This is a genomic window from Halomonas sp. LBP4, assembly GCF_003202205.1.
Taxonomy (GTDB): domain Bacteria; phylum Pseudomonadota; class Gammaproteobacteria; order Pseudomonadales; family Halomonadaceae; genus Halomonas; species Halomonas flagellata.
This window is the reverse complement of sequence record NZ_PDOG01000002.1, coordinates 134819-250161: the sequence shown is the minus strand read 5'-3', so window position 1 is coordinate 250161 and position 115343 is coordinate 134819. Positions and strand designations below refer to the sequence as shown.

The window sequence follows — 115343 nt, the reverse complement described above, 5'->3', positions numbered from 1 at the left end:
GGGCCTGGCGATCCTGCTCGCCGGCCTGTCGCTGGTGCTGGTGGCCAAGCCCGGCGACAACGGCCACTGGCCGCATGGGGCCCTGGGCCTGAAACTCCTGGCGGTGCTCGGGGTGCTGCTGGTCTACGCCACCCTGTTCACCCGCCTCGGCTATATCGTCACCTCACTGCTGGCCATCACGCTCCTGGCGCGGCTCTTCGCCGCCGCCTGGGGCAAGGCGCTGCTGACCGGCGCGCTGATGGCCGTGGGCAGCTATTTCCTGTTCACCCGCGGGCTGGGGATTTCGCTCCCCCACGGCCTGTGGTTGAGCGCCCTGGCGTAGAGGAGCCCATCCATGTTCGATTTCCTGATCCAGGGCTTCGGCGTCGCCCTGAGCCCCCTCAATCTCGGGCTGGCCTTCCTCGGCGCCCTGCTCGGCACGCTGTTCGGCGCCCTGCCGGGCATCGGCCCGATCAACGGCATCGCCATCCTGATGCCGCTAGCCTATACCCTGGGCCTGCCGGCCGAGTCGGCGCTGATCCTGCTCGCCGGCATCTACACCGGCGCCGAGTACGGCGGGCGCATGTCGAGCATCCTGCTCAACGTGCCCGGCGATGCCGGCGCGGTGATGACCACCCTCGACGGCCATCCGCTGGCCAAGCAGGGCCTGGCCGGGCCGGCGCTGGGGCTGTCGGCGGTCAGTTCGTTCGTCGGCGCCACCATCGCCATCCTCGGCCTGACGCTGTTCGCGCCACTGCTCGCCGAGGTCGCGGTGATGTTCGGGCCCGCCGAGTTCTTCGCCCTGATGGTGTTCGCCTTCGCCTCGATGTCGGTGATGATGGGCAAGGACCCGGTCAAGACCGCCATCGGCGCGGTGCTCGGCGTGCTGATCGCCACCGTCGGCGTGGACTCCGGCACCGGCGTGCTGCGCTACACCTTCGGCATGGCCGAGCTCTACGACGGCATCGACTTCGTGGTGATGATCATCGGGCTGTTCGCCATCAGCGAGATCCTGCTGATGCTCGAGCACGCCAACCGCCAGGATGGCGAGGGCGACATCCCGCCGCTGGGCCGCGTGTTCGTCAGCCTCAAGGAGATCCTGTTCTGCAAGGGCGCTATGCTGCGCTCGGGCCTGATCGGCTTCATCATCGGCGTGCTGCCCGGCACCGGGGCCTCGGTGGCCGGCGCGGTGTCCTACACCACCGAGAAGCGCCTCTCCGACAAGGAGGGCACCTTCGGCAACGGCGACATGCGTGGGCTGGCGGCGCCCGAGGCGGCCAACAACGCCTCGGCGGCGGGCTCCTTCGTGCCCATGCTGACCCTCGGCATTCCCGGTTCCGGTACCACCGCCGTGCTGCTCGGCGCGCTGATGCTCTACAACATCACCCCCGGGCCGATGATGTTCAGCGAGCGCCCCGAGGTCGCCGGCGGCCTGATCGCCTCGCTGTATATCGGCAACCTGGTGCTGCTGGCGCTGAACCTGCCGCTGGCCGGCGTCTTCGCCAAGGTGCTGACCATCCCGCGCTGGGTGCTGGTGCCGGGTATCGCCCTCCTGGCCTTCGTCGGGGTCTATCAGCTCCACTCCGATCTCACCGCCATCTACCTGATGCTGGCCATCGGCGTGTTCGGCTACCTGCTGCGCAAGCTGGGCTTCTCGCTGGCCCCGGTGATCCTCGGCTACGTGCTGGGCGGGCTGATGGAGGAGAACCTGCGCCGCGCCCTGGCGATCAGCGGCGGCGACGTGGAGATCCTGTGGCGTTCGGGCATCTCGCTGGGATTGTGGATCGCCGCCGCGGCACTGCTGGTACTGCCCTGGCTGCTGCCGAAGCTGTTGGCGAAGCTGCAGCCCGGCAACAGGCCACTGGAGCAGGTCGAGGACGACTGATACCGTTCACTCCCGTCACCGCGAGCCCGCTGGCGGGTTCGACGTCTCCCCCTAACGGGCTAGAGGAGAATACAGCGCTTTGAACAGCACCATCAGGCAGCGGATGATCACCACGGGCAGGTTCCTGCCGACACTGGCACTGGGCATCGGCGGTGGCGGCCTCGCCTATTGGCTGCACATGCCCCTGCCCTGGTTGCTGGGCGCGATGATCGTGACGACGGTCGTCAGCCTGGCGGGCATCCGGCTGCGCCCACCAAGCTCGTCACGCAAGGCGGTGCTGGTGGTCATTGGCGTGATGCTGGGTTCGGCCTTCACCCCCGATCTGTCCGGCGACCTGCCCCTATGGGGCACGAGCCTGGTCATCATGCTGCTGGCCACGGCCGTGATGATGGCCTTCTCGGTATGGTTCTCCCGCCGCGTGGCCGGGAATTCGCCGGATACCGCCCTGTACTCGGGGGTGCCCGGTGGCGTGTCGGCGGTCACGCTCATGGCGATGGACTCGAACGCCGACCTGCGCACCGTCGGCATGACCCATGCCGTACGCATCCTGATCCTGCTGATTGCCATTCCACCGCTCCTGCAGGCCATCGGCCATGTCAGCCTGCAGCCTGGGGCGATGAGCCTGGCGCAGTGGCTGTGGCTGCCGACGCTGGAGGATGCGGCCTGGCTCGCCGCCGCCGGAGTGGCCGGCGTGTGGATGGGGAACTGGCTGAGGTTGCCCAACGCGCTGTTGTTCGGGCCGGCCCTGATCTCGGCCGCGCTGCACCTGACGGGCGTGACCCAGGCCGCGATTCCGCCGACGATCATCGCCCTGGCCCAGGTCATCATCGGCGTCTCGGTGGGGGTGCGCTTCGCGGGCACCTCGCTGCTCGATGTGGGCTACGACCTGACGATGGCCGTGCTGCAGACGGTCGCCCTGCTGCTGATCGCCGTTCTGGCCGCCTGGGGAGCGCATGCCTTGACGGGCTATTCATTGGCCGCGGCACTGCTGGCCTATATGCCGGGCGGCGCACCCGAGCTGAGCCTCGTCGCTCTCTCGCTGGGCATCGACCCCGCCTTCGTGACCTCGCACCACCTGCTGCGCATCACGGTGCTGATCCTGCTGATGCCCGTGCTGCTGAACCACTGCCGACGCTGGAGCGCCTGATACGACCAGGGAACCCATGCGGCCCTCTTCCATCGCGGCTGCAGTCACTCCAACACTAGCTGTCGCGACATCCATGGATACCCACGAAATGGGCCATGGCGATGGCCAGGCGGGCTTCGGTCACGGTATCCATGGTGGCCGAGACGAGCGGGATGTTCAGGTAGAGGTTGCGGGTCAGGCGGGTCCGAAGGCTGACGTCCTTGGGCAGGACCTCGGAGTAGCCGGGTACGAGTAATACGTCATCGAACGTAGTACTTGGGCCATACGTAACATAATCCGCAACACCCAGTGCGCTGGCGGGGGGAGTGAAGTTAATCAACCTTCATAACGGCCATGGGTGGGTCACGTCACGGGGGGAAAGGCAACGGAAGCGTAGCCTGCCTACGAGCCGGCCCATTAGAAAAGCTGGTATTACCATCAGGTTCGCCGCAGTGAACTAAAATGGATAGGCTCGACCAAGGCTTCCCTCAAGCAACGTGCCGCTCAGGAAAGGGGTGTCGACATGAACTGGGACCAGATCGAAGGCAAGTGGAAGGAGCTGAAGGGCAAGGCTCGCTCGAGCTGGGGAGAGCTCACCGATGACGAGCTGGATCAGCTCCAAGGCAAGCGCGACCAGCTGGTCGGCAAGTTGCAGCAGAAGTACGGCCTGGCCCGCGAAGAGGCCGAGAAGCAGGCCGATGAATGGGCCAGGAAACTCTAATCCGAGTTGTGGCTCGATCGACGAGCCACTGGAGGACTGCCATGCACAAGCACGTCCTGACCGTTGCGATTGCGGCCCTGGCTGGAAGCCTCGCCCTCGTTGCCCAGGCTGTCGAGGAGCCCGGTGCCCCCCAGGGCCTCTACGCAGCCGATGACATTCTGGGCTCCGATGTCTTTCTGGCCGACGACCCCGAGGAAGACGTCGGTCGCGTGGAGAACCTGTTGCTCGATGACGACATGCGCGTCACCGCCATCGTGGTCAAAAGTGGTACGGTCCTGGGCCTGGGCGGACGCGAGGTGGTCGTCGAAGCCGAACAGTTCCGGCTCGAAAGCGAGCTGGACGAGGCTGGCGCTACCACGCACCGCATCCTGGTGGAAGCCGCCGCCGAGGAGATGGAAGCGTTTCCGGAGTACGACCGTGACTGGTGGGAACGGGCCAGGGAACAAGCTCGCGAGACCTGGGAGAAGACCCGCGAGGGTGCCGCAAGCGCCTGGCATAGCACGCGCGAGGCCCTGACCCCCGACGAAGAGTCCACGCCCGAGCCTCCCGACGAGGCTGAAGTCCCCGAAGACGCTGAAGTCCCCGAGGAGGCTGAAGCGCCCGAAGAGGCTGAAGCCCCCGAAGACCAAGGCTGATCTCCGCTGACGGGCCATCGCCCCACCGCCATGACATGACGCCGAGCCGGCCAGGCTCGGCGTCATGGGTGGGTAGCCGCCATGATAGAGTGGCGGCTCGCCCCCGTCAGGATGAGAGAGTGCCATGTCCCGCCCCGATGCCCCCGCCCTTTCCGTCAGCGAGGTGAACCGTCGCGCCCGGCAGACGCTGGAGCGCGACTTCGGCGAGCTGTGGGTCGAAGGCGAGCTCTCGGGGGTGTCGCGGCCGAACTCGGGGCATCTCTACTTCACCCTCAAGGACGACCGGGCCCAGCTGCGCTGCGCGCTGTTCCGCAACCGCGCGCGCTTCATCGCCGCCCCGATGCGCGACGGCGACCGGGTCAAGGTGCGCGGGCGGCTGTCGATCTTCGAGCCGCGGGGCGACTACCAGTTGATCGTCGAGGCGGTGCAGGCGGCCGGCGTCGGCGAGCTGCTGGCGGCCTTCGAACGGTTGAAGACCCGGCTCGCCGCCGAGGGGGTGTTCGCCAATGCGCGCCCCCTGCCCTACCCGCCACGCCACCTGCTGGTGCTCACCTCGCCCACCGGCGCGGCGATCCGCGACGTGCTGGCGGTGCTGGCGGCGCGCTGGCCGCAGGTCGCGGTGACGCTGATCCCGGTGCCGGTGCAGGGCCGCGAGGCGGCCCCGGCGCTGATCTCGGCGCTGGGCCTGCTCAACCGCCAGTCGGCGCTGGACCCGGCCCGCGACGCCATCCTGATCACCCGCGGCGGCGGCAGCCTGGAGGACCTCTGGGCCTTCAACGACGAGCACCTGGCCCGGGCGATCTTCCACTCGCGGCTGCCGGTGATGTCGGCGGTGGGCCACGAGGTGGACGTGACGCTCGCCGACTTCGCCGCCGACGTGCGCGCCCCCACGCCGTCCGCCGCGGCCGAGCAGCTGGTGCCCGACCGGCGCGAACTGGCCGCCCGCCTGGTCACCCTGGGCAACCGGTTACGGCGCGCCCAGCTCGGCCGGCTGGAGCGCGAGGCCCAGCGCCTCGACCACCTGCGCGCCCGGCTGCGCCACCCCCGCGAGGCGCTGGCGCGCCAGCGCACGACCCTGGCCCAGCTCGAGGCCCGGATGGTGCGCGCCATCCAGGGGCGGCTGGCGACCGAGCGCCGCCGCGAGGCGCACCTGGCCCAGCGGTTGGCCGCCCACCCGCCGAGTCGCCAGCTGGAAGAGGCGAGACAGCGGCTGGCCCGCGCCCGTGGCCGGCTGATCCCGGCCGTGCAGCGCGAGCTCGCCCGCCGGCGCGAGCGGCTCGGCGGCCTGGCCCGCGAGCTGCAGGCGGTGAGCCCGCTGGCGGTGCTGGGGCGTGGCTATGCGATCCTGGAAGACGACCGGGGACAGGTGATCCGCCGGGCGACGGACACCGAACCCGGCCAGGCCCTCACCGCCCGCCTGGGCGAGGGGCGCCTGACGCTGGAGGTCAAGCGGCGGCTGAAGGGGTAAGCGACGACAAGGAGGGCATCCCTGGGGCTGAGCCAGGGGCATCCCCACGAATATCTCGAAGATGGCAGCACGTTCGCCGAAAAAGGCCCCGAGGCCGCCCCTAGGGGGTCAGGCCCCGACGAATCCCCACATTTTTCTCGACGTTGATAGCTTGTTCGCCGAATAAGGCGCCGAGGCTGCCCCTATGGGGTCAGACCCCAGCCAAGTCGCGAAGCCCGTCATGGTGCGTCTTGCGAGCGGATGCGACGCCGCCGGGGTCTGACCCCATAGGGACCGGCAGCGCTGGCAGCCTGCCACCCACCCATGCCCAACACATTGATAATGCTGAAATGTTTCTGGGGAGGCCTCAGGGTCTGACCCCAGAGGGCCTCCCGGCGCTGGCGACCCATCACAAGAGCGACCTCAACCAGCGGATTTTTCAGAAACATTGCGACCATCACCGGAAATCCCGGGACCTTCCCGGCCCCCGGAGGCATCGCCAACGTCGGCGTCTTCTCACTCCTCGCTGTGGCGAGCGGCCGGCTTGAAGGTGCCGGGCTCGAGGTCGTGGCGGGCCAGCAGCTTGTAGAAGTCGGTGCGGTTGCGCCCGGCGATGCGTGCCGCCTGGGTGACGTTGCCCTCGGTGATCTTCAGTACCTTGATCAGGTAGCTGCGCTCGAAGCCGGCGCGGGCGTCGTTGAAGGTCGGCAGGGCGTTGTCCTCGGCGGCCAGGGCCTGGGCCACCAGCGCCTCGGGGATCATCGCCGAGCTGGTCAGGGCCACGCACTGCTCCACCACGTTGACCAGTTGGCGCACGTTGCCGGGCCAGCCGCTGGAGGCGAGCAGGTTGAGCGCCTCCGGCGAGAAGCCCTTGACGAAGGGCTTGTGGCGCTCGGCGGCCTGGGTCACCAGGTGCTTGGCCAGCAGCGGCACGTCCTCGGCCCGCTCCTTGAGCGCCGGCAGCTTGAGGTTGACCACGTTGAGGCGGTAGTAGAGGTCCTCGCGGAACTCGCCCTCGTGCATGGCGCGGTCGAGGTCGCGGTGGGTGGCCGAGATGATGCGCACGTCGATGGGGGTCGAGGCGGTCGAGCCCAGCGGGCGAATCTGGCGCTCCTGCAGGGCGCGCAGCAGCTTGACCTGCAGCGTCAGCGGCATGTCGCCGATCTCGTCGAGGAACAGGGTGCCGCCATCGGCGGCCTGGAACAGGCCCTGGTGCTGGCTGACCGCGCCGGTGAAGGCGCCCTTGGCGTGGCCGAAGAGCTCGCTCTCGAGCAACTGCTCCGGCAGCGCCCCGCAGTTGATCGCCACGAACGGCTTGCCGGCCCGCGAGCTGGCCTTGTGGATGGCATTGGCCAGCAGTTCCTTGCCCGAGCCGGAGGCGCCGGTGATCAGCACGCTGACGTCGGAGGCCGCCACCATGCGCGCCTGCTCGAGGATGCGCTCCATGTCGGGGCTGCGGGTGATGATCGCCGCGCGCCACGACTCGTCGCCCTCGGCGGTGGGGCCGCTGGTCTGGGCCAGTGCTTCCTCGATGGCGGCGAACAGCTCGTCGCGGTCGACCGGCTTGGTGAGGAAACTGAACACCCCCTGGCGGGTGGCGCTGACGGCGTCGGGAATCGAGCCATGGGCGGTGAGCAGGATCACCGGCAGCCCCGGGGCCTGGCGCTGGACCTCCTGGAACAACGCCAGGCCGTCCATCTCGTCCATGCGCAGGTCGGTGAGCACCAGTTCGGGACGGTCGGTCTCCAGTACCTTGAGCGCCTGCCGGCCGCTCTCGGCGGTGGTCACCCGGTAGCCGCGGCTCTCCAGGCGCATGCCCAGCAGCTTGAGCAGACTGACGTCGTCGTCGACCAGCAGGATATGGGCACTGGGCTCGCGAGCGCCGGACATCCGCGCGCCAGGCCCTCGGCTAGCTTGCATTCGTGTAGCGTGCTTCACGTTTCATCTCCCTGTCAGTCGTTCTGCTGTCGCAGGTTGATGTTCTGTTCGATGGCGGTGAGCGCCTCCAGCTTCTCGGCCAGGGCGGCGTTCTCCGCTTCCATTGCGGCAAGCTCCTCCTGGGAACTCGCCAGGCGACCGGCCATGGCACGGCGCCCCTCCACCTCGTTGAGCCAGTAGCGCAGCAGCGGCTGCAGCGCCGCGGGCGCGGTATGCAAGTCGGCCTTGAAGAGCTCGGATGCGCGATCCCACTGGTTCTCGTTGCCCCAGGCCAGGAGCACGGCCCGAGCCAGCCTCCGCTCCTTGGCCTCGCCCGCCAGGCGAGAGAGCATGACGTCGCGCCAATTGCGCTCGCCGCGCTGGGAGGCCAGCCCGAAGGCGACCCAGTCGGGCAGCAGGCAGGCCTCGTCGTCGAAATCGGGAATCACGGCATGACAGCCCTTGGCCGCCGGCTGGGCCACCTTCGGTGCCATCGAGCGCGGCTGCTCGGGCAGCAATTCGCAACCGGCCAACCAGGTCACCGCAAGGCAGGCCAGCAGAGGGCGAAATTTCATCGTCATCGGTTCCTTGCGTGGGCGCTTGCTTCTCCGACGAGCGCCGGATGATCAGGGGCGATCTGCTCCGTCGCATGGGCACGCGGCAAGGTCAGACGGAAACAGACCGCATAGTACGGGTCGTTCACCAGTTCCAGGCTGCCCTGCTGCAGCCGGGCGCAATCGGCGGCTACCGAGAGGCCGATGCCGGAGCCCTTGAGCGGCCCCTTGCGGCGGGCGCGGCCCTGATAGAAGGCCTCGAACAGCCGCGGGCGGTCCTCGTCGGCGATCGGCTCGCCGCTGTTGGCCACCTCGATCACCAGGCGGTCGTGGCCGCGGCGAGCGCGGATCTCCAGTTCGCCGGCATCCTCGCCATAGGCGATGGCGTTGGAGATCAGGTTGTCGAGGATGCGGGTGGTGGCGGTGCGGTCGGCGAGCCATTCCAGCGGACCGTCGAAGCAGTCGACCCGCATGCCCTTGTTGTCCAGTGCCAGGCGGTGCTTGGCCAGCACCTCCTTGACCACGGTGGCGACATCGAGCCGCTCGGCCTGCACCTGGCGGTTGTGCTGCAGCAGGTTGTAGTCGAGCAGCTGCTCGATCAGCCGCTGCAGCTCGCCGCCGCTGGCGTCGATCAGCTCGAGAATCTCGCGCTGGTGCGGCGACAGCTCGCCGACCACCCCGTCGGCGAGCAGCGCCGAGCCTTCGCGCACACTGGCCAGGGGGGTCTTGAGTTCGTGGGACATGTGGCGCAGGAACTGCTGTTTCTCGGCCTCGAGCTCCTCGAGGCGCGACGAGAGCCAGTCGAGCCGCTCGTCGAGCTGCACCAGCTCGGCCGGCCCCTGGATGGGCCGCACCACATGCGCCTGGCGGCCGCTGCCGATGCCCAGCACGCGCCGCTCGAGCTGGCGCACCGGACGGATGATCAGCCAGGTGAACAGCAACATCAGCACCAGGCTGGCCGAGACCAGCGCAGCGGTCTGCAGCCACAGCCGGGTCTGCACGGCCTCGGCACGTTCGCGAATCACCTCGATGCGGGAGTCGATCTGGCGGTTGGTGGCACGCCGCATCGCGTCGGTATGCTGGGCGAAGGGCAGGAAGTCGGTGAGCCGCTCCTCGAACTCCTCCATGGGCAGCTCGGGCAGCCGGGCGAGCTCCTCCAGTTGCTCCTGCAGCGCCGCCACGTCCGGGTCATCGGGCAGCAGCTGGCGCTGCTGGGCGAGCAGTTCGCGGTACTCCTCGATGCGCTCGGCGTAGATCTCCATCAGGCTCTCCTCTTCGACCACCGCGTACTGGCGAGCGCCGCGCTCCATCTCCAGGGCCAGGGCGCTGAGCGAGCGCGCCCGCCGGGTCTCTTCCACCGCCTGACGGGCGCTGACATCGGCCAGCCGCGACAGCTCCGACAGGGCCTGACCGGCCTGGAGCATCAGCACGGCCAGGGGGAGCATGACGACGAGAAAAGCCAGCAGAACGAGCTGCAGCAATGAGCGAGGGCGCCAGCGACGCGAGACTCGGGTGGTCATGACCAGAGCTCTTTGCAGAATAGTGAGAGGCATTGCCATCGTTTACGCTCAAAGAATACCAGAGTTCTGCTGGGCAGCCTTCCGCTGCCTGCCATGCACCCAAAAAAGGGGGGGTAAAAAAAGGGCCGGCAGAGCCGGCCCAAGTACGCAGGGAACTGAAAGGGTCTGGGAAACACACCGCTCGACTGCCTGGTCAGATCGATCGGCCCGCTTTCCATGGGCCATGGGCCCCGAAGCCATGTGAAGATCGTTAGTTACCAGGGCCCATCTTCACATGCGGGTGGCGAACCACCCCTGCTTCGTTCCTGGCACCACCGCCGCGGCCTGTGCCGAAGGCGATGCTGCGCGATTCGATCCCCCCGGAAGGGGGATGAGGCATCCTTGCCTGGGCGTCCTTGCCCTTCTGGTACCCTTCCTTGCCTGGCGGCGGTACCCGTCTCATCGCAACCTAAAGTCACACATCGCTTGGAGCAGACGCTGATCGCTTCCGGGGCCGGACGCACAGGGCAGTGTTTGACCGGACTCCCTTGGCGATCGGAAAGCGGCTCGAGCCGTAATGAACCGCTTCCGTTGCTCACCCAACCTATTGCCAGTATCGTGCCAGGAAATTGGCATTCCTTTTATTTTCAATGAGTTGTTATGAACAACAAGGTTGGCACGCCACCTCGCGTGACCGATCTCTCGCCAAAGGGCGAATTTTCGCTGGCTTTTCGTCGCCGCATGGCGACACCCAATTCGCCAAACAGAAAAAAGCCACTAGAATCAGTGCATTGAAACGTATGCCAATGGAGACACCCCTTCGGACCACGACGCCACCCGACGACAGCACTCAGCGCCCATGAATCGCGAGGGGAAGGGCGGGGGGCCGCTCAGGCGAGCGGCTTGACCAGGATCTTGGACTTGCGGGCGTGGTTGTAGGTGTCGCGCTTGAGCGGCGGTAGGGCCTCGATGTCGGCCATGCGGAAGCCGTGCTCGAAGAACCAGTGGGTGGTATGGGTGGTCAGCGCGAACAGCGCCGTGAGCCCCAGGCGCCGCGCACGACGTTCGATCTCCGCCAGCAACAGCTCGCCCCGGGCCCCGCCGCGGTAGTCGTCATGCACCGCCACGCAGGCCAGCTCGGCCATCTCGGCGTCGCGGAAGGTGTGCAGCGCCGCACAGCCGATGACCATGCCGTCGCGCTCGATCACCAGGTAGTCGTCGATCTCGTGTTCCAGCCGCTCGCGGGAGCGCGGCACCAGCATGCCGCGGCGCTCGAGCGGCTCGAGCAGCTCGAGCAGGCCGCCGATGTCGCCGAGTTCCGCCGGGCGCAGCTGCTCGTAGCGGTGCTGGGTGATCATGGTGCCCACCCCGTCGCGGGTGAACAGCTCGCCGAGCAGGGCGTTGTGGTCGTGCCAGGAGATCAGGTGGGTGCGGGCCACGCCGTGCCGGGCGGCGGCACAGGCCGCGCCCAGGTGGCGGGCCAGCTCGCTGCCGGGGTCGGCCTGGCGCAGCAGCGGTTCGGCATCGGCCGGGGTCAGTTGGCGCTGCAGCCGGCCGCTCTGGTCGTACAGGCCGCTGGCCTCGCCGAGCAGGATCAGCTTGTCGGCGGAAAGCGCCATGGCGGCATGCTGCGCCACCTCGGAGGCGTCGAGGTCGAATACCTCGCCGGTGCTGGAGAAGCCCAGCGGCGGCAGCACCACCAGCGTCCCCTTCTCCAGCAACCCCTCGATGGCCGCGGCCCTCACCCGGCGCACCTCGCCGGTGTGATGGAAGTCGATGCCCTCGCGCACGCCCAGCGGCTTGGCCATCACCAGGTTGCCCGAGACCGCCGTCAGCTCGACTCCGTGCAGCGGGGTATTGGGCAGCCCCAGCGACAGCCGTGCCTCCAGCCACAGGCGCTGCTCGGCGGCGATACGCTCGACGCACTCCATGATCCCCTGGTCGGCGACCCAGTGACCCTGGTGGCACTTCGGCACGATACCGGCCGCCTCCAGGGCCTGATCGACCTGGGGGCGAATGCCGAACACCACCACCAGCCGCACGCCCAGGGTATGCAGCAGCGCCAGGTCCTGGATCAGCTGTTCGCTTCGCCCGCGTGCCATGGCCTCGCCCTCGATCAGGATCACGAAGGTTCGGCCCCGGTGGGCATTGATATAGGGCGAGGAATTGCGGAACCAGTCGACGAAGGGGAAACGAGTATCCAAGGCCGCACTCCGGCAGCAGATGAGAGAAAGGTGAAACCGCCTTCGACTATATCAGAGCCAATAAAAGGGCGGCACCACTGCCGTGGTACCGCCGCTGGCATTCGCTCAAAGCGAAGCGCTGGCTAGCCGAAGACACCCTTGAAGGTGAAGAAGAAGAAGATCGCCAGGCCCGCGCCGGCCGGCAGGGTGATCAGCCACGACATGATGATGGTGCCGATCACGCGCAGGTTCAGGGCCGACATGCCGCGGGCCAGGCCCACGCCGAGCACCGCCCCCACCAGGGTGTGGGTGGTGGAGATCGGCAGGCCGGTGCCCGAGGCGAGCACCACGGTGGTGGCGGCGGCCAGGGTGGCGGCGAAGCCGCGGCTCGGTGTCAGCTCGGTGATGCCGGTACCCACGGTGGCGATCACCTTGTGGCCATAGGTGACCAGGCCGACGACGATGCCGATGCCGCCCAGCAGCAGCACCCACCAGGGCACCACGGCGGAACCACCCACGGCGCCGCCGCGATACACCACATCGACCACCGCCGCCAGCGGGCCGACGGCGTTGGCCACGTCGTTGGAGCCGTGGGCGAAGGCCATGGCGCAGGCGGTGAAGATCATCAGCACGCCGAACACCCGCTCGACATTGCCGTAACCGAAGTGGTCGCCGGCACGACGTTCATAGACCACCCGCCGCTCCATCAGGACACCGACGCCCATGATCACCAGGCCGATCGGAATCGACAGCAAGAAGCTCTGGCCGAAGCCCAGGTCGAGCCCCACATGCTTGAGGCCCTTGTTCAGGGTGACCATGGTGACCACGAAACCGACCAGGAAGACGTAGAGCGGCAGATAGCGCTTGGCCGAGACGAAGGGGTCGCGGGCCTCGAAGATCAGGTGCTGAACCGACTTGAACAGCAGATAGGCGATGGTGCCGGCCAGCAGTGGCGAGACCACCCAACTCGAGGCGATCTGGCCGACCTTGTCCCAGGCCACCGCTTCCATGCCCAGGCCCACGGCGCCGAAGCCGACGATGGCACCGACGATGGAGTGGGTGGTGGAGACCGGCCAGCCCCGGGCCGAGGCGATCAGCAGCCAGATGGCCGCCGCCAGCAGCGAGGCCAGCATGCCGTAGACCAGCAGTTGGGGATCGTTCACGAGCAGGGTCGGATCGATGATGCCCTTGCGGACGGTATCGGTGACCTCGCCGCCGGCCAGGTAGGCGCCGAGGAACTCGAAGATCACGGCGATGATGATCGCCTGCTTGATGGTGATGGCCCGGGACCCCACCGAGGTGCCCATGGCGTTGGCGACGTCGTTGGCGCCCACGCCCCAGGCCATGAAGAAGCCGAAGGCACAGGCCAGGATGATGAAGATTTCGCCGTGCTGCACGATGATCGACATAGGGGAAGTCGTCCTATGTGGCTGTCAGGGAGTAGCGGATTGGCGTGATGGCGGACGCGCCGCGCACCCGGGGATGCGGTGCCGCGACGGATCGCATCCTAGCGAGCCGTGAGGATCTGCAGGCGACTGCCGACGCGTTCGGCACGGTCGGAGAGTTCGCCGACCCAGTCGATGATCTTGTAGAGGAAGACCACGTCCACCGGCGGCAGCTGGCTCTCGAGCTCGAACAGCTGACGGCGGATGGCCACCTGCTGGCTGTCGGCCTGCTGCTCGAGCACGTGCAGCTCGCGGATCAGCTTCTGCATCACGTCGGAGACGTTGCGGCCGAAACCGGACTCGAGCAGGTCCTTGAGCTCCTCCAGGGCGTGACGCGCCTGGGCCACGCAGGCCACGGAGGTCTGCATGTAGTCGCGCATCGGCTGGGCCAGGGGCTCCGGCACCTGCATGCGGCGGCCGAGCATGATGCCGGTGATGTCGCGCACCTTGTTGGCGATCTTGTCCTGGACGCTGATCAGGTCGAGGATGTCGGTGCGCGAGACCGGCAGGAACATGGTGTTGGGGAGGTTGAGACGCAGCTCGGTCTTGAGCTCGTCGGCCTCGTGTTCGAGCCGGGTGACGGTCTCGCGGTGTGCCTCGGCGGCCTCCCAGTCACCGACGAGGGCGGCTTCGAAGAACGGCAGCAGTTGGTCGGCGCATTCGTTGGCCTTGACGATGTGGGCCAGCAGCGGCTGGAATGGCGAGCGGCCGAACATCGCGGAGAACGGATTGGGTGTGACCATGGGTATCCATGTGCGCTGAAGAATTTGCGGCGACAGTATAGAGGCAGGCTCCGCTCCCGTCATGAAAATATCAACTTACCTTCACGAAACCGAGGTGGCGATGCCATGAGTCACGAGATCGAACTCAAGCTGGCCCTGGGGCCCCAGGGTCCCGAGGCGCTGCGTCGCCACCCGCGGCTCGCCGGCCTCGCGCCGCGGCTCGCCACCCTCGGCAACACCTACTTCGACACCCCCGAGGGGGCCCTGGCAACCGCCCGCATGGCGCTGCGCCTGCGCCGGGCCGATGGCCGGCTGCTGCAGACCCTCAAGACCCGTGGCCAGGGCGGCGGCGGGCTCTCGCGCCGCGGCGAGTGGGAGTGGGAGGTGCCGGGGCCGGGGCTCGACCTCGCCGGGCTCGCCGCCCTGCCCCCCATGGCCGGCCACGGCGACGCGCTGCTGGCCCGGCTGGTCCCGCGCTTTGCCACCGACTTCCGCCGCGAGACCTGGCGGCTCGAACTCGGCGAGGCTCGCATCGAGCTGGCGCTCGACCTGGGCGAGATCCGTGCCGCCGACCGCACGGTGGCGATCCGCGAGCTGGAGCTCGAACTCGAGGCCGGCGAACCGGAGGCCCTGTGGGACCTGGCCGAGGCGCTGGCCGAATCGGTTCCCCTGCGCCCGGCGGATACCAGCAAGGCCGCCCGGGGCGGCGCCCTGCTGGCCGGCACCTGGACCCTGCCCGAGGGCGGCGGCGCCGACGCCTGGCTGCACCGCGCCGTGGTGGCGCTGGATGCCCTGGCCGATACCGGCGAGCCCCGGTGGCGTGAGCAGGCCCGCGATGCCTTCCTGCACCTGGCCGACCCGGCGGGCAGCCTGCATGCCGCGGCCCGCGAACTGGCCCAGGGGCTCGACGATCCCGCCTGGCCGACGCCGGCCTTCGGCCTCGCCGCCCTGCGCCTCGCCCGCCGGCTGCCCGGGGACGGGCAGCTCAGCTGACGGGCAGGCAGGCTCCAGGGTGGTTGCACGAAGCGGGCGGTTCGTGTGATGAGGGAGGTTCGTCAATGAGCAGGTCGGCAGCCGGGAGAGCACCATGACCCTAGACTTCAAACCCGGTGGCGCAGGGCTACGTACCCGCGTCTTCCAGGTCATCTTCGAGTCCGACACGCCGCTGGCCAAGGGCTTCGACATCGCGCTGATCGCGGCGATCCTGACCAGCGTGCTGGTGGTGATGCTCGACAGCATCCAGAGTCTGCGCGCCGACTACGGCACCCTCTTCTACTGGGTGGAGTGGGGCTTCACCCTTGCTTTCACCATCGAGCTGGCGGTGCGCCTCTACTGCCTCGACAAGCCCCTGCGCTACCTGCGCAGCTTCTACGGCATCGTCGATGTCATCGCCATCCTGCCCACCTGGCTGGTGCTGATCGTTCCCGGCGCCCAGTCGCTGGTGGTGGTGCGCCTGCTGCGGGTGCTGCGTATCTTCCGCGTGCTGCGGCTGATGCAGTTCGTCGGCGAGGCGCGCCTGTTGCTGGAGGCCCTGAGACGCAGCATCCGCCAGATCTTCCTGTTCTTCTTCGGCATTTTCATGCTGGTGACCATCTTCGCCTCGCTGATGTATCTGATCGAATCCGCCGAGGCCGGCTTCACCAGCATTCCCCAGTCGATCTACTGGGCCATCGTCAGCCTGACCACGGTGGGCTATGGCGACATCGTGCCGGTCACCCCCATCGGCCAGGCGATCACGGTGCTGCTGATGCTGACCGGCTACTCGATCATCGCCGTGCCGACCGGGGTCTTCTCCGCCCAGGTGATCCGTGCCATCCGCGAGGACCGCTACTCCGACGAGGCCTGCCCCGGCTGCGGCCACGACCGCCACGAGAAACGTGCCAAGTACTGCCTGAAGTGCGGCACCTGGCTCGACGAGGAGACGCCGGACCCGCGCCTGACGGAGGCCGAGACGTAAAGGAGACAAGGAGGACGAGCCGCCGGAGCACTCAGCCGACGGCTCGCCCGGATCACTCGCGGAAGGGTTCGACGTCGCCGCGCCCCTCGCGGACGATCTTCGGCGGCAGGTCGCGCAGGTCGATGACGCTGGTGGGCTCCAGGTGGCAGGCGCCGCCGTCGATGATCAGGTCGAGGTGGGCACCGAAGCGGTCGCGGATCGCTTCCGGGTCGGTCATCGGCAGCGCCTCGCCCTCCGGAATCAGGGTCACGCTCATCAGCGGCTCCCCCAGGGCACCGAGCAGCGCTCGCGTGATGCTGTGGTCCGGCACCCGCATGCCGATGGAGCGACGCTTGGGGTGCAGCAGCAGCCGCGGCACCTCGGTGGTGGCGTTGAGGATGAAGGTATAGGGCCCCGGGGTATGGGCCTTGAGCAGCCGGAAGACGGCGTTGTCCACCTTGGCGTAGGTGCCGATCTCGGAGAGGTCCGAGCAGATCAGGGTGAAGTTGTGCTTGTCGTCCAGCGAGCGCAGCCACTTGATCTTCTCGATGGCCTTCTTGTCGCCCAGGTGACAGCCCAGGGCGTAACCCGAATCGGTGGGATAGGCCACGACGCCACCATGACGAATGATCTGGATCGCCTGGTCGATCAGCCGCTTCTGTGGATTCTCTGGATGGATCTGGAAGAACTGGCTCATGCGAGCTCCCTGTTCGATGGCCGATGAAAGTCTGTCACTACTATAACCCGGCCAGCCACTCACACCGCCACCACCTCGACGAGGCCGGCCAGGTGCGGGTGCACCCAGACCGGCGGGGTGGCGGTACGCGGCACCGGACTCATGCTGCCCGGGGCCAGGTGGCCGCCGGGAAAGTGGAAGTCACTGCCCACCGAGGCGTAGAGGTCGCGCTCCTGCAGCTGGCGCGCCAGGTCCCGGGTCGCATCCGGGTTCTGGAAACCGCTGACCAGCTCGGCGGCCTGGCCGCCGGCGGCGCGGAAGGCATCCAGCAGCAGGCCCCGCTTGCGCCGGGTCAGGCCGTGGCGCAGCGGATGCGCCAGCACCGCCACGCCGCCGGCATCGAGGATCCAGCCCACGGCCTCGGCGAGCTCCGGCCAGTGCGCCTTGACGTCGCCGGCCTTGCCGTTGCCGAGATGCTTCCGGAAGGCGGTGGCCACGTCGGGCACCAGCCCCGCCGCCACCAGGGCCCGGGCGAAGTCGGGCCGACCCAGCGGGCGCGGCGAGCCGGCCTGTTCCCGGGCCCGCGACAAGGCATTCTCCAGCCCCAGCGTCTCCATGCGCTGGGCGATCAGCTCGGCCCGCGCCTCGCGCGCCACGGCCTGGGCCTCGAGCCCTTCGACCAGGGAACCCTTGGCGCCCTCGGGCAGCAGGCCCACCACATGGATATTGATGCCGGCCCAGCGGGTGGAAAGCTCGGTCCCGGGCAGCAGACGGATCCCCTCGCGCTCGGCGGCGACGCGGGCCTCCTCGATGCCGGCCATGGTGTCGTGGTCGGTCAGCGCCATATGGGTCAGGCCCCGGGCCTTGCACAGCGCCACCACGTCGGCCGGCGGCAGGGCGCCGTCGGAAGCGGTGGAATGCATGTGCAGGTCGATGGAAAGCGGAGAGCTCTCGCCCTCGAAACGGGCGGGAAGTGCGTTCATTGGCATGACGCCGGCAGGTGACTTTGTCAGAATATCCGTTCATGGTGCTCGCCCGGCCGACCTCGGTCAATGCCGGGCCCCGCCGGACTCTCGCGGCCCGTGCCGCTCAACCCGAGGATGCGACTGCGATGCTCTATGCAATCATCAGTGAAGATGTGAAGAACAGCCTGGAGCGGCGCCTCGCCGCTCGCCCCGATCACCTGGCCCGGCTCGAGGAGCTGCGCGACGAGGGCCGCCTGGTGCTGGCCGGCCCGCATCCGGCCATCGACAGCGAGGACCCGGGCGAGGCCGGCTTCTCCGGCAGCCTGGTGGTGGCCGAGTTCGACAGCCTCCAGGAGGCCCAGGCCTGGGCCGATGCCGACCCCTACATGATCGCCGGGGCCTATGCCAAGGTGGCGGTGAAACCCTTCCGCAAGGTCCTGCCCTGAACGTTTTCCACCGGCGCACTTGTCCACATGGGGTTTCCCACAGCATCTGTGGATAACACTGTTGAAACGCCGCGGACGCCTTGCGACAGCCCTGTCACGCCGGCGCTGCGGCGGCAACGATCAAATTCTGACCAGCACCTGCCCATCGGAGCCCCGCCTTGACCGCCGCCCCTGATGGCCTGCCCCCGCTGGCGGGCCTGGAGATCGCTCGCCTCGACTGGCGCCAGGACGAGACGGGCGAGTCCGCGCCGCACTCGACCGCCTTCGACGACGTCTACTTCTCCCGCCATGACGGCCGGGCCGAGACCGAGCACGTCTTCATCGCCGGCAACGACCTGCCGCGACGGTTCGCCGAGTGGCGCCCGGGGCGTCCCTTCGTGATCGGCGAGACCGGCTTCGGCACCGGGCTCAACATGCTCTGTGCCTGGGCCTGCTTCGATGCCCATGCCCCCCGAGGCGCGCGGCTGCACCTGGTCTCCACCGAGAAGTTTCCGCTCGCCAGGGAGGATCTCGCCCGGGCCCTGGCCGCCTGGCCGGACCTGGCCGAGCGCGCCGCGCGGCTGCTCGCACAATGGCCCGAGCCGGTGGCCGGGGTGCACCGGCTGTGGCTCGACGCGCGGGTGACCCTCGACCTGCACTTCGGCGACACCACCGAGCGGCTGGCGCTGCTCGACGGCCGGGTCGACGCCTGGTTCCTCGACGGCTTCGCCCCGGCGAAGAACCCCGGGATGTGGCGGCCCGAGCTGTTCGTCGCCATGGCGGCGCGCTCGCGGCCCGGGGCGACCCTGGCCACCTTCACCTGTGCCGGCGTGGTCAAGCGCGGCCTGGCGGCCGCCGGCTTCGCCTGGCGCAAGGTGCCGGGCTTCGGGCGCAAGCGCGAGATGCTCGCCGGCGAGATTCCCGCCCCTCCGGTGGACGAACGCCGGCGGCGCACCCCCTGGTTCGCGCCGCCGGCCCCCGAACCGGCGCGGCATGTCGCCGTCGTCGGCGCCGGTATCGCCGGCGCCAGCGTGGCGCATGCCCTGGCGCGACGCGGGGTCGCGGTGACCCTGCTCGACCGGGAAGGCCCCGGGGCCGGCGGCTCCGGCAACCGCCAGGGGGCGCTCTACGTCAAGCTGGCGGTGGAGACCAACCCGCAGAGCCGGGTCTATCTCGCCGGGCTGCTGCACAGCCGGCGCTGGCTGGCGGCCCTGGACCCGGACCATGCGCTCGGGCAGCCCAGTGGCGTGCTGCAGCTGGCGACCAGCGACAGGGAGCGGGACCGCCAGCAGCGCTTCCTGGCCCGCCACGCCCTGCCGGCGAGTGTGGTGGAAGGCCTCGATGCCGAGGCCGCCGCCGAGCGCGCCGGCGTCCGGGTAGGCGCCCCCGCCCTCGACTACCCGCTGGCGGGCTGGGTGCGGCCGGCGGCGCTCTGCGCGCACCTGGCCGACACGCCGGGGGTGAGCTTCCGCCGGGGCGAGGTCAGCGACCTGGCGCGGACGGAGCGCGGCTGGCGGCTGGGCCTGGCGACCGGCGACACCCTGGCCGCCGACCAGGTGGTGATCGCCACCGCCGAGCTCGCCAACCGCTTTGCCCAGACCTCGCCGCTGCCGCTGCAGCCGGTACGCGGCCAGGTATCGCAGCTCGTGCTGCCGGCGGGGGTGCCCGCGCTCGGGCGGGTGGTCTGTGCCGGCGGCTATGTGTCGCCGGCGCTCGACGGCGTGCTCACCTTCGGCGCCACCTTCGCGCCCAACGACTCGGCGACCGAGCTGCGCGAGGCCGACCATGCCGCCAACCTGGCGGAGCTCGAACGCACCCTGCCCGCCTTCGTGGCCGCCCTGCGCGATGCCGGCGCCGACCTCTCCCCGGCCCGGCTGACGGGCCGGGCGGCGATCCGCGCCGCAAGCCCCGACAAGTCGCCCTACGCCGGCCCGGTTCCCGACGCCGCGGCCTGGCGGGCCGACTACGCCGCGCTGGCCAAGGACGCCACCCGCGTGCCCGACACGCCGGGCCGTCACCATGACGGGCTGTGGATCAGCGCCGCCCACGGCTCGCGGGGGCTCGCCAGCGCCCCGCTCTGCGCCGAGCTGATCGCCTCACGGATCTGCGACGAGCCGCTGCCCCTGGAGCAGCCGCTGGTGGATCACCTGCACCCGGGGCGGCGCATCATCCGGGACCTGGTGAGGGGGAAACAGGCCTGACCAGGGGGTCGGATAGGAGTTGGGAAAGCATCGCAAGAATCGGCCGGATGATTTTCGTCAGTTTGCCCAGGTCTCCATGACAAGCTAGCCAGTATCCCGGATTTGACGCCCGACCGAGCGCCCTGGATCGCTGCGGCGCTTGCTGCGAAAGCTTCCCGATGCCTTGGCGATCGTGCCGCCCACTTCGTCAAGCAGTTCCGCTTCGGCGAAGAAGATGGCCTTGCCACCGCCGACCTGCCGGCCCCGGGCCACCACGCGCCCGCCATCGACCCGGGCCAGGTAATGGATGGTCAGCGAAATGGTGGCGGTGCGTGCAGGGGGCTCATCGGCCGCGTGAAAGAAGACGCTATAGCCGCAGGCGACATCCAGCAGCGTGGCGATGACGCCACCCTGCAGCGAGCCCTGCGAGTTCAGGTGGTGTGGGGCGATATCCAGCTGCCACTCGCACTGCCCGTGGTCCCAGTGCACCAGACGAGCCCCGAGGAGTTCGAGAAAGGGGTTATCCGGCATGCTCATCGCGTCCTTTGCCCAGTCGCTGGAGGGATCTCACGGCGTGGAACCGATGCAGGGCCAGCCCCGCCCCGATGCACAGTGCCCCGGCCATGTCCACCCATAGGCCCGGGGTGACCATGACAATGGCGCCTCCCCCCACCAGTAGCCGGGACACGGGCCCCATGCCGCCCCACAGATGTCCGATGGCCGCCACCGACAGGAAGCCGATACCCACCAGGGCGCTCAGCACCGCGATCAGGATGGCCAGGGGATTGCCCGCCAGGGTGAGCTCCGGGTTCAGGATGAACAGGAACGGCAGGATGAACAGGCTACAGGCCAGGGTCAGCGCGTAGCGGGCCGTGCCGAAGAAGGTCCCGCCGCTGATGGCGATGGCGGCAAAGATCCCCGCCGCGACCGGCGGCGTGATGGCCGACACGCTGGCGAAGAAGTACAGGAAGAGATGCGACGGCAAGCGCTCGAACCCCAGGTTCAGCAGCGGTGGCGCCAGCACCGCAGCCGCCACGGCGTAGGCCGCCGGGGTCGGCATCCCCATCCCCAGGATGATCGCCAGTACCATGGTGAGCGCTAGCGAGATGAACAGGTAATCCCCGCCGATGGACAAAATCACCTGCGACAGCGTCACGCCCAGCCCGGTCAGGTTGATAATCGAGACCATGATCTGGGCGGCGGCGATGATCATGGCGATGTACACCACGCTCACCGCGGCACCGTACAACCCGCGATAGGTCGACACGGCCACACCGGCGAGACGCTGGCCCGCGGTGTTCACGGAAACCAGCTGGGTCCGAGGCGTCTGGTCGGCCTCGAGGCCCGCCACCCGCCGCGCCCGCTCGCTGGCCGCGGTCTCGGCTGGCTGGCGGCGAAACAGCGCGCCCGCGACCATCATCGCGCTGATGGCGACCAGCGACCAGAACACCGCCGTCTGGATGGTGTAACGCTGCAGAATGAAGAACAGCAGAACACCGATCGGCACCAGCAGGCTGGCCATGGCCACGGGCTCGAACGCCTCCCGCCGCGACGGAATCAGCTCCGCGGGCAATGCCTCCAGCCGATAACGCCGCGCCATCAGATAGACGCCCAGCAACAGCGCGGTGAAGAACAGCACCGAGGGCACGAGCGCGGCCTTGACCACATCCAGATAGGCGATGCCCAGCAGCTCCGCCATCAGGAAGGCACCTGGTCCCATGATCGGCGGCATGATCTGCCCGCCCGTCGAGGCGACCGCCTCGATGGAGCCCGCGAGGTTGCGATCGAACCCCAGCCGGCGCATCAACGGGATTGTCAACACCCCGGTGCTGGTCACGTTGGCCACCGTGCTGCCGTTCACCATGCCCATGAAGGCGCTACCGATCACGGCGACGATACCCGCGCCACCGCGAATGTGCCCCCCGAGCCGCATGGCGATGCGGATGAAGGTATCCCCGGCCCCGCTGGCGTTGAGCAATGCCCCTAGGATCAGGAACAGGGTCACCACGGTCGCCGAAATGCCCATCAGCGTGCCGAGGATACCGTTGTTGCCCATGTAGAAGACGTAGATCATCCGCTCCAGCGACAGGCCACGGTGGGCCAGCGGGCCCGGCATGTAAGGACCGAAATAGGCATAGATACAGAAGAACAGGATCAGGCCGACGAACAGCCAGCCCAGGGTGCGGCGGACGGCTTCCAGCAACAGCAGGAACAGCGCGACGCCAAACGCCTTCTCTACCGCCTCGTTGATGTACCAGTTGCTCATCACGATGGCGTCGTAATTGACGAAGACATACCCCAGCAGCAGCAGACAGGCGAACGCGCACGGCAGGTCGACCAGCACCAGCTGCAATCGCGGAAAGCGTGTGCGCCCCTGGTACAGCAGAAACACGAAGAACAGGGCACCGCCGAGGTGTACGGCGCGTTGCTGGTAGTTGGGCAGCGTCCCCACGCCGGCGGTGACGATATGGAAAAGGATCCACGCCAGGGCGAGGCCGCCGATCAGACAGCCGACCACACCGCTGAAGCTGCGCAGGTGGGTGACGCGTTCATCAGAACTCATAGGCTAGGCCCCCGAGGTCCCCGGACCTTGGCAGCGAGCGGAGGCCATGCCGCGACCCCGCCCACTGACGACTTGAAATGTCATGGTTGGCACGTGCTGGCGGCCCTGTCGGACGCCATCACTCGGGGTATTCCGGCGGCACCAGGCGCTCGGGAACCTCGTGTCCCTGTTCCTTCAGGTAACGCACCACCCCGGCATGCAGGGGAGCCACGCTGGCGTTGAGCGTCAGCTGCAGCGGATCGACCTGGGCGGCAGGCGCATAGCCGTCGGCCGCGGCCTGGATCCCCTCCTCGGAAAACGCGCGCGCCACGATACCGTAGGCGGCTTCCTCAGCGAGCTCGCTGGTGGTGTTGATGCCGATCCCTGTCTGGATGGTGATCAAGGGGCTTTCCTGTTCGCCATAGAAGTCAGCGGGATCGACCTCGCCGACGCTGAAGTACGGCCGGGCATCGGCCACCTGTTGCGCCTGGTCCGGGGTCATCGACAATAGCCGCACCGGCCGCGATGAATGGGCTTGCTGGATGTAGCCATCGGGGTGCAGGCCGGCTTTCACGAAGGCATCGAGACGCCGGTTCTGGTAGGCATCCAGCGCGTCGCTGCCACCGGCGCGATAGTAGTTGGGCTCGATGCCGAGGATCTCCAGCGCGGTCTCCGTCTGGCCCTCCGTGGCGGTGCCGCGCCCACCGGGATTGAAATCGCGCCCGGCCAGGTCATCGAGGCCGGCGATGTCGGCATCGGCCGACACGACCCAGTTCAAGGGCAGCGGCGCGAAGAAGTACAGCGTCCGCAGGTTCTCCGCCGGCGAACCGTAGTCCCCCTCGCCCTGGACGGCTTGATGGTCGGAGGAGGTCACCGCGATCCCCATGTCCACCTCTCCGCGCAGCAAGGCCTGTGTCGAGGCGGCGGCCCCGCCTAGTTCCTGGACGCTCATCCCAACGCCTTCGACGGTGTCGTTCCAGTCGGACACCACAGCGACCTGATAGGAATAGAAGGCCGATCCGCTGTGGGTCGCGCCCATGGCGAGCCTGGCCTGGGCCTCGGCGGTGAGCGGCAACAGGCTCGCCGCGACGATCCCCGCCGCGCCCAGGGTGAACGCATTCAGATAGTGTCTGGCTGTGCCGTTGGTTGTAGCTGGCATTGTTGTTGTCCTCCTGGCATATGCGAGTCCTTACGATGGCATGCCCACCGGCGGTGGCACCTTCCCTGGGAGTCGTGGTCCCCGGATAGCGACGAGTGACGGCCGCTTCCGGACGATGTAGTTATTAATAGTCCCACGCTAGCACTTTTTCCTCCCTGTGCAATGTTTTTCATAAAGCCGAAATCGCTTATACTTTAGCCGAACCGGGCGACACGGCTACCCCCGTCCCCGCGCTTGCCCCATGACGACGGGCTGGCAATCGGCCGAGCCTCATGTAAGCTCCCGGGCCGGGCTCCAGAATGTGAAGAGGGAACAACCTCATGAAGCAAAATCCCAAGTCAGCCGGTGAACCGATGGAGCGCGGCAAGCCCGAGAGCGTGAAGACAGCGGCACGCACCCTCAGCCTCTTCGAGGCCTTTGCCGACGACCAGACGCCGTTGTCGCTCAGCGACCTGGCCAAGCGCATCGACACCCCGGTCAGCAGCTGCCATGCGTTGATCAAGACCCTGCAGGCGCTGGGTTACGTTTACGTCCTCGAGCAGAAGAAGCGTGTCTATCCCACCAAGCGCCTGCTGCAGGTCGCCCAGGCCATCGCCACCCACGACCCGCTGCTGGAAAGCGTGGCCCCCATACTGCACGAACTGCGCGACGAACTCGGCGAAACGGTGATCCTGGGCAAACGCCAAGGCAATGCCGTGGTCTACCTGGAAATCATCGAAGGCACCCATACCGTGCGCTACGCAGCCCGCCCGGGCGACGCCAAACCGCTTCACTCCAGCGCCATCGGCAAGGCCATGCTGGGGCAGGAAACCGACCAGACCCTGCAGGCGCTGCTCGAGCGGCTGCCGCTCACCCCGGCCACGCACCGGACGCTCACCGACCGCCATCAGCTGATGGACAACATCGTGGAGAGCCGCCATCGCGGTTACTTCATCACGCGGGGCGAGAATGTCGATGACGTCATGGCCATCGCCATCGCCCGCCAGGTGCATGGCGAGACCCTGGGTGTGGCGATCGCCGGCCCGATGGAGCGCATGTCACGCCAGCTCGAGCACTACCTTGACACCCTGATTCGTCACGGTGACCGCCTGACCACGCTCTAGCCTTCTCCGAAAGCGGCCTGTGCTCGCCTCTTGGGGCGGGCACCCTCATCCTCTCCTCCTCCACCTCGGCTCCCGGCCGGGAGCCGAGGCCATGCGTCGCGTCAGGGCAGCGCCTCGCCCCGCCCAATTGCCGACTCTCCTTTTGCAGGCCGCTTGACACATTTTTTCACTCACACGTATAGTAATTCGACATACAGAAAAAAATACAAGACCGGAGAACGCCGATGGCCGATCATCTCCTCATCGAGTCAGATGGCCCCCTGCTGCGGGTGACCATCAACCGCCCGGAAAAACGCAACGCCCTCTCTCGGGCGGTGCTCGACGACATCGCCGACGTCTTCACGCAACACGCCAAGACGCCAGGGATCAGAGCCGTGGTGCTGACCGGCGCCGGCGACAAGAGCTTTGCCGCCGGCGGCGATCTGCGCGACCTCTCGGCGGTGCGTTCCGACGCCGACGCCGAGGCCATGAGCCGTGAGGCCCGGCGGGCTCTCGGTGCAGTAGCACACTTCCCCGTCCCGGTCATCGCCGCCCTGAACGGCGACGCCCTGGGCGGCGGCGCGGAACTCGCCGTGGCCTGCGATTTCATCGTTGCCGGCCCCACCAGTCGCATCGGCTTCATTCAAGGCAAACTCAATATCTCCACGGCCTGGGGCGGCGGCATCCGGCTGCTGCGTCGCGTAGGTGCGACCCAGGCCCTGCGGCTGCTGTCACGGGCCGAGCTGCTCGACGCCAACGACGCGCTGCGCATCGGCCTGATCGACCAGGCCACCGCGCCCGGACAATCGCTCGACGACAGCGTGGCGGCGTTCTGCCGACCCATCCTCGCCCAGGTGCCGCAAGTGCTCCGGGCCTTCAAGGCGCTGGCCAGCGCCCATCGCGATGGCCAGCCGTCGGCCGCACTTGAGGCCATCGAGACCCGCCATTTCGTTGAGACCTGGACCCACGCCGACCACTGGGAAGCCGCCGATAAGGTGCTGAACAGCAGGAGGACCCGATGAGCGATTCCGCCCCCCAGAACCGCACCCCGCCGATTCCCGAACCGCGTACCGCTTCCGGCATCGAGATTCCCGAGCTGGTGACACCGGACATGCTGCAGCACCCCGATCCGGGCCGGCCCGGGAGCCCCCCCTACACCCGGGGAATCTTTCCCAACGGCTATCGGGGGCGGCTGTGGACCTTCCGCCAGTACTCGGGATTCGGCACGGCGGAGAACACCAACGAGCGCTACCGCTTCCTGCTCGAGAGCGGCCAGACCGGCCTCTCGGTGGCCCTCGATCTGCCCACCCAGTGCGGCTACGACCCCACCGATCCCATGGCGCGCTCCGAGGTCGGCAAGGTCGGGGTGTCGCTGTCCAACCTGGCGGAGGCGGAAATCCTCTTCGACGGCATCGACCTGGGCGGCATTTCCACCTCCTTCACCATCAACGGCACCGCCGCGATCATCTATGCCATGTACTGCGCGGTGGCCGACAAGCAGGGCGTGCCCCGCGAGAAACTCACCGGCACCATCCAGAACGACATCCTCAAGGAGTACGTGGCCCGCGGCACCTGGATCTTCCCGGTGCGGCCCTCGATGCGTCTGATCTCCGACACCATCCTGTTCTCCAACCGCGAGACGCCGCGTTTCAACCCGATCAGCATCGCCGGCGCCCACGTGCGTGACGCCGGCGCCACCGCGGTCGAGGAACTCGGCTACACCTTGGCCAACGGCCTGGCCTACGTCGACGAGCTGATCCGTCGCGGTGGCGACGCCACCAAGTTCGCCAACCGGCTGAGCTTCTTCTTCTACGTGCACATGGACTTCTTCGAGGAGATTTGCAAGTTCCGTGCCGCGCGGCGGCTGTGGGCCAGCTTGCTCGAGGAACGCTTCGCCATCACCGACCCCAAGGCACAACGGCTGCGTTTCGGCGTAGTCTGCGGCGGCTCGTCGCTGACCGCCGCGCAGCCCTACAACAACATCGTGCGCGTCGGCCTGGAAGCCATGGCGGCAACGCTGGGCGGTGCACAATCGGTATTCACCTGCGCCTACGACGAGGCTTTCCAGATCCCCACCGAATTCAGCGCCGAAATCGCCCTGCGCACCCAGCAGATCCTCGCCTACGAGAGCGGCATCTCGAAGACGGTCGACCCCTTGGGCGGCAGTTACTACGTGGAGTGGCTGACCGATCGGATGGAAGAGGAAACGCGCCGGGTCATCGAGGAGATCGACGACTACGGCGGTGTGGTGAAGGCAATCGAGGACGGCTACCTGCAGGCGCGCATCGCCGAACGTGCCCACGAACGCAAGCAGAAGGTGGACCGGGGAGACACGGTGATCGTCGGCCAGAACTATTTCCGCCGCGACGACCAGACCGACGATTTCGGGGAAGTGTTCAAGGTCGACCCCCAGGCCGCGCAGCGCGTGCAGGAGAAATATCAGCGCCTCCTCGCCGAGCGCAACCCGGCCCGGGTCGAACGGACCCTGCAGGCGCTGGAAAAGGCCGCTGGCCAGGACGACGAGAACCTGCTGCCGTACCTGATCGACTGCTGCCACGCCTACGCCACCGTCGGCGAGATGGTGGCCACGCTCAAGTCGCAATGGGGCGAGTTCCAGGAACCCATTCGTCTCTGAGCGGCGCCCGACAGGCCGGTCGGCCCCCGCCCATCGTCACCGGAGAAATCCCATGAGTTTGAAAGGCAAGAGAATCTTGATCGCCAAGCCCGGCCTCGACGGCCACGACGTGGGCGCCAAGGTGATCGCCCTGGCCCTGCGCGACGCGGGCGCGGATGTGATCTACACCGGGCTGCGCAAGAGCGCCGAGTACATCGCCAAGGTCGCGGTGGACGAGGACGTGGATGTGGTAGGACTGAGCATGCTGTCGGGCAGCCACCTGGAGCTGGTCAACGAGACCATGCGCTGCCTGAAGGAGTACGATGCCGGCGACATCAAGATCTTCGTGGGCGGCACCATTCCCGAGAAGGACCGCGAGGCACTGCTGAACGCGGGGGTATGCGGGGTCTACACCTCGGAAATGCCCCTGGAAGACGTCCTTCGCGACATCGAGAGGCAACTGCAATGAACGATGCCACCCACGCCCAGGGCCCGCTCGCCGGTATCCGCATCCTCGAGGTGAGCCATATGCTGGCCGGGCCCTACTGCGGCATGCTGCTGGCCGACCTGGGGGCGGAAGTGATCAAGATCGAAGCGCCCGGCCAGGGCGACATCGGGCGCCAGATCGGGCCGAATTACATCGGACCCCACAACGCCTACTTCGCCAGCCTCAACCGCAACAAGCACAGCCTCTGCCTGGACCTCACCAGCGAGGCCGGGAAAGGGCGGCTCGCCGAGCTGGTCGCGTCGTCGCACGCCCTGCTCACCAACATCCGCCCCGCCGCGATCCGCAAGCTGGGCCTGACCTACGATGCCCTGCGCATGCACAACGACAAACTCGTGTGCCTCGCCCTCACCGGCTACGGGCTGGACGGCCCCTTCGCCGACAAGCCCGCCTACGACTACGTCATCCAGGCGCTGGCGGGGGTCATGGCAATGACCGGCGACCCCGATGGCCCGCCGGTGAAGACGGGCTACTCCGTGGTCGACAACTCCGCGGGCATCATGGGCGCGCTGGGCCTGACCGCCAAGCTGGTGGAAGGCCGCGGCGGCCAGGTCGACGTATCGCTCTACGACACCATGCTCTCGCAGTTGAACTACCTCGCCAGCGCCTATCTCAACGCCGGGCAGAAGGTCGAGCGCTATCCCGGCGGCGGCCACCCCTACATCGTCCCGGCGCAGATCTTCGCCACCCGGGACGGCCACCTGGCGCTGTTCATCACCCACGACGGCTTCTGGGCGGACTTCTGCCGCGAAATCGGGCATCCGGAATGGATCGACGACCCCCGCCGCTCGACTATGGAGGCGCGCGCCGCGAATCGCGAGCGCGTGGTCGACGACATCCAGGCGGTGCTGGCGACTGGCACCACCGACAGCTGGGTGGACCGGCTCTCGCCCCTGGGCGTGGTGGTGGCGGGCGTGCAGAGCCTGGAGACGGCCCTCGAGTCGGCGCTGACCCAATCGCGTGAGATGGTGGTCTCGGTGCCCACCTCCCATGGCGAGATCCGCATGGTGGGCAACCCGATCAAGCTGCCGGACCAGCCACCCCACTACGGCCCCCCACCGCTGCTCGACGAGGACAGCGAACCGTTGCAGGGCCGGCGCTGGGACATCCGCTCCCACCACGACGTCAACGGAGGCTGACGCATGACCCGGCTCGACCCCCGCTCACGCCGCGCCCTGGGCCGCACCCTCACCAAGCTCGCCTCGGCTTCCGTGGCCGAGAGTCTCGACCACGCGGCATGCCAGCCTTCTTCCGCCAGCGACACCACGCGGATCGGTTTCACCGGCGCCCCCGGGGCGGGCAAGAGCACTCTGGTCAGCCGCCTCGCCAAGCGACGCCTGGCCGCCTGCCGTGACCAGGGCGGCATCGCCATCCTGGGAATCGATCCGACCAGCCCGCTCTCCGGCGGCTCGATCCTCGGCGACCGCATCCGCATGGACAACATCGTCAACGAGCCTGAGCTCTACATCCGCTCCCTCTCCAGCCGCTCCGCCAATGACGGCCTGGCCGACAACGTGGCGGACCTGCTGGACGCCCTGGACAGCCACGGCTTTTGCGAGGTGCTGCTGGAAACCGTCGGTGTCGGCCAGGCCGAGCACGCCGTGCGCCACGCCGTGGACAGCCTGGTCATGGTGCTGCAGCCCAACGCCGGCGACGCCGTGCAGGCGATGAAGGCCGGGATCCTCGAGCTGGCGGATATCTACGTCATCAACAAGGCCGACCTGGTCGGCGCCAGGAAGACCGCCTCGGAAGTGCGCGGCATCGTGCAACGCCACCGCGACACCCGCACCTGGCTGCCACCGGTCATCGAGGTGACGCAAGACGGCGAGGCAGGCCTGGCCGAGCTGGATGACGCCATCAGCCAGCACCTCGCCTGGCTGAGCGAACGGCGCGACCCGACGGAGACACGTCGCCTGCGGCGGCGCTATCATGTCCAGTCGCTGATCGTGCGTCGGGTGGCGGAGCTGCTCGAGGAACAGCCCCAGCTCCTCGACGAGCCGACCCTGCGCGACACCTACCGCAAGGCCCTCCAGACCCTGGCCGGGGACGAGGCCGCGACGGACCCGGAGGCAAGGCGAGACACATGGTGAAGCTCAACAAGATCTACACCCGTACTGGCGACAAGGGCGACACCGGGCTCGGCGACGGCAGCCGGGTGCCGAAACACGACCTGCGCGTGGAAGCCTACGGCACGGTGGACGAGACCAACGCCGCCCTCGGCCTGGCCCAGCTGCATGCCGAAGGCGAGCTGCACCAGGTGCTGGCGCGGATCCAGAACAACCTGTTCGACGTCGGCGCCGACCTCTGCACCCCGGAGCAGGACGCTTCCAAGCATCCGCCGCTTCGCGTGGCGGCCTCGCAGGTCGACTACCTGGAGGAACGCATCGATGCGCTCAACGAGCACCTCGCCAGCCTGCGCTCGTTCATCCTCCCCGGCGGCACGCCGCTGGCCGCCCACCTGCACCTGGCCCGCACCATCGCCCGGCGCGCCGAACGGCTGATCGCCCGGCTCACGGAGACCCAGCCCGTGAACCCCGAGGTCCTGCGTTACATGAACCGACTCTCGGACCTGCTGTTCGTCGCGGCCCGCACGGCCAACGCCAACGGCGCAGACGACGTGCTCTGGGTGCCCGGCGCCAACCGGTGAGCGATGCCACCCCGCCCCAGCGGATCGCCTCGCCCTGCACGGGCGTCTGCCGCCTGCCCACGGGCGGCCACTACTGCCTCGGCTGCCACCGCACGCTGGACGAAATCGCCGCCTGGTCGTCGCTCAGCGATGCCGAACGCCACGCCATCATGAACGAACTGCCACATCGCCAGGGCAGCAACCACGCCGAATGACACCCGCCATCGCCAGGAGATGCACCTCGGCACCGGCGGGAGCACTCGCGAGCGCAATCCAGCCGCCAGGAGCGTTGGCCCCCTGCACGATTGGTGCCGTCAGGCACCCGGCGGTAAACACCAACGCCGGGGCAACGGCAACCCTCTGCGGACGACCGCCTGGCGCCGCGCCGCAATCGCCCCGCGAAGCGTGGCTCCTACCAGGTGGTCGATGCCTGCCTTGTGGGAGCTCGGCTCTGCCGGGCGATCGGCGCAGTCAGGCGCCCACAGACAACCGGCCGACGATGCTGCGGCGTCGCCCCGAATGATCCCTACCCCTCCTCGTCATCGGCCAGGTCGCGGCCGAAGGCACGCCACTGGGCGAGCGTCATCACCTCGGTGCTCTCGGTCTCGAGGTCGTGGGCGATCAGCAGTTCGCCGCGCTCGAGCTGGCGCTTGAGCTCGGCGACCCAGCCGCGCATGCCGTCACCGGTATCGGTGGTGTCGTAGCCCTGGCGGGTGACGAAGGCCTCGAGCAGGGCGTCCAGGGTCTCGCCCGGCAGCAGGCGGTGGGGCACCTCGATGAAACGCTCACTCATGCCTCGCCCTCCCCCTTCGCGTCTTCGTTCACTTCGCCGCCGGTCTCGCCACTCTCCCAGCGCTCCAGGCGCGCCAGGAAGGCGGCCTCGTCGAGCACCGGCACGCCCAGTTGCATGGCCTTCTCGAGCTTGCTGCCGGCAGCCTCTCCGGCCACCACGGCGGCGGTCTTCTTCGACACGCTGCCGGCCACCTTGGCGCCCAGCGCCTGGAGCCGCGCCTTGCCCTCGTCGCGGGTCATGTTCTCCAGGGTGCCGGTGAGTACCCAGGTCTGGCCCGCCAGTGGCTGGGGCCGCTCGCCCACCGCCTCCTCGGCCCAGGTCACGCCCTGGGCACGGAGGTCATCGATGGTCTCGCGGTTATGGGGCTGACGGAAGAAGGTGTGCACATGGGCCGCCACCACCGGGCCCACGTCCTCCACGGCCTCGAGGGCCTCGACCTCGGCCTCCATCAGCGCCTCCAGGGTGCCGAAATGGCGCGCCAGGTTGGCGGCGGTGGCCTCGCCCACCTCGCGGATGCCCAGGGCGAAGATGAAGCGCGCCAGCGTCGTCTGCTTGGCCTTCTGCAGCGCCGCGACCAGGTTCTCGGAGGACTTCTTTGCCATGCGCGGCAGGTCGGCGAGGCGCTCGGCCTCGAGCCGGAACAGGTCCGCCGGGGTGGTGACCCAGTTGCGCTCGACGAGCTGGTCGATCAGCTTCTCGCCCAGGCCGTCGATGTCCAGCGCGCGGCGGGAGGCGAAGTGCTTGAGGGCCTCCTTGCGCTGGGCGGCGCAGAAGAGCCCGCCGGAACAGCGCGAGACGACCTCGCCCTCGAGGCGCTCGACCTCGGAGTCGCACACCGGGCAGCGCTCGGGAAAGACGATCTCCCGGGCATCGGCCGGGCGCTCCTCCTCCAGCACCCGCACCACCTGGGGAATGACGTCGCCGGCGCGACGGATGGCCACGGTGTCGCCGATCTTCACGCCCAGGCGGGCGATCTCGTCGGCGTTGTGCAGGGTGGCGTTGGAGACGGTGACGCCGGCCACCGAGACCGGCTCGAGCCGCGCCACCGGGGTGATGGCGCCGGTGCGACCCACCTGGAACTCCACATCGTTGAGACGGGTGGTCTCCTCCTGGGCGGGGAACTTGAAGGCGATGGCCCAGCGCGGCGCCCGGGCGACGAAGCCGAGTTCGCGCTGCAGGCGCAGGTCGTCGACCTTGATCACCACGCCGTCGATGTCGTAGCCGAGGGCGTCGCGCCTCTCGCCGAGGTCGCGGCAGTAGTCGATCACCCCGCGGGCGCCCTTCACCACCTCGAGCTCGGGATTGACGCGAAATCCCCACTCACGGAGCAGCGACATCTGCTCACTGTGAGTCGGGGTATCGATATTGGCGAGGCTCGCCATCTCTTGAAGAACAAGCTGATAGGCGCTGAACTCCAGCGGCCGGGTGGCAGTGATCCTGGGGTCGAGCTGGCGCAGGCTGCCGGCGGCGGCGTTACGCGGATTGGCGAAGACCTTGCCCCCCTCTTCCCTGGCTTTATCGTTCATGGCCTCGAAGTCGGCATGGCGCATGGTTACCTCGCCACGGACCTCCAGCCGATCAGGCCATTCCTTGCCACGCAGCTTCAATGGGATTGACTTCAGAGTCTTGAGGTTGGAGGTGATGCCCTCGCCGGTGCGCCCGTCGCCCCGGGTGACACCCGTTGTGAGCCTTCCATCTTCGTAGATCAGGGAGACGGCGGCACCGTCCAGCTTGGGCTCGCAGCAGAAGGCGAGGGTCTCGGGGTCGGCCTCCAGCCGCTCGGCCACCCGGCGCACGAAGGCCTCCAACTCCGCCTCGTCGAAGGCATTGTTCAACGACAGCATGGGGACCGCGTGCTGCACCTCGGGAAAGCCGGCGTCCGGCGCCGCGCCGACCCGCTGGGTGGGCGAATCCGGGGTCATCAGCTCAGGGTACTCGTCCTCGAGCTGCTGCAGGCGACGCAGCCGGCGGTCGTAGTCGGCGTCGGTAAGCCTGGGCTCGTCGAGCACGTAGTAGCGGTAGTTGGCGTCTTCGAGTTCGGCACGCAGGCGCGCCACCTCGTCGATGATGTCCTTGTCGGGCTGGGTCATTGAGTCCTGGTTCTCGATTTATAGCGAGGGCCGCAAAGCTCGAAGCTCGAAGCTCGAAGCTCGAAGCTCGAAGCTCGAAGCTCGAAGCTCGAAGCTCGAAGCTCGAAGCCAGCATGATTCCCTAGCTTATCAAAGCGACAACCCCCGGTGGGACGCCACCGGGGGTTGTCTTCCAGCTTCAAGCTTACAGCTTACCGCTAATTCACCTGGTAGCGGTGCAGGCGGTTGCGCCGCACGAACTCCTGGACCCGCTGGCGGGCGAATTCCACGGTCTGGGCGGTCATCACGCTCTGGTTCTCATCCTTCAGCTCGCCGCCCAGATGACGGACGATGACCATGGCGGTCTCGACCATCGCCTCGAAGGCGGCCGAGGTATCGCTGGCCCCCGGCATGGGCATCAGCAGGGTTACCCCGGGGGTCCGGAAGTCGTCCATGGACTCGATGGGGAAGGTGCCGGGCTTGATCACATTGACCATCGAGAACTGCAGCTGGCTCTCCGGGTCCTCGGTCTCGAAGCGGTGGAAGATGCCCATGTCGCGGCTGTAGCGCAGCCCGCAGGCGAGCATCAGGTCGAGCAGCGCGGTGCCGGAGAAGCCCTGCTCGTCGCGGGACATCACGCTGATGACGATGATCTCCTCGGCGTGGCTGAGGGCGTGCCGGGCATGCTCGGCGCTGACGTCGTGGCGCAGCGCCTTCTCGAGTACCGGGTGGGCACGCACCACGTCACTCTGGAAACGCTCCTCGACGGCCGGGGCCTCGTCACGGGGCGCTTCACGATGCTGCCGCTCCGGCGCCTCGGGCGGGAGCTCCTCGGCACTGCGCAGCCGCGGCGGGGCGAACAACGGATCGTCGTCGTCGGCCTGGGCGATGGCCTCGGCCTCGAGCCGGCGGCGCTCCTCCTCGCGGGCGGCCTTCGCCGCTTCGGCCTGGCGGCGCTGCTCGGCGTCACGCTCGGCCTTCTCGGCCCTTTCCTGCTCGCGGCGCTGCTTCTCGACTCGCTTCTGCTCGCGACGCTCGGCGATGGACTTCTGCAGCGAGGCGCCGAAACGGTGCATGGAGGCCCCCACTCGCTTCGAGCCGCTCTTGATCGAGTCGCTCACGCCGCCGAGATCGACCAACTGGTAGCGCTCGGCATCCTGGTGATCGTCGTGATCCTCGGGATCGGCGGCCAGGGGCGCCGAATCCGCCACGGTGGTCGCCTCGTCTTCCAGTGCCGAGAGGCTGGGTTCGCGACGCTCGCCGCTGGCCGACGCGCTCGACCGTGACGTGGTGGCATCCGGCGCCGGCTCGGCTGAGCGGCGGGCTTCTTCACGCGCTCCGGTACTCTCTTCGTTGACGGCCGCTTTCCTTTCGCTCTCTTCTCGACCTTCCCGACCTTCCCGAGCGTCGCGCACCGGCGCGACGGCCTCCGGCTCTGCCTGCGGCGTCGAGGCCTGCTGCCGGCCGGCCTTGGCCGGTTCGGCACGCGATGGCGGGGACACCGCTTCGGCCGGCTCGGCGGACGACCGCGGCGTCACGGGCGCCTCCTCGCCGGCGCTGGCCTTGAAGCCGGCCAGCACGCGAGAAGGGCCGGGATGCTCCCGGCGCTCGAGCTTGGGTTTGGGTTGCATGCCGCTGTAGTCCGCGGGCCTGACGACTCGCGCCCCTCCGTTGGGCAGCTCCCAGTTGATTTCAGCCTCGCGGGCCACCGCTTCGGGGTCGGGCTCCTGCCCTTGCGCGTCGCCCTCCACCTCGTCGAGGCGAGGGATTCGACGCTGGCGCTGCAGGCGACGCACACCATCGATGACGATGAGGGTCACCAGCGCCAACCCCAGGATGATCAGCCACTCTCTAAGTTCCATGGGTCGTCATGCCTTTTGCTAAGGCGCCATGCCTGATGGTTGTCCGTCAACAGCATAGCGCGATTGCCAAAAAAAGGGCCACTTTTTTGATTGTCAAGCCTGGCTTTTCTCAGCCGAGAGTCGACGGTGCCCTGTGCAATCGCCCTTCCATAATCCCTGTGCATCCATGCAATGCAGCAACATTGCCTTCCTTGTTACCCCTTTTGCCGTTCGCGATCAAGTCCGTCAGGCCTCGGCGAGGGCCGCGGCCTCCTCGACGCCCACTGCCACCAGGCGGGAAACCCCCGGCTCCTGCATGGTCACCCCCATCAGGCGTTCCGACGCCTCCATGGCGATCTTGTTATGCGTGATATAGATAAACTGAACCGTCTCCGACATCTCCTTCACCAGCTTCGCGTAGCGCCCCACATTGGCATCATCGAGAGGGGCATCCACCTCGTCGAGCATGCAGAAGGGTGCCGGATTGAGCTGGAAGATGGCGAAGACCATCGACAAGGCGGTGAGGGCCTTTTCCCCCCCGGACAGAAGATGAATGGTACTGTTCTTCTTGCCCGGTGGCCTGGCCATGATGGCCACGCCGGTCTCGAGCAAATCCTCGCCGGTCAGGGTCAACCATGCGGTTCCGCCCCCGAAGACCCGCGGGAAAAGTGACTGCAGGCCGGCATTGACTCGCTCGAAGGTCTCGCGGAAACGGGTGCGGGTTTCCTGGTCGATGCGGCGGATCGCCCGGTCGAGGGTCTCCAGGGCCTCGCTGAGCTCGGCGTGCTGGGCCTCCAGGTAGTCGCGCCGCTCGGCCTGCTGGTCGTACTCCTCGATGGCCGCCAGGTTGATGGCACCGAGCCGCCGGATGCGCTCGCCGAGCTCCTCGAGGCGGGTCTGCCAGGCGGACTCGGTGGCGTTGGGATCGAGCGACTCAGCCAGCTCGCGCTCGTCGTGGCCCAGCTCCCCGAGCTGTTCGTCCTGGGTCTCGGCCTTGAGGCGAAGCGCCTGGACCTGCATCCGCGCCTCCTGCAGCCGCTCGCGAATGCCCTCCAGGTGGCGCTCGTGGGCCTGGCGCGCCTGCTCGTCCTCGCGCAGCCGCTCGACCAGCTCGGCGGCCCGGCCCCGCACCTCGTTGAGCACGCGCTCCTCGCGCTCGCGACGGTCGAGCAGCTCGTCGAGACGCTCGCGGCGCTCCTCCTCGGGCTCGCGCAGCATCTCGCGCTCCTCCGCGAGCTCGGTGGCGCGCAGCTCGAGGCGCTCGCGCGCCTCGCCAGCACGCCCCTGCTGCTCGGCCAGCCCGGCCCGTTCGGTGGTCAGGCGCTCCTGCTCCAGGGCGAGCTGCTGGACCTTCTCGGCCAACGGGCGCTGGCGACCGCGCAGCGAGGCGAGCCGCTCGCGGGCCTCGCCGCGCTCGCGGTCGAGCCGCTCGCGACGCTCGGCGCCCTCCTCGAGCCGCGCCATGGCCTGCTGCCAGCGGTCGCGCACCTCCTCGATGGCCAGCAGCGCCTCCTCGCGCGCCTCTGCCAGCCCGGCGAGCTCCTCGGCCAGTTCGGCGGCCCGCCCCTCCAGGTGCTCGAGGCGGCTGGCCAGGCCGCTGTCCTCGACCGCCAGCTGCTGGCGCTGCCGGTCGAGGTCCCGCTCCTCCAGCCGCGTCTCCTCCAGGGCTGCCTCGGCCTGCTCGACCCGCTCGGCGGCGTCGGCGAGGCGCGCCTCCTGCTCGTCCAGGCGCGCCTCCACGACCTCGAGCTCGGCCCGGGCCTCGGCCTCGCGGCGACGGCTGACCAGCAGGGCATCGAGCCCCTCGCCCTGGCCGCGGTGACGCGCCCAGCCGTCCCCCAGCCAGAGGCCGTCGGCGGTGATCAGGCTCTCGCCGGGCGAGAGCGACTCACGTTGCGCCCAGGCCACCTCGCGGGACGCGACGCAGCGGATGCCGGCCAGCCACTGGGCGGCGGCCCCGGCGCCTCGCACCTTCGTCGCCAGACTGGGGGCGGCGGGGCCGTCGGCCGGGCGCGCGCCGGCCTCGAGCAGGCCGAGCTCACCGGGGGCGGCGTCGAGGACGGCACGCCCCTCGCCGAGGGGACTCAAGCGTGCCCGCAACCAGGGCGAGAGCACCCAGGAGACGGCCTCCTCCCAGCCGGCATCGACCTCCAGGCTCTCGCCCAGGCGCGGGGCCTCGGCCAGGCCATGCCCGGCCAGGTGGGCATCGAGCGCCTCGTCGTGATCCGCCAGGCCCGCCTGGATCAGCGCCTCCAGCGAGGCCAGCTCACCCTGCAGGGTGCTGCGGCGCTGGCGATCGATCTCGCGCGCCTGCTCCGTCTCGCGCACCCGCTCGCGGGCCGCGTCGCGGCTCGCCTGGAGCGCCTCGCGGCGCTCCTCCACCGCCTCGCGCGACAGCTCCAGCTCGGCCAGGCGCTCGGCCAGCTCGCCGCGCTGCCCGGCGAGCAGGGCGATGTCGGGCAGCTCCTCGTGCTGCTGGCGGCGACGACGCTCGTCGCCCTCGAGGCGCTCGAGCCGCCCCTCGAGCTCGCGCAGGCGGTCCTGGGCGCGTTCCGCCTCGCGGCTGGCCTCCCGCCACTGTTCGTTGAAGGCCTCCCAGGCGGCGTCGGCCTCCTCGGCCAGGGGCTCGGCGTCCTCGAGGCCCGCCTCCAGCTCGGCGAGCCGCTCGGCGACCTCCTCGCGTTCGGGGGCCAGGGTCTCGAGGCGTTCGTCGAGTCGCGCCAGGCGCTCGCCGTCGTCCTCGCCCAGGCGGTCGAGCTCGGCGAGTTCGCGCCGGGCGTTCTCGAGGTCGCGGGCGAGCTGGGCATCGCGGGCACGGGCGTGCTCGATGTCCTGCTCGAGGCGGGCGATGGCGGTGGTGGTCTCGTAGAAGCGCGCCTGCTGGGCATCGAGTTCGCTGGCCAGCCGGTCGTGGTCGGCGCGGGCCTCCTCGAGGCGGGTCTCGCACTGGCGCAGCCCCAGCACCTCGCGCTCGACGCCGGTCTCCAGGTCGCGGACCCGACTCTCCTCCTCGGCCTGGCTGGCGCGCAGGGCGCGGGCGCGCAGCAGCGCCAGCTCGCCCTTCACCCGGTGCTCCTCCTGCTTGAGGGCCTGGTAGCGGCGGGCGGCCTCGGCCTGGCGCCTGAGGCGCTCGAGCTGCTTGTCGAGCTCCTCGCGGATGTCCTCCAGGCGCTCCAGGTTCTCCTGGGTGCGGCGCATGCGGTTCTCGGTCTCGCGGCGGCGCTCCTTGTACTTGGAGATGCCGGCGGCCTCCTCGAGGGTGGCGCGCAGCTCCTCGGGGCGCGCCTCGATCAGCCGCGAGATCATGCCCTGGCCGATGATGGCGTAGGAGCGCGGGCCGAGGCCGGTGCCGAGGAAGAGGTCGGCGATGTCGCGGCGCCGACACTTCTGGCCGTTGAAGAAGTAGCTCGACTGGGCGTCGCGGGTGACCAGGCGCTTGACGGCGATCTCGGCGTACTGGGCGTAGATGCCCCCCATGGCGCCGTCGCGGTTGTCGAAGAGCAGTTCGATGGAGGCCTGCCCCACCGGCTTGCGGCCGGTGGAGCCATTGAAGATGACGTCGGTCATCGACTCGCCGCGCAGGGTCTTGGCCGAGGATTCGCCCATCACCCAGCGCACGGCGTCGATGATGTTCGACTTGCCGCAGCCGTTGGGGCCGACGATGGCGGTCATGTTGCCGTCGAACGGCACCGTGACCGGATCGACGAAGGACTTGAACCCGACCAGGCGAATCGACTTGAGGCGCATCCCTGCTGACTCCTCCGCTAGCCCGTGGCCATCATTCGAAGACCCGGTCGATCACCACCTCGACGGGCGCGCCGTCGATGCCGCCCACCGGCACGCCCTCGCGGTCACCGAACAGGTCACCGGCCTGGGGAGTCGCCTCGCCGCTGGGCGAGACGCGTACCACCAGTCGTGCCTGGCTCACCCGGGAGAGGCTCGCCTCGGGCGACATCGCGCGGGTATCGTCGAGCACCAGGTCGGCCGGCAGGTCGCCGAGGCGCAGCCGGGCCACGGCCAGCGGCGGCAGGTCGCCCTCCATGTCCCGGGCCACCACGAACACCGCGGCATCGTCGTCGACGCGATCGGCGAGAGCATCGTCGAGGCTCACCCGCACATGGATGCCGGGGCCCTCGGCGGCCGCCTGTTCCCGCTCTTCCGGCGCCACCCCCAGGCGCTGCTGGGCCACGCGGATGCCTTCGCGCAGGGCCTGGCCGGAGGCCGGGTCATCCATGCCGGCAATGGCGCGGCGCCAGTGGTCGATGGCCGCCGCGTAGTCGCCGCGGTCGAAGGCCTCGATGCCGAGGATGCCGAGCACGGTGGGCTGGCTGGAGTCCAGCGCCAGGGTCTCGTCGACAAGCGCCTGCACCTCGTCGGTGAACCGACGGTCGGCGGCGAAGAACTCGACCTGGGCCAGTTGGCCGAGCAGCGATGCGTGGCGGCCCTCGATCTCGATCAGTCGCTCCAGGGCATCGCTCGCCTGGTCGGCCCGGCCGGCATCGCGGTAGAGCGGGAACAGCATCATCCAGACGTTGGGGTTGCCCGGCTGGCGGGCGGCCTGCTCCTCGAGACGCTCGATCATCATCGCCATGGAGCCGTCGGGATGGTTCACCACCTCCTGCCGCACCGCCAGCAGGGCGAGGTCGCCCTCGGCGCCTTCGTGCTGGTACCAGAACACGCTGGCGACCACCACCGCCACCATCACCACCGGCACCACGAGCCGGCCGGCGGCAGAGGGCTTGAGCGGCGCGCGCCCGAGGCTCTCGGTGTCCTCGAGCAGGCTGCGCTCGAGCTCCAGGCGGTCCTCCTCGAAGCAGGCCTGGTCGATGTCGCCCCGCTCGAGGGCGGCCGCCAGCGAGGCCAGCCGGCGGCGATAGATGGCCAGGTTCTGGTCGGCGGAGCGGTCGTTGGCCTCGAAGTCGCGCTGGGCCGCACCCACGGCCGCGGCACGCCGCAGCGGCGACACCAGCAGCCACAGGGCCGGCAACAGCAGGATGGCGAAGGCGATCCAGAGTAGGCTCATTCGGTCCTCTCGCGATTGATCAGGGCGTCGAGACGGGCGCGCTCCTCGGCGCTCAGGCGCCGGGACGCCGTGCGCCGGCGGGCTCGCACCATGAGGATCACCACCAGGGCACCGAGCAGCACCAGGGCCGCGGGCAGGCCCCACAATAGCAGGGTGCGGCCCTCGAGCCGCGGGTTGTAAAGCACATAGTCACCGAAGCGGTTGACCATGAAGTCGAGGATCTCCTTGTCGGAGCGGCCATCCTGCAGCAGCACGTAGACCCGATCGCGCATGTCACCGGCGATGGGCGAGTCGGAGTCGTCGATCGCCTGATTCTCGCACTTGGGGCAGCGCAGGGTGGCGGTGAGATCTCGGTAGCGCTGCTCGGTCACCGGATCGTCGAACTCGCGGACCTCCACCGCCGCCTGGCCCAGGGCCGGCACCAGCAGGAGGACGCAGAGCAGCCATCGCATCATCAGCGCCATTTCTCCACCTCCGGCAATATCGTGTCGCGCACGTCCTCCGGCTTGATATAGCCGGTGTGGTGGTAGCGGATCACCCCGTCGCGATCGACCAGGAAGGTCTCCGGGGCGCCATAGACCCCCAGGTCGAAGCCCAGGGTCCCGTCCGGGTCGAAGATGTTGACCTCGAAGGGGTTGCCGAACTCGTCGAGGAACGCGCTGCCCTTCTCGCGGGTGTCCTTGTAGTCGATCCCCACCAGGCGCACGCCGCGCTCGGCAAGGTCGAGCAACTGGGGCATCTCCTGCTTGCAGGTCGGGCACCATTCGCCCCAGACGTTGACCAGGGTGACTTCGCCCTCGAGCAGCGAGGCGTCCACCACCCGCTCGGGATCCTCCAGGGTGGCGAGCTCGAAGGCCGGGAAGTCGCGGGCCATCAGCGCCGAGTCACGCTCGAAGGGGTTGATCGACAGCCCCATGTAGAGGAAGGCGCCGAGCGCCAGGAAGCCGACCAGCGGCAGCAACAGCAGCAGGCGACGCTTCATACGGTAGCCTCCCGGGGCTTCTCGGCCGGAGCCCGTTCCGGGTCGCGGGCCGTGACGGTGCGCCGGTAGCGACGGTCGACCACCGCCAGCACGCCACCGGCGGCCATCAGCAGGGCCCCGAGCCACAGCCAGCGCACGAAGGGCTTGTACTGGACACGCATGGCCCAGCTGCCGTCGTCCAGGTCCTCGCCCATGGCCACGTAGAGGTCACGGAAGAGCCCCGGGCGCAGCGCGACCTGGGTCATCGGCATGCCGCGGGCGATATAGAGCCGCTTCTCGGGGGTCATGGTGAAGCTGCGCCGGCTCTCGCCGCGCCGCACCTCGATCTCCGCGCGGTCGGCCAGGAAGTTGGCACCGCGGCGGCTGGTCAGCCCGGTCATGGTGAAGGTGTAGCCGGCCACCTGGACACTGTCGCCCACGCCCATGCGCACGTTGCGCTCGATGGCGTAGTTGGAGACCACGGTGACGCCGACGATGGTCACCGCCATCCCCAGGTGCCCGAGGATCATCCCCCAGTAGGCCAGCGACAGCCGCTTGACGCCGGCCAGACGGCCGGACGCGTGACGCGTCCTGGTCCACAGGTCGCGCAGCATGGGCAGCACGATCCACAGCGCCACCACCACCCCCAGGCTCACCTTGAGGTTCCACTCGCCGCGGTAGAGCAGCGGGGCGGCCGCGCCGATGACCAGGGCGACGAGGCCGGCGAGCCAGCAGCGGCGCAGCAGGTCGCCACTGTCGGTATGCTTCCAGCGTGCCAGGGGGCCGAGGCCCATGAACAGGCAGAGTACCACCGTCAGCGGCACGAAGAGCGCATTGAAGTAGGGCGGGCCCACGCTGATCTTGCCCAGGTTCAGGGCATCGAGCAGTAGCGGGTAGACCGTGCCGAGCAGCACCGTGACGGTCATGATCACCAGCAGGATGTTGTTGATCAGCAGCAGGGCGTCTCGGGAGAGCCAGCCGAAGCCGACCTGGTGGCTGACCCGGGGGGCGCGCAGGGCGAACAGCAGCAGCGAGAGGCCCACGGTGATGCCCAGCAGCACCAGGATGAAGAGCCCGCGGGAGGGATCGTTGGCGAAGGCATGCACCGAGGTGAGCACGCCCGAGCGCACCAGGAAGGTGCCCATCAGCGACAGCGAGAAGGTGGTGATCGCCAGCAGCACCGTCCAGCTCTTGAAGGCGCCCCGCTTCTCGGTCACCGCCAGGGAGTGGATCAGCGCGGTGCCGGCCAGCCAGGGCAGCAGCGAGGCATTCTCCACCGGGTCCCAGAACCACCAGCCCCCCCAGCCCAGCTCGTAGTAGGCCCACCAGCTGCCCAGCGCGATGCCCACGGTGAGGAAGGCCCAGGCGATGTTGGTCCAGGGCCGTGCCCAGCGGGTCCAGGCGGCGTCCAGGCGCCCGCCCAACAGCGCCGCGATGGCGAAGGCGAAGACCACCGAGAAGCCCACGTAGCCCATGTAGAGCATCGGCGGGTGCACGATCAGGCCGAAGTCCTGCAGCAGCGGGTTGAGGTCGGCACCGTCCTGGGGAATGTTGGGCAGCAACCGCTCGAAGGGGTTGGAGGTGACCAGCACGAAGGCCAGGAAGCCCACGCTGACCAGCCCCATCACGCCGAGGACCCGGGCCAGCATGTCGCGGGGCAGCTCCCGGGAGAAGCGGCTCACGGCGAAGGACCAGGCCGCCAGGATCAGGCTCCACAACAGCACCGAGCCCTCGTGGTTGCCCCAGACGGCGCTGGCCTTGTAGTACCAGGGCAGCATGGAGTTGGAGTTGCTGGCGACGTTGGCCACGCTGAAGTCATCCAACAGGTAGCTGGCGGTCAGGCAGGCATAGGCGATGGCCAGGAACAGGAACTGGCCGGTGGCCATGGGGCGCGCATAGGCCATCCACAGCGGACGGCGGGTCGCCGCCCCTGCCAGGGGCATCACTCCCTGGACCAGCGCCATCAGCAAGGCGATGATCAGCGCGTAGTGGCCGATTTCGGGGATCATCAGGGTCTGCATGGACACTCCGGATCAGTTCTGGCTGGCGCCGTCGTCCTGGGCGCCGAGCCGCTCGGCCATCTCGGCGGCCTTGGCCTGGTAGTCGGCGGGCGAGTAGCCGGCCTCCTCGAGGGCCTGGGCCACTTCCGGCGGCATGTAGTTCTCGTCGTGGCGGGCCAGCACCTGGTCGGCCCTGAGCCAGCCGTCGCGCTGGAGCTCGCCGACCACCACCACCCCCTGCCCCTCGCGGAACAGGTCGGGGAGGATGCCGCTGTAGCGCACCTCGAGGTCATCGACATAGTCTGTCACGGTGAATGCCACCTCGAGGCTCTCGCGGTCGCGCGACACCGAGCCCGCCTTGACCATGCCACCGGCACGGATCTGGCGCTCGAAGGGGGCCTCCCCGGCGGCGATCTGCACCGGGCTGAAGAAGAGGTTGATGTTGCTGCGCAGGGCGTAGAGGGTCAGGCCCACGGCAATGGCGGCCAGCGAGACCAGCCCCAGGACCACGAACAGCTTCTGCTTGCGTTTAGGTGTCATCGACGTGTCCACCCCTCTGATGGGAAACCGGTGCCCGGCCGCCGGCCAGGCGCCGCTCGCGCCGCGCCCGGCGCTGCAGGTTGCGCAGCAGTTGGCGACGCTCGCTGCGGGCATGTATCACGATGCCCCCGAGCAGCGCCGCGGTGACGGCCCAGGAGGTCCAGACATAGGGGCCGTGGCCGCCCATGGCAAGAAACTCGTTGAAGCTGGCGAAGGCCATCATGCCTCCTCCGCGGCCAGGTCACGCACCCAGCGCTTGGTCGACTCGCGGCGCAGGATCTCGCTGCGGGTGCGCATCAGCGTCAGGGCGATGAAGAAGCTGTAGAACCCCAGCAGCATGATCAACAGCGGCAGCCACATCTCCATGGGCATGGACGGCCGCGAGGTGACGGTAAAGGTGGCCGGCTGGTGCAGGGTGTACCACCAGTCCACCGAGTACTTGATGATCGGGATGTTGATCACACCCACCATGGCCAGCACCGAGGCCGCCCGGGAGGCGCTGTCGCGGCTCGAGAAGGCACCGCGCAGGGCAATGACGCCGAAATAGAGGAACAGCAGGATCAGCATCGAGGTCAGGCGGGCGTCCCACATCCACCAGGTGCCCCAGGTGGGCATGCCCCAGACCGCCCCGGAGAACAGGGCGATGAAGGTCATGGCCGCGCCCAGCGGCGCCATCATCGCCGCCGCCATGTCGGCGACCTTGATCTTCCAGACCATGAAGATCAACCCGGCCACCGCCATGGCGACGAAGATCGACTGGGCCAGGAAGGCCGCCGGCACGTGCACGTAGATGATGCGGAAGCTGTTGCCCTGCTGGTAGTCGGCCGGCGCGAAGGCCAGCCCCCAGACGCTGCCGACCAGGAGCAGCAGCGCCGCCGCGGCCCAGAACCAGGGCTGCAGGCGGGCGCTGATGGCGTAGAACCACCTCGGTGACCCGAGCTTGTGAATGAAGGTCCACATGCCTCGTCAATTCCTCAACCGTTGATACTGATACGCAGCGACGCCGCAATCGCCCAGGGGGCGAACATCAGCGTCACCGCCAGCAGGGCACCGAGAATGGCCAGGTGCGCCGCGACGCCATCGCCCAGGATCGCCGCCTGCACGGCACCGGCACCGAAGATCAGCACCGGGATGTAGAGCGGCAGCACCAGCAGCGAGAGCAGCACGCCACCGCGCGAGAGCCCCACCGTCAGGGCCGCCCCGATGGCGCCGATCAGGCTCAGGCTGGCGGTGCCCAGCGCCAGCGACAGGGCCAGGATCCCGTAGCTGCCGGCCGGCAGCGACAGCATGATGCCCAGCACCGGCGCCATCAGCGCCAGCGGCAGGCCGGTGAGCAGCCAATGCACCGCCACCTTGGCCAGCCCCAGGGCGGCCAACGGCTGGGGCGTGAGCAGCAGTTGCTCCAGGGAGCCGTCGTCGTAGTCGCCGCGAAACAGGCTGTCCAGCGAGAGCAGAGCCGCCAGCAGGGCCGCCACCCAAAGCAGCCCGGGTGCGATGGTGGCCAGCAGTTCCGGGTCCGGCGAGATGCCGATCGGGAACAGGGTGATCACCAGGGCGAAGAACACCAAGGGGTTGAGCACCTCGCTGCGCCGCCGCAACAGCAGCACCAGATCGCGTTTCAGGGTCGCCCGCAATGCGACCATCAGGCCGCCGCGAGGTTCCCGGTGGAAGGGCATGGCCGCCTCGGTGTCGGTCATCGGTGTCTCAGTGCCGGGCATCGTCTCCTCCCCCACCGAGACGGATACGCCTCAGTTCATCGGTGGCCCGGAGCTCATGGTGGGTGGTGACCAGCACGCAACCACCGGATCGGGCATGGGCGACGAGGCGCGCCTCCAGGGCCGCCACACCGTCCCGGTCGATGGCGGTGAAGGGCTCGTCGAGCACCCACAACGGCCGCGGCGTCAGATCCAGCCGGGCCAGCGCCACGCGGCGCTGCTGCCCTGCCGAGAGCTGTCCCGTCGGCAGGTCCTCGAAGCCGGCGAGCCCCACGCCCTCGAGCGCCGCCAGGCGTGCCGCCTCGTCACCAGGCTCATCGGCCAGCGCCTGGTACCAGGCGAGATTCTCCAGCGGCGTCAGGGCCGCCTTGATGCCCGGCGCATGGCCCAGGTAGAGCAGGCTGGCGAGGAAATCGCCACGCACCCGGCGCATCGGCACCCCGTTCCAGAAGAGCTCGCCCCGGTAGTCGGCCAGCTGGCCGGACAGGATCTTGAGCAGCGTGGTCTTGCCGCTGCCGTTGGGCCCTTCGACCCGCACGATCTCGCCGGCGCGAATGTCCAGATCGAGATCCTCGAACAGCCGGCGGTCGTCACGCTCACAGGCCAGCTCTCGGGCTTGCAGACGCAGGGGCAAGGCACTCTCCCGACATGGGGTAATTTCGCCGGAACTCTACACGGAAAGGGCTTTTGCTGCCAGAGCAGGCCGTGTGTCAGCCGGTCGCAGTTGACCTGTATCAACGCTACCGTCGATAGCCGCCCCTTGCCAGATCCCGACCCCCTGCTATGCTTCAGATGCACTGTACGCATCGACAGTGGTTTGCTCACTGGTCTGCCGACAGGAGAGACGCATCATGCCAAAGGTCACCCCGCAGTTCCTGCATCGCCGGCCCAACCTGCCGCTGGCGGAGGCCTGGGAGGCCATCGAGGACGACGACCTGCTCCACGATGAGCTGATCGAGGTCCCCCTGCTGGGGCGGGTCTCGGCGGGACTCCCCATCGAGGCCTGCCTGGACGCCGGCAGCATCCACGTGCCCTCGCGCATGGTGCGCCGCAACACCTACGCCCTGAAGGTGCGCGGCGACTCGATGATCGATTGCAACATCTTCGACGGGGATGTGATCATCATCGAACGCCGCGAGAGCGCCGAGAACGGAGAGACCGCCGTGGTGATGATCAACGACCAGGAGGTCACCCTGAAGAAGCTCTACATCGAGAAGTCGGGCGTGCGCCTGCAGCCGGCCAACGAGAGCATGGCCCCCATCTACCTCAAGAACAGTGACATCCAGGTCCTGGGGCTGGTGATGGGCGTGGTGCGCCAGACGGGTCTGGCCGCCTGATGCGCTTTGCGGTGCCCGACATTCCCGCCGGGCAGTGGCGCGAGAGCGAGCTGGAAGTGGAGAAGAGCCGCTTCATCGCCTGGCTCTGCCATGCCCCGGACACGGCCGCCTTCGACGCCCTGCTGGCCGAGGCCCGTCACGCCCACCCCAACGCCAGCCACCACTGCAGCGCCTTCATCGCCGGCCCGCCCGGCGAGCAGGCCGCCATCGGTTTCTCCGACGGCGGCGAGCCCGGCGGCACCGCCGGGCGACCCATGTTCCAGGTACTCGCCGGCGCCGGCCTCGGGCAGGTGGGCTGCGTGGTGACCCGCTACTTCGGCGGCACCAAGCTCGGCACCGGCGGCCTGGCGCGGGCCTACGCCCAGGCCGTCGCCCAGGCCCTGGAAGACCTGCCCCGGCGCGAGGTCATCGAACGCACCTCCCTGCAGTTGAAGCTCGACTTCGCCGGCGAGGCCGAGGCCCGCAGTTGGCTGGCCGAGCGCGGCATCCCCGTGGAGCGGGCCGACTACGGCGCCGATGGCGTGCTGCTCACCGTGGGCTGGCCCCGCGACACCGACGTCGACCTGACCCCGCTGGAAGCCCGGCTGCGCGGGCGGGTCGACATCGTCAACCCAGGTACTTGATCATCACACCGGCGGCCACCGCCGAGCCGATGACGCCAGCCACGTTGGGGCCCATGGCATGCATCAGCAGGAAGTTGTGCGGGTTGGACTCCAGCCCCACCTTGTTGGAGACCCGCGCCGCCATCGGCACCGCCGAGACCCCCGCCGAGCCGATCAGCGGGTTGATCGGCATCCTGCTCACCGTGTTCATCAGCTTGGCCATCAGGACGCCGCAGGCGGTGCCGATGGCGAAGGCCACCATGCCCAGCCCCAGGATGCCCAGGGTCTCGAAGGCCAGGAAGCGATCGGCCATCAGCTTGGAGCCCACCGACAGCCCCAGGAAGATGGTCACGATATTGATCAGCGCATTCTGTGCCGTATCGCTCAAGCGTTCGACCACGCCGCACTCGCGCATCAGGTTGCCGAAGCAGAACATCCCCAGCAGCGGCGCGGCGTCGGGCAGGAACAGCACCACCAGGATCAGCAAGCTGAGCGGGAAGACGACCTTCTCCAGCTTGGAGACCGGCCGCAACTGGGTCATGGCGATCTCGCGCTCCTGCTTCGTGGTCAGCGCCTTCATGATCGGCGGCTGGATCAGCGGCACCAGCGCCATGTAGGAGTAGGAGGCCACGGCGATCGCGCCCAGCAGTTCCGGCGCCAGGATGCTCGACACATAGATCGAGGTGGGGCCGTCGGCGCCGCCGATGATGCCGATGGCGGCGGCCTGCTGGAGCGAGAAGTCCATCCAGCCCATCGCCGACATGCCCACCGCGCCGAGCAGGGTGGCGAAGATGCCGAACTGCGCCGCCGCCCCCAGGAACAGCGTCCGCGGGTTGGCCAGCAGCGGGCCGAAGTCGGTCATCGCGCCCACGCCCATGAAGATCACCAGCGGAGCGATACCCGAGGCGATCGCCACATTGTAGAACTGGTAGAGCACGCCGTGGGCAAAGCCCGCGTCCATGGCGAGGTCGTTGGCCGCGCGGATCAGCGCCGGCGAGGTGTCGCCATGCAGCACCTCGGCGACATCATGCCGCCACCCCTCGACACCGCTCGCCGGTTCGAGGCCGAACTGCAGCGCCGCGGCCATCTGTTCCAGCACCTCGGGGCGGGCCAGGTGTGCCGCCTGCTCGGCGGCGGACAGCGCCAGCCCCGCCTCGGGGATGTTGGCCAGTATCCCGCCGAAGCCGATCGGCACCAGCAGCAACGGCTCGAACTTCTTGGCGATGGCCAGCCACAGCAGCAGCAGGCCCACCACGACCATCACCGCCTGGCCCGGGGTCAGGTTGTAGAGACCCGAGCCTTCCCATAGTGTCAGTAGCTTTTCCATGGGATCACCCTCAGAGCTCGATCAGGGTGTCGCCGACGGCGACGCTGTCGCCCTCGTTGACGCGGATGGCCGATACCGTGCCGGCAGTCGAGGCGCGTACCTCGGTTTCCATCTTCATCGCCTCGAGGATGATCACCACGTCGCCGGCCTTGACGCTGTCGCCCGGCCGCACGTTGACCTTGAAGATGTTGCCGGCCAGCGGCGCGGGGATCGCCTCGCCGCTGGGCGCCGGCGCCGCCTCGGCGGCCTCGCTCGCCTCGCTGACCTGGCCGATCTCGCCGCCCTCGGCGACCTCGACCACGTAGGCCTTGCCGTTGACCTTGACGGTATAGGTCTCGGGGCCACTGGACACGTCCGGGGCCTTGGCGGGGGCGCCGCCCTGCCGTGAGGCGACCGGCAGCGTCGCGGCCGAGCCGGGGTTGTCGGGGGCCTGGGGCGCCGGCTCGAAGGCGTCGGGGTTATCGCGGTGCTTGAGGAACTTCAGGCCGATCTGCGGGAAGAGCGCATAGGTCAGGACATCGTCGATCTCGCGCTCGCCCTCGGCCAGGCGGATGCCCTCGGCCCTGGCCTTCTCCTTGAGCTCGGCGGTCAGCCTGTCCATCTCCGGCGCGAGGTTGTCGGCCGGGCGACAGGTGATCGGCTCGCCCCCCTCCAGCACGCGGGCCTGCAGCTCCTTGTTGAATGGGGCCGGGGCGGCGCCGTACTCACCCTTGAGCAGCGCCTGGACCTCCTTGGAGATCGACTTGTAGCGCTCCCCCATCATCACGTTCATCACCGCCTGGGTGCCGACGATCTGCGAGGTCGGGGTGACCAGCGGGATGAAGCCCAGGTCCTCGCGCACCCGCGGGATCTCCTTGAGCACGTCGTCGAGCTTGTCACCGGCGCCCTGCTCCTTGAGCTGGCCTTCCATGTTGGTGAGCATGCCGCCCGGCACCTGGGCGATCAGGATCCGCGAGTCGATGCCCTTCAGCGAGCCCTCGAAGGCGGCGTACTTCTTGCGAACCTCGCGGAAGTAGGCGGCGATCTCCTCGAGCAGCTCGAGGTCCAGGCCAGTGTCGCGCGCGGTGCCCTGGAGGATGGCCACCACCGACTCGGTGGGGCTGTGGCCGTAGGTCATGGACATCGAGGAGATGGCGGTATCGACGTTGTCGATGCCCGCCTCGGCGGCCTTGATCGCGGTGGCGGTGGACATGCCGGTGGTGGCATGGCACTGCATATGGATGGGGATATCCAGCGCGGCCTTGAGCTTGGTGACCAGTTCAAAGGCGTCGTAGGGCTTGAGCAGGCCGGCCATGTCCTTGATGGCCAGGGAATCGGCGCCCATGGCGGCGATGCTCTTGCCGAGCTCGACCCAACCGTCCAGGGTGTGCACCGGGCTCACCGTGTAGGAGAGCGTGCCCTGGGCGTGGCCCTCGACCTTGCGCACCGCCCGGATGGCGCGCTCGAGGTTGCGCGGGTCGTTCATGGCGTCGAAGACCCGGAAGACGTCGACGCCGTTGGTCCGGGCGCGCTCGACGAAGCGGTCGACCACGTCGTCGGCGTAGTGGCGATAGCCGAGCAGGTTCTGGCCGCGCAGCAGCATCTGCTGGGGGGTATGGGGCATGACCTCCTTCAACGCCCGTATCCGCTCCCATGGATCCTCGCCGAGGTAGCGGATACAGGCGTCGAAGGTGGCGCCGCCCCAGGACTCCAGGGACCAGAAGCCGACGCGGTCGAGCTTCTCGGCGATGGGCAGCATGTCGTCCAGGCGCATCCGCGTGGCGAACAGCGACTGGTGGGCATCACGCAGTACGACATCGGTGATGCCCAGCGGGCGAGCAGCATTGTCAGTCATGGGAGTGACCTTGTCGTTATGGGATGGAGGATGAAACCGGCAAGGAACGCTCAGCGACGATGGCGACGCCGATAGCGATGCACCGCGGCACTGATGACCGCCATCAGGTCATCGTCCTGGCGGGGCGTCGGCGCGCGGCGGTCGGTGGCGGAGGCAGGGACCGCCGGCTCGGGGAAGAAGCGGCCGATCGTCTTGGACATCAGGGTGGTGACGATCACCAATACGGTAAGAAAAACAAAAACAAAGCCCATACCGACGCCCATCAGGGCCAGCCCTTCCTGTAGTAGCTCGATGTCCTGCATGCGGCGTTCTCCTAGATCTTGTCTCCAGCCGGCGCCGATCTCACGCGATCAGGCCGGCTTGCGTAATTTTTTCGATCATATAACCTGCCACATCCCCGGCAGATTGCAATGGCGATATGGTGGAAATCAGTGTTGTTAATTTACTACATAACGGCCGCATCGGCCTAGCGCCCATGGAGGGCGTGATCGATGCCGTGACCCGCGACCTGCTGACACGACGCGGCGGCTTCGACTGGGCGGTCACCGAGTTCGTGCGCGTGGTGGACGCCCGCTTGCCACCTCGCGTCTTCCTCAAGCACTGCCCCGAGCTCGCGGCCCCCCGCGTCGCCACGCCCAGTGGCGCGGCGGTGCACCTGCAACTGCTGGGCGCCGACCCGGAGGCCCTGGCCGCCAATGCCCGCCAGGCACTCGCACTGGGCGCCGTGAGCCTGGACCTCAATTTCGGCTGCCCGGCCAAGCTGGTCAATCGCCATGACGGCGGCGCCTCGCTGCTGCGCGAGCCTAGCCGGGTACAGGCCGCCGTGGCCGCCGTGCACGCCGCGGTGGGCGATGCGATCCCGGTCACCGCCAAGATCCGCCTGGGCTTCTCCGACCGACGCCGGGCGCTCGAGTGCGCCCTGGCCGCCGAGGATGGCGGCGCACGCCAGTTGGTGGTCCATGGCCGCACCCGCGACGAAGGCTATCGGCCGCCTGCCCACTGGGAGTGGATCGGCCGCATTCGCCGGCGGCTACGCATCCCGGTGGTGGCCAACGGCGACATCTGGACCCTCGAGGACTACTGGAAGGCCCGCACCCTCTCGGGCTGCCGCGATGTCATGCTGGGTCGCGGGGCCCTGGCCGACCCCTGGCTCGCCCCGCGCATCCGCCACTGGCAGGCCACCGGCGAGCGGCTGCCGGCGACTCGCTGGTCGCAGCGAGGCCAGCTTCTGGCCGAGTATGCTGCAGTGCAGCGTAACATACTTCCCGACCGGATTGTCACCTCCCTGGTGAAGCAGTGGCTGAACCATATGCGCGCCCGCGACGCCGAAGCGGCGTGCCGCTTCCAGGCGCTCAAGCGCATCACCGAGCTGGATTCCCTGATGGCGGGTCTGCAGGCGGCGGAACCCGATGCCCCGCCACCCCAGCGGCATGGCGCGCCTTGCGTCGAGCCGGCCTGAGCCCGGAACGCCGAGCACCGGAACAGGGGCCGACAAAAAAAGAGGCGCTCATCGCATGCATTGCGACGGCGCCTCAAACGATCGCGGAACCGACGCGCGAGCTGCGACACCGATTCGGCCAGCAGACGGAACGGATCCGGAAAACAGAAAACCCGTCCTCGGATCGAGGACGGGTCGAAATCTGGCGCGCCCGGGAGGATTCGAACCTCCGACCACCTGATTCGTAGTCAGGTACTCTATCCAGCTGAGCTACGGGCGCTGGATACAATGATGGAATCACTGTGGGGAATGCGACACGAGGCGGAGATGCCACCGGCAACATTCACTCGAAGATGGCGCGCCCGGGAGGATTCGAACCTCCGACCACCTGATTCGTAGTCAGGTACTCTATCCAGCTGAGCTACGGGCGCTCTATCTTCACACTGTGCCGAACCGCTCCGGATGGGGGTTTGCTGATGAAGCCACCCTCGGGAACTTGGCGGAGAGGGAGGGATTCGAACCCTCGATGGGGCTATAAACCCCATACTCCCTTAGCAGGGGAGCGCCTTCAGCCACTCGGCCACCTCTCCCTCATCGACACGGCGCGTATGTTACCGTTTCTGAAGGCCATTGTCCAGCGACCTTCGTGGTTTTTTCAGGCTGACGGCGGCGATCACCCCGGCACGCCTCAGCCTTCCTGATCACCACCCTCTGCATCGGCCTTCTCGCGCTGGATGCGCTGGTAGATCTCCTCGCGATGCACAGCGACATCCTTGGGGGCGTTGACGCCGATTCGGACCTGGTTTCCCTTGACGCCCAGCACGGTGACGGTGATGTCGTCTCCGATCATCAGGGTTTCGCCGACTCGGCGGGTCAGGATGAGCATGGCTGATCTCCTTCTCAGACTTGTTCTCGGACTTGCTGGCAACGGGATGTTCGCCGACAGGGCGGCGCCGCCTCATTATGTGGCATCGCGTCGTCCCTGACCAATGGCGCCGACTCCATGACACCCACGAGCAGCCCGTTCGCCGTTACAGGGGTGTCATGGACTTCCCTACAAGCGTAGAAGGTGTCGGCCGCACGCGACGCGCTTATTCGCTCTCGATGTCGCTCTTGTCCAGGCCGAAGGCCTTGTGCAGCACCTTGACCGCCAGCTCCATGTGCTTCTCGTCGACCACCACCGAGATCTTGATCTCCGAGGTCGAGACCATGCGGATGTTGATGTTCTCCTCGGCCAGCACCCGGAACATCTTCGAGGCCACACCGGCGTGGGAGCGCATGCCCACACCCACCAGCGAGACCTTGGCGATGTTGTCGTCGCCCTTCACTTCGCCTTCGCCCAGTTCGGGCAGTACCTGCTCCTTGAGGATCTTCAGGGTCTGCTTGTAGTCGCTCTTGGCCACGGTGAAGGTGAAGTCCGTGTAGTCGCCGGCCGGCGCCACGTTCTGCACGATCATGTCGACTTCGATGTTGGCATCGGCGATCGGGCCCAGGATGCGCCAGGCCACGCCCGGCACGTCGGGGGTGTTGAGCAGGGTCAGCTTGGCTTCGTTGGCGGTGAAGGCGATGCCGGAGATCAGCGGTTCTTCCATGGAATCCTCGTCTTTGTCGGAGTCTGCAATGATCAGGGTGCCGGGGCCATCCTCGAAGCTGGACAGCACGCGCAGCGCGACATTGTACTTGCCGGCGAATTCGACAGCGCGGATCTGCAGCACCTTGGAGCCCAGGCTCGCCAGCTCGAGCATCTCCTCGACGGTGATGGTCTCGAGACGCTGGGCCTTGGAGCAGACCCGCGGGTCGGTGGTGTAGACGCCGTCGACGTCGGTGTAGATCTGGCACTCGTCGGCACCCAGCGCCGCGGCCAGGGCCACGCCGGTGGTGTCGGAGCCGCCGCGGCCCAGGGTGGTGATGTTGCCCTCCTCGTCGACGCCCTGGAAGCCGGCCACCACGACCACCTGGCCGTCGTCCAGGTCGGCCCGTAGCTCATCGGTCTCGATGCGCTGGATGCGCGCCTTGGTGTGGGCGCTGTCGGTCTGGATGCCCACCTGGGAACCGGTGTAGGAGGTCGCCGGCACGCCCAGCTTGTGCAGGGCCATGGCCAGTAGCGAGATGGTGACCTGCTCACCGGTGGAGACCAGCATGTCCATCTCGCGCGGCGTCGGCTCGTCGTTGATCTCGTTGGCCATGCTAATCAGGCGGTTGGTCTCGCCGCTCATGGCGGAGACCACGACCACGACCTGATGGCCGCCGTCGCGGAAGCCCTTGACCTTCTCGGCCACGGCCTTGATGCGCTCCACGGAGCCCACCGAGGTGCCGCCGAACTTCTGTACGTATAGTGCCATATGCCGTTTTCCCTCGTAGGTCGAGCGGGTAGCGCCCGGATGAGTGAAAGGTGGATGAATGTGGCCAGGGCCGGGGCATCGCTGCCACCGGCCCTGGGAAAGCGGTTACTGGAGCCGCGACTCGACCCAGCCCGGAACGCTCTCGAGCGCCCCGGGAAGGGCCGCCACGTCGTTGCCGCCGGCCTGGGCCATGTCGGGTCGGCCGCCACCCTTGCCGCCGACCTGGGAGGCCACGTGGTTGACCAGTTCGCCGGCCTTGACGCGGCCGGTGAGGTCCTCGGTGACGCCGGCGATCAGGCTCACCTTGCCGGCACTCTCGTCGGCCACGCCCAGCACCACGATGCCGGAGCCCAGCTTGTTCTTGAGCTGGTCGAGCATGCCGCGCAGCTCCTTGCCGGACACCCCCTCGAGCCGGGTGGCCAGTACCTTGACCCCGTTGACCTCCCGGGCCTGGCTGAGCATGTCGCTGCCGGCGGCGCTGGCGAGCTTGGCCTTGAGCCGCTCGAGTTCCTTCTCCAGGCTACGGTTGCGCTCGAGCAGCGACTCGACCCGCTCCTCCGCCTGCTCCGGCTTGGCCTTGAGCCGCTCGCCGATGCGATTCAACCGGGCCTCCTGCTCGCGGAACCAGGCGAGTGCCCCTTCGCCGGTGATCGCCTCGATGCGACGCACACCGGAGGCGATGCCGGTCTCGCTGACGATATGGAAGCAGCCGATGTCGCCGCTGCGCGCCACGTGGGTGCCCCCGCACAGCTCGATGGAGAAGTCGTCATCGCCGATGGTCAGCACCCGGACGTCGTCGGCGTACTTGGCCTCGAACAGTGCCGCGGCGCCCTTGGCCTTGGCCTCGTCGAGGCTCATGTGCTCGATGCGTGTCGGGGCATTGGCGAGGATCTGCTCGTTGACCAGGCGCTCCACCTCGTCCAGCTGCTCCGGCGTCATCGCCTCGAAATGGCTGAAGTCGAAGCGCAACCGCTCGGGGGTCACCAGCGAGCCCTTTTGCTGGACATGGTCGCCCAGCACCAGGCGCAGCGCCTGGTGCATCAGGTGGGTGGCCGAGTGGTTGCGCACCGTGGCCGCTCGCAGCCTGGCGTCGACCTGTGGGCGCACCTCGACCCCCACCGCGAGAGCGCCCTCGAGCAGCACGCCGTGGTGCAGGTGGTGGCCGGCCTGCTTCTGGGTGTCGGTGACCAGGAAGCGGCCGCCGTCGTCGAGGTGCAGGTAGCCGGTGTCGCCCACCTGGCCGCCCGACTCGCCGTAGAAGGGCGTGCGGTCGAGTACCACCACGGCCTTCTGCTCGGGCTCCAGCGCCGCCAGCTCGTTGCCGGCGCTGTCGACGATGGCGGTGACCCTGGCGCGATCCTCCAGGCGGTCGTAGCCGGTAAAGGCGGTCTCGCCCTCGAGCTCCAGGGCGGCAGCGTAGTCGGCGCCGAACTGGCTGGCGGCGCGCGCCCGCTCCCGCTGGGCCTCGAGCTCGCGCTCGAAGCCCGCCTCGTCGAGGGTCACGCCGCGCTCGCGACAGACGTCGGCGGTGAGGTCATAGGGGAAGCCGTAGGTGTCGTAGAGCTTGAACACCGTCTCGCCGGGCAGCACCTCGCCGTCGAGACCGCCCAGCGCCTCCTCGAGCAGGCGCATGCCGTGCTCGAGGGTGCGGGCGAACTGCTCCTCCTCCTTGAGCAGGATGCGCTCGATCTGGTGGCGCGCCCGACGCAGCTCCGGGAAGGCCTCGCCCATCTCGGCGTCCAGCGCCCCCACCAGCTTGTGGAAGAAGCTGCCCTTGGCGCCCAGCTTGTGGCCGTGACGGATGGCGCGGCGGATGATCCGGCGCAGCACATAGCCGCGCCCCTCGTTGGAGGGCAGCACGTCGTCGGCGATCAGGAAGGCGCAGGAGCGAATATGGTCGGCGATCACCCGCAGCGACGGCGTGGTGGTGTCTTCATGGCCGGTGGCGCGGGCCGCGGCCTCGAGCAGGCTCTGGAAGAGATCGATCTCGTAGTTGGAGTGCACGCCCTGCATCACCGCGGCGATGCGCTCCAGCCCCATGCCGGTGTCGATGGACGGCTTGGGCAGCGGGTTCAGGGTGCCGGCCGCGTCGCGGTCGAACTGCATGAACACCAGGTTCCAGATCTCGATGTAGCGATCGCCGTCCTCCTCGGGGCTGCCGGGAGGCCCGCCCCACACCTCGGGGCCGTGGTCGAAGAAGATCTCGGAGCTGGGGCCGCAGGGGCCGGTATCGCCCATCTGCCAGAAGTTGTCCTCGTCGAGCTTGGAGAAGCGCGCCGGATCGATCCCCATCTCGTCCTTCCAGATGCGCTCGGCCTCGTCGTCGCTGACATGCACCGTGACCCACAGCTTCTCCTTCGGCAGGCCCAGCACCTCGGTGAGGAAGACCCAGGCGAAGCGGATGGCGTCACGCTTGAAGTAGTCGCCGAAGCTGAAGTTGCCCAGCATCTCGAAGAAGGTGTGGTGGCGGGCGGTATAGCCGACGTTGTCGAGGTCGTTGTGCTTGCCGCCGGCACGCACGCAGCGCTGGGACGAGGCCGCCCGCACGTAGGGGCGTGGGTCGCGGCCGAGGAAGACGTCCTTGAACGGCACCATGCCGGCGTTGGTGAACAGCAGGGTCGGGTCGTTGCCCGGCACCAGGGAGCTGGACGGCACGACGGTGTGGCCGTGCTGTTCGAAGAAACTCAGAAAGGCCTGTCTGATATCTGCGCTTTTCATGGGGTATCCGTGGCGATGGCATGGTGACCCGGCGGGCAGGCGGGAGTCCGGCGAGAGCCGGAAACGCCGCGCCGGCGCGCGCTGCTCGCGCCACCCGGGCTTTCGCAAAGGGAGCTATTATACCGCAGTTGTCAAGCGACTGAAGGGGCGCCGCTGACTGCACCACGCGGGGCTGACTTCGGGGCTGATCCGGGGGCAGGCCCGCCCCCGGCGCCCCGCGGTTAGACTAGCCCTGTTCAGGCGCTTCGTCCCAGGCGTGGGCCAGGGCGTGGCGCAGCTGGTCGAACGCGAACCCGCGGCCGGCCAGGAAGCGCTCGCGGCGGGCACGCTCGCGAGGGGTGTCGCCGGGGCCGGTGAAGCGCCGCGCCAGGGCCTCACGGGCCAGGGCGAACCAGTCGGCCTCGCCCTGGCCCTCGAGTTCGGCGAAGGCGTCACGGATCCGCTCGCGATCGATGCCGCGCCGCTCGAGCTCGGCGCGGATCTTCAGCGGACCCTGCCCTCGAGCGATCCGCGAGCGCAGGAAGCTCTCGGCGAAGCGGGCGTCGGACTGCAGCCCCTGCTCGGCCAGAGCGTCGAGGCAGGCCTGGATGTCGGCCGCTTCATGGCCGCGGGCAGACAGCCGCTCGAGCAGCTCGGCGCGGGAGTACTCGCGCCGCGCCAGCAGGCGGATGGCATCGTCCCGGGGGGTCGCGTCGCGACCGGGGGCTGGCTGGTCGGGCATCGTTTAGAGCAGGTCGTCCTCGCGCGCCTCGGCGCCGGCCACCGCCACCTCGGCCTCCTCCTTCTTCGGCTCCGGTGCGGCGAGCAGCTGGGCGCGGATCTGGCTCTCGATCTCCTCCATGATGGCCGGGTTGTCCTCGAGGAACTGGGCGGCATTGGCCTTGCCCTGGCCGATCTTGTTGCCCTGGTAGCTGTACCAGGCGCCGGCCTTGTCGACCAGCTTGCACTGCACGCCCAGGTCGATCACCTCGCCGGCATGGTAGATGCCCTTGCCGTAGAGGATCTGGAACTCGGCCTGGCGGAACGGCGGCGCCACCTTGTTCTTGACCACCTTGACCCGCGTCTCGTTGCCGGTCACCTCGTCGCCCTGCTTGACCGAGCCGGTGCGGCGGATATCGAGACGCACGCTGGCGTAGAACTTCAGCGCATTGCCCCCGGTAGTGGTCTCGGGGCTGCCGAACATCACGCCGATCTTCATGCGGATCTGGTTGATGAACACCACCATGCAGTTGGCGTTCTTGATGTTGCCGGTGATCTTGCGCAGCGCCTGGGACATCAGGCGCGCCTGCAGGCCGACGTGGGAGTCGCCCATCTCGCCCTCGATCTCGGCCCGCGGGGTGAGCGCGGCCACCGAGTCGATGATGATCACGTCGACGCCGCCGGAGCGCACCAGCATGTCGCAGATCTCGAGGGCCTGCTCGCCGGTGTCTGGCTGGGAGACCAGCAGGTCGTCGAGGTTGACGCCGAGCTTCTCGGCATAGCTGGGGTCCAGGGCGTGCTCGGCATCGATGAAGGCGCAGGTCTTGCCCTGCTTCTGGGCCTGGGCGATCACCGACAGGGTCAGCGTCGTCTTGCCCGAGGACTCCGGCCCGAAGATCTCCACCACCCGGCCCAGCGGCAGACCGCCGATGCCGAGCGCGATATCGAGCCCGAGCGAGCCGGTGGACACCGACGGCATGACCACCCGCGGGGCATCGCCGAGGCGCATCACGGTGCCCTTGCCGAACTGGCGATCGATCTGGGAAAGCGCAGCATTCAGCGCTTTGGAACGGTTGTCGTCCTGAGCCATCACGGGTCTCCTGGCAATGGAATGAAACGAGAGAAATGGATTGGGTACTGTATGACTGCACAGTAGTATGGCGAAAAAAACCTCGCTCGGCCAGCATCGGCGACGGGGGCGCGTCAGTCGCGCTCCAGCTGCCGAATCAAGCCGACCAGGGCCTCGTGCACCGCCTGCTCGCGCACCGCGCGACGATCGCCGGGAAAGTGGCGACGGACCGCCTGCTGGTGCTCGCCGTCGCCCCAGGCCAGCCAGACGGTGCCCACCGGCTTCTCGGGGCTGCCGCCCCCCGGGCCGGCCACCCCGCTGATCGCCACGCCGAGGTCCGCGCCGCTGTCGCGGCAGGCGCCGGCGACCATGGCCTCGACCACCTCGCGACTGACCGCGCCGTGCTCCGTGAGGGTCGCTTCCGGGACCCCCAGCAGGCGGGTCTTGGCGCCGTTGGCATAGGTCACATAGCCGGTCTCGAACCAGTCGGAGCTGCCGGCCACCGCGGTGATGGCGCTGGCCACCCCGCCGCCGGTGCAGGATTCGGCGGCCGTCACCGTCACGCCACGCTCGCGGCAGGACCGCCCCAGGCGTTCGGCGAGCAGCGTCAGGTCGAGATTGGCCAGGCTGGCGGCACTGTGGGACATCGCATCGCTCCTGAAGGAATTTGCGTCGACTTTTCCGTACAATACTGCCTTTGTTCGCGACATGCAGGCTGCGGCACACCACGCTGCCGCGGCCCCACGGAACCCGACGGAGTATCACAGGAACCCCATGTCCCAGGCCAGCGCCCAGCATACGCCGATGATGGCCCAGTACCTCAAGATCAAGCGCGAGCATCCGGACGTGCTGCTCTTCTACCGCATGGGCGACTTCTACGAGCTGTTCTTCGACGACGCCAGGCGCGCCGCGTCCCTGCTCGACATCACCCTGACCCAGCGCGGCCAGTCCGCCGGCAAGCCGATTCCCATGGCCGGGGTCCCCTACCACAGCGCCGAAGGCTACCTGGCCCGCCTGGTGGCCGCCGGCGAGTCGGTGGCGATCTGCGAGCAGATCGGCGATCCGGCGACCAGCAAGGGACCGGTGGAGCGCCGCGTGGTGCGCATCGTCACCCCGGGGACCCTCTACGACGAGGCGCTGCTCGACGCCCGCCGCGACAACCTGCTGGTCGCCCTGCATCCGCGAGGCGAATGCTGGGGGCTGGCCTGGCTGGAGCTCTCCAGCGGCCGCTTCAGCGTGCTGGAAGTCGAGGGCGAGGGCGAGATGCTGGCCGAGCTCCAGCGCCTGGACCCGGCCGAGCTGCTGGTCCCCGAGGGCCTGGCGCTGCCGCCGGGCCTCGACGGGCGCCGCGGCCTGCGTCGCCAGAGCGACTGGCTGTTCGACCTGGAGAGCGCCAGCCGAACCCTGTGCGACCAGTTCCAGGTCCAGGACCTGCGCGGCTTCGGCTGTGCCCACCTGGAAGCGGCACTGACCGCCGCCGGGGTGCTGATCGACTACGCCCGCGACACCCAGCGCTCGCGACTGCCCCATGTCACCGCCATCGGCGTGGAGAGCCGCGACGATGCCGTGGTGATCGATGCCGCCAGCCGCCGCAACCTGGAGATCGACACCAACCTCGGCGGCACCGCCGACAACACCCTGGCCAGCGTGCTCGATACCACCGCCACCGCCATGGGCTCGCGGCTGCTCAAGCGCTGGCTCAACCGGCCGCTGCGTGACCGGGACCAGGTCGCGGCGCGCCAGGCGGCGGTGGCCCTGCTGCTCGACGTCGAGGGCTTCGTGGCGCTGCGCGAGGCACTCAAGGCGATCGGCGACATGGAGCGCATCCTGGCGCGGGTCGCGCTCTACAGCGCCCGCCCGCGGGATCTCGCCCGGTTGCGCGACGCCCTCGCGGCCCTGCCCGGGCTGGAGCGGGAACTCGCCGTCTACAGCGAGGGCACGGCCCTCGACGAGCTGCGCCGGCACATTCGCCCCTACCCCGCGCTGGCCGACACCCTGACCCGCGCCCTGGTCGAGAACCCACCGGTGGTCATCCGCGACGGCGGGGTGATCGCCGAGGGCTTCGACGCCGAGCTCGACGAGCACCGCGGGCTCGCCGAGCACGCCGGCGACTACCTGGTCCGGCTCGAGACCCGCGAGCGGGAACGCACCGGCCTGCCCGGGCTCAAGGTCGGCTACAACCGGGTCCATGGCTACTACATCGAGATTCCCCGCGCCCAGGCCCGCGACGCCCCGGCGGACTATGTCCGCCGCCAGACCCTGAAGAACGCCGAGCGTTTCATCATCCCCGAGCTCAAGGAGTTCGAGGACAAGGCGCTGTCGGCGAAGTCTCGCGCCCTGGCCCGGGAGAAGCTGCTCTACGACGGCCTGCTCGACACCCTCAACGCCGACCTCGATGCGCTGCAGGCCACCGGCCGTGCCCTGGCGGCGCTGGACGTGCTGTGCGCCTTCGCCGAACGCGCCCAGGCGCTGGACTTCTCGCGCCCTCAACTGCTCGAGACCCCCGGCATCAGCATTCGCGGCGGCCGTCATCCGGTGGTGGAGCAGGTCAGCGAGACGCCCTTCGTGCCCAACGACCTGGTGATGGATGACACGCGGCGGATGCTGGTCATCACCGGGCCCAACATGGGCGGCAAGTCGACCTACATGCGCCAGGCCGCGCTGATCACCCTGCTCGCCCACACCGGCAGCTTCGTGCCGGCGGACGCGGCGGAGATCGGCCCGGTCGACCGCATCTTCACCCGCATCGGCTCCTCCGACGACCTCGCCGGCGGGCGCTCCACCTTCATGGTGGAGATGACCGAGACCGCCAGCATCCTGCACAACGCCACCGACCACAGCCTGGTGCTGATGGACGAGATCGGTCGCGGCACCAGCACCTTCGACGGCCTGTCGCTGGCCTGGGCCAGCGCCGAGCACCTGACCCGCTCGCGGGCCTTCACGCTGTTCGCCACCCACTACTTCGAGATGACGGCGCTGGCCGACCAGGCCGGGAGCGTGGCCAACGTGCACCTGACGGCGGCGGAGCACAGGGATGGCATCGTCTTCATGCACCGGGTGGAAGAGGGACCGGCCAGCCAGAGTTACGGCCTGCAGGTGGCGCAACTCGCCGGCGTCCCACCCGCGGTGATCGCCCGCGCCCGGGAGAAGCTCAGCCTGCTCGAGCAGCAGGAGATCGACCAGGGCAGCCGCCAGCTCGCCTCCGCAACGGACGGGCCCGGCGTACCGCAGCAGACCGACCTCTTCGCCAGCGCTCCCCACCCGCTGGTGGAGGAGCTCGACGGCCTGGCCGTGGACGACCTGACGCCACGGCAGGCGCTGGAGCTGCTCTATCGCTGGAAGGGGACGGTATGAATGACCGACAATGGCAGCGGGGCACGCTTGCGGGAAAGCCCGCGCCACGACTAGAATGGCCCGATCAAATTATCAGGATTATAAGAACCACTCCTCTTATAACCATTCCTGAGTTACTCATTACCGGCCGCGGGCGACCCCGGCCCGAGGGAGGGAGACTGACATGACATTCGTCGTCACCGAGAACTGCATCAAGTGCAAGTACACCGACTGTGTCGAGGTCTGCCCGGTGGACTGCTTCTATGAAGGCCCCAACTTCCTGGTGATCCACCCCGACGAGTGCATCGATTGCGCCCTGTGCGAGCCCGAATGCCCCGCCGAGGCGATCTTCTCGGAGGACGAGCTGCCCGAGGGCCAGGAGCCGTTCATCGAGATCAACGCCGAGCTGGCGGAGGTGTGGCCGAACATCACCGAGAAGAAGGACCCGCTGCCCGACGCCGAGGAGTGGGACGGCAAGCCGGACAAGCTCGAGCAGCTCGAACGCTGATCCCGGTCGCCTGGCACGCAAACGCCGCCGCCGAATGTCTCGCGACATTCGGCGGCGTCGTTTCTGCCTTGAGCGAAGAAGGAGAACACCAGGCAAAAAGGCGGCCCGCAAGCCGCCCGCTCCCAGCCAATCCTTGGGCGGTTCCCTCCGCCCGACTCCTGTGGCGCCTTCCCTGCCCGGAAGCGGCTTCCTGTCGCACCAGGCGCACCACACTTGCATCCCGTTGCATCCTGCCGAGAGAACCTTGCCGTTCTCCCTTGTCCCGTGACCATTGTGGCAGCCCTGCGCTGCAGCACAACCCTCCCCCGGCCGCGCATCTTTCGCGAGCCAGCGCAAGCCGGCTCGGGTGAGGCCAAATAAAACCAATATAATCAACAACATAAAAAGACCGACACCGGAAGGTATCGGTCTTCGACAGGCGTAACGAGCGAATCTCTTCGGCTCTATGTAGGCAATTTCCTACAAAAGATCAGGCAAAAGACAACAGCGTTCGATTACTGCCCCTTGACGGCCGCACGCCCCGGGTAGCTCACCCGGTCGCCCAATTCCTGCTCGATCACCAGCAGGCGGTTGTACTTGGCGACACGATCGGAACGGCTCAGCGAACCGGTCTTGATCTGGCCGGCACTGGTGCCCACGGCGAGGTCGGCGATGGTGGTGTCCTCGGTCTCGCCGCTGCGGTGGGAGATCACCGCGGTGAAGCCGGCATCCTGGGCCATCTTGATGGCGTCCAGGGTCTCGGAGAGCGAGCCGATCTGGTTGAACTTGATCAGGATGGAGTTGCCGATCTGCTCGTCGATACCGCGCTTGAGGATCTTCGTATTGGTCACGAAGAGGTCGTCGCCGACCAGTTGCACGCGGTCGCCGAGCTTGTCGGTCAGCGCCTTCCAGCCGTCCCAGTCGGACTCGTCCATGCCGTCCTCGATGGAGACGATGGGATAGTCGTCGCACAGCTCGGCCAGGTAGTCGACGAAGCCTGCCGCATCGAAGGACTTGCCTTCACCGGACAGGTTGTACTTGCCCTCCTTGTAGAACTCGGAGGAGGCGCAGTCGAGCGCCAGGGTCACGTCGCGGCCGAGCTCGTAGCCGGCATCGGCCACCGCCTGCTTGATGACCGCCAGCGCCTCGGCGTTGGAGGCCAGGTTCGGCGCGAAGCCGCCCTCGTCGCCCACCGAGGTGGCCAGGCCCTTGGCCGACAACACCTTCTTCAGGGCGTGGAAGATCTCGGCACCCATGCGCAGGCCTTCGCGGAAGTTCGGCGCGCCGACCGGCTGAACCATGAACTCCTGGATATCGACGTTGTTGTCGGCATGCTCGCCACCGTTGAGGATGTTCATCATCGGCAGCGGCATCTGGTACCGGCCCGGCTGGCCGTAGAGCTCGGCGATGTGGGCGTAGAGCGGCATGCCCTTGGCGTTGGCGGCGGCCTTGGCGGCGGCCAGGGACACCGCGAGGATGGCGTTGGCGCCCAGCTTGGCCTTGTTGTCGGTACCGTCGAGCTCGAGCATGGCGTCGTCGAGGCCACGCTGGTCACGGGCGTCGATGCCCAGCAGGCGCTCACGGATGGGACCATTGACCGCCTCGACGGCCTTGAGTACGCCCTTGCCGAGATAGCGCGCCTTGTCGCCGTCGCGCAGCTCGAGCGCCTCGCGGGAGCCGGTGGAGGCGCCGCTCGGCGCGCAGGCCACGCCCGCCGCGCCACTCTCCAGGCGCACCTCGGCCTGCACGGTGGGATTGCCGCGGGAATCGAGCACCTCGAGGGCATGAATGTCGACGATCTTGGTCATATGCGTTTTCCTTTTGTCGTGTCAGCGTGAAGAAGCGTGTTATTGGATCTCGAGCGGCGCGAACCCCTTCACCAGGTCATCGATGGCCTTGAGCTGGGTGAGGAAGGGCTCGAGCCTGTCCAGCGGCAACGCACAGGGGCCGTCGCACTTGGCGTTGTCGGGGTCCGGATGGGCCTCCAGGAAGAGCCCGGCCAGCCCCACGGCGACACCGGCACGAGCCAGCTCGGCGACCTGGGCGCGACGGCCGTCGGCGCTGTCGGCCCGCCCGCCGGGGCGTTGCAGCGAGTGGGTGACGTCGAAGAACAGCGGATAGCCGGTCTGCTTCATGTCACCGAAGCCGAGCATGTCGACCACCAGGTTGTTGTAGCCGAAGCTCGAACCCCGCTCGCAGAGGATCAGGCGGTCATTGCCGGCCTCCTCGCACTTGCGGATGATGTGGCGCATCTCGTGGGGCGCCAGGAACTGCGGTTTCTTGATGTTGATCACCGCCCCGGTCTCGGCCATGGCCACCACCAGGTCGGTCTGGCGAGCCAGGAAGGCCGGCAACTGGATGATGTCGGCGACCTCCGCCGCCGGGGCGGCCTGCCAGGGCTCGTGTACGTCGGTGATCACCGGCACCTCGAAGCGCGCCTTCACCTCGGCCAGGATCTCCAGCCCCTTCTCCAGCCCCGGGCCGCGGAAGGAGTGGATCGAACTGCGGTTGGCCTTGTCGAAGCTGGCCTTGAACACGTAGGGCATGCCGAGCCGGCCGGTGACCTCGACATAGGCCCCGGCGACCTCGAGGGCGAGCTCCCGGGACTCGAGCACGTTCATGCCGCCGAACAGCATGAGCGGCAAGGAATTGCCGGCGGTGAGGCCGGCAAAGTCGATGTGACGTTCGGATCTGGACGCGGTCATGACAGGCATGGGCCTCACTCCTGGTGCGAGGGCTGGACACGGGTACGTGCCGCCTTGTGCTCCAGCGCCGCATTGACGAAGCCGGTGAACAGCGGATGGCCGTCACGGGGCGTGGAGGTGAACTCCGGGTGGAACTGGCAGGCCACGAACCAGGGGTGGTCCGGCAACTCGACCATCTCCACCAGGGAATTGTCGACGCTCTTGCCGGAGACCACCAGGCCGGCCTTCTCCAGCGCCTCGACGAACTGGTTGTTGACCTCGAAGCGATGACGGTGACGCTCGACGATCTCGTCGGCGCCATAGGCCTCGCGGGCCCGGGTGCCGGCCGCGAGGTGACAGATCTGGCCGCCCAGCCGCATGGTGCCACCCAGGTCGGAGGCCGCATCGCGCAGCTCGATCTTGCCCTCGGCGTTGATCCACTCGGTGATCAGGCCCACCACCGGATGCTGGGTGTCGTGGGTGAATTCGGTGGAGTTGGCGTCTGCCCAGCCGGCCTTGTTCCGGGCGAACTCGATCACCGCCACCTGCATGCCGAGGCAGATGCCGAGGTAGGGAGTGCCGCTCTCGCGGGCATAGCGGGCGGTGGCGATCTTGCCTTCCACCCCGCGCTCGCCGAAACCGCCGGGGACCAGGATCGCGTCCTTGCCGGCCAGGCGCTCGGTGCCGTGGCGCTCGATGTCCTCGGAGTCGATGTAGTCGACGTTGACCTTCACCCGGGTCTGGATACCGGCGTGGATCAGCGCCTCGTTGAGCGACTTGTAGGCGTCGAGCAGCTCCATGTACTTGCCGACCATGGCGATGTTGATCGACTTGAGCGGGTTGAGCTTGGCGTCGAGGACGTGCACCCACTCGCCGAGGTCGGCCTCGTCGGCCGTGAGGCGCAACTTGTCGCAGACGATCTCGTCGAGGCCGTGCTCGTGGAGCATCAGCGGGATGCGGTAGATGGTGTCGGCATCCTGCAGCGGGATGACCGCGCGCTCTTCCACGTTGGTGAACAGCGCGATCTTGCGGCGCTCGGCTTCCTCGAGCTCGACCTCGCTGCGGCAGATCAGGATATCGGGCTGGATACCGATGGAGCGCAGCTCCTTGACGCTGTGCTGGGTCGGCTTGGTCTTGGTCTCCCCCGCCGTCTTTATATAAGGCACTAACGTAAGGTGCATGAAGATCGCCCGGCTCGCGCCCAGCTCGCTTCTGATCTGGCGGATCGACTCCAGGAAGGGCAGCGACTCGATGTCGCCGACGGTGCCGCCGATCTCGACGAGTGCCACGTCGAAGCCCTCGCCGCCGGCATAGACACGACGCTTGATCTCATCGGTGATGTGGGGGATCACCTGCACGGTGCCGCCCAGGTAGTCGCCGCGGCGCTCGCGACGCAGCACGTGCTCGTAGACCCGCCCGGTGGTGAAGTTGTTGCCCTGGGTCATCTTCGTGCGGATGAAGCGCTCGTAGTGACCGAGGTCGAGGTCGGTCTCGGCGCCATCCTCGGTGACGAACACCTCGCCGTGCTGGAAGGGGCTCATGGTGCCGGGATCGACGTTGATGTACGGATCCAGCTTGAGCATGGTGACCTTGAGGCCGCGCGCCTCGAGAATCGCCGCCAGCGAGGCCGACGCGATGCCCTTGCCGAGTGAGGACACAACGCCGCCGGTCACGAAGATATATCGTGTCATGGAGAACCTGTCGAAACGTGATCATGAGGCGTGGCAGGAAACCGCGCCAGGATGGGACGACAGACTAGCAGAATACGACCAATGGCTCAATTTTGGCCAGGCCAGAGGAGGCCATACAGGAGCAGGGCTGGCTAGCGAAGCGACTTCGCAAGGATGCTGACAGAGAGCGAAGCGGCTAGCGGCGATCGACAGGGATGTCGATCGAGGGCCGGCAAGAAGGACGTTGTTCCGGCCCGACGCGCAAGTCGCAAGCGAGATGTCAGGGTTTCGTCCTTGTGCGTCGTGAGTCTGCCAGCGTTGCTCCGGTGGCCAGCACCCGCGGCTGTTCCGGCGACAGGTCTTCGCGGAGGCGCTGTGAACCCCTCCCTGGGCGCTACCTTTTCCCTGCGGCGCTCTCGCATCCTGCTCCGCTTGCAGGACCAGGGTTGGCCATCCATGGCCAACCCGTTCGGCGGGAAGAACATCCACCGGATGTTCTTCTCCTTCCGCCTCACCCCTGGAAAAGGACCTCCGCTCCGACCCGTCCCCGGCGCCGCTCACCCTTGGTGGAGCCATCGCGCTCGAGCTTCGAGCTTCGAGCTTCGAGCTTCGAGCTTCGAGCTTCGAGCTTCGAGCTTCGAGCAGCATGATATTTCCGAACGGCTCGCTGCCCGAAGCCCGTTGCCCGCTGCTTATACGCCCAGGTAGTCGAGGATGCCCTCGCCGGCCTGGCGGCCCTCGTAGATGGCGGTGACCACCAGGTCGGAGCCGCGCACCATGTCGCCACCGGCGAAGATCTTCTCGTTGGTGGTCTGGAAGGCATAGGCGCCCTCTTCCGGCGCCTTGACCCGGCCGCGCTCGTCGAGCTCGATGCCCACGGTCTCGAACCAGGGCGCCGGGCTCGGCTGGAAGCCGAAGGCGATGACCACGGCATCGGCGGGGACGACCTCCTCGGAGCCCGGCACCACCTCGGGGCGCTGGCGGCCGTTCTCGTCGGGCTCGCCCAGGCGGGTGCGCACCACCTTGACGCCCTCGACCTTGTCCTCGCCCACCACCGCGACCGGCTGGCGGTTGAACAGGAACTCGACGCCCTCCTCGCGGGCGTTGGCCACCTCGCGACGCGAGCCCGGCATGTTCTCCTCGTCGCGACGATAGGCACAGGTCACGCTCGCCGCGCCCTGGCGGATCGAGGTGCGGTTGCAGTCCATGGCGGTGTCGCCGCCACCCAGCACCACCACCCGCTGGTCCTCGAAGGTGATGTAGTCGCGGGGATCCTTCTCGAAGCCCAGGCAATGGTTGACGTTGGCGATCAGGAAATCGAGCGCCTTGTGCACCCCCGGCAGGTCCTCGCCCGGGAACCCCCCCTCCATGTACTTGTAGGTACCCATGCCGAGGAAGACCGCGTCATACTCCTCGAGCAGGGTGTCGAAGGCGATGTCGCGGCCGATCTCGACGCCGAGACAGAACTCCATGCCCATCTCCTCGAACACCGCCCGGCGGCGCTCCATGACGTTCTTCTCGAGCTTGAACTCGGGGATGCCGAAGGTCAGCAGGCCCCCGATCTCCGGGTACTTGTCGAACACCACCGGCTTGACGCCGTTGCGCACCAGGATGTCGGCGCAGCCGAGCCCCGCCGGGCCGGCCCCGATCACCGCCACCTTGCGGTCGGTCCAGGTCACCTTGGACATGTCCGGGCGCCAGCCCATGGCGAAGGCGGTATCGGTGATGTACTTCTCCACCGAACCGATGGTCACCGCCCCGAAGCCGTCGTTGAGGGTGCAGTCCCCCTCGCACAGGCGGTCCTGGGGACAGACCCGGCCGCACACCTCGGGCAGGGTATTGGTCTTGTGCGACAGCTCGGCGGCCTCGAGGATGTTGCCCTCGGATACCAGCTGCAGCCAGTTGGGAATGTAGTTGTGAACCGGGCACTTCCACTCGCAGTAGGGGTTGCCGCAGTGCAGGCAGCGATGCGCCTGGCTGGCCGCCTCCTGGGGCTTGTAGGGCTCGTAGATCTCGGCGAACTCCCGCGAGCGGGTCCGCGCTTCCTTCTTCTTCGGGTCCTGGCGACCCACGTCGATGAACTGGAAATCGTTGCTTAGACGGTTTGCCATGGTCTCTGCTCCTCTCTGCCTGGCTTACTCGGGACGCCGACGGGATTCAGCGAGCAGGCCATTGAGGCTCGCTGCCTTGGGCTTCACCAGCCAGAAGTGGCGAATGAAGTCGCTGAAGTCCTCGAGGATCGCCTGGCCCCGGGCAGAGCCGGTCTCGGCGACGAACTCCTCGACGACCTCCCGCAGGTGACGCCGGTAGGCCTCCATGGCCTCTGTGTTCACTCGGTGGATCTCCACCAGTTCATGGTTGTACTTGTCGACGAAGGCGCGGTCCTCGTCGAGCACGTAGGCGAAGCCACCGGTCATGCCGGCACCGAAGTTGACCCCGGTCTCGCCGAGCACGCAGATCATGCCGCCGGTCATGTACTCGCAGCAGTGGTCGCCGGCTCCTTCGATCACCGCATGGACGCCGGAGTTGCGCACCCCGAAGCGCTCGCCGGCGGTGCCCGCGGCGAACAGCTTGCCGCCGGTGGCGCCGTACAGGCAGGTGTTGCCGATGATCGCCGTCCGGTGGCTCTCGAACCGACTGCCCGCCGGCGGCACGATCACCACCTTGCCGCCGTTCATGCCCTTGCCGACGTAGTCGTTGGCATCGCCCTCCAGGTAGAGGTGCAGGCCGCGGGCGTTCCACACGCCGAAGCTCTGGCCGGCCACGCCCTTGAAGCGCGCGGTGATCGGCGCGTCCTCGAGCCCCTCCTCGCCATAGCGCTTGGCGATGGCGCCGGAGGTCAGCGCCGCCACGGAGCGGTCGCAGTTGGTGATGGTGAACGCGAACTCGCCACCGGACTTCGACTCGATGGCATCCTTGAGCGCCTCGAGCACCTCCTGGTTCTTGGCACCCGGGTCATGGGGCACATTGCGACTGACCCGACAGAACTGCGGGGCGTCCTCGGGCACGAAGTCGTTGGCGAGCAGCGGCGTCAGGTCGAGGTTGCGCTGCGACGGCGTGATGCCCTCGAGCACCTCGAGCAGGTCGGTGCGCCCGATCAGGTCGGTGAGCCTCCTCACCCCCAGCATGGCCATCAGCTCGCGCACCTCCTCGGCGATGAAGCGGAAGTAGTGCTTGACCATGTCGACGGTGCCGCGGAAGTGCTCGTCGCGCAGGTAGTCGTGCTGGGTAGCGACGCCGGTGGCGCAGTTGTTGAGGTGACAGATGCGCAGGTACTTGCAGCCCAGCGCCACCATGGGCGCGGTGCCGAAGCCGAAGCTCTCGGCGCCGAGGATCGCCGCCTTGACCACGTCGAGGCCGGTCTTCAGGCCACCGTCGGTCTGCAGGCGAATCTTGTCGCGCAGGCCGTTGATGCGCAGCGCCTGGTGTACCTCGGGCAGGCCCAGCTCCCAGGGAGAGCCGGCATGCTTGATCGAGGTCAAGGGGCTCGCCGCGGTGCCGCCGTCATAACCGGAGACGGTGATCAGGTCGGCATAGGCCTTGGCCACGCCGGTGGCGATGGTGCCGATGCCGGGCTCGGAAACCAGCTTCACCGACACCTGGGCATCCGGGTTGACCTGCTTGAGGTCGAAGATCAGCTGCGCCAGGTCCTCGATGGAGTAGATGTCGTGGTGCGGCGGCGGCGAGATCAGGGTCACGCCGGGCACCGAGTAGCGCAGCCGGGCGATCAGGTCATTGACCTTGCCGCCGGGCAGCTGGCCACCCTCGCCGGGCTTGGCGCCCTGGGCCACCTTGATCTGCAGCACCTCGGCGTTGACCAGGTAGGCCGGGGTGACGCCGAAGCGCCCCGAGGCGATCTGCTTGATCTTGGAGGAGCGAACGGTGCCGTAGCGGGCCGGATCCTCGCCGCCCTCGCCGGAATTCGAGCGACCGCCGGCCTCGTTCATGGCCTGGGCCAGGGCCTCGTGGGCCTCCGGCGACAATGCGCCCAGCGACATGCCGGCGCTGTCGAAGCGCGGGATCAGCTCCTCGATCGCCTCGACCTCGTCGAGCGGCACCGCCTCGGCGGCCGGCTTGAGCCTGAGCAGGTCACGAATGGTGGCCGGCGCCCGCTCGTTGACCAGCGCCGCGAATTTCTTCCACTTGGCGTAGTCGCCCTCCTGCACGGCCTGCTGCAGGGCCATCACCACGTCCGGGTTGTAGGCGTGGTACTCATGGCCGTGCACGTACTTGACCAGGCCGCCCTGGGAGATGCCCTTGCGGGGAATCCAGGCATCGCGGGCGAGCCACTCCTGCTGCAGCTGCAGCTCGGCGAAGCCGGTGCCCTCGATGCGCGAGGCCATGCCGGTGAAGCACAGCTCCATCACCTCGGAGGCAAGGCCCACGGCCTCGAACAGCTGGGAGCCGCGATAGGAGGCCAGGGTCGAGATGCCCATCTTGGAGAGGATCTTGAACAGCCCCTTCTGCAACCCCTTGCGGTAATTCTCGCGGGCATCGGCCGGGTTGCCGACCAGCTCGCCGGTGCGGTGCATGTCGGCCATGACCTGGTAGGCCAGCCAGGGGAAGACGGCGGTGGCGCCCACCCCGAACAGCACCGCCATCTGGTGGGCGTCGCGGGCATAGCCGGTCTCGACCACGAGATTGGCCCGCGGGCGCAGCGCCAGGCGACCCAGGTGGTGGTGCACGGCACCGACGGCCAGGGCGGCGTGGATCGGCAGCTGCCCCTGCGCGAGGTTGGCATCCGACAGCACCAGGACCACCTTGCCGTCGCGCACCGCGGCCTCGGCCTGGCGACAGAGCTCGACGATCGCTCCCCTGAGGCCGGTCTGCTCGGGGTCATAGCCGAGCGACAGGACATGACTGGCGAAGGCGGGATCGTCCTGGTCCACCAGCGCGGAGAACTTGCGCGGCGAGAGGACCGGCGTCGTCAGGATGATGCGGTGGGCGTGGCCGGGGGTCGCCTGGAAAACGTTGAGCTCGGGCCCGATGCAGGTCTCCAGCGACATCACGATCGCTTCGCGCAGCGGGTCGATGGCCGGGTTGGTGACCTGGGCGAACTTCTGGCGGAAGTAGTCGGTGAGCAGCCGCTGCTTGCCCGACAGCACCGCCATGGGGGTGTCGTCGCCCATGGAGCCGACCGCCTCCTGGCCACTCTCGGCCAGCGGACGCAGCAGCTGGTCGCGCTCCTCGAAGCTGATCTGGAACATCTTCTGCTGCACGTTCAGCGCATCGACGCTCATGGTCTGGAAGCTGGCGAGTTCGGTGAGCGCGGACTCGAGGTAGTTGGCCTCCTGCTTCAGCCAGCGCTTGTAGGGATAGGCGGACTTGAGGCGTTCGTCGATGTCGCTGGTGTGCAGCACCTCGCCGGTCTCGGTATCCACGGCCAGTATCTGGCCCGGGCCGACGCGCCCCTTGGCAACCACGTCCTCGGGCTGGTAGTCGTAGGTGCCGATCTCGGACGCCAGGGTGATGTAGCCGTTACGGGTGATCACCCAGCGGGCCGGACGCAGGCCGTTGCGGTCGAGCATGCAGACCGCCTGGCGACCATCGGTCATCACCACCCCGGCCGGGCCGTCCCAGGGCTCCATGTGCATGGAGTTGTACTCGTAGAAGGCGCGCAGGTCGCCGTCCATGATCTCGACGTTCTGCCAGGCCGGGGGCACCATCATGCGCACGGCACGGTGCAGCTCCATGCCGCCGGTCAGCAGCACCTCGAGCATGTTGTCCATGCTCGAGGAGTCGGACCCGGTGGTATTGACGATCTCCTCGAGCTCGGCGATGTCGGGCAGCCGCTCGTTGACGAAGTTCTCCTTGCGCGAGTTCGCCCAGCCCCGGTTGGCCTCGATGGTGTTGATCTCGCCGTTGTGGGCCAGCAGGCGGAACGGCTGGGCCAGCGGCCAGCGCGGTGCGGTGTTGGTGGAGAAGCGCTGGTGGAAGACGCAGATGGCGGTCTCCAGGCGTTCGTCCCCCAGGTCGCGGTAGAAGGCCGGCAGGTCCACCGGCATCACCAGCCCCTTGTAGGAGACCACCTCCGGCGACAGCGAGCAGACATAGAAGTCCTCGTCGTCGCGCAGCGCCTGCTCGGCACGCCGGCGGGCCATGTAGAGATCCACGTCGAAGTTGCCGGCATCTTCGCCACCCGGCTCGACGAACAGCTGGCGGATGCGCGGCAGGCAGTCCAGGGCCATGGGGCCGCAGACGCTCGGGTCCACCGGCACCTCGCGCCAGCCCAGCACCTTCAGGCCACGGGCCTCGAGCTCGGCCTGCAGGGTCTCGCGCCCGCGGCTCTCGCGGGCATCGTCGTCGGGCAGGAAGACCGCGCCGACCGCATACCGGCTGCCCAGCTCGACCCCGAGGGACTCCTGTGCCACCTCGCGCATGAAGGCATCCGGCATCTTCAGCAGCAGGCCGCAGCCGTCGCCGGTCTTGCCGTCGGCGGCGATGCCGCCGCGGTGGGTCATGCAGGTCAGGGATTCGATGGCGGTCTTGAGAAGGTCGTGACTGGCCTGCCCTTCCATATGGGCGATCAGGCCGAACCCGCAGTTGTCACGGAACTCGCCGGGCTGGTGAAGACCTCTGTTCATGGGCATGCCTCGGATAGGGATGTTTCTTTCTCAGCCAATGCGTGATATTCTATTTGGTTTTCTTTTTATCATTGTCACCATCGAGTGCATCGACTGCGCGGCAAAAAAGGCTAACAAGGATAGCGAGCCTGGTAGCCTCCACGCAATCACCCCGCCCCTCCCGCACCTCGAAAAACGATGGCAAATCCGGAACTTGCGACTCCGTTTCGGAAAAAACCCCCAACAAGTCAACGACTTGCAAACCCCTTAAGCGGTTTTTAAACGAACGGGGCGGAGCATTAGACTTTAGTCTAAAATGCCGCATCGACTCCATGCCGATCCGGCATACCGCATACGGATTGATGTATCGCCAGGGATCGCCGGACGGGTGACCGCCGCGCTGCCGGGCAGTGCCACCCCCTGGAAACCGCGCAGAGACGACGACGCCCGCACGTGGCGGGCGTCGACGACAGCGATCACGGGGGCTCACCGGGATTCAGCGGCGCGGGAACTCCGCGAGCAGCGCCGTCAGCGTCTCGGCGGGCGTCTCGTCATGCACGCAGGCATCCCCCAGGGCACGCAGCAGGATCAGCCGCAGACGACTGTCGAGGTTCTTCTTGTCCAGGCGCATGATGGCGAGGAAGTCGTCGACCGCCATGTCGGCCGGCACCGCCAGCGGCAGGGCCGCGGCCTCGAGGATGGCGCGCACCCTCGCCACCTCGGCCTCGGTAAGCCAGCCCAGGCGCTGCGAGAGCTCGGCGGCCATCAGCATGCCGGCCCCCACCGCCTCGCCGTGCAGCCACTTGCCGTAGCCCTGGTGCGCCTCGATGGCATGCCCGAAGGTGTGCCCCAGATTGAGCAGCGCCCTCACCCCCTGCTCGGTCTCGTCCTCGGCGACGATCTCGGCCTTGAGCGCACAGCTGCGCTCGATGGCGAGGGTCAGGGCCGCAGCATCGAGGCCGCGCAGCGCGTCCATCTCCGCCTCCAGCCAGGCCAGGAAGTCGGCATCGCGGATCAGGCCGTACTTGATCACCTCGGCGAGCCCGGCCGAGAGCTCCCGCGGCGGCAGGGTGGCCAGGGTGTCGGTGTCGATCAGCACCGCCCGGGGCTGCCAGAAGGCGCCGATCATGTTCTTGCCACGCGGGTGATTCACCCCGGTCTTGCCGCCTACCGAGGAGTCCACCTGGGCCAGCAGGGTGGTCGGCACCTGGACGAAGGCCACGCCGCGCTGGTAACAGGCCGCGGCGAAGCCGACCATGTCGCCGATCACCCCGCCGCCCAGGGCGACCAGGGTGCAGCGACGGTTGAAGCCGGCCTCGAGCAGGGCGTCCCAGATGCGACTGACGCTCTCCAGGGTCTTGGTCGCCTCGCCGTCGGGCAGCACCAGCTCGCGCACCTCGAGACCCTCCGGCAGGCCCCGCCTGACGCCCTCCAGGTAGAGCGGCGCCACCGCCTCGTTGGTGACGACCATCACCTGGCGCCCGGCCAGGTAGGGGGCCAGCCACCGGGAGTCGCCGAGCAGGCCGGGGCCGATATGGATGGGGTAACTGCGCTCGCCCAGCGCCACCTGGAGGGTGCGCGGGGCGTCCGGGGAGTCGGTCATGGGGTCAGGCCTTGCATTGCAGGGGATCGACCAGGCGCGTGACGCGCCGCACGATCTCGTTGACCACGGCCCGCGGACCGCGGCGGTCGGTACGTACGATGATGTCGGCGGTGGCGCGGTAGAGCGGGTCGCGCAGGGCGAACATCTCGCGCAGCACCTGCTCGCGGTCGCCGCGCTGCAGCAACGGCCGGTTGCGGTCCTTGGCGGTACGCCTGAGCTGCTGCTCCACGGTGGTGAAGAGGTAGATCACGGTGCCGCGGTCGCGCAGGGCACGGCGATTCTCCTCGCGCAGCACCGCGCCACCCCCGGTCGCGATGACCACCCCCTCGAGGTGGGTCAGCTCGTCGATCATCTGGGATTCGCGCTCGCGAAACCCCGCCTCGCCCTCGACGTCGAAGATCCAGGGGATGTCCGCGCCGCAGCGCGCCTGGATCTCGTGATCGCTGTCGAGGAAGTCGCGTGACAGTTCGGCCGCCAGCAGGCGGCCAATGGTGCTCTTGCCGGCCCCCATGGGGCCAATCAGTATCAGATTGGGTAAGTCCAGCATCAGCGAATGGCCAGGCCGTCCTCCAGGATTCTGGGAGTGATGAAGACCAACAACTCCACTTTCTCGTTACTGCTCTCGTTGAACCGGAAAAGCCGCCCAAGTACCGGAAGGTCGCCGAAGAACGGGGTCTTGGCCAGCCGGGTCAACTCTTCGGTGGTGAGTATACCACCCAACACGACGGTCTCGCCGCTGTCGACCAGCACCTGGGTCTCGATTTCGCTCTTGTTGATGGGCGGCTCCTCACCGGCTCTGAATTCGCCGAAAGTGTCATTGGTGATGAGCACATCCATGATGATGCGGTTGTCCGGGGTGATCTGCGGGGTCACCTCCAGCGACAGCACCGCCTCCTTGAACTCGACGGTCGCCGCTCCACTGGCCGAGGCCTCGCGGAAGGCGCGCTCCTGGCCCTGCTTGATCACCGCGGTGCGCTGGTTGGCGGTGATCACCCGTGGCTGGGAGATGGTCTGGCTCTTGTTCTCGCTCTCTAGCGCGCGCAGCTCGAGATCGAGAAGGATATCGCCGGCAAGATAGCCGAAGCTGAATGCGGAAAGCGGGCTTTCAGCGCCCAGGTCCACGGCCAGTGCGCCACGGGCGCGGTTCAACCCCTGAGGATTGATGTCACGACCGACATTATCAATGACATTATTCACTTCTCTGGGGGATAGGTCTTCGCCCGGCCTCTCGCGCTCGCGAAAACCACGGGTAGATGACGCGCCCCAGTTTACCCCCAGTTCCTGGGTGACGCCTTCACGGGCGATGACGATGCGCGCCTCGATCTGGACCTGGCGCACCGCGACGTCGAGCTGGTCGAGGGTACGCAGGATCTCGTCGATCTGCTCGGCGGTGTCCTGGATCAGCAGGGTGTTGGTGCGCTGGTCCACGGCCACCCGGCCGCGCTCCGAGAGCAGCCCGAACCCCTCACCGCCGCGCAGCAGTTGCGCCAGGTTGTCCGCCTTGGCATAGCGCACCTGGACATACTCCGAGGTCAGCGGCGCCAGGGTCTCCATCTGGCTGCGCGCCTCGAGCTCCTGGCGTTCGATGTCGGCGAGCTCGTCGGCCGGTGCCACCACGATGACGTTGCCCTCCTGGCGGCTGGCCAGGCCATGGCTCTTGAGCACTAGGTCCAGCGCCTGGTCCCAGGGCACGTCCTGGAGGTTGAGGGTCACGCGCCCGGTGACGCTGTCGCTGGCCACCAGGTTGAGACCGGTGAAGTCGGCGATGATCGCCAGCACCGAGCGGACCTCGATGTCCTGGAAGTTGAGAGTGATGCGCTCGCCGGTGTAGGCGAACTGGTCGCGGACGCGCTGCTCGCGTTCCGCCTGGGTCACCGGCTGGGCCTCGATGGTCAGCCGGCGGCCGCTCTGGGTGGCGACCATGGCGAACTCGCTACTGGCCTCGATGTCCAGGGTCACGCCGTCGCGGCCGACCCGCGGCGTGATGCGCCGCAGCGGGGTACCGAAGTCGCTGACGTCGTAGACCTGGTTCAGGGCGTCGGGCAGCTCGACGCCGCGCAGGTCGGCGGTGATGCGATGGCGGCCGGCTTCGCGCACCCGCGCGTCGACGCCGGCACGGTCGAAGGTGACGATCAGCCGCCCGGCCCCGCCGTCGCCGCGGCGGAAGTCGATGTTCTCGATGCCGGGACCACCGGCACTGGCCGGTGCCGGGCGCGATTCGCTGCCCGGGGCGGCCTCGGCGACCGGGGTGGCCACGCCGCCACCGATGGAGAGCCGCAGCCGGTCACCCTGCTGACGGGTGTTGTAGGGCAGCGGCCCCGCCAGGTCGAAGACCAGCCGGGTCCGGGAGCCGGCCTCCAGGGCGGTGACCTGCTCGACCCCGCCGATGCCGAGGTCGAAACGACGCTGATCGAGCCGACTGGAGGTATCCATCAGGTCGATGGTCAACCGGGCGGGATCGTCGAGCCGGTAGCCACGCACCTCGGGCACCGGTCCGGTGAAGCTCAGGTCCACCTCGAGCTCGCCGCCGCTGCCCTGGCGGAAGTCCAGCTCGTCCAGGGTGGAGGCCGCCAGGGCCACCGAGGAGGCCGCCAGCAGCACCAGTGCCGCGAGTCCACGTATCGTCTGTGTCATCGTTCCCTTCCCCCGCTGCAGTGTCGCCCGCCCCTGCGCGGCGCGACGACACCCCTGTTATCGGTTCTTCAAGCGCTGTCAGTCGTCAAGCGCTGTCAGTCATCCAGCGACAGTCGCGTGCTGCGCTCGATCCAGCCACCGCGCCCCGTCGGCACCACTTCGACCAGTTGCACCGAGGCGCCCGTGATGCTGACGATGCGCCCGAAATCGCTGCCCAGGTAGTCGCCGACCCGCAGGCGATGCACCTGGCCGTCCGGTGCCCGCACCAGGGCCGAGGGTTGCCCACCCACCTGCAGGGTGCCCACCAGGTCGAGCTCGCCGAGCCCGTAGGCCTCCAGCGGCTCACGGGCCCGGGTCATGTCCGGCGCCAGGCCCTCGGAGCCCCGGGGCGGCTGTTCCGCCTCCGGCAGCTGGGCGATGAAGGGGCTGCGCCGGCCGGCCTCGTCATAGGGCACCGCCTCGTACTCGGGAATCTCGGGCAGCTCCACCCGCGGCACCTGGCCGGGGTCGTTGCGGATCGCCGCGAGCTCGCGATCGAGGTCGCCCAGCTCGGGATCGGCACAACCGGCCAGCAGCATCACCAGCAGGCCGCCGGCGGGCCCCAACACCCTGCGCGCCGCGCTCATGGTGCCTCCTCCTCGCTCGGCCGGTAGCTGTAGGTCCGGGCCAGCATCGACAACTGCAGACGCTGGCCGCTGCCGCCTTCGGCGGGCGCCAGGGTGAAGTCGTGCTGGGTGACGATGCGTGGCAAGCCAGCGACACCCGCCAGGAAGGCCGCCACCCTATGGTAGTCACCCTGCACCTGGATATCGAAGGGCTGCTCGATGTAATGCTCCTGTGTCACCGGGCTGCGCAGGCGAATGGAGTCGATGGCCAGCTGGTTGTCGATGGCCGTTTCGCTGATGTCGTCGATCAGCGACGGTATCTCGGCACCGCTGGGCAGCATCTCCCGCAGTGTCTCCATGCGTGCCTCTAGCCTGGCCATCTCTTCACGCATCACGGGCAGGTTGGCGGCCTGGGAAGCCTTGCTCTGGTAGTCGCGCAGCAGCTGGCGCTCCTCGGCCCGCATCCGGTCCAGCTCCTCGGCGCTGGGCGCCGCCAGGTACCAGTGCATGCCGGCGAAGGTCAGCCCCAGGGCCAGCAGGCAGCAGATCAGCTGCAGCGACCAGGGCCAGCCGCCGGCCTCCTTGATGTCCAGTTCGCGCCAGTCCAGTGCGCGCAACCGGCGCAGTTCCCCCTTGAGGCTCATGGCACCTCCTGTGCATTCTCGCCCGGATCGCCGGCCGGCATGTGCTGGCTCATGCTCAGGCTGAAGCGGCGGCGCTGACCATCTTCCCCGGTTTCCACCTCGGAGAGCACCGGTACCGAGAAGGCGTCGGTCGCCGCCAGGGCGCGCAGCTGGTCGGAGACCTGGCGATTGTTCTCGGCCAGGCCGACCAGCCGCAGGCTGCCCTGCTCACGAGAGAGCCGGGTGTAGTGCACGCCGTCGACCAGGCTGGTGACGAGATCGCTGAACACATGGACCGTCTGGGCGCGCCCCATCTGCAGGTCGGTGAAGACCTGGACCTGCTCGAGCATGCGCTCGCGGATCGCCTCCAGCTCGCTGAGCTCGAGGATGGCGGTGTCGAGCTGCCGGCTCTGGGCCTGGATATGGGCATTGCGCTGCTGCTGGGCCTCGAGCTGCTGTTCGTAGTGCCAGGTCATGCCGTAGCCGCCGCCGAGCCCCAGCACCGCCATCAACCCCAGCGCCAGGAAGAAACGCTTGCTGCGCCGGGCGCGAACCTCCTCCCGCCAGGGCAGCAGATTGATCTCGATGGTCATGGGCGGGACCTCATCGCCAGGCCGCAGGCCGTGAGCATGGCCGGGGCGTCACCGGCCAGGGTCTGCACGTCGATGCGGGTGTTGACCTTCATGCGCTGCAGGGGATTGGCGATCACCACCTCCATGCCGCTTTCCTGGCCCAGGCGCTCGGCCAGGCCGGGGATCACACTGGAGCCACCGGCCAGCACCATGCGCCGCACCTCGTGCTTGCGTCCGGCGGTGTAGTAGAGTTGCAGGGAACGGCCGACCTGTTGCACCAGGGTGTCGAGGAAGGGGTCGAGCACACTGCGCTGGTAATCCTCGGGCAATCCCCCGCGCTTCTTGGCCAGGCCCGCCTCTTCCAGACTCAACCCGTAGCGATTGCGGATCTCCTCGGTGAGCTGGCGACCGCCGAAGACGGTATCGCGGCTGTAGACGATGCGCCCTTCGCGCAGTACGTGGAAGGCATTCATGGTGGCACCGATGTCCACCAGGGCGACGCAGTCCTCCTCGCCCCCGGTGACCGGCAGCTGATGGCGCAGCTCGGTGAAGGCACGCTCCATGGCGAAGGTCTCCACATCCACCGCCCCGGGGGTCAAGCCGGCCTGCAGCAGGGCGTCGGTCAGCTGGCCGACGTCCTGCTGGCGACAGGCCACCAGCAGCACGTCCTGCTGGTCACCGTAACGGGCATTGAGGCCCAGCCGCTGGAAGTCGAAGGCGACTTCGCTGAACGGAAAGGGGATATGCTTGTCGGATTCGAGTTGGATGCGCGCCTCGATCTCGTCGTCGTTGAGCGAGGCGGGCAGGGTCAGGGTCTTGGTGATCGCCGCGCTGGCCGGCACCGCCACCGCGGCGCGGCGCGAGTTCGGCCGGGCCTGCTGGACCGCGCGCGCGAGGGCGTCGACCACTTCGCCCATGTCGCGGATCCGCCGCTCGACCACCGCGCCCTCGCGCAGGGGACGGACGGCATAGCTGTCGACCTGGTAGTGGGCGCCGGTCCGCTTGAGTTCGATGAGCTTGACGGTGGCCGAGGTGATATCGACACCGATCAGTCCCTTGCCGGATGCTCTGAGTCGCATCTAGGTCATGCCCCTGCCTGATCCATGCGGCTTGCCGCTCATTATGGTATTTCATCCCTCGGCGTGGGAGGAATGGATGATGGAAATCATACCCCGCTCTGTAATCAGAGGTTACATGATATTGCCAACCCACACACGGCAAACCCTGTCGCCAAACATCAACGCTGGTGGCCGCCCGCCCAGCTTCCTATAATGGCGGCGCAAAGGAAAACCCCCTATATCGCCGCCAGACTGCTCCAGTTCTCATCACGGATACCGCGATTTCATGAAGTTTCTCAGAACCCTGATCTTTTCGGCCGCGTGGCTGCTGGTCTCGCTCACCGCCGCCACGGTCCTGAGCGTGGTGGGTGCCGCCCTCTATTTCGCTCCAGGCCTGCCCGATGTCCGCCAGTTGCAGGACTTCGAGCTGCACACCCCGCTGCGCATCTTCACGCGCGACGGCAAGCTGATCGGCGAGTTCGGCGATGAGCGCCGCATGCCCGTAGAGTTCGACGAGATCCCGCCGGAGATGGTCCAGGCCCTCCTGGCGGCCGAGGACTCGGGGTTCTTCGAGCATCGCGGCGTCGACCCCCGTGGCCTGGCCCGGGCCGCCTTCGAGCTGGTCTCCAGCGGCGGCGACATCCAGTCCGGCGGCTCCACCATCACCATGCAGGTGGCGCGCAACTACCTGCTGACCCTCGACCGCACCTTCACCCGCAAGATCCGCGAGATCCTGCTGGCCCTGCAGATGGAGCAGATCCTCTCCAAGGAGGAGATCCTCGAGCTCTACGTCAACAAGATCTTCCTCGGTCATCGCGCCTATGGCATCGCCGCGGCGTCCGAGACCTACTACGACCGCCCTCTCGGCGAGCTGACCCTGGCCGAGAAGGCGATGATCGCCGGCCTGCCCAAGGCACCCTCCTCCTTCAACCCGCTGGCCAACCCCGAGCGCTCGCTGATCCGCCGCAACTGGATCCTGTTCCGCATGCGCGAGCTGGGCCATATCGACCAGGCGGCCTACGACGAGGCGGTGCAGGCGCCGATCACCGCCCGGCGCCACATCACCCGCCCGGAAGTCGATGCCGAGTACGTGGCCGAAATGGCTCGCCAGTTCGCCCTCGAGCGCTTCGGCGAGGAGGCCTACACCGGAGGGTATCGCATTCACACCACCCTCGACAGCGACCTCCAGCCCTACGCGCAACGCGCCCTGGCCGATGGCCTGATCGCCTACGACACCCGCCACGGCTGGCGCGGCCCCGAGGAGCGCGATATCCCGCCGAGCCTGGTGGAGGCCCAGGAACGCACCGAACGCCAGGGGCTCGAGGAGGAGCTGTCCGAGTCACCCGAGGTGATGCAGACTGCCCGCCGCGCCGCCGAACGCAGCCAGACCGAGATCGAGGGCATCGACGGCGACGTCAGCAACTGGTTGCAGGTGCTCGAGCGCACTCCCGGGTTCGGCCCGCTGCAACCGGCCATCGTGGTGGCCAGCGAGGGCCGCGAGATGCAGGTCATGGCCCGCGGCGGCGAGCTGCATACCATCGACTGGGACGGCCTGAGCTGGGCTCGCCCCCATCTCAGCCCCAGGAGTCGCGGCCCCGAGCCGGGCTCCGCCGCCGAGATCGCCGAGCCCGGCGACCTGGTGCGCATCCTCGCCCGGGAAGACGGCAGCCATCGCCTCTCCCAGCGCCCCGACGCCGAGGGCTCGCTGGTGGTGATGGAACCCGACACCGGCGCCATCCTCGCCCTCCAGGGCGGCTTCGACTTCAACGCCAGCAAGTTCAACCGCGCGGTGCAGGCCCAGCGCCAGTCCGGCTCGATCTTCAAGCCCTTCGTCTACCTGGCCGCCCTCGACAGCGGCCTGATGACCGCCGCCAGCGTGGTCAACGACGCCCCGGTGGTGCTGGAGGACGGCAGCAACGAGCTGTGGCGCCCGGTCAACTCCAGCCGGGACTTCCTCGGTCCCACGCGACTGCGGGTGGCCCTGGCCCGTTCGCGCAACCTGGTCACCATCCGCGTGCTGCAGCAGGTCGGCATGGATGCCACCCTCGACTTCCTCAAGGGCTTCGGCTTCGCCGAGGGTCGCCTGCCCAATGGGCTGTCGCTGGCGCTGGGCAGCGCCGACCTGACACCGCTGGAGATGACCAATGCCTATGCGGTACTGGCCAACGGCGGCTTCCAGGTCTCCCCCTGGTTCATCGAGCGCATCACTCGCGGCGACGACAGCAACGTGCTGGACGAGGCGCTGCCGAAGGTCGCCTGTCGTGACTGCCGCGATGGCCAGAGCGAGGTGGAGGTCGAGGGGCGTCGCCACCCGGTGGCCCCGCGCGTGGCCGACCCCACCGCCATCTACATCCTGCGCGACATGCTGCGCGACGTGATCGAGAACGGCACCGGTCGCGCCGCCCTGGAACTGGATCGCGACGACCTCGTCGGCAAGACCGGCACCACCAACGGCTACCGTGATGCCTGGTTCGCCGGCTACAACAGCGATCTGGTGGCTACCGTCTGGGTGGGCAAGGACGACAACGAGACCATCGCCGAGTACGGCGGCAATGCCGCCCTGCCGATCTGGATCGACTTCATGGGCGCGGCCCTCGAGGGCCGCGCCGAGGCGATGCCCAGCCCCCCGGCCGACCTGGTGACCGCCCGCGTCGACCCCCAGACCGGCCGACTCCTGCCTGACGGCGAGACGGGCGGCATCAGCGAGATCTTCCACCCCGACCACCTGCCCGACTACCAGTCGCGGCGCGTCGACCGCGAGGTCGAACAGCGCAGCGGCTCGCAGGGCACCGGCGCCTACGAGGCCATCTTCTGAGACAGCGCGCCAGGCGGCAGGGACGCCGCCCCTTTCATCTGCCAACCGCGAGCGCCGCCTTCGGCGGCCCCGACAACAGGCAACCCACGGAGACCGACATGCCGCGTCTTGCGACGAGCCGCTCCCGACCCTCATGGTGGGCACTGTGCGGCCTGCTGGCGGCCGCCGGCAGTGCACAGGCCAGCCCCTTCTATGCCCCGCCGCCGCCCGAAGAGGACGCCAAGTCCTTCAGCGGCGACGCCGAGCTGGGCTATACCCGGCTTTCCGGCAACACCGACAACCAGACCCTGATCGGCAAGAGCCGCCTGACCTGGCTGACCGGCCGGTGGACCCACACCCTGCGTGGCGAGGCGCGCAACGTCGCCCGCAACGGTGAGACCAGTGGCGAGCGCTACCTGCTGTCCGGGCGCGAGCGCTACGACCTCGAGGGGCCCCACTACCTGTTCGGCTTCGCGCGCTGGGAAAAGGACCGCTTCAGCGGTTTCGACCTGCAGTTCACCACCATCGGCGGCTATGGCCGTGACCTGGTCGACACCGAGCGCCAGCGACTCTCGCTGGAGGCCGGTCCGGGCGTTCGCCACGACCGCATCCAGGAGGAGGAGAACGAAACCCTGGCGGTGGCCTACGGCGCCATGGCCTACGAGTACGAGATCTCCGACACCTCGGCGCTGACACAGGAGCTCTCGCTGGAGGGCACCGACGACAACACCACCTCCCGTTCGCTGTCGTCGCTCACCGCCCGCCTCAACTCGCACCTGGCGCTGAAGCTCTCCCACGAGATCAAGCACAACTCCCAGCCACCCGAGGCCGCCATGGCCCGCACCGACCACACCACCAGCGCCTCGGTGCTCTACGACTGGTAGCCGCTGGCCATGTCAGCAGCCACGAACGACGCCGCCGGCCCGAGGGCCGGCGGCGTCGTGTCGCGGGTCTAACGTCGGTCAGCAGCGGTCATCCACCATAGACGTCGTCCACGGTGGCCAGCGGGTAGTGGGAAGGATAGGGCTTGCGCGCCACCCCGGAATCCACCGCCGCCTGGGCCACCGCCGAGGAGATGCGCTCGAGCAGGCGCACGTCCACGGGGGTCGGGATGATGTACTCGGGGCCGAAGCTCATGCTCTCCTGCTCGTAGGCCTCCAGCACCGCCTGGGGCACCGGCTCGCGGGCCAGGTCCTTGAGCGCATGCACGGCCGCCACCTTCATCTCCTCGTTGATGCGGGTCGCCCGCACGTCCAGGGCCCCGCGGAAGATGAACGGGAAGCCCAGCACGTTGTTGACCTGATTCGGGTAGTCGGAGCGACCGGTGGCCATGATCACGTCGGGGCGCGTCTCGTGGGCCAGCTCGGGATCGATCTCGGGGTCCGGGTTGGTGCAGGCGAAGACCACCGGCGTCGGGGCCATCTTGCGGAGATGGTCGGCGGTCATCAGCCCCGGGCCGGACAGGCCGACGAACACATCGGCGCCGTCGATGGCGTCATCCAGGGTGCGCTTGTCGGTGTCGACGGCGAACATCGCCTTGTACTGGTTGAGATCCTCGCGCCCGGTATGGATCACGCCCTTGCGGTCGAGCATCACGATGTTCTCGGGGTGTGCCCCGCAGGAGACTAGCAGCTTCATGCAGGCGATCGCCGCGGCACCGGCGCCCAGGCAGACGATGCGCGCGCTGTCCAGCGACTTGCCGGCGATGTCCAGGGCATTGAGCATGCCCGCCGCGGTGACGATGGCGGTGCCGTGCTGGTCGTCATGGAAGACCGGAATGTTGCACTGCTCGATCAGCGCCTGCTCGATCTCGAAGCACTCCGGCGCCTTGATGTCCTCGAGGTTGATGCCACCCCAGGTATCGGCGATGCGTGCCACGGTGTCGATGAACGCCTGGGGGCTCTCGGCGTTGACCTCGATGTCCACCGAGTTGATGCCGGCAAAGCGCTTGAACAGCACGCCCTTGCCCTCCATCACCGGCTTGCTCGCCAGCGGCCCGAGATTGCCCAGGCCGAGGATGGCGCTGCCATCGGAAATCACCGCCACCAGGTTTCCCTTGCCGGTATAGAGGTAGGCATTTTCCGGATCACGGGCAATCTCGCGGACAGGCTCGGCCACGCCCGGGCTGTAGGCCAGGGACAGATCCCGAGCAGTGGCGGTGGGCTTGGTCAGTTCCACCGACAGCTTTCCGGGAATGGGATTCGCGTGGTAGTCAAGCGCCGCCTTTCTTGAGTCTGTCATGCTCTCGATCCGGTCAGGTGATTTAGGGGGCAGCCAGAGTATAGAAAAAACTTCCACACCTCAACTGGGCAGATTTTCCCACCTTTTGTACGCTCGTTTGATGGCGTTTGCAGACATTTGTTGCAACTTATACCCGATACGATCACCCATAATGCATCGCTTATCATGCCGCCACCAGGCGCAGGAGAAAAAAAGACCCGCCTCGATGGGCGGGTCTCTCTCGACGGTCGACCTCGACGGCCGGGACCGTGACGGGGCGATGATCAGCCCCGCTTGATGGCGGCACCGAAGCGCTTGTTGAAGCGCTCGACGCGACCGCCGGTGGTCGCCTGCTTCTGCTTGCCGGTGTAGAAGGGGTGGCACTGCGAGCAGACGTCCAGGGACAGGTCGTGACCCACGGTGGAGCCGACCTCGAAGGTGGCGCCGCAGGAACAGGTCGCGGTGACCGTCTTGTAATCCGGGTGGATACCTTGTTTCATCTTGAGCCTCATGAAGCTGTATGCCGCCACCTGATCCGCTGCCAGGCACCGCATACGGGTTTCTGTCGACGTACAAACCGGTTTTGCCGCCACGCACCCCCTGGGGGCCCGTGGAGGCGGGGCATTCTAGCAGAGCCGACGCCGGAGGCCAATTGTCCAATCCCCCCCGCCCCAGCACGCCCCGCGTGCTGGGTATCGCCATTCCCTCGCCGCTGCGCCGCCTGTTCGACTATCGCCCCTGCCGGGAGACCCCGCCCGGCGGCTGGCAGCCGGGGCTGCGCGTGCGGGTGCCCTTCGGCCGCCGCCAGCTGGTGGGCGTGGTGATCGAGTGTCGCGACGACAGCGAGCTGCCGCTGACCGATCTCAAGCCGGTGGACACCTGCCTGGACGGCACCCCGCTGCCCGCCGACTGGCTATGGCTGTGCCGCTTCACCGCCCGCTACTACCAGCACCCCCTGGGCGACACCCTGCACCAGGCCATGCCGGTGCTGCTCCGCCAGGGCCGCCCCCTCGAAGCCCGGACCCGTGAGCGCTGGCAGCCCACCCCCGCCGGCCTGGAAACCGACCCGCCGGGGCTCGCCCGCGCGCCACGCCAGGCCGAGCTACTGGAGATGCTGCGCCAGCACCCCCACGGCCTCGGCACCCAGGCGATTCTCGCCCAGTCGTTCACCCGCGAGCAGCTCCGCGCCCTGGCCGACAAGGGCCTGGCCGGCGCCCGCGAGGAGCCGCTCACCGCCCCCTGGAAGGCCGGGGAGCCACTGCTCGCCGAGCCCGCCCTGCCGCTCAACAGCGAACAGGCCACGGCCCTGGCCGCCCTCCACGAGCGCCTCGACGACTACCACCCCTGCCTGCTCGAGGGGGTCACGGGCAGCGGCAAGACCGAGGTCTACCTGCAGCTGATCGAGGCGGTGGTGGGCCGTGGCCGCCAGGCCCTGGTCCTGGTCCCCGAGATCGGCCTCACCCCCCAGACCCTGGCCCGCTTCCGCCAGCGCTTCCGGGTCCCGGTGGTGGCGCTGCACTCGGGGCTCACCGACAACGAGCGCCTCGACGCCTGGGAGGCCGCCGCCAGCGGCCGCGCGCCCATCGTCATCGGCACCCGCTCGGCGCTCTTCACTCCCCTTGCCCGGCCCGGGGCGATCATCGTCGACGAGGAGCACGACGGCTCCTTCAAGCAGCAGGATGGCCTGCGCTACCACGCCCGCGACCTCGCCGTGGCCCGTGCCCACCACCACGGCATCCCCCTGCTGCTGGGCAGCGCCACCCCCTCGCTGGAGAGCCTGGCCCGGGCCCGCAGCGGCGACTGGCGCCACCTGTCGCTGACCCGCCGCGCCAGCCGCCACGCCCCGGCCCGCCTCGAGCTGGTCGACCTGCGCGGCCGCCGCCGCCAGGGTGGACTCATCCCCCCGGTGATCGAGACCATCCGCGAGACGCTCACCGCCGGCCACCAGGTGCTGGTGTTCATCAACCGCCGCGGCTTCGCCCCCACCCTGGCGTGCCACGCCTGCGGCTGGCTCGCCGAGTGCGACCACTGCGACGCCCGCATGACCCTGCACCGCCAGCCGCCGCTGCTGGCCTGCCACCACTGCGACCGTCGCCGCGCCCTGCCCGATGTCTGCCCCGGCTGCGGAAGCGGCGACCTGCGTCCCCTGGGCAGCGGCACCGAGCGCACCGAGGAGACCCTGGCGGCGCTGTTCCCCGAGGTGCCGGTACACCGCATCGACCGCGACAGCACCCGGCGCCGCGACGCCTTCGAGCGGGTGCTCACCGAGGTCCGCCGCGGCGAGCCCTGCCTGCTGGTCGGCACCCAGATGCTGGCCAAGGGACACCACCTGCCCCACGTCACCCTGGTGGTGGTGGTCAACGCCGACGCCGGCCTCTATGCCAGCGACTTCCGCGCCCTGGAGCAGAGCGCCCAGCTGCTGGTGCAGGTGGCCGGACGCGCCGGGCGTGCCGACCACCCCGGCCGGGTGCTGGTGCAGACCCTGCATGGCGACGACCCGCACCTGCGGCGACTGTCGGAGCAGGGCTACGCCGCCCTGGCCGACCAGCTGCTGGAGGAGCGCCGTGCCGCCGGCCTGCCGCCCTTCCGGTTCCTGGCCCTGCTGCGCCTCGAGAGCCCCCGGGAAGAGGCGGTGAACGCCCTGGGCGGCCAGGCCGCCGAGGCCCTGCGGCGCTGGATCGGCGAGCGCAGCCTGGCGGTGGACTGCCTGGGCCCGGTGCCCGCCCCCATGGAGCGGCGCCAGAACCGCTACCACCTGCAACTGATGCTCGCCAGCTCGCGCCGCAGCATGCTGCACGAGGCCGGCGCCGGGCTGGTCGCCTGGCTCGAGGCCACGCCGGAGGCCCGCCGGGTGCGCTGGTCGCTGGATATCGACCCGCAGACGCTGAGCTGAAAGCCGTAAGCCGTAAGCCGTAAGCCGTAAGCCCGAAGGCTGTTGTCAGCGCCTCTGATGGCAAAGGCTTTCTCTTATAGCTTAAAGCTTATGGCTTACAGCTCCGGGCGAAGCCCGGTGGGCTTTAAAGCCACGCCACAATTGCCGATAATGGCCGACCATGCCCACCCACGGGCACCGTATTTCCACGCCCGAGCCCACCGCGAGCGCCTCGTCATCGCCCTTTACCTCGCATCGGCCGGCGCCACAGGACATCCGACGCTTCATGAAAGACACCATCATCACCCTGCTCGAGGGCGCCCTCGACACTCTCAAGCGGCAGGGCGTGCTGCCCGCCGACCTCTCGCCGACCATCAAGGTCGACCCCACCCGGGACAAGGCCCACGGCGACTATGCCACCAACCTGGCGCTGATGCTGGCCAAGCCCGCCGGCAAGAAGCCCCGCGAGCTGGCCGAGGCGCTGGTCGGCGCCCTGCCCGAGAGCGATGCCGTGAGCAGGGTGGAGATCGCCGGCCCCGGCTTCGTCAACTTCTTCGCCGCCACCGACGCCGCCGCCCAGGTGGTGCGCCAGGTGCTCGATGGGGGCGACACCTACGGCCGCAGCCTCACCGGCCAGGGCGAGAAGGTGCAGGTAGAGTTCGTCTCCGCCAATCCCACCGGCCCGCTGCACGTCGGCCATGGCCGCGGGGCGGCCATCGGCGACTGTATCTGCCGGCTGCTGGAAGCCACCGGCCATGACGTGACCCGCGAGTTCTACTACAACGACGCCGGCGCCCAGATCAGCAACCTGGCGCTCTCGGTGCAGGCCCGGGTCAAGGGCATCGACCCCGACGACGAGGGCTGGCCCGCCGACGGCTACCGTGGCGGCTACATCATCGACGTGGCCAACGCCTACCTGGCGGGCGAGACGGTCCACGCCGACGACCGCCACGTCACCGCCAAGGGCGACCCGGACGACCTCGACGCCATCCGCGACTTCGCCGTGGCCTACCTGCGCCGCGAGCAGGACCTCGACCTGCGCGCCTTCGGTGTCGAGTTCGACGTCTACTTCCTGGAGTCCTCGCTCTACGAGGACGGCAAGGTCGAGGCCACCGTCGAGCAGCTGATCAAGGGTGGCCATACCTACGAGCAGGACGGCGCCCTCTGGCTGCGCACCACCGACTTCGGTGACGACAAGGACCGGGTGATGCGCAAGACCGATGGCCACTACACCTACTTCCTGCCCGACGTCGCCTACCACCTCGACAAGTGGCAGCGTGGCTTCACCACCGTGATCAACGAGCAGGGCGCCGACCACCACTCCACGGTAACCCGGGTGCGCGCCGGCCTGCAGGCGCTGGAGACCGGCATCCCCCCGGGCTGGCCCGACTACGTGCTGCACCAGATGGTGATGGTCACCCGCTCGGGGGTCGAGGTGAAGCTCTCCAAGCGTGCCGGCAGCTATGTCACCGTGCGCGACCTGATCGACGAGGTCGGCCGTGACGCGACCCGCTTCTTCCTGGCCGCCCGCCGCGCCGACTCCCAGCTCACCTTCGACATCGACCTGGCCCGCTCCCAGTCCAACGACAACCCGGTCTACTATGTCCAGTACGCCCACGCCCGTGTCTGCAGCGTGGCGAGGAAGGCCGAGGCCGATGGCAAGCCCTTCGACCACGCCCTGGCCATGGCCAGCCTGGCGCTGCTCGCCGAGGACCAGGAGAAGGCGCTGATGAATCGCCTGGCCCGCTACCCGGAAGTGGTCGAGCACGCCGCCGCGTCCCGCGAGCCCCAGCAGATCGCCCAGTACCTGCTCGACCTCGCCGCCGAGTTCCACACCTGCTACAACGCGGTGAAGGTGATGGTCGAGGACGACGCCCTGCGCAATGCCCGCCTGGCGCTGGGCCTGGCCACCCGCCAGGTGCTGCGCAACGGCCTCGACCTGATGGGCGTCGGTGCTCCCGAGGAGATGTAAGCCATGGCCCGTCGTCCCGCCCCGAAGAAGCGCGGCGCCACGTCCAGCAAGCGCCGCTCCACTCCCCGGACAAGCCACGGCCTGCCGGGTTGGCTGTGGGGCCTGGCCGGCCTCGCGGCCGGCTTCCTGCTCGCCCAGCACCAGCACGGCACGGCCCCCTGGCAGGAGGGCAGCGACTCCCCGCTGGCCACGGTGGTACCCCGTACGCCCTCTGCCGGCGACGAGGCCGCACAGCGCCCCCAGGCCAGCCCCGCGCCGGAGGAGCCGCGCATGCCGACCTTCGAGTTCTACACCCTGCTGCCGGAGTCCGAGGTGGTCGCGCCCCGGGGCGAGCTGCCCGCCTCCACCGCCCGGCCGCCGGCCCCGGCGAGCGAACCGGAGCCCGAGGCCGCCAATGCCCCCGCCGCCGATCCCATCGCCCAGGTGATCGCCGCCAACCTGCGCCCCCGGGAGAACGCCACGGCCGACCCGGCGCCGAGCCCGGCCAGCGGCCACCGCTACATGCTCCAGGCCGCCTCCTTCCGCGAGTCCGGCGATGCGCAGCAGTTGCAGCAGCGCCTGCGCAACCTCAGCCTGGTGGCCCAGGTCAGCCAGGTACAGGCCTCGGGTGGCGAGACCTGGCACCGGGTGCAGGTCGGCCCCTTCGATGACAACCGCGAGCTCAACCGCGCCCAGGACCTGATGGTCACCCAGGGGATAGACCCCCTGCTGATCCGCCTGCAGAACTAGCCACTCGCCGTGCCCCGACGCCCGGCGGTTGAATTCCGGTTGACTCGCCCGCACTTCCCTTGAAAGCTCATGTACGGCACCCGGGCCCCCCGCGGCGCCGAAAGTCATCGGGAGCCACGGCTCCCCGTTTCGGAGTTCTCTCCATGACCACCATCGTTTCCGTACGCCGCGGCGACCAGGTCGCCCTGGCCGGCGACGGCCAGGTATCGCTGGGCAACACCGTGATGAAGGGCAATGCCAGCAAGGTCCGGCGCCTCTACCGCGGCGAGGTGCTGGCGGGCTTCGCCGGCGGCACCGCCGACGCCTTCACCCTCTTCGAGCGCTTCGAGGCACAGCTGGAGAAGCACCAGGGCAACCTGGTCAAGGCCGCCGTGGAGCTGGCCAAGGACTGGCGCACCGACCGGGCCCTGCGCCGCCTGGAGGCGCTGCTGGCCGTCGCCAACAAGGATGCCTCGCTGATCATCACCGGCAACGGCGACGTGGTGGAGCCCGAGCGCGGCATCATCGCCATCGGCTCCGGCGGCAACTTCGCCCTGGCCGCGGCCCGTGCCCTGCTCGAGAACACCGACCTCTCGGCCCGCGAGATCACCGAGAAGTCGCTGGAGATCGCCGGCGACATCTGTGTGTTCACCAACCACCACGTCACGCTCGAAGAGCTCTGAAGGCCGCCACCATGACCCAGATGACCCCCCGCGAGATCGTCCACGCCCTGGATCAGTACATCATCGGCCAGCAGGACGCCAAGCGCGCCGTGGCCATCGCCCTGCGCAACCGCTGGCGCCGCATGCAGCTCGAGGGCGACCTGCGCCAAGAGGTCACGCCCAAGAACATCCTGATGATCGGCCCCACCGGGGTGGGCAAGACCGAGATCGCCCGCCGCCTCGCCAAGCTCGCCCGAGCCCCCTTCATCAAGATCGAGGCCACCAAGTTCACCGAGGTGGGCTACGTGGGCCGCGACGTGGAGTCGATCATCCGCGACCTGACCGAGGCCGCCATCAAGCTGGTGCGCGAACAGGCCAAGGAAGAGGTGGGCCACCGCGCCGAGGACGCCGCCGAGGACCGCATCCTCGACGCCCTGCTGCCGCCGCCCCGCGGCCAGGAGGACGCCCCTCGCCAGGACAGCTCGACCCGGCAGCTCTTCCGCAAGAAGCTGCGCGAGGGACAGCTCGACGACAAGGAGATCGATGTCGAGATCACCCCCCAGGGCCCGGGTATCGACATCATGACCCCACCGGGCATGGAGGAGATGACCAGTCAGCTGCAGAGCCTGTTCGCCGGCATGGGCAAGCAGAAGACCGAGACCCGCCGCGTGGCGGTGAAGGACGCCTTCGCCCTGCTGCGCGACGAGGAGGCCGCCAAGCTGGTCAACGAGGAGGAGATCAAGCACCGCGCCATCGAGGCGGTGGAGCAGAACGGCATCGTCTTCCTCGACGAGATCGACAAGGTGGCCAAGGGCAGCGGCCAGTCCAGCGGCGGCGAGGTCTCCCGCGAGGGCGTGCAGCGCGACCTGCTGCCGCTGATCGAGGGCTCCACGGTCTCGACCAAGTACGGCATGGTCAAGACCGACCATATCCTGTTCATCGCCTCCGGCGCCTTCCACCTGTCGCGGCCCTCGGACCTGATCCCCGAGCTGCAGGGCCGGTTGCCGATCCGCGTCGAGCTCAATGCGCTGACCCCCGACGACTTCAAGCGCATCCTCACCGAACCCTCGGCATCGCTGACCAAGCAGTACCAGGCACTGCTGGCCACCGAGGGACTCGATATCTCGTTCACCGCGGATGGTATCGAGCGCATCGCCGAGATCGCCTGGAAGGTCAACGAAGGCACCGAGAACATCGGCGCCCGCCGCCTGCACACGGTGATGGAACGCCTGCTCGAGGAGGCCTCGTTCAAGGGCGCCGACATCGGCACCCCACTGGCGATCGACGCCGCCTATGTGGACTCCCAGCTCGGCGAACTGGCGATGGACGAGGATCTGTCGCGGTATATCCTCTAACCCCAGCCGTAAGCTCGAAGCCTCGAGCCGTAAGCCTTAAGCTGAAAGGGCAACGGGCTGCGCGGCGCCGGGGACAGGTCGTAGCGGAGGTCTTTTTCCAGGGATGGAAAAAGTAGCGCCCAGGGAGGGGTTCACAGCGCCTCCGCAAAGGCCTGTCGCCGGGGTAGCCGCGCGCCCCCAACGCCCGAACCGGAAGCCATATCATGACAGCCCCTATCCCGACCCGCGTGCATTACCACAAGAAGGACCGCGAGCTCGAGCTCACCTACGAGGGCGGCGAGAGCTACCGGCTGTCGGTGGAGTACCTGCGGGTCTTCTCCCCCTCCGCCGAGGTGCGCGGCCACGGCGGCGACACCGCCACCCTGCAGGTGGGCAAGAAGCACGTCGGCCTGAAGAACATCACCCAGGCCGGGCGCTACGCGCTCAAGCTGCACTTCGATGACGGCCACGACAGTGGCCTCTACAGCTGGGACTACCTCCATGCGCTGATCCGTGACCGGGAGGCCAACTGGGCCGACTACCTGCGGCGGCTGGAGGAGGCCGGCGCCAGCCGCGAGCCGCTTGGAATAGAGATCAAGCAGTTGTAAAGGACCGGCGTCAAGACAGCGGCGGCCGCCTGAGGCTACAATATCGCGCATTCGAGGCCGGCTGGCCTGTCGACAACCGCAGCGATTCGGGAGCCCCACGGCATGAGCCCCAGCGACAAGCGCACCACGCACTTCGGCTATCAGGAAGTCCCGGTCGAGGAGAAGGCCTCCCGCGTGGCCGACGTCTTCCACTCGGTGGCGGCCCGCTACGACGTGATGAACGACCTGATGTCGCTGGGCATCCACCGCCTGTGGAAGCGCCTGACCATCGAGCGCGCCGGCGTGCGCCCCGGCCACAGCGTGCTCGACATCGCCGGCGGCACCGGCGACCTGACGCTGAAGTTCTCGCGCCTGGTGGGTCCCCGCGGCCGGGTCGTGCTGGCCGACATCAACGAATCCATGCTCAGGGTCGGCCGCGACAAGCTGCTCGACCACGGGGTCGGCGGCAACGTCGAGTATGTCCAGGCCAACGCCGAGACCCTGCCCTTCCCCGACAACACCTTCGACTGCATCACCATCGCCTTCGGCCTGCGCAACGTCACCGACAAGGACGCCGCCCTGCGCTCCATGGCCCGGGTGCTCAAGCCCGGCGGCCGGCTGCTGGTGCTGGAGTTCTCCAAGCCCCGCAGCGCCCTGCTCAACCGCGCCTACGACGAGTACTCCTTCCGCCTGCTGCCGAAGATGGGCGAGCTGGTGGCAAGCGACGGCGACAGCTACCGCTACCTGGCTGAGTCGATCCGCATGCACCCCGACCAGGAGACCCTCAAGGGCATGATGGAAGCCGCCGGCCTGGAGCGCGTCGAGTACACCAACCTCACCGGCGGCATCGTCGCCCTGCACCGCGGCATCAAGTTATAATGCTGATACTGGCCTGCCTCGAGCGCACCCTGAACGCCCTGCTCGCCCGCGACCCGGCCGCCCCCGGCAGGCTGGCACGCCTCGCCGGCCACCGCATCCTGCTGCGGCTCGAGCGCCCCAGCCTGGCGCTGGCCATCCATTTCCATGCCCATGGCCTCGACCTGCTGCGCCCGGACGACGCCACCGAAGCGGACTACGACGCCGTCGTCGAGCTCGATGCCGAGACCGCCGGCGAGCTGCTCGGCGGTGCGTCCATCGAGCGGCTGATGTTCCAGGGCAAGCTCGCGGTGCGTGGGCGCATCCACCTGCTCGAGGCGACCCGCGACCTGCTGCTCGACCTCGACCTGGACTGGGAGGGCGAGCTGGCCCGCTGGCTCGGCGACATGCCCGCCCACAGCCTCGCCGAGGGGCTGCGCGGGGTCACCCGCTGGGGCCTGCGCACCCGCGACGAGCTCCGCGCCGACCTCGCCGAGTATGTCTTCGAGGAGGCGCGACTGCTGCCCGGGCGTCACCAGCTCGCCGTGCTGCGCGACCACCTCACCGAGCTCGAGGTCACCACCGACCGCCTCGAGGCACGCCTCGCCCGACTGCACCGCCGCCTGGTCGACGGGGGGACCCGCCCATGATGAGCCTGCGGCTGCTGCGCATCTTCTGGGTGATCACCCGTTACCGGCTGGACACCCTGCTGCCGCTGGACCGGCTGCCCTGGTGGCTGCGCACCCTGTTCACGCTCTCGCCGCTGCGCCTGGTACCGATCGGCCCGCGCTCGCGCAGCGAGCGCCTGCGCCTGGCCCTCGAGGCGCTGGGCCCGATCTTCGTCAAGTTCGGCCAGGTGCTCTCGACCCGACGCGACCTGCTGCCCGAGGACATCGCCGACGAGCTGCGCCGGCTACAGGACCAGGTGCCGCCCTTTCCCGGCGCCCAGGCCCGGGCCCGGGTGGAAGAGGAGCTCGGCATGTCCATCGACGAAGCCTTCGCGCACTTCGAGCCCGAGGCGCTCGCCTCGGCCTCCATCGCCCAGGTCCACGCCGCGCGGCTGCACAGTGGCGAGGACGTGGTGGTCAAGATCATCCGCCCCGACATCGAGCGGGTGATGCGCCAGGACATGGCACTGATGTACCGCGTCGCGAGCGTCCTCAAGCATATCCCGGAGGCGCGCCGACTGCGCCCGGTCGAGGTGGTACGCGACTACGAGGCGACCCTGTTCGACGAGCTCGACCTGACCAAGGAGGCCGCCAACACCTCCCAGCTCAAGCGCAACTTCAAGGATTCGCCACTGCTGTTCGTGCCGGCGACCCACTGGGAGCTGACCCGCGGGCGGGTCATGGTGCAGGAGCGCATCCACGGGGTGCCGGTGGCCAACACCGCGGCCCTGGTGGCCCAGGGCACCGACCTGAAGAAGCTCGCCGAGCGCGGCGTGGAGATCTTCTTCACCCAGGTGTTCCGCGACAACTTCTTCCATGCCGACATGCACCCGGGCAATATCTTCGTTGCCCTCGAGCGCCCCCATGACCCGCAGTACATCGCCATCGACTGCGGCATCGTCGGCAGCCTCACCCGCGAGGACCAGGACTACCTGGCGCGCAACCTGCTGGCCTTCTTCCACCAGGACTACTACGAGGTGGCCGCGCTGCATATCGAATCGGGCTGGGTCGGCGAGAATACCCGGGCCAACGAGTTCGCCGCGGCGATCCGCACCGTCTGCGAGCCGATCCTCGAGAAGCCACTCAAGGACATCTCCTTCGGCCAGGTGCTGCTGGGACTCTTCAAGACCGCCCGGCGCTTCAACATGGAGGTGCAGCCGCAGCTGGTGCTGCTGCAGAAGACCCTGCTCAATATCGAGGGGCTGGGGCGCCAGCTCTATCCGGACCTGGACCTGTGGCGCACCGCCAAGCCCTATCTCGAGCAGTGGATGAAGGAGCGGGCCGGCGCCAGCGGCTTCTGGGACTCGCTGAAGCGCCAGGCACCGGAGCTGACGCGCCAGCTACCGGAACTGCCGGTGCTGGCCCACCAGGCGCTGAGCCGCGTCGAGCACGAACACCGGCAGCGCCACCGCCAGGCCGAGGCGATGAGCGGCATCCGCAGCCTGTTGCAGCGCCAGGGCAGCAGCCGTCGCCGCCTGCGGCTGGGGCTGCTGCTGCTGGTCATGGCGCTGGCCTGGCAGCCGCTGACCGAATGGGCCGCGGGACAGCCCTGGCCGGTGGTGGCCGCCGCCGCCATCGGCGTGCTGCTGCTGGCCTGGCACTAGGCACTGTCTGAAAAGTCGACGAGCGATGGTCAGACCAGGCAAAAATCAGCGACAAATCGTCAGGATTGACGATTTGGGCAGCTCCGCTGCTCGAAGAGCGAGCGACAGGGATGTCGCGAGTCCAAAGCGGAGTTTACGGGGTGTAAATGAGTACTTTGAGCTGATTTTTAACGCCGTATGGCCGAGCGCAGACAGTTTTCGGACAATGCCTAACGTCCACCCACAGCAATGGAACCTTCCCCATGAGCGATATTCTCGACCGCCTCCAGGTTGTCCTGGATCAACGGCGCCAGGCAGACCCGCAGGATTCCTACGTCGCCGCCTTGCATCACAAGGGCCTGAACAAGATACTCGAGAAGGTGGGCGAGGAAGCCACCGAGACCCTACTGGCCGCCAAGGATGCCGAGCATGGCGGCGACGCCGAGCGGCAAGCATTGATCGCCGAAACGGCCGACCTGTGGTTTCATAGCCTGGTGATGCTGGCACACCTGGATCTCGATCACCGGGCGGTGCTCGACGAGCTGGCCCGCCGCTTCGGCGTCTCCGGACACGACGAGAAGGCCGCAAGGCAACGATAGAACGAACTGGCCATTCCGGGGTCTTCCCGTAGCCCCCAACCAGAGGAACGACTTATGTTAGGTGGTATCAGTATCTGGCAGCTGCTGATCGTACTCGGCATCATCATCCTGATCTTCGGCACCAAGAAGCTGCGCAATGTCGGCGGCGACCTGGGTGGCGCCGTGAAGGGCTTCAAGAAGGCCATGCACGAGGACGAGAAGGACAAGGAGAACGAAGCGGACAAGCCCCAGGCCAAGGTGAGCCATGACGACGAGGGTGACACCTATGACGTCAAGGCCGAGCGGAAGGTCGAGGACCAGGAAGAGCGCAAGTAAGCCGCCATGTTCGATATGGGCTTTCTCGAACTGCTGATCATCGGCGTGGTGGGCCTGCTGGTGCTGGGCCCGGAACGCCTGCCCAAGGCCGCGCGCACCCTGGGGCTGTGGATCGGCAAGATCAAGCGTACCGTCTCCGGCATGCAGCGCGAGATCAGTGCCCAGCTCGAGGCCGAGGAACTGCGTCAGAAGCTCGACGAGCAGCAGAAGAAGCTCGACGAGAGCGTCAAGCAGGTCAAGCGCGATGTGGAAAGCATCGCCGAGCCGGAGCCCGGCCAGGCGGCCGACGAGCTGCGTCGGGCTCCCGGGCCCGAGCGCCCGGAGGCGGGCGACGAGGCGCCCAGCGAACCGCCCGAGAAGCGCCTGGACGACGCCCTGGCCCGGGCACGCCTCGATCCGCCCGCCGATGAACCTGCCGACGCTGCCGACAAGGACTCCACTTCCCGATGAGCAAGACCGGCGACTCCCAGGAGCAGAACCAGGCCCCGCTGATCGAACACCTGATCGAGCTGCGCTCGCGCCTGATACGCGCCGTGGTGGCGATCCTGGTGATCTTCCTCGGGCTCTATGCCTTCGCCAACGACATCTACACCTTCGTGGCCCAGCCGCTGATGGCGCTGCTGCCGGAAGGTTCCCAGATGATCGCCACCGAGGTCGCCTCGCCCTTCCTGGCCCCCTTCAAGCTGACCCTGGTGCTGGCGGTGTTCATCGCCATTCCCTACGTGCTGCACCAGGCCTGGGCCTTCGTGGCCCCCGGCCTCTACGACAACGAGAAGGCCCTGGCGCTGCCAATCCTGGCCTCCAGCGTGGCGCTCTTCTACGCCGGTGCCGCCTTCGCCTACTACGTGGTCTTCCCGCTGCTGTTCGAGTTCTTCACCCAGACCGGGCCGGAGGACGTGGCGGTGATGACCGACATCAACCAGTATCTCAACTTCGTGCTCAAGCTGTTCTTCGCCTTCGGCGTGGCCTTCGAGATCCCCATCGCCACCTTCCTGCTGATCCTCTCCGGGGCCACCACGGTGGAGAGCCTGTCGAAGAAGCGCCCCTACGTCATCCTCGGCTGCTTCGTGGTGGGCATGCTGCTCACCCCGCCGGACGTGATCTCCCAGAGCCTGCTGGCGGTGCCCATGTACCTGCTCTACGAGGTGGGGCTGCTGTTCGGGCGCCTGGTGCGCCGGCGCAAGGCCGCGGACGACGACTTGTAAGCCATAAGCTTTAAGCTGTAAGCCATAAGAAAACCCCCAAGGCTCAATGCCCTGGAGGTTTAACTTACAGCTGACGGCTTATAGCTTACAGCTCCCGGCGCAGCCGGATTGGCTTACAGCTCCAGGGCGAAGCCCGGGTCAGAGGTCCATCATCTCGTCGAGGCGATCGACCAGCTTGAAGATGCCGGTGGCCGCCTCGCTGATGCGGGTCGCCAGCATGTAGGCCGGGGTGGTGATCACCCGGTTCTCGAAGTCGACCACGATGTCCTCGACACCGCAGCTGCGGTGCAGCCCGCCCATGGCACTGATCGCCCCGGCCACACTGGGGTCGTGACCGATGGTCACGGCGATCCCGGGGCCCAGCAGTCGCGGCACCAGCACCGGGCTGATGCACATCAGGCCTATCGGCTTGCGCGCCTCGCGGAAGCCGGCAAGCACCTCGGCCAGCTCGCCGAGCACCTCCATCTCGTCGCCGGCCGCGGCGAAGGTCGAGAGGGTCTTGGCGGCGCCGAACCCCCCCGGCAGGATCGCGGCGTCGAAGTCACCGGCCTCGAGCTCGTCCAGCGGGGAGATCTCGCCCCGGGCCAGTCGCGCCGACTCCTCCAGCACGTTGCGCGATTCGCCCTCGGCCACCTCGCCACTGCGGTGGTCGATGACGTGGTGCTGCGCGATGTCGGGAGCGAAGCAGCGATAGCCGATGCCCAGCTGATCGAGGCGCAGCAGGGTCAGGGTGGTCTCGTGGATCTCCGAGCCATCGAACACGCCGCAGCCCGAGAGGATGACCGCCACCTGTTTGCTCATGCCTATCTCCTTGAAGGTATGCGCCTGCCGACGAGCAGACCCGATAATCCGAACCCAACACTTTAGAGAGTCGCCCGGGGTGCGACAAGGCACGACTTTCGGCGCAGGGCCGCGCTGATATACTCCAAGGCAACGACTCCCTGTCATCGTAACGTCACTCTCGTCCGCCACCCTGAGCCTGTGGCGGTCCCGTCCCCACCGCTGGAGACATGCCTTGAGCTTCATGACCACACGCCAGTTCCCCGCCACCCGCCTGCGCCGCATGCGTCGTGACGACTTCTCGCGCCGCCTGATGCGCGAATCGCTGCTGACCCCCGCCGACCTGATCTGGCCGGTGTTCGTGCTGGAGGGAGAGGGCCAGCGGGAGGCCGTGCCCTCCATGCCCGGCGTCGAGCGCCTATCGCTGGACCTGCTCATCGAGGAGGCCCGCGAGGCCCATGAACTGGGCATTCCCGCCCTGGCGCTGTTCCCGGTGGTCGATGCCTCGCTGAAGAGCGAAATGGCCGAGGAGGCCTACAACGCCTCGGGCCTGGTCCAGCGCAGCGTGCGCGCCCTGAAGGACGCCGCCCCCGGGCTCGGCCTCATCACCGACGTGGCCCTGGACCCCTACACCAGCCACGGACAGGACGGCATCCTCGACGAGCACGGCTACGTGCACAACGACCGCACCGTCGAGACCCTGCTCAAGCAGGCGCTCTCCCACGCCGAGGCCGGCGCCGATGTGGTGGCCCCCTCGGACATGATGGACGGGCGCATCGGGGCCATCCGCCAGGTGCTCGAGCAGGAGCACCTGGTCAATACCCGCATCATGGCCTACAGCGCCAAGTACGCCTCGCGCTACTACGGCCCCTTCCGCGATGCGGTGGGCTCCGCCGCCAACCTGGGCCGTGCCGACAAGACCACCTACCAGATGGACCCGGCCAACGGCGACGAGGCGCTCCACGAGGTGGCCCTCGACCTCGCCGAGGGTGCCGACATGGTGATGGTCAAGCCCGGCATGCCCTATCTCGACGTGGTACGCCGCATCAAGGACGAGCTGAGCGTCCCGACCTTCGCCTACCAGGTCAGCGGCGAGTACGCCATGCACATGGCCGCCTTCGACAACGGCTGGCTCGACGCCGACGAGGTCATCCTCGAGTCGCTGCTCTGCTTCAAGCGCGCCGGCGCCGACGGCGTGCTGACCTATTTCGCCAAGCGGGCAGCCAGGCTGCTCGCCCAGTGAGGGTGGGGCCCGGTCGCGGCAGCGCGGGCCCTTCCATCGACACCAGGAGACAGGATGGAAGACCCGCGCAGTCCCGACACCCAGGCTCACCCCGGTGCCTCGCCGTCCGAGTCCCCGGCCGGCGAGCCCCCGGCCAGTGAGACGACGGCCGAGCAGCCCGCCCCCCGGCTGAACCAGACCCGCACCGGGATCAAGCCCAGGGCGATCCCCGACCCGCAGGCCGACCTCGCCGATCCGGGCCTCTACTTCAACCGCGAGCTGTCGCACCTGCAGTTCAATATCCGGGTGCTGGAGCAGGCGCTGGACGAGGCCCATCCGCTGCTCAACCGACTGATGTTCCTGCTGATCTTCTCCTCCAACCTGGACGAGTTCTTCGAGATCCGCGTGGCCGGGCTGAAGAACCAGGTGGCACTGGGGGACGATGCCAGCGGCGCCGACGGGCGCTCGCCACGCTCGGTGCTCGCCGATATCTCCCGGATCGCCCATGAGCAGGTGGCGCGCCAGTACCGGATTCTCAACGATGAGCTGCTCCCCGCGCTGGCGCTCCACCGGCTGCGCTTCCGGCGCCGCGACGAATGGACCGACGCCCAGCGGGCCTGGGTCCGCGACACCTTCGACGCCGAGATCATGCCGGTGGTCAGTCCCATCGGCCTGGATCCGTCCCACCCCTTCCCGCGGCTGGTCAACAAGAGCCTCAACTTCATCGTCGAGCTGGAGGGCAAGGACGCCTTCGGTCGCGAGGGCGGCCTGGCCATCCTGCCGGCGCCGCGCTCGCTCCCCCGGGTGATCGCCCTGCCCGCCGCACTCTGCGAGGAGGGCTTCAGCGAGTACGTCTTCCTCTCGTCGATGATCCATGCCCATGCCGGGGAGGTCTTTCCCGGCATGACGGTACGCGGCTGCTATCAGTTCCGCCTGACCCGCAATGCCGACTTCTCGGTGGACCCGGAGGAGGTCTCGGACCTCGCCTCGGCGCTACGCGGTGAGCTCCTGGCACGCCGCTACGGCAGCGGGGTGCGGCTGGAGGTGGCCACCAACTGCCCCGACGAGCTGGCGCGCTTCCTGCTCGGCCAGTTCGCCCTCGAGGAGAGCGACCTCTATCGGGTCGACGGCCCGGTCAACCTGACGCGCATGATGTCGGTGCTCGGGGAGGTGGAGCGGCCGGAGCTCTTCTACCGGCCGTTCACGCCGGGCCTGCCCAGGAACCTGAAGAAGGATGTCAGCCGGTTCGCTGCCATCGCCGAGGGCGACATCCTGCTGCACCACCCCTTCCAGTCCTTCGCCCCCGTGGAGGAACTGCTCGCCGAGGCGGCCCGCGACGCCGACGTGCTGGCGATCAAGCAGACCCTCTACCGTACCGGTTCCGACTCGCCCATCGTCAATGCGCTGGTGGAGGCGGCCGGCAACGGCAAGGAGGTCACGGTGGTGATCGAGCTGCGCGCGCGCTTCGACGAGGCCGACAACCTGGCCCTGGCCTCGCGGCTGCAGGAAGCCGGCGCCATCGTCATCTACGGCGTCATGGCCTACAAGACCCACGCCAAGATGATGCATATCGTGCGCCGCGAGCGCGGCAAGCTGCGTCACTACGCCCATCTGGGCACCGGCAACTATCACTCGAGGACGGCCAGGCTCTACACCGACTACAGCCTGCTCACCGCCCACCCCGGGCTGTGCGAGGACGTCCACCGGGTCTTCCAGCAGCTCTCGGGCATGGGGCGGACCCGACGGATCGAGACCCTGCTGCACGCCCCCTTCACCCTCCACGAGCGGCTGGTGGCGATGATCGAGCGCGAGGCGGAGCATGCCCGCCGGGGCCGGCACGCCCATCTGATCGTCAAGTGCAACTCGCTGACCGAGCCCAGGCTGATCCAGGCGCTCTACCGCGCCTCACGGGCCGGCGTTGAGTGCGACCTGATCATCCGCGGCATGTGCTGCCTGCGACCGGGCATTCCCGGCATCTCGGAGACCATCCGGGTGCGCTCGATCATCGGCCGCTTCCTCGAACACACCCGGGTCTTCCACTTCCACAACGACGGCACGCCGGAGACCTGGTGCTCCAGCGCCGACTTCATGGCACGCAACATGTTCCACCGGGTGGAGGTCGGCTTTCCGCTACTGGAGAAGAAGCTCGCCGCCCGGGTACGCAAGGACCTGGAGACCTACCTGGTGGATAACTGCCAGAGCTGGCTGCTGCAGTCCGACGGCAGCTACCTGAAGCAGCAGCCCGACGACGAGGCCCCGATCAGCGCCCAGGAGACGCTGCTCTACGCCTACGCCACCAGGGCTTAGCCGCGCTGGAAGGCACGCAGGTCCTCGGGATCGAAGCCGTCGACCCGCTCGGGCAACCCCTTCTCCCGGCGGGCGAGCCTGACGGTCTCGCGCTCGGCGAGCAGCTCGGCGTCGTCGTCCAGGGTACGGCCATTGAGCTCGGCGAGCTGGGCCATGCCCTGGTGGTAGAAGGAGAGCACCGCCAGCGCCGTGTCGTTGTCTTCCGCCACGGCGCGCCGCAGCGCCGGCAGGTAGCCGCTGACCCGCGAGAGGTGGTGCTTGAGCTGCCAGACATAGCGCACCTCGGTCATCCAGGGGCGCTCGCGCAGCACGGCGAACACCAGACTGGTGGCGAACAGCCCCAGCAACACCCCCAGGGCATTGAGCCAGAAGCCGGAGCCAAAGGCGGTGGTCAGCAGCTGCGAGAACACCAGCCCGAAGACGATCAGCTGGCCGGCCATGGCCAGGCTGATGAAACGGCCCTTGCGGCGATAGGTTTCGGGGTCGTGGTCTTCGAACTGGAACGGCATGGGGGCCTCCGGGTGACGAGTCGTGAATCGACGGCATTATCCCGACATCGCCACCCGGGGTACAGTGCAGCCAACCTGCTGCAAGGCTATTGCCTCCCAGGGTGAGAGGCGCCGGGGACAGGTCGTAGAGGGGGTCCTACGCCATGGGTGAGGAGGATTCCTCCGAACGGGCTGGCCAAGGATGGCCAGCACCGGACCTGCAAGCGAAGCGGGACGCGAGAGCGAAGCAGGGCGTCGGTAGCGCCCAGGGACGGGTTCACAGCGCCCCCTCGTAGACCTGTCGCCGGATCAGCCTCGAGGTTTAACGTAGACGCTCCGCGGCGCTAAGCAGCAGCTGCTCGGTGGTTTCCCAGCCGAGGCAGGCGTCGGTGACCGAGACCCCGTAGCGCAGCCGGCCCGGGGCCAGCGGCTGCTTGCCCTCGTGCAGGTGGCTCTCGACCATCAGGCCGCACAGGGCCGACTCGCCGGCCAGGCGCTGGGCCAGCACGTCGCGCATCACCTCGCCCTGGCGGCGGTGGTCCTTGCGCGCATTGGCGTGGCTGCAGTCGACCATCAGCCGCGGCGTCAGGCCGGCCTGCTCCAGGGCCTGGCGTGCCGCCGTCACGTGGGGCGCCTGGTAGTTGGGTCCGCCGTGGCCGCCGCGCAGCACCAGGTGGGTGTGGGCGTTGCCCGCCGTCTCCCGTACCACCGGGCGCCCCTCGGGGTCGAGGCCGAAGTGGCGGTGGGGATGGGCGGCGGCGTTCATGGCGTCCAGCGCCACCTGGACATCGCCGCTGGTGGCGTTCTTGAAGCCCACCACGGCCGGGAGGCCACTGGCCAGTTCCCGGTGCAGCTGGGACTCGGTGGTGCGGGCGCCGATGGCGACCCAGGCCAGCAGGTCGTCGAGATAGGGGGCCAGCATCGGCTGCAGCAGCTCGGTGGCCACCGGCAGGCCGAGCCCGGCAATGTCGCGCATCAGGCGGCGCGAGAGCTCCAGCCCGGTCGCCATGTCGCCACTGCCGTCCAGGTCGGGGTCGTAGGCGAGCCCCTTCCAGCCCACGGTGGTCCGCGGCTTCTCTACATAGACCCGCATCACCAGCAGCAGGCGATCCTCGACCCGCGGCGCCAGCTCGGCCAGGCGGCGAGCGTACGCCAGGGCCGCCTCGGGGTCATGGATGGAGCAGGGGCCGACCACCACCAGCAGGCGGTCGTCGCGGCCGTCGAGGACGTCGCGGATGGCCTGGCGCTGGCCGGCGATGCGCTCGGCGAGGCCAGGGGGCAACGGCAGGGCACGGCGCAGCTCGCCGGCGGTGGGCAGGGCCCGGACAGGATGGTGGACACGGCGGGCCGTGTCATTCGGGGTCGCGGTGGCTAGCGAGGCGGTCATGGCTCAACTCCGGGCAACGGATAGACATCGTGTCGCAGGACACATCGGGGGCATGCCACCGGTAGTGCCACGGTCGGAGGTGGCGCACTGGACCGACCGCGCGTCGCTAAATCGCCAGGCCCCGTAATAGCCACGGCCGAGGGTCGTGAAGCGGGGCTGGTAGGCGATGGTGGCGATCATGGTGCGTCTCCTCGATGCGGGTCTGTGTGTCGTCCAGTGCCGAAAAGCAGAACCCCCGGGCGGGGTTGCCGTCCGGGGGTTCTGAGGTGGAGGCAACCCCTGGGGGGCGTGCCTCGCGACGATGTCTCTGCTCGGTCTGTCGTCAGGACATGGCCACCGGCACGCCGGTGCTAAACCAATATCCAAACCAGTAGCGACGACCCACGGCGACACTGTCGTCCCTTCCCTCGCCACCACGACCAGCGACCATCACGCCGTGGGCGGCGTTCGGGCAGCGGGAAGCAGCGGGGTGGGTCGTCGTCATGGTCGTCTCCTGAGCGATGCCCCCATCGTGCCGTGTCGATGGGGATTTGGCAAGGCCTCCGCGCCGCTCAGGCGAAGAACTGGACCCAGCCGATGGTGGCGGGCAGTGCGCTCATGCCCACCAGCACCGCCAGGCCCATCACCACGGCCAGCAGGCCGCTCTCGTCCTTGAAGTTCTCGTCATGTCCGGCCATCTGTCACTCCTTCTGCGAGGGTTGCGTTGTCAGGGTGCGGAGATTCTAGCGGAGATGTCGTCCGCCATCGACCGGTAGCGTCACCCCGGTCACGTAGCGATTGTCGAGCAGATAGCGCAGGCTCTGGTAGATCACCCCCGGCCCGGGGATCATCCCCATCGCCGACCTGGCCTTCACCTTCTCGACATAGGCCTCGTCGTCGCCCTCGCCCAGCATGATCAGCGACGGCGCGATGGCGTTGACCTGGATCGAGGGGGCGTACATGGTCGCGAAGGAGAGCGTCAGGTTGGCGAGCCCCGCCTTGGTGGCGGCATAGGCGGCGTGCTTCCTCGAGCCCGTCTGCGCCACATGATCGGTCAGGTGGACGATGTCGCGCTGGGGCTCGCTGCACGCCTCGAGCAGCTCGCGGCAGTGCAGGTTGATCAGGTAGGGAGCCAGCATATGGATGCGGAACAGCCGCTCGAAGTCGGCCCCCGCCTCCTCGCCGGTGGCGTCCGGCGCCCAGTCGCTGGCGTTGTGGACGATCGCCCGCAGCGCGCCGGTGTGCGCCTTGAGCCGGGCGATGAAGTCGAGGATGCCGGCTTCGCTGGCGAAATCCGCTTGCAGGGTGACGATGCCCCGTTCGCGCAGCGCCGCGAGCTCGTCGCGCTCGCGGCGGTAGCTGACGATCACCGGATGGCCATCGTCGCGCAGGCGCTCGGCGCAGTGGCGCCCCAGGCGCTGGGCACCGCCGGTGATCAGGATCGGCGAGGCGCTCATCCACGCCCCTCCCGGACCAGGCTGCCCACCGTCGGCACCAGCGGCTCGCGGGGCGCATAGGTGAAGACATCGGAGAAAACGCGAGAGCGCTCGAGCCCCAGCGAGGCCAGCACGTCGACGCAGGCGTAGACCATGCCCGGCGACCCCGAGAGATAGACGTCATGGCCGGCGATGTCGTCGAGGTTCTCGGCCAGGGCCTGGTCGATGCGACCGCGGTGGCCACTGATGCGCTCGCCCTCCACGGGCTCCTCGGGCACCACCTCGGTGACCACATGGAAACGGAAGCCCGCATGCGCCTCGGCCCACGCCCGGGGCAGCCGCTCCAGGTAGAGGTCACGATGCTCCCGGGCCGCCCACCAGAGGTCGATCTCACGCTCGGGATCCTCATGCAGCGCCGCCTCGACGATCGCCTTCATCTGGGCGAAGCCGGTGCCCGCGGCGACCAGCAGCAGGGGCCGCGCGCTCTCCGGGTCGAGCACGCAGTCGCCGCCGGGCAGGCGCAGGGTGAGCCGTTCGGCCACCCCGACCATCTCGCGCAGCCGCGCCGAGTTCGCGCGCTCCGGCCAGTGCTGGATATGCAGCTCGATCACGCCGTCGCCGCCATGGGCGTTGGCGATCGAGAACGGGACCCAGGTCGCGTCGTCCAGCTTAAGTTCCAGGTACTGGCCGGGCGCATGGGCCACGGCCTCGGCACGGCCTTCCAGGGTGACGCGGAAGACGTCGGGGGTGAGATCCTCCACCTCGGTCACCTGGCAGGTCAGGGTCCTTGCCGTCATGAATGCCTCGTGTCGTTGTCGGGGGGAAGCGCGATGCCCAGCTCGTTCCAGCGGTCGCTGACGCGGGCCTTGATGGCCTCGTCCATGACGATGGGCGTGCCCCACTCGCGGTCGGTCTCGCCGGGCCACTTGCCGGTGGCGTCCAGCCCCATCTTGGAGCCCAGGCCGGCCACCGGTGAGGCGAAGTCGAGATAGTCGATGGGGGTGTTCTCGACCAGCACGGTGTCGCGGGCCGGGTCCATGCGGGTGGTGATGGCCCAGATCACGTCCTTCCAGTCGCGGGCGTCGACGTCGTCGTCGAGCACCACCACGAACTTGGTGTACATGAACTGGCGCAGGAAGCTCCACACCCCCATCATCACCCGCTTGGCGTGGCCCGGGTACTGCTTCTTCATGGTCACCACCGCCATGCGGTAGGAACAGCCCTCCGGCGGCAGGTAGAAGTCGACGATCTCGGGAAACTGCCGCCTCAGGATGGGCACGAAGACCTCGTTGAGCGCCAGCCCGAGAATCGCCGGCTCGTCGGGCGGGCGACCGGTATAGGTGGAGTGATAGATGGCGTTCTCGCGCATGGTCATGCGCGTCACCGTGAACACCGGGAACTGCTCGACCTCGTTGTAGTAGCCGGTATGGTCGCCGTAGGGGCCTTCCGGCGCCATGTCATCGGGGTAGATGAAACCTTCCAGAACGATTTCTGCGGACGCCGGGACCTCCAGGTCGGCATGGCCGCACCTGACCAGCTCGGTGCGCGAGCCGCGCAGCAGCCCGGCGAAGGCGTACTCGGAGAGCGAGTCCGGCACCGGGGTCACCGCGCCGAGGATGGTGGCCGGGTCGGCGCCCAGTGCCACCGCCACCGGGAAGGGCTCGCCGGGGTGGGCCCGCTGGAACTCCTGGAAGTCGAGCGCCCCGCCGCGGTGGGAGAGCCAGCGCATGATCAGGCGGTTCTTCGAAAGCTTCTGCTGGCGGTAGATGCCGAGGTTCTGGCGCTGCTTGTGCGGTCCGCGGGTCACCACCAGGGCCCAGGTGACCAGAGGGGCCACGTCGCCCGGCCAGCAGTGCTGGATCGGCAGGCGGTCGAGGTCGACCTCCTCATCCTCGTAGGCCAGGGCCTGCACCGGCGCCGAGCGCACCGTCTTCGGCCCCATGCTCATGACCTGCTTGAAGATCGGCAGCTTGTCCCAGGCGTCGCGGAACCCCTTGGGCGGCTCCGGCTCCTTGAGGAAGGCGAGCAGCTCGCCCACCTCGCGCAGGGCGGCAACGCTGTCCTGGCCCATGCCCAGGGCCACCCGCTGCGGCGTACCGAAGAGGTTGCCGAGCAGCGGCATGGCGTGGCCCTTGACGTTCTCGAACAGCAGTGCCGGCCCGCCGGCCCGCAGGGTGCGGTCGCAGATCTCGGTGATCTCGAGGTAGGGATCGACCTCGGCGGTGACGCGCGTCAGCTCCCCCCGGGCCTCCAGGGCCGCGATGAAGTCGCGCAGGTCCTTGTACTTCATTCCATTTCCCGTTTCCGGAACGACGAAAGGGGCAGCATAGCATGCCCCTTCAATACGTCTGCTGAATCGCCGGTGGTGAGCAGCGCCGGGGACAGGCCGAAGAGGGGGTCCTATGCCAGGGATGGCATCGGTAGCGCCCAGGGAGGGGTTCACAGCGCCCCCTCGCAGGCCTGTCGCCGGGTAAGCCGCGTCTTTCTACAGGCGCCCGACCCCGCGCCAAGATGCCTCGGCGGTAGCACCCCGACGCTTCCACCAGCCGCGAGCCAAGGCTACGGAATCAGCGGCGCTTCATGGCCTCGAAGAACTCGAGGTTCGTCTTGGTATCCTTCAGGCGGTCGATGAGGAATTCCGTGGCCGCGGTGTCGTCCATGGGGTTGAGCAGCTTGCGCAGGATCCACATGCGCTGCATCTCGTCCTCGGAGGCGATCAGGTCCTCGCGGCGGGTACCGGAGCGGCGGATGTTGATTGCCGGGTAGACGCGACGCTCGGCCAGCTTGCGGTCCAGGTGCGCCTCCATGTTGCCGGTACCCTTGAACTCCTCGAAGATCACCTCGTCCATCTTCGAGCCGGTGTCCACCAGCGCCGTGGCGATGATGGTCAGGCTACCGCCCTCCTCGATGTTGCGCGCCGCGCCGAAGAAACGCTTGGGCTTCTCCAGGGCATGGGCGTCGACACCGCCGGTGAGCACCTTGCCGGAGCTCGGCACCACGGTGTTGTAGGCCCGCGCCAGGCGAGTGATGGAGTCGAGCAGGATCACCACGTCCTTCTTGTGCTCGACCAGGCGCTTGGCCTTCTCGATGACCATCTCGGCGACCTGGACGTGGCGCGCCGGCGGCTCGTCGAAGGTCGAGGCCACCACCTCGCCGCGCACGGTGCGCGACATCTCGGTCACTTCCTCCGGGCGCTCGTCGATCAGCAGCACGATCAGGTGGCACTCGGGGTTGTTGCGGGTGATCGAGGTGGCGATGTTCTGCAGCATCAGCGTCTTGCCCGCCTTGGGCGGCGAGACGAGCAGGCCGCGCTGGCCCTTGCCGATGGGCGCGGTCAGGTCGATGATCCGCGCGGTGAGATCCTCGGTGGAGCCGTTGCCGATCTCCATGCGCAGCCGCTCCTGGGGGAACAGCGGCGTGAGGTTCTCGAACAGGATCTTGTGCTTGGCGTTCTCCGGCTTGTCGAAGTTGATCTCGCTGACCTTGAGCAGCGCGAAGTAGCGCTCCCCTTCCTTCGGCGGACGAATCTTGCCGGAAATGGAATCGCCCTTGCGCAGGTTGAAGCGACGGATCTGCGAGGGCGACACATAGATGTCGTCGGGCCCCGCGAGATAGGAGCTGTCGGCACTGCGCAGGAAACCGAAGCCGTCCTGGAGGATCTCCAGCACCCCGTCGCCGTAAATGGCCTCGCCGCTCTTGGCATGCTTCTTGAGGATGGCGAAGATGATGTCCTGCTTACGGGACCGCGCCAGGTTGTCGATGCCCATCTCTCGGGCGGTCTCCAACAGCTCCGGCACTGGCTTTTGCTTGAGTTCGGTAAGATTCATCGGTGTGTTCAGAAGTTGCTCTTGGAAGCCGGGCGGCAGTGCGCCATGCGGAAAGACAGGGGCGAGACGATTACGCCGCGTGAGTGCGTTCAGAGCCCTCGCAGGCATCCACTCGTCGTATCGCGGGGCTCGTCAGGCAGTACGGACCGGGGGTGGGCGACCGGAACAGGGGTCACCGCAGCGATGACAGATTCGAGGGAGCAGCATCATTTTCGCCTGATCAACGGCTCACGGCAACTCGGCCATGATTGCACGCTGACGCAGTGGGCTTTCTGACGACTTGGAAACTGACCGATACGGGGACACCGTGTAACGGTCGGGAAGCATTCGGAACAGGCGAACGCCTCGATACTAGTCAAGGGCGAGGACAAACGCAAGCCCCCCGCCAGACGAGACACCACAATTGACAAGCCTCGAGGGCGCCCGCACCCTTGACTTCTCGACCGAAGGACACCCGCATGAACCAGCCCACGGACAGGCTCTCCCGCCGCCCTCGGGCGCTCGCGAGCCGGCCGGCAACGGCCCCGCGACGCCTCGCCGCCATCGATCTCGGCTCCAATAGCTTCCACCTGCTGGTGGCCAACTACCAGGAGGACCGGCTGCAGGTGGTGGCCCGGCTCGGCGAGAAGGTCCAGCTGGCCGCCGGCCTGGACGCCGAGGGCCGGCTGAGCGAACCGGCCATGCAGCGCGCCCTGGCGTGCCTGGCCCGCTTCGCGCCCTTCCTCGAGGGCATCGCCCCCGGCCACCTGCGGGTGGTAGGCACCAACGCCCTGCGCGACGCCACCAACAGCCAGGCCTTCATCGAGCGCGCCGAGGCGCTGCTGGGCAGCCGCATCGAGATCGTCGCCGGTCGCGAGGAGGCGCGCCTGGTCTACCTGGGCGCCGCCCACGCCCTGGCCGAGGACGGCCGCCGGCTGATCGTCGACATCGGCGGCGGCTCCACCGAGTTCATCATCGGCGAGCGCTTCGAGCCGCTGGCCCTGGAGAGCCTGCGCCTGGGCTGCGTGACCTTCACCCGCCGCTTCTTCGGTGACGGCGAGGTCAGCGAGAAGCGCATGCGCCGCGCCGAACTCACCGCCCTCTCGGAGCTGGCCAACATCCGCCGCCCCTACCGGGAACTGGGCTGGTCCGACCCGGTGGGCTCCAGCGGCACCATCAAGGCCGCCGCCACTGTGCTGGCCGCGGCGGGCGCCGCCCCCGACGGGGTGATCACCCGCCAGGGACTCGCCGAACTGCGCCGGCACCTCATCCGGTGCCGGCGCCTCGACCGGGTCGCCATGGAGGGCCTCAAGGCCGACCGGACGAAGATCTTCCCCGCCGGGGTCGCGATACTGGTCGCCATCTTCGAGGCCTTCGGGCTCGAGCAGATGCGCTACGCCGACGGCGCCCTGCGCGAAGGGGTGCTCTACGACATGGTCGGGCGCAACAGCCCCGAGGATTCGCGGCTCAAGACCCTGGCGGGCCTCGAGCGCAGCTACGGCGTGGATGCCCGCCAGGCGGGCAACGTGGCCGAGACGGCCCGGGCCCTGTTCGCGCAGATCCGCGAGCCCTGGGGGCTCGACGACGACCAGGCATGCTTTCTCGGCTGGGCGAGCCGGCTCCACGAGATCGGCCTGGCGATCTCCCACAGCCAGTTCCACCGCCACGGCGCCTACCTGCTGGAACACGCCGACCTCTCGGGGTTCTCGCGGCCCGAGCAGCGGCTGCTGGCCTTTCTCGTCCGCGCCCACCGCCGCAAGTTCCCGCACAAGGAGTGGCAGGCCCTGCCCGCCTCGGAGCAGCGCCCCCATGGCCGGCTGGCCCGGCTGCTGCGGCTGGCGGTGCTGCTCAACCACTCCCGTCCCGAGCGGCCTCCCGCCACGCCGCGCCTCGAGGCCCGCGGCGATGGGCTGCGGCTGCGGCTCGACGGCGGCGACGACCAGGCGCTGCTGCTCACCGACCTCGAACAGGAGGCCGCCTACCAGCAGGCGGCCGGCTTCCCGCTGACCCTGGACCTTCGCTGAGCCAGCCCTCGGCGACCGCGACCCAGCGCCCCTCCCCGGCCTCCAGCACGGCCACGGCCTCGCCGGCGTGGTGGACCACCAGCAGCCGCTCGCGCGCCCAGGGCGGCAGGCCCAGCTCCTGCAGCAGGCGCTTGAGATCCCGCCGACCGCGCCCGGGCAGGCGCAGCCGCTCGCCGCCGCGGCGTGGCGCCACCCGCAGCCGCACCGGCATGCCGTCATCGCGCACCAGGCCCACCGCGACCTCACCCGCCGGCGTCGCCAGGGGGGGGAGACCGCTCCAGTCGCCCTGCCAGCCGGCCGGCAGGGACGGCACGGGGGCCAGCAGGTAGAGGTGCCCCCGCCAGAGTCGCGCCTCGGCGCCCGGCCACGCCACCCGCACTTCGGCATCGGGTCGCGCACCGAGCTGCGCCAGCAGGCTCTCCAGGCGTCTCGCCGGCGGCGTCGGCAACCCCAGGCGCCCGGCGGCATGCCGGATCAGCAACCGCCGACGCGCCGCCGAGAGCTCGGCCAGACCCGCCGTGGGCATCCGCCCGGCCTCGCCGCCCAGCCGTTCGAGATCCAGGGTGGCCAGCTCCTCGAGCAGCGCATCGGCCTCCCCGGCCCGTGCCGCACTGCACGCCAGGGCCTCGCCGGCACGGGGCCAGCGGCTCTCGAGCAGCGGCATCACGGTCCGGCGCAGGAAATTGCGATCCAGGGTGGTGTCAGCGTTGGAGGGGTCCTCGACCCAGGCGAGGCCCAGCCGGGCCGCCTCGGCCTCGAGTTCGGCCCGCGGTCGTCCCAGCAGCGGGCGCTCGAGTCGCCGCCCCCGCCGGTCGCGCCGGTGCGGCATCGCGGCGAGCCCGCGCACCCCGCTGCCGCGCAGGGCGGCGAGCAGGAAGGTCTCGGCCTGGTCGTCGCGGTGCTGGGCCAGCCACAGGGTCTCGCCAGGCGCCACGCGCCGCTCGAAGGCGGCGTAGCGGGCCTCGCGGGCCGCACCCTCGAGGCCCAGGCCATCCATCGGGTCGACGGTGACCCGCTCGATGAAGAGCGGCACGCCGAGCCGCGCGGCGAGCCGGCGGCTATGGGCCTCGAAGCCGTCGGCGGCGGCCTGCAGCCCATGGTGCACGTGCAGGGCATGGAGGGGTCGGGGGTGGCGCCGGCAGGCATCGGCGGCCAGGGTCAGCAACAGCGAGGAGTCGAGGCCGCCGGAGAGCGCCACCCAGACGACACGCCCCGGCGGGGTCTGTGCCAGGGCGTCATCGACAAGAAGCTGAAGGGACATGGCGAGCTCTTGAACGAAGCACCGAGGAGGCCTCCAATGGGGTCAGACCCCGGCCAAGTTGCCTTGCCTGTCGTAGTACTCCATGCCCGCCGAACCAGCACCCGCCGGGGTCTGACCCCATTGGGACCGCCAGCGCTGGAGACCTGCCGACAATCACTGGCCAACCCACCGAGAATCCCGAAGGATCACCCCGACTCAGGCCGGGCTACCGTAACTCATCAGCCGCTGATACCGCCGCTCGAGCAGCGCCTCGCTGTCCATGGCGTCGAGGCGCTCCAGGCTCTCCTGCAGCGAGGCCCGGACCCGCTCGGCAGTCGTCACCGGATGGCGATGGGCGCCCCCCAGCGGCTCCTCGATCAGGGTGTCGACGAAGCCCAGCTCCTTGAGCCGCTCGGCGGTGATGCCCATGGCCTGGGCGGCATCGGAGGCCTTCTCGGCGCTCTTCCACAGGATGGAGGCGCAGCCTTCCGGCGAGATCACCGAGTAGGTGGAGTACTGCAGCATGGCGAGCTCGTCGCACACGCCGATGGCGAGCGCCCCGCCGGAGCCGCCCTCGCCCACCACGGTGGCGATGATCGGCGTCCTGAGGCGCGACATCACAGCCAGGTTGTAGGCGATCGCCTCGCTCTGGCCGCGCTCCTCGGCGTCGATGCCGGGATACGCCCCCGGCGTGTCGATGAAGGTCAGCACCGGCATCCTGAAACGCTCGGCCATCTCCATCAGGCGGCACGCCTTGCGGTAGCCTTCCGGGCGCGGCATGCCGAAGTTGCGACGCACCTTCTCCTTGACGTCGCGCCCCTTCTGGTGGCCGATCACCATCACCGGGCGGTCGTCGAGGCGGGCGACGCCGCCGACGATGGCGGCATCGTCGGCGAAGTTGCGGTCACCGTGGAGCTCGTCGAAGTCGGTGAAGACATGCTCGAGGTAGTCGAGGGTGTAGGGGCGCTGGGGGTGGCGCGACAGCTGGGAGACCTGCCAGGGGGTCAGGTCCTTGAAGATCGACTCGGTGAGCTTGCGGCTCTTCTCCTCGAGCCGGCCGATCTCGTCGTTGAGGTTGACCTGGCTGTCGTTGCCGACCAGGCGCAGCTCCTCGATCTTGGCCTGGAGTTCGGCGATGGGCTGTTCGAAGTCGAGATAGTTGGGATTCATTGGCCAGATGCCTTGTGGTGTTTCACCGCCCGCACGCGTGGGCGCGGCCGGCGCGAAGAATGGAAGTGGCAGGCATTATCGCACCCTCAACGCGCGGCGCAAGGCGACTCCCGTTCGCTGCAGGACTATCACAGATGGCAGCACCGCTCGAGGCTGTTCCGGCGACA

99 protein-coding genes, 3 tRNA genes and 1 pseudogene (1 of these 103 cut by a window edge) are annotated in these 115343 nt (G+C 68.4%); 41 read left to right on the top strand and 62 right to left on the bottom strand.

Annotated elements, in window-relative coordinates; genetic code table 11:
- The 3 genes from CR157_RS08175 to CR157_RS08165 all read left to right on the top strand — a co-directional run.
- Positions 1–322, top strand: partial view of a tripartite tricarboxylate transporter TctB family protein gene (locus tag CR157_RS08175; RefSeq protein WP_110283062.1) — the 3' portion only. It extends 140 nt beyond the left edge of the window; the window shows 322 of its 462 coding nt (coding positions 141–462); its start codon lies off the left edge, out of view; it ends in the stop codon at positions 320–322.
- A gap of 12 nt (positions 323–334) precedes the next feature.
- Positions 335–1864: a tripartite tricarboxylate transporter permease gene (locus tag CR157_RS08170; RefSeq protein ID WP_110283061.1), complete on the top strand. Its 1530-nt coding sequence runs from the start codon at positions 335–337 to the stop codon at positions 1862–1864.
- 79 nt (positions 1865–1943) lie between these two features.
- On the top strand, positions 1944–3011 hold the full coding sequence (locus CR157_RS08165) for an AbrB family transcriptional regulator (RefSeq protein WP_258364102.1): 1068 nt from the start codon (positions 1944–1946) through the stop codon (positions 3009–3011).
- Between the two features lie 76 nt (positions 3012–3087).
- Here CR157_RS08165 and CR157_RS08160 read toward each other — a convergent pair.
- Positions 3088–3300 (bottom strand): annotated as a pseudogene (locus tag CR157_RS08160) (IMP dehydrogenase); the annotation flags it as partial.
- Between the two features lie 213 nt (positions 3301–3513).
- Here CR157_RS08160 and CR157_RS08155 point away from each other — a divergent pair.
- From CR157_RS08155 to xseA, 3 genes are all read left to right on the top strand, one after another.
- A complete protein-coding gene (locus tag CR157_RS08155; RefSeq protein WP_110283060.1) occupies positions 3514–3711 on the top strand; it encodes a CsbD family protein in 198 nt (65 codons plus the stop codon).
- A 41-nt stretch (positions 3712–3752) separates the two neighbouring features.
- Positions 3753–4346, top strand: coding sequence for a PRC-barrel domain-containing protein (locus CR157_RS08150; protein ID WP_110283059.1), 594 nt, complete (start codon positions 3753–3755; stop codon positions 4344–4346).
- A 124-nt stretch (positions 4347–4470) separates the two neighbouring features.
- Entirely contained in the window at positions 4471–5814 is a 1344-nt protein-coding gene (gene xseA, locus CR157_RS08145; protein ID WP_110283058.1) for an exodeoxyribonuclease VII large subunit, read from the top strand.
- 495 nt (positions 5815–6309) lie between these two features.
- On the opposite strand, the gene glrR is transcribed toward xseA, so the two are convergent.
- The 6 genes from glrR to CR157_RS08115 all read right to left on the bottom strand — a co-directional run bounded on the left by glrR (position 6310) and on the right by CR157_RS08115 (position 14134).
- Entirely contained in the window at positions 6310–7683 is a 1374-nt protein-coding gene (gene glrR / locus CR157_RS08140) for a two-component system response regulator GlrR (protein WP_110283057.1), read from the bottom strand.
- Between the two features lie 62 nt (positions 7684–7745).
- Entirely contained in the window at positions 7746–8285 is a 540-nt protein-coding gene (locus CR157_RS08135; protein ID WP_110283056.1) for a hypothetical protein, read from the bottom strand.
- 2 nt (positions 8286–8287) lie between these two features.
- A complete protein-coding gene (locus CR157_RS08130) occupies positions 8288–9784 on the bottom strand; it encodes an ATP-binding protein (protein WP_110283055.1) in 1497 nt (498 codons plus the stop codon).
- An 869-nt stretch (positions 9785–10653) separates the two neighbouring features.
- Positions 10654–11967 carry an amino-acid N-acetyltransferase gene (gene argA / locus CR157_RS08125; protein ID WP_110283054.1) on the bottom strand — a complete coding sequence of 438 codons (1314 nt, stop codon included), beginning with the start codon at positions 11965–11967 and terminating at the stop codon, positions 10654–10656.
- 122 nt (positions 11968–12089) lie between these two features.
- Complete coding sequence (locus CR157_RS08120) at positions 12090–13355, bottom strand: inorganic phosphate transporter (protein WP_110283053.1); 1266 nt, start codon at positions 13353–13355, stop codon at positions 12090–12092.
- Positions 13356–13453: 98 nt separating this feature from the next.
- Complete coding sequence (locus tag CR157_RS08115) at positions 13454–14134, bottom strand: TIGR00153 family protein (RefSeq protein WP_110283052.1); 681 nt, start codon at positions 14132–14134, stop codon at positions 13454–13456.
- Between the two features lie 105 nt (positions 14135–14239).
- On the opposite strand from CR157_RS08115, the gene CR157_RS08110 reads away from it, so the two are divergent.
- Together CR157_RS08110 and CR157_RS08105 are read left to right on the top strand one after the other, a co-directional pair.
- Entirely contained in the window at positions 14240–15106 is an 867-nt protein-coding gene (locus tag CR157_RS08110) for a CYTH domain-containing protein (protein ID WP_110283051.1), read from the top strand.
- 94 nt (positions 15107–15200) lie between these two features.
- Entirely contained in the window at positions 15201–16070 is an 870-nt protein-coding gene (locus tag CR157_RS08105) for an ion transporter (RefSeq protein WP_110283050.1), read from the top strand.
- A gap of 52 nt (positions 16071–16122) precedes the next feature.
- Here the strand turns inward: CR157_RS08105 and CR157_RS08100 are convergent, their stop codons facing one another.
- Both CR157_RS08100 and CR157_RS08095 read right to left on the bottom strand, forming a co-directional pair.
- Positions 16123–16746, bottom strand: coding sequence for an L-threonylcarbamoyladenylate synthase (locus tag CR157_RS08100; protein ID WP_110283049.1), 624 nt, complete (start codon positions 16744–16746; stop codon positions 16123–16125).
- Between the two features lie 59 nt (positions 16747–16805).
- On the bottom strand, positions 16806–17714 hold the full coding sequence (locus tag CR157_RS08095) for a PHP domain-containing protein (protein ID WP_110283048.1): 909 nt from the start codon (positions 17712–17714) through the stop codon (positions 16806–16808).
- 122 nt (positions 17715–17836) lie between these two features.
- On the opposite strand from CR157_RS08095, the gene CR157_RS08090 reads away from it, so the two are divergent.
- Complete coding sequence (locus CR157_RS08090) at positions 17837–18136, top strand: YciI family protein (RefSeq protein WP_110283047.1); 300 nt, start codon at positions 17837–17839, stop codon at positions 18134–18136.
- Between the two features lie 158 nt (positions 18137–18294).
- Entirely contained in the window at positions 18295–20316 is a 2022-nt protein-coding gene (mnmC, locus tag CR157_RS08085) for a bifunctional tRNA (5-methylaminomethyl-2-thiouridine)(34)-methyltransferase MnmD/FAD-dependent 5-carboxymethylaminomethyl-2-thiouridine(34) oxidoreductase MnmC (protein ID WP_110283046.1), read from the top strand.
- A gap of 84 nt (positions 20317–20400) precedes the next feature.
- On the opposite strand, the gene CR157_RS08080 is transcribed toward mnmC, so the two are convergent.
- The 3 genes from CR157_RS08080 to CR157_RS08070 all read right to left on the bottom strand — a co-directional run bounded on the left by CR157_RS08080 (position 20401) and on the right by CR157_RS08070 (position 23996).
- Positions 20401–20826, bottom strand: a complete 426-nt coding sequence (locus CR157_RS08080) for a PaaI family thioesterase (protein ID WP_181422003.1) — start codon at positions 20824–20826, stop codon at positions 20401–20403.
- Entirely contained in the window at positions 20816–22858 is a 2043-nt protein-coding gene (locus tag CR157_RS08075; protein ID WP_110283044.1) for a TRAP transporter permease, read from the bottom strand. The genes CR157_RS08080 and CR157_RS08075 overlap by 11 nt, the downstream gene beginning before the upstream one ends.
- Before the next feature lie 118 nt (positions 22859–22976).
- Positions 22977–23996 carry a TAXI family TRAP transporter solute-binding subunit gene (locus CR157_RS08070; protein WP_110283043.1) on the bottom strand — a complete coding sequence of 340 codons (1020 nt, stop codon included), beginning with the start codon at positions 23994–23996 and terminating at the stop codon, positions 22977–22979.
- Positions 23997–24316: 320 nt separating this feature from the next.
- Between CR157_RS08070 and CR157_RS08065 the strand changes: the two genes are divergently transcribed.
- The 8 genes from CR157_RS08065 to CR157_RS08030 all read left to right on the top strand — a co-directional run bounded on the left by CR157_RS08065 (position 24317) and on the right by CR157_RS08030 (position 31038).
- Positions 24317–25099 carry an IclR family transcriptional regulator gene (locus CR157_RS08065; protein WP_110283042.1) on the top strand — a complete coding sequence of 261 codons (783 nt, stop codon included), beginning with the start codon at positions 24317–24319 and terminating at the stop codon, positions 25097–25099.
- 224 nt (positions 25100–25323) lie between these two features.
- Positions 25324–26100, top strand: a complete 777-nt coding sequence (locus CR157_RS08060; protein WP_110283041.1) for an enoyl-CoA hydratase/isomerase family protein — start codon at positions 25324–25326, stop codon at positions 26098–26100.
- Positions 26097–27713: an acyl-CoA mutase large subunit family protein gene (locus tag CR157_RS08055; protein ID WP_110283040.1), complete on the top strand. Its 1617-nt coding sequence runs from the start codon at positions 26097–26099 to the stop codon at positions 27711–27713. Before CR157_RS08060 ends, CR157_RS08055 begins: the two co-directional genes overlap by 4 nt.
- Before the next feature lie 52 nt (positions 27714–27765).
- On the top strand, positions 27766–28161 hold the full coding sequence (locus tag CR157_RS08050; protein WP_110283039.1) for a cobalamin-dependent protein: 396 nt from the start codon (positions 27766–27768) through the stop codon (positions 28159–28161).
- Positions 28158–29336 (top strand): CaiB/BaiF CoA transferase family protein, encoded by a 1179-nt coding sequence (locus CR157_RS08045; RefSeq protein WP_110283038.1) that lies wholly within the window; start codon positions 28158–28160, stop codon positions 29334–29336. Before CR157_RS08050 ends, CR157_RS08045 begins: the two co-directional genes overlap by 4 nt.
- A 3-nt stretch (positions 29337–29339) precedes the next feature.
- Positions 29340–30287 carry an ArgK/MeaB family GTPase gene (locus tag CR157_RS08040; RefSeq protein ID WP_110283037.1) on the top strand — a complete coding sequence of 316 codons (948 nt, stop codon included), beginning with the start codon at positions 29340–29342 and terminating at the stop codon, positions 30285–30287.
- A complete protein-coding gene (locus CR157_RS08035; protein ID WP_110283036.1) occupies positions 30281–30844 on the top strand; it encodes a cob(I)yrinic acid a,c-diamide adenosyltransferase in 564 nt (187 codons plus the stop codon). Before CR157_RS08040 ends, CR157_RS08035 begins: the two co-directional genes overlap by 7 nt.
- Entirely contained in the window at positions 30841–31038 is a 198-nt protein-coding gene (locus CR157_RS08030) for a DUF1289 domain-containing protein (protein ID WP_110283035.1), read from the top strand. Before CR157_RS08035 ends, CR157_RS08030 begins: the two co-directional genes overlap by 4 nt.
- A gap of 311 nt (positions 31039–31349) precedes the next feature.
- Here the strand turns inward: CR157_RS08030 and CR157_RS08025 are convergent, their stop codons facing one another.
- The 13 genes from CR157_RS08025 to ccmA all read right to left on the bottom strand — a co-directional run bounded on the left by CR157_RS08025 (position 31350) and on the right by ccmA (position 46399).
- Positions 31350–31616 carry a YheU family protein gene (locus CR157_RS08025; RefSeq protein WP_110283034.1) on the bottom strand — a complete coding sequence of 89 codons (267 nt, stop codon included), beginning with the start codon at positions 31614–31616 and terminating at the stop codon, positions 31350–31352.
- Positions 31613–33706, bottom strand: a complete 2094-nt coding sequence (gene ligA / locus CR157_RS08020) for an NAD-dependent DNA ligase LigA (RefSeq protein WP_110283033.1) — start codon at positions 33704–33706, stop codon at positions 31613–31615. Before ligA ends, CR157_RS08025 begins: the two co-directional genes overlap by 4 nt.
- Before the next feature lie 197 nt (positions 33707–33903).
- A complete protein-coding gene (gene zipA / locus CR157_RS08015) occupies positions 33904–35547 on the bottom strand; it encodes a cell division protein ZipA (protein WP_110283032.1) in 1644 nt (547 codons plus the stop codon).
- A gap of 225 nt (positions 35548–35772) precedes the next feature.
- Positions 35773–39273: a chromosome segregation protein SMC gene (smc, locus tag CR157_RS08010; protein ID WP_110283031.1), complete on the bottom strand. Its 3501-nt coding sequence runs from the start codon at positions 39271–39273 to the stop codon at positions 35773–35775.
- A 31-nt stretch (positions 39274–39304) separates the two neighbouring features.
- On the bottom strand, positions 39305–40549 hold the full coding sequence (ccmI, locus tag CR157_RS08005; RefSeq protein WP_110283030.1) for a c-type cytochrome biogenesis protein CcmI: 1245 nt from the start codon (positions 40547–40549) through the stop codon (positions 39305–39307).
- A complete protein-coding gene (locus tag CR157_RS08000; protein ID WP_110283029.1) occupies positions 40546–41013 on the bottom strand; it encodes a cytochrome c-type biogenesis protein in 468 nt (155 codons plus the stop codon). The genes ccmI and CR157_RS08000 overlap by 4 nt, the downstream gene beginning before the upstream one ends.
- Positions 41004–41531 (bottom strand): DsbE family thiol:disulfide interchange protein, encoded by a 528-nt coding sequence (locus CR157_RS07995; RefSeq protein ID WP_110283028.1) that lies wholly within the window; start codon positions 41529–41531, stop codon positions 41004–41006. The genes CR157_RS08000 and CR157_RS07995 overlap by 10 nt, the downstream gene beginning before the upstream one ends.
- The gene (locus CR157_RS07990) at positions 41528–43519 is read right to left on the bottom strand and encodes a heme lyase CcmF/NrfE family subunit (protein WP_181422029.1); all 1992 of its coding nucleotides are present in this window, start codon (positions 43517–43519) and stop codon (positions 41528–41530) included. The genes CR157_RS07995 and CR157_RS07990 overlap by 4 nt, the downstream gene beginning before the upstream one ends.
- A gap of 24 nt (positions 43520–43543) precedes the next feature.
- On the bottom strand, positions 43544–44050 hold the full coding sequence (ccmE, locus tag CR157_RS07985; RefSeq protein WP_110283026.1) for a cytochrome c maturation protein CcmE: 507 nt from the start codon (positions 44048–44050) through the stop codon (positions 43544–43546).
- Positions 44040–44273: a heme exporter protein CcmD gene (ccmD, locus tag CR157_RS07980; protein WP_306766771.1), complete on the bottom strand. Its 234-nt coding sequence runs from the start codon at positions 44271–44273 to the stop codon at positions 44040–44042. The genes ccmE and ccmD overlap by 11 nt, the downstream gene beginning before the upstream one ends.
- The gene (locus tag CR157_RS07975; RefSeq protein WP_110283024.1) at positions 44270–45010 is read right to left on the bottom strand and encodes a heme ABC transporter permease; all 741 of its coding nucleotides are present in this window, start codon (positions 45008–45010) and stop codon (positions 44270–44272) included. Before CR157_RS07975 ends, ccmD begins: the two co-directional genes overlap by 4 nt.
- A gap of 14 nt (positions 45011–45024) precedes the next feature.
- Entirely contained in the window at positions 45025–45747 is a 723-nt protein-coding gene (gene ccmB / locus CR157_RS07970) for a heme exporter protein CcmB (RefSeq protein ID WP_110283023.1), read from the bottom strand.
- Between the two features lie 7 nt (positions 45748–45754).
- Complete coding sequence (gene ccmA, locus CR157_RS07965; RefSeq protein WP_110283022.1) at positions 45755–46399, bottom strand: cytochrome c biogenesis heme-transporting ATPase CcmA; 645 nt, start codon at positions 46397–46399, stop codon at positions 45755–45757.
- 217 nt (positions 46400–46616) lie between these two features.
- Between ccmA and lexA the strand changes: the two genes are divergently transcribed.
- Positions 46617–47102, top strand: coding sequence for a transcriptional repressor LexA (lexA, locus tag CR157_RS07960; protein ID WP_110283021.1), 486 nt, complete (start codon positions 46617–46619; stop codon positions 47100–47102).
- Entirely contained in the window at positions 47102–47725 is a 624-nt protein-coding gene (locus CR157_RS07955) for an IMPACT family protein (protein WP_110283020.1), read from the top strand. The genes lexA and CR157_RS07955 overlap by 1 nt, the downstream gene beginning before the upstream one ends.
- On the opposite strand, the gene CR157_RS07950 is transcribed toward CR157_RS07955, so the two are convergent.
- From CR157_RS07950 to CR157_RS07940, 3 genes are read right to left on the bottom strand one after another with little or no spacing between them, the layout of a single operon-like run.
- Complete coding sequence (locus CR157_RS07950) at positions 47709–49031, bottom strand: sodium ion-translocating decarboxylase subunit beta (protein WP_110283019.1); 1323 nt, start codon at positions 49029–49031, stop codon at positions 47709–47711. The genes CR157_RS07955 and CR157_RS07950 overlap by 17 nt on opposite strands.
- Before the next feature lie 10 nt (positions 49032–49041).
- Complete coding sequence (oadA, locus tag CR157_RS07945; RefSeq protein ID WP_110283018.1) at positions 49042–50865, bottom strand: sodium-extruding oxaloacetate decarboxylase subunit alpha; 1824 nt, start codon at positions 50863–50865, stop codon at positions 49042–49044.
- A 50-nt stretch (positions 50866–50915) separates the two neighbouring features.
- Complete coding sequence (locus CR157_RS07940) at positions 50916–51167, bottom strand: OadG family protein (protein ID WP_110283017.1); 252 nt, start codon at positions 51165–51167, stop codon at positions 50916–50918.
- 173 nt (positions 51168–51340) lie between these two features.
- Here CR157_RS07940 and CR157_RS07935 point away from each other — a divergent pair, with 173 nt between their 5' ends.
- Positions 51341–52324 carry a tRNA dihydrouridine synthase gene (locus CR157_RS07935; protein WP_110283016.1) on the top strand — a complete coding sequence of 328 codons (984 nt, stop codon included), beginning with the start codon at positions 51341–51343 and terminating at the stop codon, positions 52322–52324.
- A 182-nt stretch (positions 52325–52506) separates the two neighbouring features.
- Here the strand turns inward: CR157_RS07935 and CR157_RS07930 are convergent.
- The 9 genes from CR157_RS07930 to CR157_RS07890 form a co-directional block, all read right to left on the bottom strand.
- Positions 52507–52583: transfer RNA gene (locus CR157_RS07930), tRNA-Arg, on the bottom strand.
- 74 nt (positions 52584–52657) lie between these two features.
- Positions 52658–52734 (bottom strand) — tRNA-Arg (locus CR157_RS07925).
- 66 nt (positions 52735–52800) lie between these two features.
- A tRNA-Ser gene (locus CR157_RS07920) sits at positions 52801–52893 on the bottom strand.
- Positions 52894–52991: 98 nt separating this feature from the next.
- Positions 52992–53189, bottom strand: a complete 198-nt coding sequence (gene csrA / locus CR157_RS07915) for a carbon storage regulator CsrA (protein WP_110283015.1) — start codon at positions 53187–53189, stop codon at positions 52992–52994.
- A 205-nt stretch (positions 53190–53394) separates the two neighbouring features.
- Positions 53395–54645: an aspartate kinase gene (locus CR157_RS07910; RefSeq protein WP_110283014.1), complete on the bottom strand. Its 1251-nt coding sequence runs from the start codon at positions 54643–54645 to the stop codon at positions 53395–53397.
- A 105-nt stretch (positions 54646–54750) separates the two neighbouring features.
- A complete protein-coding gene (alaS, locus tag CR157_RS07905) occupies positions 54751–57363 on the bottom strand; it encodes an alanine--tRNA ligase (protein ID WP_110283013.1) in 2613 nt (870 codons plus the stop codon).
- 226 nt (positions 57364–57589) lie between these two features.
- Positions 57590–58084, bottom strand: coding sequence for a regulatory protein RecX (locus CR157_RS07900; RefSeq protein WP_110283012.1), 495 nt, complete (start codon positions 58082–58084; stop codon positions 57590–57592).
- Between the two features lie 3 nt (positions 58085–58087).
- Entirely contained in the window at positions 58088–59152 is a 1065-nt protein-coding gene (gene recA, locus CR157_RS07895; RefSeq protein WP_110283011.1) for a recombinase RecA, read from the bottom strand.
- Positions 59153–59265: 113 nt separating this feature from the next.
- Positions 59266–59778: a CinA family protein gene (locus tag CR157_RS07890; RefSeq protein WP_110283010.1), complete on the bottom strand. Its 513-nt coding sequence runs from the start codon at positions 59776–59778 to the stop codon at positions 59266–59268.
- Between the two features lie 127 nt (positions 59779–59905).
- On the opposite strand from CR157_RS07890, the gene mutS reads away from it, so the two are divergent.
- Both mutS and fdxA read left to right on the top strand, forming a co-directional pair.
- Positions 59906–62485 carry a DNA mismatch repair protein MutS gene (gene mutS / locus CR157_RS07885; RefSeq protein WP_110283009.1) on the top strand — a complete coding sequence of 860 codons (2580 nt, stop codon included), beginning with the start codon at positions 59906–59908 and terminating at the stop codon, positions 62483–62485.
- A gap of 163 nt (positions 62486–62648) precedes the next feature.
- Positions 62649–62972 (top strand): ferredoxin FdxA, encoded by a 324-nt coding sequence (gene fdxA / locus CR157_RS07880; protein ID WP_110283008.1) that lies wholly within the window; start codon positions 62649–62651, stop codon positions 62970–62972.
- Positions 62973–63466: 494 nt separating this feature from the next.
- Here fdxA and eno read toward each other — a convergent pair whose 3' ends face one another.
- The 12 genes from eno to pilM form a co-directional block, all read right to left on the bottom strand.
- Positions 63467–64759 carry a phosphopyruvate hydratase gene (eno, locus tag CR157_RS07875; protein WP_110283007.1) on the bottom strand — a complete coding sequence of 431 codons (1293 nt, stop codon included), beginning with the start codon at positions 64757–64759 and terminating at the stop codon, positions 63467–63469.
- 39 nt (positions 64760–64798) lie between these two features.
- The gene (gene kdsA / locus CR157_RS07870; RefSeq protein WP_110283456.1) at positions 64799–65656 is read right to left on the bottom strand and encodes a 3-deoxy-8-phosphooctulonate synthase; all 858 of its coding nucleotides are present in this window, start codon (positions 65654–65656) and stop codon (positions 64799–64801) included.
- A 14-nt stretch (positions 65657–65670) separates the two neighbouring features.
- Positions 65671–67326 (bottom strand): CTP synthase, encoded by a 1656-nt coding sequence (locus tag CR157_RS07865; protein WP_110283006.1) that lies wholly within the window; start codon positions 67324–67326, stop codon positions 65671–65673.
- 671 nt (positions 67327–67997) lie between these two features.
- Positions 67998–69416 (bottom strand): FAD-dependent oxidoreductase, encoded by a 1419-nt coding sequence (locus CR157_RS07855; RefSeq protein ID WP_110283004.1) that lies wholly within the window; start codon positions 69414–69416, stop codon positions 67998–68000.
- 24 nt (positions 69417–69440) lie between these two features.
- Complete coding sequence (gene gltB / locus CR157_RS07850) at positions 69441–73889, bottom strand: glutamate synthase large subunit (protein WP_110283455.1); 4449 nt, start codon at positions 73887–73889, stop codon at positions 69441–69443.
- Positions 73890–74364: 475 nt separating this feature from the next.
- Positions 74365–75471, bottom strand: coding sequence for a 3-dehydroquinate synthase (aroB, locus tag CR157_RS07845; RefSeq protein ID WP_110283003.1), 1107 nt, complete (start codon positions 75469–75471; stop codon positions 74365–74367).
- A 4-nt stretch (positions 75472–75475) separates the two neighbouring features.
- Positions 75476–76018 (bottom strand): shikimate kinase AroK, encoded by a 543-nt coding sequence (gene aroK, locus CR157_RS07840; protein ID WP_110283002.1) that lies wholly within the window; start codon positions 76016–76018, stop codon positions 75476–75478.
- Positions 76018–78105 carry a type IV pilus secretin PilQ gene (pilQ, locus tag CR157_RS07835; RefSeq protein ID WP_110283001.1) on the bottom strand — a complete coding sequence of 696 codons (2088 nt, stop codon included), beginning with the start codon at positions 78103–78105 and terminating at the stop codon, positions 76018–76020. Before pilQ ends, aroK begins: the two co-directional genes overlap by 1 nt.
- 95 nt (positions 78106–78200) lie before the next feature.
- Entirely contained in the window at positions 78201–78731 is a 531-nt protein-coding gene (locus CR157_RS07830; RefSeq protein WP_110283000.1) for a pilus assembly protein PilP, read from the bottom strand.
- Complete coding sequence (locus CR157_RS07825; RefSeq protein ID WP_110282999.1) at positions 78728–79354, bottom strand: type 4a pilus biogenesis protein PilO; 627 nt, start codon at positions 79352–79354, stop codon at positions 78728–78730. The genes CR157_RS07830 and CR157_RS07825 overlap by 4 nt, the downstream gene beginning before the upstream one ends.
- Complete coding sequence (locus CR157_RS07820) at positions 79351–79926, bottom strand: PilN domain-containing protein (RefSeq protein ID WP_110282998.1); 576 nt, start codon at positions 79924–79926, stop codon at positions 79351–79353. Before CR157_RS07820 ends, CR157_RS07825 begins: the two co-directional genes overlap by 4 nt.
- Entirely contained in the window at positions 79923–80984 is a 1062-nt protein-coding gene (gene pilM / locus CR157_RS07815) for a type IV pilus assembly protein PilM (protein WP_110282997.1), read from the bottom strand. Before pilM ends, CR157_RS07820 begins: the two co-directional genes overlap by 4 nt.
- 265 nt (positions 80985–81249) lie before the next feature.
- On the opposite strand from pilM, the gene CR157_RS07810 reads away from it, so the two are divergent.
- Both CR157_RS07810 and CR157_RS07805 read left to right on the top strand, forming a co-directional pair.
- Positions 81250–83778 carry a penicillin-binding protein 1A gene (locus CR157_RS07810; RefSeq protein WP_110282996.1) on the top strand — a complete coding sequence of 843 codons (2529 nt, stop codon included), beginning with the start codon at positions 81250–81252 and terminating at the stop codon, positions 83776–83778.
- Between the two features lie 98 nt (positions 83779–83876).
- Positions 83877–84641 carry a DUF481 domain-containing protein gene (locus CR157_RS07805; protein WP_110282995.1) on the top strand — a complete coding sequence of 255 codons (765 nt, stop codon included), beginning with the start codon at positions 83877–83879 and terminating at the stop codon, positions 84639–84641.
- 88 nt (positions 84642–84729) lie between these two features.
- Here CR157_RS07805 and CR157_RS07800 read toward each other — a convergent pair whose 3' ends face one another.
- Together CR157_RS07800 and rpmE are read right to left on the bottom strand one after the other, a co-directional pair.
- The gene (locus tag CR157_RS07800) at positions 84730–85998 is read right to left on the bottom strand and encodes a malic enzyme-like NAD(P)-binding protein (protein WP_110282994.1); all 1269 of its coding nucleotides are present in this window, start codon (positions 85996–85998) and stop codon (positions 84730–84732) included.
- 263 nt (positions 85999–86261) lie between these two features.
- Positions 86262–86477, bottom strand: coding sequence for a 50S ribosomal protein L31 (gene rpmE, locus CR157_RS07795; RefSeq protein ID WP_110282993.1), 216 nt, complete (start codon positions 86475–86477; stop codon positions 86262–86264).
- 20 nt (positions 86478–86497) lie between these two features.
- Here rpmE and CR157_RS07790 point away from each other — a divergent pair, with 20 nt between their 5' ends.
- The 13 genes from CR157_RS07790 to tatC all read left to right on the top strand — a co-directional run bounded on the left by CR157_RS07790 (position 86498) and on the right by tatC (position 99337).
- Entirely contained in the window at positions 86498–88870 is a 2373-nt protein-coding gene (locus CR157_RS07790) for a primosomal protein N' (protein ID WP_110282992.1), read from the top strand.
- Positions 88871–89135: 265 nt separating this feature from the next.
- Positions 89136–90821: an arginine--tRNA ligase gene (gene argS, locus CR157_RS07785; protein ID WP_110282991.1), complete on the top strand. Its 1686-nt coding sequence runs from the start codon at positions 89136–89138 to the stop codon at positions 90819–90821.
- A gap of 3 nt (positions 90822–90824) precedes the next feature.
- On the top strand, positions 90825–91550 hold the full coding sequence (locus CR157_RS07780) for an SPOR domain-containing protein (RefSeq protein WP_110282990.1): 726 nt from the start codon (positions 90825–90827) through the stop codon (positions 91548–91550).
- Between the two features lie 143 nt (positions 91551–91693).
- Positions 91694–92212 carry an ATP-dependent protease subunit HslV gene (gene hslV / locus CR157_RS07775; protein ID WP_102627017.1) on the top strand — a complete coding sequence of 173 codons (519 nt, stop codon included), beginning with the start codon at positions 91694–91696 and terminating at the stop codon, positions 92210–92212.
- An 11-nt stretch (positions 92213–92223) separates the two neighbouring features.
- Complete coding sequence (gene hslU, locus CR157_RS07770; protein ID WP_110282989.1) at positions 92224–93546, top strand: ATP-dependent protease ATPase subunit HslU; 1323 nt, start codon at positions 92224–92226, stop codon at positions 93544–93546.
- 203 nt (positions 93547–93749) lie between these two features.
- Positions 93750–94133, top strand: coding sequence for a gamma-butyrobetaine hydroxylase-like domain-containing protein (locus tag CR157_RS07765; protein WP_110282988.1), 384 nt, complete (start codon positions 93750–93752; stop codon positions 94131–94133).
- A gap of 102 nt (positions 94134–94235) precedes the next feature.
- The gene (gene ubiE / locus CR157_RS07760) at positions 94236–94991 is read left to right on the top strand and encodes a bifunctional demethylmenaquinone methyltransferase/2-methoxy-6-polyprenyl-1,4-benzoquinol methylase UbiE (RefSeq protein WP_110282987.1); all 756 of its coding nucleotides are present in this window, start codon (positions 94236–94238) and stop codon (positions 94989–94991) included.
- Positions 94991–95617: a ubiquinone biosynthesis accessory factor UbiJ gene (locus CR157_RS07755; RefSeq protein WP_110282986.1), complete on the top strand. Its 627-nt coding sequence runs from the start codon at positions 94991–94993 to the stop codon at positions 95615–95617. Before ubiE ends, CR157_RS07755 begins: the two co-directional genes overlap by 1 nt.
- Positions 95617–97239, top strand: coding sequence for a ubiquinone biosynthesis regulatory protein kinase UbiB (gene ubiB, locus CR157_RS07750; RefSeq protein WP_110283454.1), 1623 nt, complete (start codon positions 95617–95619; stop codon positions 97237–97239). Before CR157_RS07755 ends, ubiB begins: the two co-directional genes overlap by 1 nt.
- Positions 97240–97481: 242 nt before the next feature.
- The gene (locus CR157_RS07745; RefSeq protein ID WP_110282985.1) at positions 97482–97817 is read left to right on the top strand and encodes a phosphoribosyl-ATP diphosphatase; all 336 of its coding nucleotides are present in this window, start codon (positions 97482–97484) and stop codon (positions 97815–97817) included.
- Between the two features lie 54 nt (positions 97818–97871).
- Entirely contained in the window at positions 97872–98132 is a 261-nt protein-coding gene (gene tatA / locus CR157_RS07740; RefSeq protein WP_102627011.1) for a Sec-independent protein translocase subunit TatA, read from the top strand.
- 6 nt (positions 98133–98138) lie between these two features.
- On the top strand, positions 98139–98582 hold the full coding sequence (tatB, locus tag CR157_RS07735) for a Sec-independent protein translocase protein TatB (protein ID WP_110282984.1): 444 nt from the start codon (positions 98139–98141) through the stop codon (positions 98580–98582).
- Positions 98579–99337: a twin-arginine translocase subunit TatC gene (gene tatC / locus CR157_RS07730; protein WP_110282983.1), complete on the top strand. Its 759-nt coding sequence runs from the start codon at positions 98579–98581 to the stop codon at positions 99335–99337. Before tatB ends, tatC begins: the two co-directional genes overlap by 4 nt.
- Positions 99338–99475: 138 nt before the next feature.
- On the opposite strand, the gene elbB is transcribed toward tatC, so the two are convergent.
- On the bottom strand, positions 99476–100138 hold the full coding sequence (elbB, locus tag CR157_RS07725) for an isoprenoid biosynthesis glyoxalase ElbB (protein WP_110282982.1): 663 nt from the start codon (positions 100136–100138) through the stop codon (positions 99476–99478).
- A 223-nt stretch (positions 100139–100361) separates the two neighbouring features.
- On the opposite strand from elbB, the gene hemB reads away from it, so the two are divergent.
- Positions 100362–101360: a porphobilinogen synthase gene (gene hemB / locus CR157_RS07720; protein ID WP_373681017.1), complete on the top strand. Its 999-nt coding sequence runs from the start codon at positions 100362–100364 to the stop codon at positions 101358–101360.
- Between the two features lie 54 nt (positions 101361–101414).
- The gene (ppk1, locus tag CR157_RS07715; RefSeq protein ID WP_110282980.1) at positions 101415–103646 is read left to right on the top strand and encodes a polyphosphate kinase 1; all 2232 of its coding nucleotides are present in this window, start codon (positions 101415–101417) and stop codon (positions 103644–103646) included.
- Here ppk1 and CR157_RS07710 read toward each other — a convergent pair.
- The 8 genes from CR157_RS07710 to rho all read right to left on the bottom strand — a co-directional run bounded on the left by CR157_RS07710 (position 103643) and on the right by rho (position 110763).
- Positions 103643–104155 (bottom strand): DUF3087 family protein, encoded by a 513-nt coding sequence (locus CR157_RS07710; protein ID WP_110282979.1) that lies wholly within the window; start codon positions 104153–104155, stop codon positions 103643–103645. The two genes, ppk1 and CR157_RS07710, sit on opposite strands and share 4 nt — an antisense overlap.
- 301 nt (positions 104156–104456) lie before the next feature.
- Positions 104457–105521, bottom strand: a complete 1065-nt coding sequence (locus CR157_RS07705; protein ID WP_110282978.1) for a 3-deoxy-7-phosphoheptulonate synthase — start codon at positions 105519–105521, stop codon at positions 104457–104459.
- 322 nt (positions 105522–105843) lie between these two features.
- On the bottom strand, positions 105844–106005 hold the full coding sequence (locus CR157_RS22565) for a hypothetical protein (RefSeq protein ID WP_181422002.1): 162 nt from the start codon (positions 106003–106005) through the stop codon (positions 105844–105846).
- A gap of 67 nt (positions 106006–106072) precedes the next feature.
- Positions 106073–106198: a hypothetical protein gene (locus CR157_RS22995; protein WP_258364101.1), complete on the bottom strand. Its 126-nt coding sequence runs from the start codon at positions 106196–106198 to the stop codon at positions 106073–106075.
- Positions 106199–106243: 45 nt separating this feature from the next.
- Entirely contained in the window at positions 106244–106957 is a 714-nt protein-coding gene (folM, locus tag CR157_RS07700; protein ID WP_110282977.1) for a dihydromonapterin reductase, read from the bottom strand.
- Positions 106954–107733: an NAD(P)H-flavin reductase gene (locus CR157_RS07695; RefSeq protein ID WP_110282976.1), complete on the bottom strand. Its 780-nt coding sequence runs from the start codon at positions 107731–107733 to the stop codon at positions 106954–106956. The genes folM and CR157_RS07695 overlap by 4 nt, the downstream gene beginning before the upstream one ends.
- Entirely contained in the window at positions 107730–109226 is a 1497-nt protein-coding gene (ubiD, locus tag CR157_RS07690) for a 4-hydroxy-3-polyprenylbenzoate decarboxylase (RefSeq protein ID WP_110282975.1), read from the bottom strand. The genes CR157_RS07695 and ubiD overlap by 4 nt, the downstream gene beginning before the upstream one ends.
- A 277-nt stretch (positions 109227–109503) precedes the next feature.
- On the bottom strand, positions 109504–110763 hold the full coding sequence (gene rho / locus CR157_RS07685; protein WP_110282974.1) for a transcription termination factor Rho: 1260 nt from the start codon (positions 110761–110763) through the stop codon (positions 109504–109506).
- A gap of 458 nt (positions 110764–111221) precedes the next feature.
- Here rho and ppx point away from each other — a divergent pair, with 458 nt between their 5' ends.
- Positions 111222–112766, top strand: a complete 1545-nt coding sequence (ppx, locus tag CR157_RS07680) for an exopolyphosphatase (protein ID WP_110282973.1) — start codon at positions 111222–111224, stop codon at positions 112764–112766.
- Here the strand turns inward: ppx and tilS are convergent.
- Both tilS and accA read right to left on the bottom strand, forming a co-directional pair.
- Complete coding sequence (gene tilS / locus CR157_RS07675; RefSeq protein ID WP_110282972.1) at positions 112696–114027, bottom strand: tRNA lysidine(34) synthetase TilS; 1332 nt, start codon at positions 114025–114027, stop codon at positions 112696–112698. The two genes, ppx and tilS, sit on opposite strands and share 71 nt — an antisense overlap.
- Before the next feature lie 195 nt (positions 114028–114222).
- Entirely contained in the window at positions 114223–115176 is a 954-nt protein-coding gene (gene accA / locus CR157_RS07670; RefSeq protein ID WP_110282971.1) for an acetyl-CoA carboxylase carboxyl transferase subunit alpha, read from the bottom strand.
- Positions 115177–115343 lie beyond the last annotated feature (167 nt).

Coding starts and splice junctions, on each gene's coding strand:
- CR157_RS07890 (WP_110283010.1), bottom strand. CDS start 59,778: ATGTCCCACAGTGCCGCCAGCCTGGCCAATCTCGACCTGACGCTGCTC.
- CR157_RS22995 (WP_258364101.1), bottom strand. CDS start 106,198: ATGGCCGGACATGACGAGAACTTCAAGGACGAGAGCGGCCTGCTGGCC.
- CR157_RS07790 (WP_110282992.1), top strand. CDS start 86,498: ATGCCGCCACCTGATCCGCTGCCAGGCACCGCATACGGGTTTCTGTCG.
- folM (WP_110282977.1), bottom strand. CDS start 106,957: ATGAGCGCCTCGCCGATCCTGATCACCGGCGGTGCCCAGCGCCTGGGG.
- fdxA (WP_110283008.1), top strand. CDS start 62,649: ATGACATTCGTCGTCACCGAGAACTGCATCAAGTGCAAGTACACCGAC.
- csrA (WP_110283015.1), bottom strand. CDS start 53,189: ATGCTCATCCTGACCCGCCGAGTCGGCGAAACCCTGATGATCGGAGAC.
- CR157_RS07800 (WP_110282994.1), bottom strand. CDS start 85,998: ATGACAGACTCAAGAAAGGCGGCGCTTGACTACCACGCGAATCCCATT.
- CR157_RS08135 (WP_110283056.1), bottom strand. CDS start 8,285: ATGAAATTTCGCCCTCTGCTGGCCTGCCTTGCGGTGACCTGGTTGGCC.
- CR157_RS08025 (WP_110283034.1), bottom strand. CDS start 31,616: ATGAGTGAGCGTTTCATCGAGGTGCCCCACCGCCTGCTGCCGGGCGAG.
- ubiB (WP_110283454.1), top strand. CDS start 95,617: ATGAGCCTGCGGCTGCTGCGCATCTTCTGGGTGATCACCCGTTACCGG.
- zipA (WP_110283032.1), bottom strand. CDS start 35,547: ATGGAACTTAGAGAGTGGCTGATCATCCTGGGGTTGGCGCTGGTGACC.
- eno (WP_110283007.1), bottom strand. CDS start 64,759: ATGACCAAGATCGTCGACATTCATGCCCTCGAGGTGCTCGATTCCCGC.
- CR157_RS07950 (WP_110283019.1), bottom strand. CDS start 49,031: ATGGAAAAGCTACTGACACTATGGGAAGGCTCGGGTCTCTACAACCTG.
- CR157_RS08060 (WP_110283041.1), top strand. CDS start 25,324: ATGGCCGATCATCTCCTCATCGAGTCAGATGGCCCCCTGCTGCGGGTG.
- CR157_RS07805 (WP_110282995.1), top strand. CDS start 83,877: ATGCCGCGTCTTGCGACGAGCCGCTCCCGACCCTCATGGTGGGCACTG.
- CR157_RS07755 (WP_110282986.1), top strand. CDS start 94,991: ATGCTGATACTGGCCTGCCTCGAGCGCACCCTGAACGCCCTGCTCGCC.
- CR157_RS08065 (WP_110283042.1), top strand. CDS start 24,317: ATGAAGCAAAATCCCAAGTCAGCCGGTGAACCGATGGAGCGCGGCAAG.
- CR157_RS08150 (WP_110283059.1), top strand. CDS start 3,753: ATGCACAAGCACGTCCTGACCGTTGCGATTGCGGCCCTGGCTGGAAGC.
- ubiD (WP_110282975.1), bottom strand. CDS start 109,226: ATGAAGTACAAGGACCTGCGCGACTTCATCGCGGCCCTGGAGGCCCGG.
- CR157_RS07935 (WP_110283016.1), top strand. CDS start 51,341: ATGGAGGGCGTGATCGATGCCGTGACCCGCGACCTGCTGACACGACGC.
- CR157_RS07940 (WP_110283017.1), bottom strand. CDS start 51,167: ATGCAGGACATCGAGCTACTACAGGAAGGGCTGGCCCTGATGGGCGTC.
- CR157_RS07765 (WP_110282988.1), top strand. CDS start 93,750: ATGACAGCCCCTATCCCGACCCGCGTGCATTACCACAAGAAGGACCGC.
- hslV (WP_102627017.1), top strand. CDS start 91,694: ATGACCACCATCGTTTCCGTACGCCGCGGCGACCAGGTCGCCCTGGCC.
- CR157_RS07910 (WP_110283014.1), bottom strand. CDS start 54,645: ATGGCACTATACGTACAGAAGTTCGGCGGCACCTCGGTGGGCTCCGTG.
- CR157_RS08000 (WP_110283029.1), bottom strand. CDS start 41,013: ATGGCGCTGATGATGCGATGGCTGCTCTGCGTCCTCCTGCTGGTGCCG.
- CR157_RS08040 (WP_110283037.1), top strand. CDS start 29,340: ATGACCCGGCTCGACCCCCGCTCACGCCGCGCCCTGGGCCGCACCCTC.
- CR157_RS08115 (WP_110283052.1), bottom strand. CDS start 14,134: ATGGTCACACCCAATCCGTTCTCCGCGATGTTCGGCCGCTCGCCATTC.
- CR157_RS07710 (WP_110282979.1), bottom strand. CDS start 104,155: ATGCCGTTCCAGTTCGAAGACCACGACCCCGAAACCTATCGCCGCAAG.
- ligA (WP_110283033.1), bottom strand. CDS start 33,706: ATGACCCAGCCCGACAAGGACATCATCGACGAGGTGGCGCGCCTGCGT.
- CR157_RS08045 (WP_110283038.1), top strand. CDS start 28,158: ATGAACGATGCCACCCACGCCCAGGGCCCGCTCGCCGGTATCCGCATC.
- CR157_RS08130 (WP_110283055.1), bottom strand. CDS start 9,784: ATGACCACCCGAGTCTCGCGTCGCTGGCGCCCTCGCTCATTGCTGCAG.
- CR157_RS07865 (WP_110283006.1), bottom strand. CDS start 67,326: ATGACACGATATATCTTCGTGACCGGCGGCGTTGTGTCCTCACTCGGC.
- oadA (WP_110283018.1), bottom strand. CDS start 50,865: ATGACTGACAATGCTGCTCGCCCGCTGGGCATCACCGATGTCGTACTG.
- ppx (WP_110282973.1), top strand. CDS start 111,222: ATGAACCAGCCCACGGACAGGCTCTCCCGCCGCCCTCGGGCGCTCGCG.
- recA (WP_110283011.1), bottom strand. CDS start 59,152: ATGGCTCAGGACGACAACCGTTCCAAAGCGCTGAATGCTGCGCTTTCC.
- tilS (WP_110282972.1), bottom strand. CDS start 114,027: ATGTCCCTTCAGCTTCTTGTCGATGACGCCCTGGCACAGACCCCGCCG.
- pilM (WP_110282997.1), bottom strand. CDS start 80,984: ATGCGACTCAGAGCATCCGGCAAGGGACTGATCGGTGTCGATATCACC.
- CR157_RS08105 (WP_110283050.1), top strand. CDS start 15,201: ATGACCCTAGACTTCAAACCCGGTGGCGCAGGGCTACGTACCCGCGTC.
- CR157_RS07975 (WP_110283024.1), bottom strand. CDS start 45,010: ATGTGGACCTTCATTCACAAGCTCGGGTCACCGAGGTGGTTCTACGCC.
- aroB (WP_110283003.1), bottom strand. CDS start 75,471: ATGACCGACTCCCCGGACGCCCCGCGCACCCTCCAGGTGGCGCTGGGC.
- CR157_RS07990 (WP_181422029.1), bottom strand. CDS start 43,519: ATGATCCCCGAAATCGGCCACTACGCGCTGATCATCGCCTTGCTGATG.
- ccmI (WP_110283030.1), bottom strand. CDS start 40,549: ATGAGCCTACTCTGGATCGCCTTCGCCATCCTGCTGTTGCCGGCCCTG.
- mutS (WP_110283009.1), top strand. CDS start 59,906: ATGTCCCAGGCCAGCGCCCAGCATACGCCGATGATGGCCCAGTACCTC.
- CR157_RS08110 (WP_110283051.1), top strand. CDS start 14,240: ATGAGTCACGAGATCGAACTCAAGCTGGCCCTGGGGCCCCAGGGTCCC.
- CR157_RS07955 (WP_110283020.1), top strand. CDS start 47,102: ATGCGCTTTGCGGTGCCCGACATTCCCGCCGGGCAGTGGCGCGAGAGC.
- CR157_RS08170 (WP_110283061.1), top strand. CDS start 335: ATGTTCGATTTCCTGATCCAGGGCTTCGGCGTCGCCCTGAGCCCCCTC.
- gltB (WP_110283455.1), bottom strand. CDS start 73,889: ATGAACAGAGGTCTTCACCAGCCCGGCGAGTTCCGTGACAACTGCGGG.
- ccmB (WP_110283023.1), bottom strand. CDS start 45,747: ATGACCGACACCGAGGCGGCCATGCCCTTCCACCGGGAACCTCGCGGC.
- CR157_RS08055 (WP_110283040.1), top strand. CDS start 26,097: ATGAGCGATTCCGCCCCCCAGAACCGCACCCCGCCGATTCCCGAACCG.
- ccmD (WP_306766771.1), bottom strand. CDS start 44,273: ATGATGGCCTTCGCCAGCTTCAACGAGTTTCTTGCCATGGGCGGCCAC.
- CR157_RS07995 (WP_110283028.1), bottom strand. CDS start 41,531: ATGAAGCGTCGCCTGCTGCTGTTGCTGCCGCTGGTCGGCTTCCTGGCG.
- accA (WP_110282971.1), bottom strand. CDS start 115,176: ATGAATCCCAACTATCTCGACTTCGAACAGCCCATCGCCGAACTCCAG.
- lexA (WP_110283021.1), top strand. CDS start 46,617: ATGCCAAAGGTCACCCCGCAGTTCCTGCATCGCCGGCCCAACCTGCCG.
- CR157_RS07820 (WP_110282998.1), bottom strand. CDS start 79,926: ATGACCATCGAGATCAATCTGCTGCCCTGGCGGGAGGAGGTTCGCGCC.
- smc (WP_110283031.1), bottom strand. CDS start 39,273: ATGCGCCTCAAGTCGATTCGCCTGGTCGGGTTCAAGTCCTTCGTCGAT.
- CR157_RS07695 (WP_110282976.1), bottom strand. CDS start 107,733: ATGACGGCAAGGACCCTGACCTGCCAGGTGACCGAGGTGGAGGATCTC.
- elbB (WP_110282982.1), bottom strand. CDS start 100,138: ATGAGCAAACAGGTGGCGGTCATCCTCTCGGGCTGCGGCGTGTTCGAT.
- CR157_RS08090 (WP_110283047.1), top strand. CDS start 17,837: ATGCTCTATGCAATCATCAGTGAAGATGTGAAGAACAGCCTGGAGCGG.
- tatC (WP_110282983.1), top strand. CDS start 98,579: ATGAGCAAGACCGGCGACTCCCAGGAGCAGAACCAGGCCCCGCTGATC.
- CR157_RS08070 (WP_110283043.1), bottom strand. CDS start 23,996: ATGCCAGCTACAACCAACGGCACAGCCAGACACTATCTGAATGCGTTC.
- xseA (WP_110283058.1), top strand. CDS start 4,471: ATGTCCCGCCCCGATGCCCCCGCCCTTTCCGTCAGCGAGGTGAACCGT.
- argS (WP_110282991.1), top strand. CDS start 89,136: ATGAAAGACACCATCATCACCCTGCTCGAGGGCGCCCTCGACACTCTC.
- pilQ (WP_110283001.1), bottom strand. CDS start 78,105: ATGACACAGACGATACGTGGACTCGCGGCACTGGTGCTGCTGGCGGCC.
- CR157_RS07810 (WP_110282996.1), top strand. CDS start 81,250: ATGAAGTTTCTCAGAACCCTGATCTTTTCGGCCGCGTGGCTGCTGGTC.
- CR157_RS08075 (WP_110283044.1), bottom strand. CDS start 22,858: ATGAGTTCTGATGAACGCGTCACCCACCTGCGCAGCTTCAGCGGTGTG.
- glrR (WP_110283057.1), bottom strand. CDS start 7,683: ATGTCCGGCGCTCGCGAGCCCAGTGCCCATATCCTGCTGGTCGACGAC.
- hslU (WP_110282989.1), top strand. CDS start 92,224: ATGACCCAGATGACCCCCCGCGAGATCGTCCACGCCCTGGATCAGTAC.
- alaS (WP_110283013.1), bottom strand. CDS start 57,363: ATGAAAAGCGCAGATATCAGACAGGCCTTTCTGAGTTTCTTCGAACAG.
- CR157_RS08120 (WP_110283053.1), bottom strand. CDS start 13,355: ATGTCGATCATCGTGCAGCACGGCGAAATCTTCATCATCCTGGCCTGT.
- ppk1 (WP_110282980.1), top strand. CDS start 101,415: ATGGAAGACCCGCGCAGTCCCGACACCCAGGCTCACCCCGGTGCCTCG.
- aroK (WP_110283002.1), bottom strand. CDS start 76,018: ATGCTGGACTTACCCAATCTGATACTGATTGGCCCCATGGGGGCCGGC.
- rpmE (WP_110282993.1), bottom strand. CDS start 86,477: ATGAAACAAGGTATCCACCCGGATTACAAGACGGTCACCGCGACCTGT.
- CR157_RS08080 (WP_181422003.1), bottom strand. CDS start 20,826: ATGCCGGATAACCCCTTTCTCGAACTCCTCGGGGCTCGTCTGGTGCAC.
- CR157_RS08095 (WP_110283048.1), bottom strand. CDS start 17,714: ATGCCAATGAACGCACTTCCCGCCCGTTTCGAGGGCGAGAGCTCTCCG.
- CR157_RS07855 (WP_110283004.1), bottom strand. CDS start 69,416: ATGGCAAACCGTCTAAGCAACGATTTCCAGTTCATCGACGTGGGTCGC.
- CR157_RS07780 (WP_110282990.1), top strand. CDS start 90,825: ATGGCCCGTCGTCCCGCCCCGAAGAAGCGCGGCGCCACGTCCAGCAAG.
- CR157_RS07825 (WP_110282999.1), bottom strand. CDS start 79,354: ATGAGCCTCAAGGGGGAACTGCGCCGGTTGCGCGCACTGGACTGGCGC.
- kdsA (WP_110283456.1), bottom strand. CDS start 65,656: ATGACCGCGTCCAGATCCGAACGTCACATCGACTTTGCCGGCCTCACC.
- tatB (WP_110282984.1), top strand. CDS start 98,139: ATGTTCGATATGGGCTTTCTCGAACTGCTGATCATCGGCGTGGTGGGC.
- tatA (WP_102627011.1), top strand. CDS start 97,872: ATGTTAGGTGGTATCAGTATCTGGCAGCTGCTGATCGTACTCGGCATC.
- CR157_RS08050 (WP_110283039.1), top strand. CDS start 27,766: ATGAGTTTGAAAGGCAAGAGAATCTTGATCGCCAAGCCCGGCCTCGAC.
- CR157_RS08155 (WP_110283060.1), top strand. CDS start 3,514: ATGAACTGGGACCAGATCGAAGGCAAGTGGAAGGAGCTGAAGGGCAAG.
- hemB (WP_373681017.1), top strand. CDS start 100,362: ATGACCACACGCCAGTTCCCCGCCACCCGCCTGCGCCGCATGCGTCGT.
- rho (WP_110282974.1), bottom strand. CDS start 110,763: ATGAATCTTACCGAACTCAAGCAAAAGCCAGTGCCGGAGCTGTTGGAG.
- CR157_RS08035 (WP_110283036.1), top strand. CDS start 30,281: ATGGTGAAGCTCAACAAGATCTACACCCGTACTGGCGACAAGGGCGAC.
- CR157_RS22565 (WP_181422002.1), bottom strand. CDS start 106,005: ATGACGACGACCCACCCCGCTGCTTCCCGCTGCCCGAACGCCGCCCAC.
- ubiE (WP_110282987.1), top strand. CDS start 94,236: ATGAGCCCCAGCGACAAGCGCACCACGCACTTCGGCTATCAGGAAGTC.
- CR157_RS07830 (WP_110283000.1), bottom strand. CDS start 78,731: ATGAGCGCGGCGCGCAGGGTGTTGGGGCCCGCCGGCGGCCTGCTGGTG.
- ccmE (WP_110283026.1), bottom strand. CDS start 44,050: ATGACACCTAAACGCAAGCAGAAGCTGTTCGTGGTCCTGGGGCTGGTC.
- CR157_RS07745 (WP_110282985.1), top strand. CDS start 97,482: ATGAGCGATATTCTCGACCGCCTCCAGGTTGTCCTGGATCAACGGCGC.
- CR157_RS07900 (WP_110283012.1), bottom strand. CDS start 58,084: ATGCCCGACCAGCCAGCCCCCGGTCGCGACGCGACCCCCCGGGACGAT.
- CR157_RS07705 (WP_110282978.1), bottom strand. CDS start 105,521: ATGACCGCCTCGCTAGCCACCGCGACCCCGAATGACACGGCCCGCCGT.
- CR157_RS08100 (WP_110283049.1), bottom strand. CDS start 16,746: ATGAGCCAGTTCTTCCAGATCCATCCAGAGAATCCACAGAAGCGGCTG.